Source organism: Anaerobacillus sp. 1_MG-2023, assembly GCF_030547345.1.
In the GTDB taxonomy this organism is placed as follows: Bacteria; Bacillota; Bacilli; order Bacillales; family Guptibacillaceae; genus Guptibacillus; species Guptibacillus hwajinpoensis_B.
Genome location: NZ_JAUORD010000002.1, coordinates 287,385 through 402,089, shown reverse-complemented (window position 1 = coordinate 402,089; position 114,705 = coordinate 287,385). Strand labels below are relative to the sequence as shown.

The 114,705-nt window shown below is 39.5% G+C and carries 134 protein-coding genes and 2 riboswitches (2 of these 136 running past the window's edge); of the genes, 12 read left to right on the top strand and 122 right to left on the bottom strand.

What is annotated here, in order from left to right:
* From dinG to Q4550_RS05855, 11 genes are all read right to left on the bottom strand, one after another.
* On the bottom strand, positions 1-255 hold the beginning of the coding sequence (dinG, locus tag Q4550_RS05905) for an ATP-dependent DNA helicase DinG (RefSeq protein ID WP_303531016.1). 2,541 nt of this gene lie to the left of the window's left edge; the window shows 255 of its 2,796 coding nt (coding positions 1-255); the start codon lies at positions 253-255; the stop codon falls past the left edge of the window.
* Between the two features lie 210 nt (positions 256-465).
* Entirely contained in the window at positions 466-849 is a 384-nt protein-coding gene (gene panD, locus Q4550_RS05900) for an aspartate 1-decarboxylase (RefSeq protein ID WP_303531015.1), read from the bottom strand.
* A 3-nt stretch (positions 850-852) separates the two neighbouring features.
* On the bottom strand, positions 853-1,716 hold the full coding sequence (gene panC, locus Q4550_RS05895; protein ID WP_303531014.1) for a pantoate--beta-alanine ligase: 864 nt from the start codon (positions 1,714-1,716) through the stop codon (positions 853-855).
* On the bottom strand, positions 1,713-2,552 hold the full coding sequence (gene panB / locus Q4550_RS05890; RefSeq protein ID WP_303531013.1) for a 3-methyl-2-oxobutanoate hydroxymethyltransferase: 840 nt from the start codon (positions 2,550-2,552) through the stop codon (positions 1,713-1,715). The genes panC and panB overlap by 4 nt, the downstream gene beginning before the upstream one ends.
* A 261-nt stretch (positions 2,553-2,813) precedes the next feature.
* Positions 2,814-3,791 carry a biotin--[acetyl-CoA-carboxylase] ligase gene (locus Q4550_RS05885; protein WP_283154068.1) on the bottom strand — a complete coding sequence of 326 codons (978 nt, stop codon included), beginning with the start codon at positions 3,789-3,791 and terminating at the stop codon, positions 2,814-2,816.
* Complete coding sequence (locus Q4550_RS05880) at positions 3,776-4,963, bottom strand: CCA tRNA nucleotidyltransferase (RefSeq protein ID WP_303531012.1); 1,188 nt, start codon at positions 4,961-4,963, stop codon at positions 3,776-3,778. The genes Q4550_RS05885 and Q4550_RS05880 overlap by 16 nt, the downstream gene beginning before the upstream one ends.
* Complete coding sequence (bshA, locus tag Q4550_RS05875) at positions 4,960-6,096, bottom strand: N-acetyl-alpha-D-glucosaminyl L-malate synthase BshA (RefSeq protein WP_303531011.1); 1,137 nt, start codon at positions 6,094-6,096, stop codon at positions 4,960-4,962. Before bshA ends, Q4550_RS05880 begins: the two co-directional genes overlap by 4 nt.
* Positions 6,093-6,806, bottom strand: a complete 714-nt coding sequence (gene bshB1, locus Q4550_RS05870) for a bacillithiol biosynthesis deacetylase BshB1 (RefSeq protein WP_303531010.1) — start codon at positions 6,804-6,806, stop codon at positions 6,093-6,095. The genes bshA and bshB1 overlap by 4 nt, the downstream gene beginning before the upstream one ends.
* Positions 6,787-7,197: a methylglyoxal synthase gene (gene mgsA / locus Q4550_RS05865; protein ID WP_303531008.1), complete on the bottom strand. Its 411-nt coding sequence runs from the start codon at positions 7,195-7,197 to the stop codon at positions 6,787-6,789. Before mgsA ends, bshB1 begins: the two co-directional genes overlap by 20 nt.
* Before the next feature lie 11 nt (positions 7,198-7,208).
* Entirely contained in the window at positions 7,209-8,009 is an 801-nt protein-coding gene (dapB, locus tag Q4550_RS05860; protein ID WP_303531005.1) for a 4-hydroxy-tetrahydrodipicolinate reductase, read from the bottom strand.
* Positions 8,010-8,011: 2 nt separating this feature from the next.
* Complete coding sequence (locus Q4550_RS05855) at positions 8,012-8,350, bottom strand: nucleotide pyrophosphohydrolase (protein ID WP_194221903.1); 339 nt, start codon at positions 8,348-8,350, stop codon at positions 8,012-8,014.
* A 244-nt stretch (positions 8,351-8,594) separates the two neighbouring features.
* On the opposite strand from Q4550_RS05855, the gene Q4550_RS05850 reads away from it, so the two are divergent.
* Entirely contained in the window at positions 8,595-9,464 is an 870-nt protein-coding gene (locus Q4550_RS05850; protein WP_226613727.1) for a YitT family protein, read from the top strand.
* Between the two features lie 35 nt (positions 9,465-9,499).
* Here the strand turns inward: Q4550_RS05850 and Q4550_RS05845 are convergent, their stop codons facing one another.
* From Q4550_RS05845 to aroC, 23 genes are all read right to left on the bottom strand, one after another.
* Positions 9,500-10,177 (bottom strand): zinc metallopeptidase, encoded by a 678-nt coding sequence (locus tag Q4550_RS05845; protein ID WP_194221905.1) that lies wholly within the window; start codon positions 10,175-10,177, stop codon positions 9,500-9,502.
* Positions 10,178-10,291: 114 nt separating this feature from the next.
* Positions 10,292-11,053 carry a sporulation protein YpjB gene (locus tag Q4550_RS05840; RefSeq protein WP_303531002.1) on the bottom strand — a complete coding sequence of 254 codons (762 nt, stop codon included), beginning with the start codon at positions 11,051-11,053 and terminating at the stop codon, positions 10,292-10,294.
* Positions 11,054-11,112: 59 nt separating this feature from the next.
* Positions 11,113-11,706: a lipoprotein heptaprenylglyceryl N-acetyltransferase LhaT gene (gene lhaT / locus Q4550_RS05835; RefSeq protein WP_226613734.1), complete on the bottom strand. Its 594-nt coding sequence runs from the start codon at positions 11,704-11,706 to the stop codon at positions 11,113-11,115.
* Between the two features lie 90 nt (positions 11,707-11,796).
* Positions 11,797-12,564 carry a menaquinol-cytochrome c reductase cytochrome b/c subunit gene (locus tag Q4550_RS05830; RefSeq protein ID WP_303531001.1) on the bottom strand — a complete coding sequence of 256 codons (768 nt, stop codon included), beginning with the start codon at positions 12,562-12,564 and terminating at the stop codon, positions 11,797-11,799.
* A gap of 64 nt (positions 12,565-12,628) precedes the next feature.
* Entirely contained in the window at positions 12,629-13,300 is a 672-nt protein-coding gene (qcrB, locus tag Q4550_RS05825; protein ID WP_098443956.1) for a menaquinol-cytochrome c reductase cytochrome b subunit, read from the bottom strand.
* Between the two features lie 12 nt (positions 13,301-13,312).
* A complete protein-coding gene (locus Q4550_RS05820) occupies positions 13,313-13,810 on the bottom strand; it encodes a ubiquinol-cytochrome c reductase iron-sulfur subunit (RefSeq protein WP_194221910.1) in 498 nt (165 codons plus the stop codon).
* A 133-nt stretch (positions 13,811-13,943) separates the two neighbouring features.
* Positions 13,944-14,414 (bottom strand): YpiF family protein, encoded by a 471-nt coding sequence (locus Q4550_RS05815; protein WP_303530998.1) that lies wholly within the window; start codon positions 14,412-14,414, stop codon positions 13,944-13,946.
* Entirely contained in the window at positions 14,395-15,231 is an 837-nt protein-coding gene (locus Q4550_RS05810) for a GNAT family N-acetyltransferase (protein ID WP_303530996.1), read from the bottom strand. Before Q4550_RS05810 ends, Q4550_RS05815 begins: the two co-directional genes overlap by 20 nt.
* A gap of 183 nt (positions 15,232-15,414) precedes the next feature.
* A complete protein-coding gene (locus tag Q4550_RS05805; RefSeq protein ID WP_194221913.1) occupies positions 15,415-15,951 on the bottom strand; it encodes a ReoY family proteolytic degradation factor in 537 nt (178 codons plus the stop codon).
* 67 nt (positions 15,952-16,018) lie between these two features.
* A complete protein-coding gene (locus Q4550_RS05800; RefSeq protein WP_303530994.1) occupies positions 16,019-17,293 on the bottom strand; it encodes a tetratricopeptide repeat protein in 1,275 nt (424 codons plus the stop codon).
* Positions 17,263-18,222, bottom strand: a complete 960-nt coding sequence (locus Q4550_RS05795; RefSeq protein WP_303530993.1) for an amidohydrolase family protein — start codon at positions 18,220-18,222, stop codon at positions 17,263-17,265. Before Q4550_RS05795 ends, Q4550_RS05800 begins: the two co-directional genes overlap by 31 nt.
* A 492-nt stretch (positions 18,223-18,714) precedes the next feature.
* A complete protein-coding gene (gene aroA / locus Q4550_RS05790; RefSeq protein WP_303530992.1) occupies positions 18,715-20,001 on the bottom strand; it encodes a 3-phosphoshikimate 1-carboxyvinyltransferase in 1,287 nt (428 codons plus the stop codon).
* A gap of 13 nt (positions 20,002-20,014) precedes the next feature.
* Positions 20,015-21,121: a prephenate dehydrogenase gene (locus tag Q4550_RS05785; protein ID WP_303530990.1), complete on the bottom strand. Its 1,107-nt coding sequence runs from the start codon at positions 21,119-21,121 to the stop codon at positions 20,015-20,017.
* Entirely contained in the window at positions 21,118-22,221 is a 1,104-nt protein-coding gene (hisC, locus tag Q4550_RS05780; RefSeq protein WP_303530988.1) for a histidinol-phosphate transaminase, read from the bottom strand. Before hisC ends, Q4550_RS05785 begins: the two co-directional genes overlap by 4 nt.
* A 9-nt stretch (positions 22,222-22,230) precedes the next feature.
* Positions 22,231-23,058 carry a tryptophan synthase subunit alpha gene (gene trpA, locus Q4550_RS05775; RefSeq protein ID WP_303530987.1) on the bottom strand — a complete coding sequence of 276 codons (828 nt, stop codon included), beginning with the start codon at positions 23,056-23,058 and terminating at the stop codon, positions 22,231-22,233.
* Positions 23,051-24,238, bottom strand: a complete 1,188-nt coding sequence (gene trpB / locus Q4550_RS05770) for a tryptophan synthase subunit beta (protein WP_303530985.1) — start codon at positions 24,236-24,238, stop codon at positions 23,051-23,053. The genes trpA and trpB overlap by 8 nt, the downstream gene beginning before the upstream one ends.
* A gap of 2 nt (positions 24,239-24,240) precedes the next feature.
* The gene (locus tag Q4550_RS05765; RefSeq protein WP_303530984.1) at positions 24,241-24,879 is read right to left on the bottom strand and encodes a phosphoribosylanthranilate isomerase; all 639 of its coding nucleotides are present in this window, start codon (positions 24,877-24,879) and stop codon (positions 24,241-24,243) included.
* Positions 24,866-25,636, bottom strand: a complete 771-nt coding sequence (gene trpC, locus Q4550_RS05760; protein ID WP_303530983.1) for an indole-3-glycerol phosphate synthase TrpC — start codon at positions 25,634-25,636, stop codon at positions 24,866-24,868. The genes Q4550_RS05765 and trpC overlap by 14 nt, the downstream gene beginning before the upstream one ends.
* On the bottom strand, positions 25,629-26,654 hold the full coding sequence (trpD, locus tag Q4550_RS05755; protein WP_303530982.1) for an anthranilate phosphoribosyltransferase: 1,026 nt from the start codon (positions 26,652-26,654) through the stop codon (positions 25,629-25,631). The genes trpC and trpD overlap by 8 nt, the downstream gene beginning before the upstream one ends.
* Positions 26,647-28,098 (bottom strand): anthranilate synthase component I, encoded by a 1,452-nt coding sequence (gene trpE, locus Q4550_RS05750; protein WP_303530981.1) that lies wholly within the window; start codon positions 28,096-28,098, stop codon positions 26,647-26,649. The genes trpD and trpE overlap by 8 nt, the downstream gene beginning before the upstream one ends.
* A gap of 340 nt (positions 28,099-28,438) precedes the next feature.
* Entirely contained in the window at positions 28,439-28,801 is a 363-nt protein-coding gene (gene aroH, locus Q4550_RS05745) for a chorismate mutase (protein ID WP_303530980.1), read from the bottom strand.
* Positions 28,798-29,874 carry a 3-dehydroquinate synthase gene (gene aroB / locus Q4550_RS05740; RefSeq protein ID WP_303530978.1) on the bottom strand — a complete coding sequence of 359 codons (1,077 nt, stop codon included), beginning with the start codon at positions 29,872-29,874 and terminating at the stop codon, positions 28,798-28,800. Before aroB ends, aroH begins: the two co-directional genes overlap by 4 nt.
* A 2-nt stretch (positions 29,875-29,876) precedes the next feature.
* Entirely contained in the window at positions 29,877-31,049 is a 1,173-nt protein-coding gene (gene aroC, locus Q4550_RS05735) for a chorismate synthase (protein ID WP_194221926.1), read from the bottom strand.
* A gap of 280 nt (positions 31,050-31,329) precedes the next feature.
* Here aroC and Q4550_RS05730 point away from each other — a divergent pair, with 280 nt between their 5' ends.
* Positions 31,330-32,748, top strand: a complete 1,419-nt coding sequence (locus Q4550_RS05730) for an amidase (RefSeq protein ID WP_303530975.1) — start codon at positions 31,330-31,332, stop codon at positions 32,746-32,748.
* Between the two features lie 80 nt (positions 32,749-32,828).
* Here the strand turns inward: Q4550_RS05730 and ndk are convergent, their stop codons facing one another.
* The 17 genes from ndk to Q4550_RS05645 all read right to left on the bottom strand — a co-directional run bounded on the left by ndk (position 32,829) and on the right by Q4550_RS05645 (position 45,924).
* Positions 32,829-33,272 (bottom strand): nucleoside-diphosphate kinase, encoded by a 444-nt coding sequence (gene ndk, locus Q4550_RS05725; RefSeq protein ID WP_194221928.1) that lies wholly within the window; start codon positions 33,270-33,272, stop codon positions 32,829-32,831.
* 102 nt (positions 33,273-33,374) lie between these two features.
* Positions 33,375-34,343, bottom strand: a complete 969-nt coding sequence (hepT, locus tag Q4550_RS05720) for a heptaprenyl diphosphate synthase component II (protein ID WP_303530973.1) — start codon at positions 34,341-34,343, stop codon at positions 33,375-33,377.
* A 41-nt stretch (positions 34,344-34,384) separates the two neighbouring features.
* Positions 34,385-35,098 (bottom strand): demethylmenaquinone methyltransferase, encoded by a 714-nt coding sequence (locus Q4550_RS05715; RefSeq protein ID WP_303530971.1) that lies wholly within the window; start codon positions 35,096-35,098, stop codon positions 34,385-34,387.
* A gap of 3 nt (positions 35,099-35,101) precedes the next feature.
* Positions 35,102-35,929, bottom strand: a complete 828-nt coding sequence (locus tag Q4550_RS05710) for a heptaprenyl diphosphate synthase component 1 (protein ID WP_303530969.1) — start codon at positions 35,927-35,929, stop codon at positions 35,102-35,104.
* A gap of 213 nt (positions 35,930-36,142) precedes the next feature.
* On the bottom strand, positions 36,143-36,364 hold the full coding sequence (gene mtrB / locus Q4550_RS05705) for a trp RNA-binding attenuation protein MtrB (protein ID WP_098443979.1): 222 nt from the start codon (positions 36,362-36,364) through the stop codon (positions 36,143-36,145).
* A 23-nt stretch (positions 36,365-36,387) separates the two neighbouring features.
* A complete protein-coding gene (folE, locus tag Q4550_RS05700; RefSeq protein ID WP_194221932.1) occupies positions 36,388-36,954 on the bottom strand; it encodes a GTP cyclohydrolase I FolE in 567 nt (188 codons plus the stop codon).
* Between the two features lie 118 nt (positions 36,955-37,072).
* A complete protein-coding gene (locus tag Q4550_RS05695) occupies positions 37,073-37,345 on the bottom strand; it encodes an HU family DNA-binding protein (protein WP_048309232.1) in 273 nt (90 codons plus the stop codon).
* A gap of 390 nt (positions 37,346-37,735) precedes the next feature.
* Positions 37,736-39,214, bottom strand: a complete 1,479-nt coding sequence (gene spoIVA, locus Q4550_RS05690) for a stage IV sporulation protein A (RefSeq protein WP_194221933.1) — start codon at positions 39,212-39,214, stop codon at positions 37,736-37,738.
* Positions 39,215-39,434: 220 nt separating this feature from the next.
* A complete protein-coding gene (locus Q4550_RS05685; protein ID WP_303530964.1) occupies positions 39,435-40,154 on the bottom strand; it encodes a hypothetical protein in 720 nt (239 codons plus the stop codon).
* A 32-nt stretch (positions 40,155-40,186) separates the two neighbouring features.
* Positions 40,187-40,384, bottom strand: coding sequence for a DUF2768 domain-containing protein (locus Q4550_RS05680; protein WP_303530963.1), 198 nt, complete (start codon positions 40,382-40,384; stop codon positions 40,187-40,189).
* A gap of 320 nt (positions 40,385-40,704) precedes the next feature.
* Entirely contained in the window at positions 40,705-40,956 is a 252-nt protein-coding gene (locus Q4550_RS05675) for a stage VI sporulation protein F (protein WP_194221936.1), read from the bottom strand.
* Positions 40,957-41,025: 69 nt separating this feature from the next.
* Positions 41,026-42,081, bottom strand: a complete 1,056-nt coding sequence (locus tag Q4550_RS05670) for an NAD(P)H-dependent glycerol-3-phosphate dehydrogenase (protein ID WP_303530962.1) — start codon at positions 42,079-42,081, stop codon at positions 41,026-41,028.
* A gap of 12 nt (positions 42,082-42,093) precedes the next feature.
* Positions 42,094-42,693 carry a glycerol-3-phosphate 1-O-acyltransferase PlsY gene (plsY, locus tag Q4550_RS05665; protein ID WP_303530961.1) on the bottom strand — a complete coding sequence of 200 codons (600 nt, stop codon included), beginning with the start codon at positions 42,691-42,693 and terminating at the stop codon, positions 42,094-42,096.
* A gap of 51 nt (positions 42,694-42,744) precedes the next feature.
* On the bottom strand, positions 42,745-44,058 hold the full coding sequence (gene der, locus Q4550_RS05660) for a ribosome biogenesis GTPase Der (protein WP_194221939.1): 1,314 nt from the start codon (positions 44,056-44,058) through the stop codon (positions 42,745-42,747).
* A 197-nt stretch (positions 44,059-44,255) separates the two neighbouring features.
* Positions 44,256-44,441, bottom strand: a complete 186-nt coding sequence (locus tag Q4550_RS05655) for a capping complex subunit for YIEGIA (RefSeq protein ID WP_303530960.1) — start codon at positions 44,439-44,441, stop codon at positions 44,256-44,258.
* Positions 44,438-45,328, bottom strand: a complete 891-nt coding sequence (locus tag Q4550_RS05650; protein ID WP_303530958.1) for a YIEGIA family protein — start codon at positions 45,326-45,328, stop codon at positions 44,438-44,440. The genes Q4550_RS05655 and Q4550_RS05650 overlap by 4 nt, the downstream gene beginning before the upstream one ends.
* Positions 45,325-45,924 carry a YphA family membrane protein gene (locus Q4550_RS05645; RefSeq protein WP_303530956.1) on the bottom strand — a complete coding sequence of 200 codons (600 nt, stop codon included), beginning with the start codon at positions 45,922-45,924 and terminating at the stop codon, positions 45,325-45,327. The genes Q4550_RS05650 and Q4550_RS05645 overlap by 4 nt, the downstream gene beginning before the upstream one ends.
* 130 nt (positions 45,925-46,054) lie before the next feature.
* On the opposite strand from Q4550_RS05645, the gene Q4550_RS05640 reads away from it, so the two are divergent.
* Positions 46,055-46,192, top strand: a complete 138-nt coding sequence (locus Q4550_RS05640; protein ID WP_303530954.1) for a YpzI family protein — start codon at positions 46,055-46,057, stop codon at positions 46,190-46,192.
* 69 nt (positions 46,193-46,261) lie between these two features.
* On the opposite strand, the gene rpsA is transcribed toward Q4550_RS05640, so the two are convergent.
* The 7 genes from rpsA to prsW all read right to left on the bottom strand — a co-directional run bounded on the left by rpsA (position 46,262) and on the right by prsW (position 52,138).
* On the bottom strand, positions 46,262-47,407 hold the full coding sequence (rpsA, locus tag Q4550_RS05635; protein ID WP_226613796.1) for a 30S ribosomal protein S1: 1,146 nt from the start codon (positions 47,405-47,407) through the stop codon (positions 46,262-46,264).
* Positions 47,408-47,589: 182 nt separating this feature from the next.
* Positions 47,590-48,174, bottom strand: a complete 585-nt coding sequence (locus Q4550_RS05630; RefSeq protein ID WP_303530952.1) for a lysophospholipid acyltransferase family protein — start codon at positions 48,172-48,174, stop codon at positions 47,590-47,592.
* 4 nt (positions 48,175-48,178) lie between these two features.
* Positions 48,179-48,850 carry a (d)CMP kinase gene (cmk, locus tag Q4550_RS05625; protein ID WP_303530950.1) on the bottom strand — a complete coding sequence of 224 codons (672 nt, stop codon included), beginning with the start codon at positions 48,848-48,850 and terminating at the stop codon, positions 48,179-48,181.
* A 151-nt stretch (positions 48,851-49,001) separates the two neighbouring features.
* Positions 49,002-49,169, bottom strand: a complete 168-nt coding sequence (locus Q4550_RS05620) for a DUF5359 family protein (RefSeq protein WP_194221947.1) — start codon at positions 49,167-49,169, stop codon at positions 49,002-49,004.
* 13 nt (positions 49,170-49,182) lie between these two features.
* A complete protein-coding gene (ypeB, locus tag Q4550_RS05615; RefSeq protein ID WP_303530948.1) occupies positions 49,183-50,532 on the bottom strand; it encodes a germination protein YpeB in 1,350 nt (449 codons plus the stop codon).
* Positions 50,533-50,546: 14 nt separating this feature from the next.
* Positions 50,547-51,278 carry a spore cortex-lytic enzyme gene (gene sleB, locus Q4550_RS05610; RefSeq protein WP_303531137.1) on the bottom strand — a complete coding sequence of 244 codons (732 nt, stop codon included), beginning with the start codon at positions 51,276-51,278 and terminating at the stop codon, positions 50,547-50,549.
* A gap of 173 nt (positions 51,279-51,451) precedes the next feature.
* The gene (prsW, locus tag Q4550_RS05605) at positions 51,452-52,138 is read right to left on the bottom strand and encodes a glutamic-type intramembrane protease PrsW (protein WP_303530946.1); all 687 of its coding nucleotides are present in this window, start codon (positions 52,136-52,138) and stop codon (positions 51,452-51,454) included.
* 125 nt (positions 52,139-52,263) lie between these two features.
* Between prsW and Q4550_RS05600 the strand changes: the two genes are divergently transcribed.
* On the top strand, positions 52,264-53,235 hold the full coding sequence (locus Q4550_RS05600; RefSeq protein WP_303530944.1) for an asparaginase: 972 nt from the start codon (positions 52,264-52,266) through the stop codon (positions 53,233-53,235).
* Between the two features lie 45 nt (positions 53,236-53,280).
* Here the strand turns inward: Q4550_RS05600 and Q4550_RS05595 are convergent, their stop codons facing one another.
* From Q4550_RS05595 to Q4550_RS05585, 3 genes are all read right to left on the bottom strand, one after another.
* Positions 53,281-54,276, bottom strand: a complete 996-nt coding sequence (locus tag Q4550_RS05595; RefSeq protein ID WP_303530942.1) for a YpdA family putative bacillithiol disulfide reductase — start codon at positions 54,274-54,276, stop codon at positions 53,281-53,283.
* 116 nt (positions 54,277-54,392) lie between these two features.
* Positions 54,393-55,673, bottom strand: a complete 1,281-nt coding sequence (locus Q4550_RS05590; RefSeq protein WP_194221953.1) for a Glu/Leu/Phe/Val family dehydrogenase — start codon at positions 55,671-55,673, stop codon at positions 54,393-54,395.
* A 285-nt stretch (positions 55,674-55,958) separates the two neighbouring features.
* Positions 55,959-56,873 (bottom strand): D-alanine--D-alanine ligase family protein, encoded by a 915-nt coding sequence (locus tag Q4550_RS05585; protein WP_303530940.1) that lies wholly within the window; start codon positions 56,871-56,873, stop codon positions 55,959-55,961.
* A 204-nt stretch (positions 56,874-57,077) separates the two neighbouring features.
* Here Q4550_RS05585 and Q4550_RS05580 point away from each other — a divergent pair, with 204 nt between their 5' ends.
* Positions 57,078-57,791 carry a PIG-L deacetylase family protein gene (locus Q4550_RS05580; RefSeq protein ID WP_303530938.1) on the top strand — a complete coding sequence of 238 codons (714 nt, stop codon included), beginning with the start codon at positions 57,078-57,080 and terminating at the stop codon, positions 57,789-57,791.
* Positions 57,792-57,894: 103 nt separating this feature from the next.
* On the opposite strand, the gene Q4550_RS05575 is transcribed toward Q4550_RS05580, so the two are convergent.
* From Q4550_RS05575 to Q4550_RS05555, 5 genes are all read right to left on the bottom strand, one after another.
* Entirely contained in the window at positions 57,895-58,485 is a 591-nt protein-coding gene (locus tag Q4550_RS05575; RefSeq protein ID WP_226613827.1) for a genetic competence negative regulator, read from the bottom strand.
* 139 nt (positions 58,486-58,624) lie between these two features.
* Positions 58,625-59,548 (bottom strand): MerR family transcriptional regulator, encoded by a 924-nt coding sequence (locus Q4550_RS05570; protein WP_303531136.1) that lies wholly within the window; start codon positions 59,546-59,548, stop codon positions 58,625-58,627.
* A gap of 93 nt (positions 59,549-59,641) precedes the next feature.
* On the bottom strand, positions 59,642-60,400 hold the full coding sequence (locus tag Q4550_RS05565; RefSeq protein WP_303530935.1) for a metallophosphoesterase: 759 nt from the start codon (positions 60,398-60,400) through the stop codon (positions 59,642-59,644).
* Positions 60,397-60,795, bottom strand: a complete 399-nt coding sequence (locus Q4550_RS05560) for a hypothetical protein (protein WP_206759496.1) — start codon at positions 60,793-60,795, stop codon at positions 60,397-60,399. Before Q4550_RS05560 ends, Q4550_RS05565 begins: the two co-directional genes overlap by 4 nt.
* Positions 60,796-60,853: 58 nt before the next feature.
* Positions 60,854-61,489, bottom strand: a complete 636-nt coding sequence (locus Q4550_RS05555; protein ID WP_303530931.1) for a CBS domain-containing protein — start codon at positions 61,487-61,489, stop codon at positions 60,854-60,856.
* 210 nt (positions 61,490-61,699) lie between these two features.
* Between Q4550_RS05555 and Q4550_RS05550 the strand changes: the two genes are divergently transcribed.
* The gene (locus Q4550_RS05550; protein ID WP_194221960.1) at positions 61,700-61,915 is read left to right on the top strand and encodes a hypothetical protein; all 216 of its coding nucleotides are present in this window, start codon (positions 61,700-61,702) and stop codon (positions 61,913-61,915) included.
* Positions 61,916-61,918: 3 nt separating this feature from the next.
* Here Q4550_RS05550 and Q4550_RS05545 read toward each other — a convergent pair whose 3' ends face one another.
* From Q4550_RS05545 to Q4550_RS05525, 5 genes are all read right to left on the bottom strand, one after another.
* On the bottom strand, positions 61,919-62,368 hold the full coding sequence (locus Q4550_RS05545) for a DUF2663 family protein (RefSeq protein ID WP_303530928.1): 450 nt from the start codon (positions 62,366-62,368) through the stop codon (positions 61,919-61,921).
* Positions 62,369-62,451: 83 nt separating this feature from the next.
* On the bottom strand, positions 62,452-62,637 hold the full coding sequence (locus tag Q4550_RS05540; RefSeq protein ID WP_303530927.1) for a hypothetical protein: 186 nt from the start codon (positions 62,635-62,637) through the stop codon (positions 62,452-62,454).
* Between the two features lie 27 nt (positions 62,638-62,664).
* A complete protein-coding gene (locus tag Q4550_RS24565) occupies positions 62,665-63,243 on the bottom strand; it encodes a CPBP family intramembrane glutamic endopeptidase (RefSeq protein WP_303530926.1) in 579 nt (192 codons plus the stop codon).
* Positions 63,224-64,762, bottom strand: coding sequence for a RecQ family ATP-dependent DNA helicase (locus Q4550_RS05530; protein WP_303530925.1), 1,539 nt, complete (start codon positions 64,760-64,762; stop codon positions 63,224-63,226). The genes Q4550_RS24565 and Q4550_RS05530 overlap by 20 nt, the downstream gene beginning before the upstream one ends.
* A complete protein-coding gene (locus Q4550_RS05525; RefSeq protein ID WP_303530923.1) occupies positions 64,762-65,811 on the bottom strand; it encodes a YpbB family protein in 1,050 nt (349 codons plus the stop codon). The genes Q4550_RS05530 and Q4550_RS05525 overlap by 1 nt, the downstream gene beginning before the upstream one ends.
* Positions 65,812-66,028: 217 nt before the next feature.
* On the opposite strand from Q4550_RS05525, the gene Q4550_RS05520 reads away from it, so the two are divergent.
* Both Q4550_RS05520 and serA read left to right on the top strand, forming a co-directional pair.
* Positions 66,029-66,277 (top strand): ferredoxin, encoded by a 249-nt coding sequence (locus tag Q4550_RS05520; RefSeq protein WP_194221965.1) that lies wholly within the window; start codon positions 66,029-66,031, stop codon positions 66,275-66,277.
* Between the two features lie 164 nt (positions 66,278-66,441).
* Positions 66,442-68,022: a phosphoglycerate dehydrogenase gene (serA, locus tag Q4550_RS05515; protein WP_303530920.1), complete on the top strand. Its 1,581-nt coding sequence runs from the start codon at positions 66,442-66,444 to the stop codon at positions 68,020-68,022.
* A gap of 111 nt (positions 68,023-68,133) precedes the next feature.
* On the opposite strand, the gene Q4550_RS05510 is transcribed toward serA, so the two are convergent.
* From Q4550_RS05510 to Q4550_RS05435, 16 genes are all read right to left on the bottom strand, one after another.
* Positions 68,134-68,943, bottom strand: coding sequence for a histidinol-phosphatase (locus Q4550_RS05510; protein WP_303530918.1), 810 nt, complete (start codon positions 68,941-68,943; stop codon positions 68,134-68,136).
* A 176-nt stretch (positions 68,944-69,119) separates the two neighbouring features.
* Positions 69,120-70,910 carry an ATP-binding protein gene (locus tag Q4550_RS05505; RefSeq protein ID WP_303530916.1) on the bottom strand — a complete coding sequence of 597 codons (1,791 nt, stop codon included), beginning with the start codon at positions 70,908-70,910 and terminating at the stop codon, positions 69,120-69,122.
* A complete protein-coding gene (locus Q4550_RS05500; RefSeq protein WP_194221968.1) occupies positions 70,910-71,626 on the bottom strand; it encodes a response regulator transcription factor in 717 nt (238 codons plus the stop codon). The genes Q4550_RS05505 and Q4550_RS05500 overlap by 1 nt, the downstream gene beginning before the upstream one ends.
* A gap of 131 nt (positions 71,627-71,757) precedes the next feature.
* Positions 71,758-72,957, bottom strand: coding sequence for a c-type cytochrome biogenesis protein CcsB (ccsB, locus tag Q4550_RS05495; protein WP_303530915.1), 1,200 nt, complete (start codon positions 72,955-72,957; stop codon positions 71,758-71,760).
* 29 nt (positions 72,958-72,986) lie between these two features.
* Positions 72,987-74,612 carry a cytochrome c biogenesis protein ResB gene (gene resB, locus Q4550_RS05490; protein ID WP_303530914.1) on the bottom strand — a complete coding sequence of 542 codons (1,626 nt, stop codon included), beginning with the start codon at positions 74,610-74,612 and terminating at the stop codon, positions 72,987-72,989.
* A 12-nt stretch (positions 74,613-74,624) separates the two neighbouring features.
* Positions 74,625-75,152 carry a thiol-disulfide oxidoreductase ResA gene (resA, locus tag Q4550_RS05485; RefSeq protein ID WP_303530913.1) on the bottom strand — a complete coding sequence of 176 codons (528 nt, stop codon included), beginning with the start codon at positions 75,150-75,152 and terminating at the stop codon, positions 74,625-74,627.
* Positions 75,153-75,216: 64 nt separating this feature from the next.
* Positions 75,217-75,954 carry a pseudouridine synthase gene (locus tag Q4550_RS05480; protein ID WP_194221972.1) on the bottom strand — a complete coding sequence of 246 codons (738 nt, stop codon included), beginning with the start codon at positions 75,952-75,954 and terminating at the stop codon, positions 75,217-75,219.
* 142 nt (positions 75,955-76,096) lie between these two features.
* The gene (locus Q4550_RS05475) at positions 76,097-76,615 is read right to left on the bottom strand and encodes a spore maturation protein (protein WP_371018605.1); all 519 of its coding nucleotides are present in this window, start codon (positions 76,613-76,615) and stop codon (positions 76,097-76,099) included.
* Positions 76,612-77,205, bottom strand: a complete 594-nt coding sequence (locus Q4550_RS05470) for a nucleoside recognition domain-containing protein (RefSeq protein ID WP_303530911.1) — start codon at positions 77,203-77,205, stop codon at positions 76,612-76,614. Before Q4550_RS05470 ends, Q4550_RS05475 begins: the two co-directional genes overlap by 4 nt.
* Positions 77,198-78,358, bottom strand: coding sequence for a D-alanyl-D-alanine carboxypeptidase family protein (locus Q4550_RS05465; RefSeq protein WP_303531134.1), 1,161 nt, complete (start codon positions 78,356-78,358; stop codon positions 77,198-77,200). The genes Q4550_RS05470 and Q4550_RS05465 overlap by 8 nt, the downstream gene beginning before the upstream one ends.
* Positions 78,359-78,427: 69 nt before the next feature.
* Positions 78,428-78,976, bottom strand: coding sequence for an isoprenylcysteine carboxyl methyltransferase family protein (locus Q4550_RS05460; protein WP_303530909.1), 549 nt, complete (start codon positions 78,974-78,976; stop codon positions 78,428-78,430).
* Positions 78,977-78,979: 3 nt separating this feature from the next.
* Positions 78,980-80,071, bottom strand: a complete 1,092-nt coding sequence (locus tag Q4550_RS05455) for a type III polyketide synthase (RefSeq protein WP_303530907.1) — start codon at positions 80,069-80,071, stop codon at positions 78,980-78,982.
* Between the two features lie 162 nt (positions 80,072-80,233).
* On the bottom strand, positions 80,234-80,608 hold the full coding sequence (locus Q4550_RS05450; RefSeq protein ID WP_303530905.1) for a hypothetical protein: 375 nt from the start codon (positions 80,606-80,608) through the stop codon (positions 80,234-80,236).
* Between the two features lie 35 nt (positions 80,609-80,643).
* Positions 80,644-81,222: an SMC-Scp complex subunit ScpB gene (gene scpB / locus Q4550_RS05445; protein ID WP_194221978.1), complete on the bottom strand. Its 579-nt coding sequence runs from the start codon at positions 81,220-81,222 to the stop codon at positions 80,644-80,646.
* The gene (locus tag Q4550_RS05440) at positions 81,219-81,968 is read right to left on the bottom strand and encodes a segregation/condensation protein A (protein WP_303530902.1); all 750 of its coding nucleotides are present in this window, start codon (positions 81,966-81,968) and stop codon (positions 81,219-81,221) included. Before Q4550_RS05440 ends, scpB begins: the two co-directional genes overlap by 4 nt.
* 63 nt (positions 81,969-82,031) lie before the next feature.
* A complete protein-coding gene (locus Q4550_RS05435) occupies positions 82,032-82,160 on the bottom strand; it encodes a hypothetical protein (protein WP_303530900.1) in 129 nt (42 codons plus the stop codon).
* A 45-nt stretch (positions 82,161-82,205) separates the two neighbouring features.
* Here Q4550_RS05435 and Q4550_RS05430 point away from each other — a divergent pair, with 45 nt between their 5' ends.
* Positions 82,206-82,733: a DUF309 domain-containing protein gene (locus Q4550_RS05430; protein ID WP_226613871.1), complete on the top strand. Its 528-nt coding sequence runs from the start codon at positions 82,206-82,208 to the stop codon at positions 82,731-82,733.
* 21 nt (positions 82,734-82,754) lie between these two features.
* Here Q4550_RS05430 and Q4550_RS05425 read toward each other — a convergent pair whose 3' ends face one another.
* From Q4550_RS05425 to Q4550_RS05295, 27 genes are all read right to left on the bottom strand, one after another.
* Positions 82,755-83,117 (bottom strand): GNAT family N-acetyltransferase, encoded by a 363-nt coding sequence (locus Q4550_RS05425; RefSeq protein WP_194221981.1) that lies wholly within the window; start codon positions 83,115-83,117, stop codon positions 82,755-82,757.
* Positions 83,118-83,346: 229 nt separating this feature from the next.
* On the bottom strand, positions 83,347-83,817 hold the full coding sequence (gene ribH, locus Q4550_RS05420) for a 6,7-dimethyl-8-ribityllumazine synthase (protein WP_194221982.1): 471 nt from the start codon (positions 83,815-83,817) through the stop codon (positions 83,347-83,349).
* A 33-nt stretch (positions 83,818-83,850) separates the two neighbouring features.
* Complete coding sequence (locus tag Q4550_RS05415) at positions 83,851-85,044, bottom strand: bifunctional 3,4-dihydroxy-2-butanone-4-phosphate synthase/GTP cyclohydrolase II (RefSeq protein WP_303530895.1); 1,194 nt, start codon at positions 85,042-85,044, stop codon at positions 83,851-83,853.
* A 26-nt stretch (positions 85,045-85,070) separates the two neighbouring features.
* Positions 85,071-85,727 carry a riboflavin synthase gene (gene ribE, locus Q4550_RS05410; protein WP_303530893.1) on the bottom strand — a complete coding sequence of 219 codons (657 nt, stop codon included), beginning with the start codon at positions 85,725-85,727 and terminating at the stop codon, positions 85,071-85,073.
* Complete coding sequence (gene ribD / locus Q4550_RS05405; protein ID WP_303530892.1) at positions 85,727-86,809, bottom strand: bifunctional diaminohydroxyphosphoribosylaminopyrimidine deaminase/5-amino-6-(5-phosphoribosylamino)uracil reductase RibD; 1,083 nt, start codon at positions 86,807-86,809, stop codon at positions 85,727-85,729. The genes ribE and ribD overlap by 1 nt, the downstream gene beginning before the upstream one ends.
* A 142-nt stretch (positions 86,810-86,951) precedes the next feature.
* A riboswitch (FMN riboswitch) is annotated at positions 86,952-87,097 on the bottom strand.
* A 22-nt stretch (positions 87,098-87,119) separates the two neighbouring features.
* Positions 87,120-87,557, bottom strand: a complete 438-nt coding sequence (locus Q4550_RS05400) for a peptidylprolyl isomerase (RefSeq protein ID WP_194221986.1) — start codon at positions 87,555-87,557, stop codon at positions 87,120-87,122.
* Positions 87,558-87,649: 92 nt separating this feature from the next.
* Complete coding sequence (gene lysA / locus Q4550_RS05395) at positions 87,650-88,969, bottom strand: diaminopimelate decarboxylase (RefSeq protein ID WP_303530890.1); 1,320 nt, start codon at positions 88,967-88,969, stop codon at positions 87,650-87,652.
* 101 nt (positions 88,970-89,070) lie between these two features.
* Positions 89,071-89,258, bottom strand: a riboswitch (Lysine riboswitch).
* 46 nt (positions 89,259-89,304) lie between these two features.
* Positions 89,305-90,798, bottom strand: coding sequence for a spore germination protein (locus Q4550_RS05390; protein ID WP_303530888.1), 1,494 nt, complete (start codon positions 90,796-90,798; stop codon positions 89,305-89,307).
* Positions 90,779-91,357, bottom strand: coding sequence for a stage V sporulation protein SpoVABEA (gene spoVAEA, locus Q4550_RS05385; protein ID WP_303530886.1), 579 nt, complete (start codon positions 91,355-91,357; stop codon positions 90,779-90,781). The genes Q4550_RS05390 and spoVAEA overlap by 20 nt, the downstream gene beginning before the upstream one ends.
* A 5-nt stretch (positions 91,358-91,362) precedes the next feature.
* Entirely contained in the window at positions 91,363-91,713 is a 351-nt protein-coding gene (spoVAE, locus tag Q4550_RS05380) for a stage V sporulation protein AE (RefSeq protein ID WP_194221990.1), read from the bottom strand.
* On the bottom strand, positions 91,713-92,726 hold the full coding sequence (gene spoVAD, locus Q4550_RS05375) for a stage V sporulation protein AD (protein ID WP_303530884.1): 1,014 nt from the start codon (positions 92,724-92,726) through the stop codon (positions 91,713-91,715). Before spoVAD ends, spoVAE begins: the two co-directional genes overlap by 1 nt.
* A gap of 13 nt (positions 92,727-92,739) precedes the next feature.
* A complete protein-coding gene (gene spoVAC, locus Q4550_RS05370; protein WP_303530882.1) occupies positions 92,740-93,198 on the bottom strand; it encodes a stage V sporulation protein AC in 459 nt (152 codons plus the stop codon).
* The gene (locus tag Q4550_RS05365) at positions 93,198-93,629 is read right to left on the bottom strand and encodes a stage V sporulation protein AB (protein WP_303530880.1); all 432 of its coding nucleotides are present in this window, start codon (positions 93,627-93,629) and stop codon (positions 93,198-93,200) included. Before Q4550_RS05365 ends, spoVAC begins: the two co-directional genes overlap by 1 nt.
* Positions 93,626-94,243 carry a stage V sporulation protein AA gene (locus Q4550_RS05360; RefSeq protein ID WP_194221994.1) on the bottom strand — a complete coding sequence of 206 codons (618 nt, stop codon included), beginning with the start codon at positions 94,241-94,243 and terminating at the stop codon, positions 93,626-93,628. Before Q4550_RS05360 ends, Q4550_RS05365 begins: the two co-directional genes overlap by 4 nt.
* Positions 94,244-94,444: 201 nt before the next feature.
* Complete coding sequence (sigF, locus tag Q4550_RS05355; protein WP_283154038.1) at positions 94,445-95,200, bottom strand: RNA polymerase sporulation sigma factor SigF; 756 nt, start codon at positions 95,198-95,200, stop codon at positions 94,445-94,447.
* Between the two features lie 12 nt (positions 95,201-95,212).
* On the bottom strand, positions 95,213-95,653 hold the full coding sequence (gene spoIIAB / locus Q4550_RS05350; RefSeq protein WP_194221996.1) for an anti-sigma F factor: 441 nt from the start codon (positions 95,651-95,653) through the stop codon (positions 95,213-95,215).
* Positions 95,653-96,003, bottom strand: a complete 351-nt coding sequence (gene spoIIAA, locus Q4550_RS05345) for an anti-sigma F factor antagonist (RefSeq protein ID WP_194221997.1) — start codon at positions 96,001-96,003, stop codon at positions 95,653-95,655. Before spoIIAA ends, spoIIAB begins: the two co-directional genes overlap by 1 nt.
* 100 nt (positions 96,004-96,103) lie before the next feature.
* On the bottom strand, positions 96,104-97,282 hold the full coding sequence (locus Q4550_RS05340) for a D-alanyl-D-alanine carboxypeptidase family protein (RefSeq protein WP_303530875.1): 1,179 nt from the start codon (positions 97,280-97,282) through the stop codon (positions 96,104-96,106).
* Between the two features lie 282 nt (positions 97,283-97,564).
* Positions 97,565-98,866 (bottom strand): pyrimidine-nucleoside phosphorylase, encoded by a 1,302-nt coding sequence (locus Q4550_RS05335; RefSeq protein ID WP_303530872.1) that lies wholly within the window; start codon positions 98,864-98,866, stop codon positions 97,565-97,567.
* 22 nt (positions 98,867-98,888) lie between these two features.
* Positions 98,889-99,713 (bottom strand): purine-nucleoside phosphorylase, encoded by an 825-nt coding sequence (locus Q4550_RS05330; RefSeq protein ID WP_303530870.1) that lies wholly within the window; start codon positions 99,711-99,713, stop codon positions 98,889-98,891.
* A 21-nt stretch (positions 99,714-99,734) separates the two neighbouring features.
* Entirely contained in the window at positions 99,735-100,913 is a 1,179-nt protein-coding gene (gene deoB, locus Q4550_RS05325; RefSeq protein WP_303530867.1) for a phosphopentomutase, read from the bottom strand.
* A gap of 142 nt (positions 100,914-101,055) precedes the next feature.
* The gene (gene xerD, locus Q4550_RS05320; RefSeq protein WP_194222002.1) at positions 101,056-101,946 is read right to left on the bottom strand and encodes a site-specific tyrosine recombinase XerD; all 891 of its coding nucleotides are present in this window, start codon (positions 101,944-101,946) and stop codon (positions 101,056-101,058) included.
* A gap of 12 nt (positions 101,947-101,958) precedes the next feature.
* Positions 101,959-102,186 (bottom strand): YqzK family protein, encoded by a 228-nt coding sequence (locus Q4550_RS05315; protein ID WP_371018615.1) that lies wholly within the window; start codon positions 102,184-102,186, stop codon positions 101,959-101,961.
* 96 nt (positions 102,187-102,282) lie between these two features.
* A complete protein-coding gene (gene fur / locus Q4550_RS05310) occupies positions 102,283-102,762 on the bottom strand; it encodes a ferric iron uptake transcriptional regulator (protein ID WP_194222003.1) in 480 nt (159 codons plus the stop codon).
* 120 nt (positions 102,763-102,882) lie between these two features.
* Positions 102,883-103,524: a stage II sporulation protein M gene (spoIIM, locus tag Q4550_RS05305; RefSeq protein WP_303530864.1), complete on the bottom strand. Its 642-nt coding sequence runs from the start codon at positions 103,522-103,524 to the stop codon at positions 102,883-102,885.
* A gap of 72 nt (positions 103,525-103,596) precedes the next feature.
* Positions 103,597-104,760, bottom strand: a complete 1,164-nt coding sequence (locus Q4550_RS05300; protein ID WP_303530863.1) for an endonuclease Q family protein — start codon at positions 104,758-104,760, stop codon at positions 103,597-103,599.
* Positions 104,761-104,764: 4 nt separating this feature from the next.
* Positions 104,765-105,304 carry an NUDIX hydrolase gene (locus tag Q4550_RS05295; protein WP_303530862.1) on the bottom strand — a complete coding sequence of 180 codons (540 nt, stop codon included), beginning with the start codon at positions 105,302-105,304 and terminating at the stop codon, positions 104,765-104,767.
* Positions 105,305-105,424: 120 nt separating this feature from the next.
* On the opposite strand from Q4550_RS05295, the gene mciZ reads away from it, so the two are divergent.
* Positions 105,425-105,583, top strand: coding sequence for a Z-ring formation inhibitor MciZ (gene mciZ, locus Q4550_RS05290; protein ID WP_194222006.1), 159 nt, complete (start codon positions 105,425-105,427; stop codon positions 105,581-105,583).
* 43 nt (positions 105,584-105,626) lie between these two features.
* Here mciZ and Q4550_RS05285 read toward each other — a convergent pair whose 3' ends face one another.
* Positions 105,627-106,166, bottom strand: a complete 540-nt coding sequence (locus tag Q4550_RS05285; RefSeq protein WP_303530861.1) for a cysteine hydrolase family protein — start codon at positions 106,164-106,166, stop codon at positions 105,627-105,629.
* Between the two features lie 136 nt (positions 106,167-106,302).
* On the opposite strand from Q4550_RS05285, the gene Q4550_RS05280 reads away from it, so the two are divergent.
* A complete protein-coding gene (locus Q4550_RS05280; RefSeq protein WP_303530860.1) occupies positions 106,303-107,214 on the top strand; it encodes an aldo/keto reductase in 912 nt (303 codons plus the stop codon).
* 53 nt (positions 107,215-107,267) lie between these two features.
* On the opposite strand, the gene Q4550_RS05275 is transcribed toward Q4550_RS05280, so the two are convergent.
* From Q4550_RS05275 to Q4550_RS05265, 3 genes are read right to left on the bottom strand one after another with little or no spacing between them, the layout of a single operon-like run.
* On the bottom strand, positions 107,268-107,936 hold the full coding sequence (locus Q4550_RS05275; protein ID WP_303530859.1) for a CoA transferase subunit B: 669 nt from the start codon (positions 107,934-107,936) through the stop codon (positions 107,268-107,270).
* A 10-nt stretch (positions 107,937-107,946) separates the two neighbouring features.
* Positions 107,947-108,633 carry a CoA transferase subunit A gene (locus tag Q4550_RS05270; protein ID WP_194222010.1) on the bottom strand — a complete coding sequence of 229 codons (687 nt, stop codon included), beginning with the start codon at positions 108,631-108,633 and terminating at the stop codon, positions 107,947-107,949.
* Between the two features lie 23 nt (positions 108,634-108,656).
* Complete coding sequence (locus Q4550_RS05265; RefSeq protein WP_303530855.1) at positions 108,657-109,841, bottom strand: acetyl-CoA C-acetyltransferase; 1,185 nt, start codon at positions 109,839-109,841, stop codon at positions 108,657-108,659.
* A 161-nt stretch (positions 109,842-110,002) separates the two neighbouring features.
* On the opposite strand from Q4550_RS05265, the gene Q4550_RS05260 reads away from it, so the two are divergent.
* Positions 110,003-110,920, top strand: coding sequence for a hydroxymethylglutaryl-CoA lyase (locus Q4550_RS05260; protein WP_303530852.1), 918 nt, complete (start codon positions 110,003-110,005; stop codon positions 110,918-110,920).
* 55 nt (positions 110,921-110,975) lie between these two features.
* On the opposite strand, the gene Q4550_RS05255 is transcribed toward Q4550_RS05260, so the two are convergent.
* The 4 genes from Q4550_RS05255 to Q4550_RS05240 form a co-directional block, all read right to left on the bottom strand.
* Entirely contained in the window at positions 110,976-111,137 is a 162-nt protein-coding gene (locus Q4550_RS05255; RefSeq protein WP_159782922.1) for a hypothetical protein, read from the bottom strand.
* A 21-nt stretch (positions 111,138-111,158) separates the two neighbouring features.
* Positions 111,159-111,473 carry an iron-sulfur cluster biosynthesis family protein gene (locus tag Q4550_RS05250; RefSeq protein WP_303530851.1) on the bottom strand — a complete coding sequence of 105 codons (315 nt, stop codon included), beginning with the start codon at positions 111,471-111,473 and terminating at the stop codon, positions 111,159-111,161.
* Between the two features lies 1 nt (position 111,474).
* Entirely contained in the window at positions 111,475-112,035 is a 561-nt protein-coding gene (locus Q4550_RS05245; RefSeq protein ID WP_194222013.1) for a PadR family transcriptional regulator, read from the bottom strand.
* Between the two features lie 247 nt (positions 112,036-112,282).
* Positions 112,283-114,705: the 3' portion of a S8 family peptidase gene (locus Q4550_RS05240; protein ID WP_303530850.1), read on the bottom strand. The gene runs 1,864 nt beyond the window's last position; the window shows 2,423 of its 4,287 coding nt (coding positions 1,865-4,287); its start codon lies beyond the right edge, outside the window — the gene reads right to left on this strand; the stop codon is at positions 112,283-112,285.

The window sequence follows — 114,705 nt, the reverse complement described above, 5'->3', positions numbered from 1 at the left end:
ATAAGCACCGTCAAGACGTTTAAGAAGTTCAGGTGCGACTTCTTCAAATAGTGGCGCATCTATAAGATCATCATCCGTAATCCCTGTCAGCTGCTGAATAAATAACGGTAGTGGTTTTTCAGGATTAACAAACGAAGCATATCGGTCAACGATCGTGTCATCCTCTACAACAGCAAGTCCAATTTGAATAATGCGATCCCCGTTTTTGGGGGAATTTCCGGTTGTTTCAAAATCTATAATTGTATATCGATTCATACGTTTTCACCTCAGTTGCTTAAACCGTTCAAGCGGTCACCTTACTAACTTTATCATTTTTTCTATGGAACGGAAAATAATTTCTTATAACCTGAGATAAGAATCCACGAAAAATGCGATAGATTCGATTGTGAGGATAGGATTTGAAAGGAATAAAACTAGGTTGGCCCTTCAAAAAAAGCCCTGGACCAAAGTCCAGAGCGTAAGTATTTATAATATAGTCGCCTCAGGCTCTACCCCAATCATATCGATGATCGTATTGTGATCGTCCATAATCGCAACACGAGGCGTAAAGTTTCTGGCTTCTTCTTCACTCATCATGCCATAAGCGACAATGATGACGACATCGCCCTCCTGAACAAGACGAGCAGCAGCACCATTCAAACAAACTACACCTGACCCTCTTGCCCCAGGAATAATATACGTTTCCAACCTTGCACCATTATTATTATTAACGATTTGAACTTTCTCATTCGGTAGCATACCAACCGCTTCGATAATATCTTCATCTATTGTGATGCTTCCTACATAGTTCAAATTTGCTTCTGTCACACGTGCTCGATGAATTTTCCCCTTCATCATTGTTAGAAACATGCTCTACACTCCTATCGCTATTTCGCTTTTTAGCGCTACAATATTATCAATTAGCCTTGCAGCAGAGAATTGAACGGCAACCGCTATGATAACGTCTTCTGTTATCACATGTACCTTCTCTAATGCAGGGTAAGCTAACACTTCTACATAATCAATACTTCCAGAAGTTTCGCTTAAGTAAGTTGAAACGATGTCTTTAATTCGTTCCGGATTTATTTCGCCATCACTAAGTGCTTTTGAAGCAGCCCTTAAACTCCGTGAAAGTTGAATGGCTTCTTTCCGCTCAGTCGGTGTTAAATACACATTCCTTGAACTTTTGGCAAGCCCATCCTTCTCTCTAATGATAGGACAAGGGACAATCTCAACAGGTACATTAAAGTCATCGACAAGCCCTTTTATCACAGCTACTTGTTGAGCATCCTTCATACCAAAATAAGCTCGATCAGGTAGTGTAATTTGCAATAATTTCAAAACGACTGTAGCTACGCCATCAAAATGGCCAGGTCTAGATTCACCACATAATGTATTAACACGTTCTTGTACGGTTAGCTTTGTCGTACGCTCCTTCGGATACATTTCCGTTACATCAGGGTAGAATAAAACATCTACTCCTGCCTGACTAGCTAGTTCTTCATCTCTCTTTAGGTCTCGAGGATAGCGATCAAAGTCTTCATTCGGACCGAATTGAAGTGGATTCACAAACACACTCATGATAACGCAATCATTTTGCTTCACAGCTTCTCCCACAAGGCTTATATGCCCTTCATGAAGATAACCCATGGTTGGTACAAAACCAATCTTCTGACCTGATCTCATCGATTGTTTTGAGAATGATTGCATGTCGCTAATAGTCTTTATAATTTTCATAGCCTTGTTCCTCCATACATTCCTGAAAGCTGCTCCTCTTTCATATTAAATGAATGTTTTTGTTCGGGAAAATGACTTCCTTTTACATCAGAAACGTATTGTTCAACAGCTTTATGAATTAAGTTAGACACGTTAACATATTGCTTGACGAACTTAGGTACATGACCAGAACCATATCCGATCAAATCATGATAAACGAGTACCTGGCCATCAGCTTTGACTCCTGCTCCAATCCCTATTACTGGTATAGAAAGCTCGCTAGATACAATTTCAGTCAGCTGTTGCGGCACACATTCAAGTACTAGGGCAAATGCTCCAGCTTCTTCAACAGCTTTCGCTTCTTTTACTAATAATCCGGCACTTTCTGACTCTTTTGCCTGTACTTTATATCCCCCTAGAACACCTACTGATTGCGGAGTTAATCCTAAATGACCCATCACTGGCACTCCAGCTGAAGTTAACTTTTGAATATGATGGATAACTTCTCCACCACCTTCAAGTTTAACAGCGTGTGCTCCCGCTTCTTGAAGTAATCGACCAGCATGAGAAAGCGTTTCAGAAACGCTGCTATGATAAGTGAGAAACGGTAAATCTGTAACGATAAAAGTATTTGGGGCGCCTCGCTTAACTGCTTTTGTATGGAGGACCATATCATCCATCGTCACCGGAATAGTTGAGTCATAACCGAGCGCCACCATTCCAAGTGAATCACCGACTAATAACATATCAATATGAGCGTCTTCTACTAACTTAGCTGAGGGATAATCATATGCCGTAAGCATAGCAATTGGTTCGTGATTTGCTTTCATTTTTCTAAAATCACTCGTTGTTTTCATATCTTTTCCTCCTTTATTCAGAGGAATACCGCACAAAAAACTCCTGAAATGGAATTGCAGCAGACAGGGGTATCCCATCAGTCTATGACAACATAGACTAGCTGCAACGCTCCATCTTCAGGAGGTTACTGTATCGGTCTCATCCCTCTGTCCCAGTCCATATGGATCAAGGCAGATTTATTTTTTGAAGTTACGATTGGTGCGGCTCCATCCGGATACCACCCTTACATCTGTTAGTATAGCAGAAATCATCAGCTATAGTTAACAAATTTCAATATCTGCTGAATAAATGTAATGCATCTTACCACTTTCGTCTTCCAAAAGGAGGACCCCTTCTTCTGTTATTCCTTTCGCAAGACCTTCAATCACACCATTCAGAGTTCTCGCTTTAATTCTTCGACCAAGACTGACTGCATAACTTTCCCAAAGTAGCTTGATCATTCTAAAACCGTTATTCAAGTACTCTTCATATAGCGTTTCGAGTTCGTTTAAGATAGCTGCTAATAACACTGAGCGCTTTATTTCTTTTCCTAATTCAATCCTAAGGGAGGTAGCTGTCGTTAAATCTTCTGGAAAATCTTCTTTAGTGGCATTGACGTTAATACCCATTCCAATAATAATTGATTTAATTTGATCAGCTTCTGCTTGGAGTTCCGTTAGGATTCCAACTACTTTTTTTCCATCTATAAGAATATCATTTGGCCATTTAATTTCTGCTTCAAGGCCTGTTTGTTTACGGATGGCATGGACAACACTAACAGCTGCGATAAGAGTGAATTGAGGGGCCCTTTGAGGCGGTAATTTTGGACGTAGTATAATGCTTGTCCAAATACCACTTCCAGGTGGAGAATGCCACGAACGTCCAAGCCTTCCTTTTCCCGCTGTTTGCTCATCAGCAACAATGATCGTACCGTCTGCTGTCCCTTTATGCGCATAGTCATGCGCAATAAACTGGGTCGATTCGACAGTAGGATATGTGTAAATGGTTTTGCCAAGAAAATCTGTTGTTAATTTTAAGCTGATTTCTTCTTTACTTAACATATCTGGTCTAGAAACAATTCGATAACCTTTTTTCTGAACAGCCTCAACCTCATATCCGTTTTTACGAAGTTCAGATACATGTTTCCAAATGGCTGTTCTAGATACATTAAGCGTCTCGCTGATCATTTGACCAGAAACATATGATTCTGCATGTTCTTCAAGCATTTGCAGCAGGCGCTGCCTTATTGAGTCTGCCACTGTTCAAGCCACCTTTTAATGCTGGATTTCTCATTCTTTATCTCTTCTGTTATAACAGCATGCTCAATTTGTTTAAGAGCTTCTCCAACCCATGGCCCGGGCTTTGTACCCTTCCATTTAATCAATTCTTCTCCAGTCACAACAAGCATTTCGGCTGATGTTATCACTAGTTCTGAAGCGATTCGATCCACTTTCAAAAGATTTGGAGCGCGCTTTTCAAAAACAGATATAAGCCGTTCGCTTGACCTTACTTCGGGTATAGCTTCGTATATGCGCCACCTGCTCCAGCCCTCTCTTTTAACAAGATCGACATTCCTTAATAGAAATTCGACATTTTTAACGATCCGATTTGGTAAGCGCCATTCTTTAAGAAATCGAACGGGATCATCTGTAGTCCGTGCAAGAAAAGCCCATCTCTCTTCTTCCGTCGCCAGATAGTGTAGGTACCTTGCCTCTTCAAGCCATTTCTCTAAGTTTTGGAGTCCTGGTAAAATTTGATGCAAACGGGCTTGAACAAGCTGAATGATGGCTGAATGAACAGCCTTTCCGTACAACAATTTGCTTACCTCAATTTGAATTCTTTCAATCGCCACACGCTTAAGGAGAGGCGCGTACAGTATTAACGCTGCTTCCGTTTCTTTATCCAACGAAAAGTCCAGGACACTTTGAAACCGAAGCGCTCTTACCATTCGTAGAGCATCCTCTTGAAAACGCTCAGCAGAATCTCCTACAGTGCGTAAAAGGCGACGCTTCAAATCATCTAAACCATCGTATAAATCAATCACATCCCCCTTTATTGAAAGAGCCATGCTATTGATAGTAAAATCTCGGCGCCCAAGGTCATCTTCAATCGTTGCAAGAAATGATACATCTGAAGGATGTCTAAAATCCCGGTAACCTTTTTCAGAGCGGAACGTTGTCACTTCAAAAGAAAACTCCTTATAGACGACCGTCACGGTGCCATGATCAATCCCGGTAGGTATAACTTTGTCGAATATCCTCATTACTTCTTCTGGCTTAGCAGATGAAGCAATATCAAAATCAGCAACAGGAATACCTAGTAAAGCGTCTCTCACAGCTCCTCCAACAATGTAAGCTTCAAATCCACCTTCAGTTAGGATGTGAAGCACTTCCATACATGTGTTGTAGGCCTTCCCTTTTAGGTCAATCAAGTCAATGCCCCTTGAAGTGTTTTATAATAAAGGGCTTCATATTGTTCTAGAATCCGTTGTGAAGCAAACCTCGTTTCAACAGCTTTTACAGCAGCCGTACTCATTCTCTCATGCAGAGCGTCATCAGATAGCAACTGCTTTGCGTAAGCAGAAATCGTATCTATATCACCGACTTCTGCAATAAAACCATTCACATCATGTTCAATCACTTCTGGGATTCCCCCAATGTTCGTACCAATGGCTGGAACTCCACAAGCCATCGCTTCAAGTGCAACGAGCCCAAAGCTTTCTTTCGAAGAAAGCAATAATTTCAAATCACAAATGGAGAGGATTTCGGCAACATTTTCTTGTTTACCAAGAAATTTCACTTTATCCTTCAAACCAAGTTCATTAACGAGTTTACAGGCAACTTGAATTTCAGGACCGTCTCCTATGAGTAGTAGCTTCGCTGGCATGTCATTTTGAATACGATGGAACACCTTAATGACATCCGGTACACGTTTCACTGCTCTAAAGTTTGAAATATGAACAATCACTTTCTCTTCTTCTGCAATACCATATGTTTTCCTTAAAGTGGAAGGCGCTTTTGGATAATAAATCCTTTCATCAACAAAGTTATACACTGTATCGATCTCTTTATTTGTTTCAAGAAGCCGATGCGTTTGTTCAACGAGATCATCTGATACAGCTGTAACTCGATCAGATTTTTCAATCCCAAATCGAATCAATTGTGTTAAGGAAGGATCATAACCAAGCACGGTAATATCCGTACCATGGAGCGTTGTCACAATTTTTATGTCTCCTCCCACCATTTCTTTAGCAAGAAAAGCACAGACCGCATGAGGAACAGCATAATGTACATGAAGCAAATCAAGGTTTTCTCTTTGAATGACCTCTGCCATTTTACTTGCAAGGGTTAAATCATACGGAGGATAACGGAAAACCGCGTATTGATTTACTTCAACTTCATGAAAATAAATATTCGGGTGGAACGTATCCAAACGGAAAGGAACGCTACTCGTAATAAAATGGACTTCATGCCCTTTTTCAGCAAGCATTTTACCAAGCTCAGTTGCGATCACTCCAGAACCCCCGACAGTTGGATAACAGGTAATACCAATTTTAAGTGTCATATGCTTTCTCCTAACGGAAATTCTTCCAAACATAACAGATTCTTTGCGATAAACCCTTCCGCATAATCTACTCCAGATTCTTTGCCATATAAGTATTCACGATTGATTACTTTCTCAACGTAGCCATTCGTTAGTGGAGTTGAGACGCTTCCGTTACTTAGAACGAATTGACTTTCATAGGCTTCTAGAGACTGTTTCTTCGCTTCTATTTGATTTGAAATATTAATTGTAAACTGAGGGCGGTAAAATCCATTAATAAAATAATAATAGACCTGACTTACTTTATGAGCAGATCCTAATTCAGGATTGTATTTTCGGATTCCGGCTGAAAAAACCGCTTCTTCAACTAAGTGAGCAGCATGCCCATGATCAGGATGGCGGTCTTCTGGATATGGAACAAAAATAGCCTTAGGTTTTGTGCGGCGTATTACTTTAACAAGGGAAGAAATTTTATCATCAGAGATCGTCAAACCACGGTCAGGAAACTTCATATTTATCCTCGTTTTAACAGATAAAATTTCTGCGGCATTCCTTGCTTCATGGTGTCGTATAAACACGGTCCCGTTGGACGATAGCTCAGCCTCTGTTAAATCACAAATACCCGTCTGTTTACCTTCGTCAGCAAGTTTCTTTAATGTTCCAGCCATTCCGATCTCAACGTCATCAGCATGAGCTCCGAACGCAAGTATATCAAGTGTTATTTCTTCCATGTACAATTTCTCTCCAATCCAATTCTCCCCTAGCAAGGGCATGTACAAGAATCTCTGCACTGCCCATATTTGTTGCTAGCGGGATATCGTATACATCACAAAGCCTAATAAGAGCAGTTATATCAGGCTCATGAGGCTGTGCTGTGAGGGGATCTCGAAAGAAAATCACTGCATCCATATCGTTTTTTGCAATCATAGCGCCAATCTGTTGATCTCCACCAAGAGGTCCTGATTGGTACCGGTGCACGTCTAATCCCGTTTCATCAATAATTCGTTTACCAGTTGTACCAGTTGCAAAAAGTTCGTGTGGATCTAGAATCATTTTATACGCAAGAGTAAAACGAACAAGATCATCCTTTTTCTTATCGTGCGCGATTAAAGCGATTTTCATAAGGTCATCCCCTACTCCATAATATTTTCAAGCCCATAGACAAGCTGATCAATTTTCAAAACCGTTTCAACAGCTAATTGCACACCTGGCATAAAGGAAGCTCGATTCATTGAGTCATGACGTATTTTCAACGTTTGTCCTTCTCCACCAAATAAAACTTCCTGATGAGCAACAAGTCCTGGTAAGCGTACGCTATGAATTCTCATTCCTTCATAATCCGCACCACGTGCACCTTCTAAATCCTCACGCTCATCTTCATGTCCCTGTTTCTTTGCATTTCTTACTTCTGATATCATTTTCGCTGTTTTGACAGCAGTTCCAGATGGAGCATCAAGCTTACGATCATGGTGTTGCTCGATAATCTCAACGTCATCAAAATATTTAGCTGCCATAGAAGCAAATTTCATCATTAGAACTGCGCCGATAGCGAAGTTCGGGGCAATAATGGCTCCTAATTCTTTTTGTTCAGCTACTTTGGATAATTCTTCAACATCATCATTAGAAAAACCTGTTGTTCCAATGACAGGACGTACGCCATGATTAAAGGCAATCTCCATATGTTTTTTCCCATATTCAGGCGTTGTTAGATCAATTAATACATCACATTCTACTTCTGACAAGCACTTGTCAAGATCCGTATACACAGGAGCATCTAGCGACGGAAGTCCTTCAATATCCGCTACCGTTTGTCCTGTTTGTTTGCTGTCAATAACTGCAGCAAGAGTAAAATGACCTGTACGATCTACCAACTTCACTGCTTCGCTCCCCATGTTTCCTCTTGGTCCTGCGATTACGATTTTCACTTCTTGCATGCCTATTCACTCTCCTCTTCTATTCTCGTCCATCGATCTTTGTCTCTCGTGTTAAATTTAGTCATCACTTTTCCAAATGCTTCATCAAGATCTATATCTAACGAATTTGCAAAGCAGGTTAGTACAAAGAGGAGATCTCCCATTTCATTTTCAATGGTACGCTCTTCCTCTGTATTTTTTTTCGGTTTTTCACCATGGTAATGATTAATTTCACGTGCAAGCTCACCAAGTTCTTCGGTCATTCTTGCTAGCATCGCAAGGGGAGTAAAATACCCCTCTTTAAACTGACTTATGTATTGATCTACCTCTTTTTGCATCTCACTAATCGATCTATTAGCCATCTGTCAAACCACCTTTCACATCATTTCTTATGTTAGCTAAAAGATAGGCGTTTGACAAATGTTTCACAAGTTTTTTTCTTTATCAAATCTTCACCTCGTCAGATCTTTAACACCAAATTCGTAAAATCCAACAACCTATTCTTATCAAACCTAACGTGAGTATAACAGATTCAAATTGCTGTCTGCTCAGTATTTGATTATAATGAATTCTGTTGGGTCTACTGGAGGGATAGGAGTGGTTATTATGGAAGGCATACGTGGAAAAAATGTATTCTTCATCTTACTTGGGTCTGCAATCTTTGCATTTGGCCTTGTGCATTTCAATATGGAAAATAATTTAGCGGAAGGTGGCTTTACTGGCATTACCCTTTTGCTATACTTTCTATTTCAAATTGATCCCGCGATTAGTAATCTAGTTCTTAACATTCCATTATTTCTAATTGGATGGAAGTTGCTTGGACGAAAGGCATTTATTTATACGATTATTGGAACCGTTTCCTTATCTGTGTTTCTGTGGATTTTTCAGCGATATTCCGCTCTATCCATCCCACTTCAAGACGATTTAACTCTTGCAGCATTGTTTGCAGGAGTGTTTGTAGGGGTTGGTCTTGGCATTATCTTTCGTTATGGAGGAACAACCGGTGGGGTGGACATTATCGCGCAGCTCGGTTCTAAATACATTGGCTGGAGCATGGGTAGAACAATGTTTATTTTCGACTTTTGCGTTATAGCTTTATCACTTGTTTATTTAAACTATAAAGAAGCGATGTATACATTATTAGCGGTATTTGTAGCTGCTAGAGTCATTGATTTTATCCAACAAGGGGCATATTCTGCGAAAGCGACCATGATCATATCTGAGAATAATAAAGAAATTGCTGACAATATTATGAAGCAGATGGATCGGGGAGCGACCGTATTGAATGGAAAAGGCAGCTTTTCCGGTCTTCAAAAAGAAGTTCTTTATTGCGTTGTTGCTCGAAATGAAATTGTACGTTTAAAAAACATCATTCGACAGGTTGATCCACATGCTTTTGTAGCCGTTAACGACGTTCAAGATGTTTTAGGTGAAGGGTTCACCCTAGATGAAAACAAAAATCCTATCGACCAATAAAAAATCTCGCCCCCTTAAGGGCGAGATTTCCTTATTTAATCTTCGTTCATTCCTATAAAGATGAACACAAAGCGAAGTAATTCTAATAGAGCAACTACTGCTGCTGCAACATATGTTAAAGCCGCTGCGTTCAATACTTTTTTCGTTTCTCTTTCTTCATCGTTTCGAATAACGCCAGTTGATACAACTTGTTCCATTGCTCGATTGGAAGCATTAAATTCAACTGGAAGTGTTACCAACTGGAACAACACAGCTGCACTCATAAAGACAATCCCAAGTAAAATGAAGTTTTGCGATGCCATCAAAATACCAGCGAGAATGATGAAATAGCTAAAGTTTGAACCAAGATTCGCCACAGGAACAAGCGTATGACGGAAACGAAGCGGTGCATAGTTCTGCTCATCTTGGATCGCGTGTCCTACCTCGTGTGCAGCGATCGCTGCTCCCGCCACTGATTGACCATGAAAATTACCTGATGATAGTCTTACTGTTTTTGAGCGAGGATCATAATGATCCGAAAGGTGCCCGCGCACTTCTTCAACCCCTACAGAATATAACCCATTTTCATCGAGAATTTTTCTTGCCACTTGAGCACCAGTCATCCCAGACGAGTTTGGAACTTTTGAGTATTTTTTGTATGCGCTCTTTACTCTACTCTGAGCCCAGAGTGGAATGATTAACAGAAGCGCAAAATAGACTAGAAAACCAGCCATTTCCATTCCTCCATCATATGTGTAATTGCTTTCTAAACTGTTATTAACGTCAATTTTAGTCAAATCCCACTAGAAAGTCAATCACACTGTTTCAGGTTCACAAGATCTTCAAATTTAATCGGCTTGTTTCCTTTTTAAACCTTCTTTTTCGCCTCTATATTTTCGATAGGTCACATAAATCAGTGTAGCGATAATAATACCTCCAATTGAAACAATTAACCATAAAAGGGAAGATTCCTCAGATGAAGAAGGGTGGTAAGCTTGTTTGAAATCATCTTTCATGGTTTGCAATTGACCCGATAATTCTGAATTACGCTCAGACCCATATCGCTCAATAAAAGCAATATGCGAATCAAGTCGTTGCTGAGTTTCTGGCGAGAGATCAATTGCCATTGCTGGGCGTATTACACTATATGTTCCAATAAAACGATCCTTACTCGCATTGTAGACGTCTACGTCTCCGTGTTCAATAGCAGTGGACATTTCGGTAATAAGCGGGAGAATTTGGTCATCCGTCTGTTTCCACATTGGCTGATCTTCAGCTACTAACGCATCAACAGCCAGACGAAATTCCGTTAAGGACTGAATTCTTTGATCAACAGCTTTATCCATAGCTGTTACAGCCTTTAGTGCACGGTCATGTGTATTGAGGATCACTCTTAATTCAATAGTCGAAAGTTCACTAGACTGATCACCTGGAAAAGCATTAGAAAATTCATCAAGCATCGTTTTGGCACGGTCAAACTTCTCTTGTTTGCCAAATTCCAACGCATTTGCTGCTATATCATTCCAGACTTGTTTCGTATCTGTTTCCGAAGCATGTACATTGACGGGAAGCGTCAAAAGCAACACTACAAGGAGCCATCGTCTACCCATTCCCTGTCCCTCCTTCTTCCTACTTCAATGTATGAAGAAATGGACAAGAGTAGACCATCTTAGATGGAAAGCTGATAGTGTCCTTTTCGAACAGATAAGAAATAGACAAGAGCTAGAGAAAAGATCGACAGCCAGAATGTAAAATATCCAATAAGCGGTGTATACTCACTTAATATTGAATAACGTGGCATTTGACCGAAAACATAATCAATCACATCATTATGTAACGTCCATATCGCCACTAGCACGAGATGCCATAACTTGATTCTGTAAAAAGGGGTAAAAAGCAATCCTTCTATTGCCATTCCAAGATGAGATAAGATGAGCATAATTGCGATAGGAGATAGCTGTCCTGTCACAACCATCACTAGAGCATTCATAATGACAGCCCAAATCCCATATTTGAATAAAGTCACGGCAGCTAGACTTTCCATCAGTGGCCAATTTTTACCGAAAAGAAAGGCCAGTAAAACAAAACAGAAAAACAGACTCGCTGTAGGACTATCCGGAACAAATAGTAAAAAGATGGGCTTTGTTTCTGCTAACTGCCATCCATACCAGTAATAGCCGTAAATAGTACCCGGAATGTTAATGATCAACAGAAGTAGAAGAAAAGGTCTTGATTTTAGCAGGTATAAAAATTGAGAAATCATAGGAATCTCCTTTTCAATATCTTTCATCGATTGAAGTGCATAAGCAATTTAAAATGAGAAAAAGCTGACTGCAACAGTCAGCTTTTCATCTTATTTATTTGCTTCTACCGTTTCGACAATAAATTCAGCTAGCTTCTCACGTTCTTCATCAGAACCTTTAAAAGCATTCGCTGGCATTCCGCCGATCCCGTTCACAGCAATGTCCATAATCGACTCTTTTGTTTGCTGTGTTTCAAGAAGAGATGGACCTGAACCACCTTGAAGGCTGTCCCCATGACAACCAATACATGACTGTCCAGAATAAATGGCGTAACCTTCTGATTCTTTGTCAACCTCAGCTTCAACAATTTCCCCTTGCTTTGCTGCTTTTTCCCAGTCATGAGTTACAACTGATTCCCACGTCAAGTATACCGTTGAAATAAGACCAAGTAACATAAGCGCTGTCGCAACAGGACGCTTAGCCGGTCTTCTTTCTGGACCGCGGTCAAGCCATGGAGCAAGAAGAAGTGCACCAAATGCAAGGCCGGGCATAACAACTGTACCTACAAGCGTATAGTCACCGGCGGCAAATTTGTACTTCAAGAGCTGGTATAAGAAGAGAAAGTACCAGTCAGGAAGCGGCGTATAGGTCGCATCTGTCGGATCCGCTACACGCTCGAGTGGAGATGGATGGGCAATTGTTAGTGCTAGATACCCAACTAGAAATACAGCACCTACCATCCACTCTTTTAATAAGAAGTTCGGCCAAAACGCTTCTGTTTTGCCGGGGTACTCTGAATAATCTTTTGGAATGTTAGGCTTTCTTTGCGCAGGAATACGCGAATCGCCAACAAACTTCATTCCTTTTCCGCGATGCATCTGTCCCCCTCCTTCGTATAAAAAATTGTGTCGAAATGATCATAATAAGTTCTGAGATTACATCTTATAGCGGGCCAGAAATACCCTGTTTACGAATCATGATAAAGTGAGCAGCTAGCAATCCAAGAAGTGCAGCTGGTAAGAAGAATACATGAATCGCAAAGAAACGAGCGAGCGTTTGAGCTCCGATAATTTCTCCACCTGCAAGAAGAGTTTTTGCCCATTCTCCAACCACTGGTATAGTCACTGCAATTTCAAGACCAACCTTTGTTGCGAATAGCGCTTTCATATCCCATGGTAAAAGATATCCTGTAAACCCTAGACCAAGCATAACGAAGAAAATCAATACACCTACAACCCAGTTTAATTCACGAGGTTTTTTGTAAGAGCCGGTAAAGAACACGCGAAGGGTATGTAGAAACATCATAACGATAACGAGACTGGCTCCCCAATGGTGCATTCCTCTTACAATTTGTCCGAATGCTACTTCGTTTTGAAGATAGTAGACAGACTCCCAGGCATTCACAATGTCAGGTACATAATACATCGTAAGGAACATCCCGGATAGAATTTGAATAACGGTAATAAAAAACGTTAAACCGCCGAAACAATAAACAAACGCCGAAAAGTGATGAGCAGGGTTAACGTGCTCTGGCACTTCGTGATCTGCAATATCGCGCCACATTGGCGTAATATCTAAGCGTTCATCTACCCAATCATAGATTTTATTTAACATAGATTACGCCCCCTAACGTGGTTCAGGTTTTCCGAGGTAAAGTTTTCCATCTTCAACTTTCTTGTTGTAAACATCAAGCGGCGCAAGAGGTGGTGTTCCTTTTACATTCACACCATCTTTTGTGTAACGGCCACCGTGGCACGGACAATAAAACTGATCTGGATATGCTGCATTTGAAGCCCAGTCCACCGTACACCCTAAGTGTTTACAAACAGGTGAAAGTGCGACGATTTCGTCTTTTTCATCTTTGTAAACCCATGCGGATTGAGTGACCTCAGATTCATACCAACCGTCTACCTGGTCAATTTTGAATTCTTTACGAACAGGTTTGTTCGTAATCTCACTTGTGTCCATTACAGGAACAAAATCCTGCTTGGCACCTTCTTTTAATAATGGATCAATTGCAAAACGAACCATCGGCATTAGCATTCCTGCTGCCATAAAACCGCCGACACCAGTCAGGCTGTAGTTTAGAAATTGGCGTCTTGTTACTTCCTTCTTCTTCGCCATTGGTTTCCCCCCTATCCTATGAAGTCAGTCCAGCCGGACATAAATAGTACATACATATAACTAGGACATTCCTATGATAGCGTAGTCACTCTTGCTCTGTCAATATTCGGATTGGTCTTTAGCATGCCACAAACTAACTATTTATATTACTTTGCCACGTATTTGTTACAAATTGCAAAACTTGTTTCACTTGCGCTGATACCGTTTCCATTTTATATTGCTCATCCATATGCTCTAGCGGGATCGCTGGCATCCATAGCATAGCACTATCTAACTGATCTTCAAATTTCTTCCAATCAACATCGGCTGTTAGAGTAACAATGTGCTTAATTCCACCTTCGAATAACTCTTGTTCTACTTTTTTTAGACGTTCTACTTTTGATAATGATTCCTCAGAAGTCAAATAAGTAAAGGAAGGTAATAATAATAGACGCCCTTTTAACTGTCTTTCAAGCTCACTTGCTATTATGTTTATATATTCTCCCATCGATACAGTTGTTTTTATGCTACTCGTCATCGATATCGGGACGAGCGGAAGCACAGCAGTATCTACATATTCTTTTTCTTTTTCAAATAGAGCAATATCAGCTTCTGTCCATTTCATTTTGATAACTCCTTTTCTGTCCATATAAGTACCAAATGGTTTGGTGAGATTTCATTTCTAGCCACTTCGCTTCTTTCATTGGTAAATCAACCCAAATTGTTCTCGCTTCCTCGCTTGCACAGGTGCTTGCAATTTCCCACATTTCTTTACTATAAAGGACCGCTTCATTGAATACTTTCACATGCAAATAAGAAGCTCCCTTCTCCTCTTTCGTCATAATAAAGCTTCCATATTCATTTACAAAGATCTCAGTGCTATCAATGTAAGAAGACGATAGAGCAGGAACGAACGGAAGTGGATAATAGATTGAATACGGAAAAAAAGTATGACTATTATTTTCCCATTCTTTTTCTATTAGACCTTTCTTTTCTGTTCCGGTCACTTTTTGAAAAGGTGACGTCACGTTGTCACCAGAAACGGAATGAGGACTTATACGGGATGAGACTATAACTGCCTCAAGGTTCATATGTAAGTGAGGTGCTAACCGATTACCTGCTATGTTATACTCTTCAGTCGCATACCCGATCCATTTCACATTTGAATTTTGATGTGCTTCTTTACGTAAGAAGTTCATCAATGCTGAAGCAACACCTTTACCACGATAGTCAATATGAGTTCGCAATCTACCTAGAACGGCAGCTTCATCTTCATAGAGCGTTATCCCCGCTATGCCGATTAGTTTCCCTTCTTCAAAATAGCCGATCATTTTCTCTTCTTTAATCAACCTTTTAATAATCCGGACGACGTAGTCATCTTCAATCCCAGTCGGCATTTCTTCTACAAGAGCGATATCATTCCACTCTAAACTTCGGATCAACACGTTTTCTCCTCTCTGACTGTGAGTCGGTTAACTCAAAACGAATTCGACTAGCGACTTTCATTTCTTTCTTAGTATACCATCTGTAAGATCATCGATGAAGGGGTTTTCTCGAACGCACGTTCCAAATACATGATCATAACGATGGCCACCCAAATAAAAAAACCCTTGAAGAATCAAGGGTTATAAATTACTTAATTGCTTGCTTAAATTTTTGAACGCCATTTCATCATTTCGATCCAAAGCTTCATCAATCTGCTTCAGAATCGATTCTTTCTTGAACCGAGTAAACGACTCATCAAGAACCATTTCAGCCATAAATGAATACTTTTTATCCGCTGCCATATTTTCTGGTAAAAATGGATTTTCCTCTAGAACAGCCACATAGTGCGGAGAAACGTTTTTACTCTTGAAATTCAATTGAATGTAGATAGGCTCGTCCTGATTCAGACGAATGTCATGAAATGATTTTTCAGGGTCAGTCGTGATGATGTTGTGCTTATAAAAACGGAATGGAGCATTTTCTACACAATGAGTTGAGATCACAAGCGCCTTTGGACAAAACTCAGCATTCTCAACAAAATGTACGTTACCCATGAGCACTTCATCGCTTATTAAATAATTTAACAGCCAGACACATTCACGTTTCTTCACCTGGTATTTCTTCAAAAACCATTTCAGAAAGTCTTTCTTTTCAACGACAGAAACGGAGCTGCTCATAGCGATTCCTCCCTGAGATTTTCCTAATTTAACAATTCGTCATTGAACATAAATTTCCTTCTTCGCCTTACTCCTCTTTAAATGTTTCTTCTTCAAAGCGCAGCACTTCTTCCTCTAGATGAACGAGCGTTGGGTCCAACTCCAAAGCTAGCTTAAATGCATTAACAGCTTCTTCACGCCGACCCTCTTCAAACAAAAATCCTCCATACTCTTCTAAAAAGATCGGATCGTTTCTGAAATAAGTATATGCGTTTTCATAACGTTTTATGGCATCTTTATACTCTTCTACCTGCGCATAAGCAGTTGCAGCAGACCAATCTAAGTAAGGATCGCTTTGATCTCCTTCTTCAATATTACGTAGTAGATCAAGGATGTCTTCATATCTTTCTTCCGTTCTAAGATACGTTGCAAGCGTCTTGGCTGCTTCAATGTGCGTTGGATTAATAGCTAGTAATTCGCGTAAGTACTGTTCTCCGCTTGCGTTATCATGAGTTTTATAACTTAACCTGCTCGCTTGCAAATAGAGCTCTTCGTTAAATTCATCCACCTTTATTCCGTCTGCTAGTACTTGAATTGCTTCACTAGTAGCTCCCTCTTCTTCATAGGCTTTCGCGAGGTATGGATAAAGCGTGCTATATTGTGGATCAACTTCCTTCAATTCGTTAAATGCATTAATAGCTTTACGGTATTCACTTATTTGTAACGCTGTAAAAGCATATCCAAAGAGCGCATTAATTTCGCGAGCATTCTCCAGGCCTTTCTCATAGTAAGTAAGCGCCTCTTCAAATTGTCCGCTTCCACTTAGGGCTTCAGCTAACCTCAGTTCAATGTTCTCATTCGCAAGCTCTCCCTTAGTTCCGAGTACTGATTCATAGTAAGGTACAGCTTTTAAATGATGCCCTTGAGTGAGATAAAACTCACCTAATCCAAAATCAATGATTGGCTCATCAGGTGAAAGACGCTTTGCTTCCATTAATTTTTGTTCCGCAACCTCTTCTAAGCCTTCTGTTTGATAGAGATCCGCAAGCAAGAGAAGCGCCGGCGGATAAGCAGCATCACTTTCATCTATTTTATTTAATGCGGCTATAGCCTCCTGCTCTTGTTCAAGATCAACATAGCATTCAGCTGCCTGTACAAGTAATTCTCCTTCATTTGGATAGTGTATTAACAGTTCCTCTACTACATCTCTAGAATCTTCAATCAGTCCAAGACTATAGTAAATGTTTGAGAGATCATATAATGTTTCATGATCTGCATCTTTTCGTACTTCTTTCAATTCTGTTAAACCTTTTTCAAAGTTCCCCGACTCAATTAATGAGACAGCCTGCTTAAGACGCTCCACGTTCCAAAACTCCTTCTAACACTACTTTTTTTATTTCGATGACTCGCAGTAAAAAACGATGGTCTGTGAATTTTCAAATGTTGACCATATCCTGGTTTTAGGAAAACATGATGATTCACTTTCAGTAATTCACCACGAAGTCCTGAAATGATTGGGTCTCTTCCATCATAATCAAGAAATAGTTCATCTTCAACTTGATTGCCTGAATTCGTTCGATAGAGATTAAAATCAAAATCCGTTCCTGTAAGAATTCCACCTTTTTGAGGATAAAACCCAATTCGCATTAATATTGGTTTAGGAAGCTCTCTCCTTATCAATAATTCAGGATAGTGAAATGCGTCTAGCCCTTTGAGTACCGCTTCATTAAGCAATTGTGTAAGCTTTAGTTCTATAGCATCAGAATCCCACGTTTCGATAAATGAAAAGAAAGGCACAAGCATGGCATGGTAAGGAAAATTCGCTTGAATGATCCATTCAGATACGAATTTTTTCCATTCTTCCTCACGTTTAAAATCCATTACAATGAACGGAACTTGGTAACGTGCACACTTCCTAATAACATCTGGAGTCACTTTTGTGCTGTCCATTCGTAAACCAAGAGCATAGTCGATAGGAGAATTCACTAGGTATGATAACGAACGACTGATTTCTTCTTCAAATGTACAAGCATGTTTTATTTCGGTTAACGCTAGAATCGAAGTGACGCCTTGTAACATGTATTCTCTCATTAATTCGATAAATTCACTCTCTGGTTCTCTATTGTTTATTTCCGAAAGATAAACTTTCCCAGCCCTCATTGAAAAACCATTCAAGTTGCAATGGACTCCTTTATTAAGCTTTCCAACCTTCGTCTTATAAGATAACAATTCATCCGCAACCAACTTATAATCAGTGCCATCTATAGATGCATTTTCATAAAGACGTTTCAAACAAGCGCCTCCCTGCCATTTTGTTTATGACAGGCTATGTTTTAGAGTACTTATTTATGTTATAAAAGCACCAATGAAAAAAATTCCCTGTGCTAAAAGCCTTTGTTAGCGCTTTCAAAACACAGGGACAAAATAAATATGGATAGGAGTGGAGAGAAACCATTACTATTCTTAGTATAACAGGGTATTCCAGAAAATCAACAGATTCTTTAGAAAATTTCGGTTTTTTTATCCGAAAAGCGTAAGCGCCCATTTAGAGCCGACTAGCGCTGGAGACTTTCATTTTGAACACGTCCTTTGTGTTCAGAGTGAAAGGCGAAGCATCTCGAGGCTCTGGGCGCTGAAGCTGGACACCGAAAAGCGTAAGCGCCCGTTTAGAGCCGACTAGCGCTAGAGACTTTCAATTTGAACACCCATTGTGGTCAGAGTGAGAGACGAAAAGACTTTGAGCGCCAAATGATGGGATGTGTTGTCATATAAAAAAGCAGGTTCCTAGGAACCTGCTCTTAGTTGTTTCAAATGTTCAAAGAAATCAGGATATGAAACTTTGATTGCTTCAGGTAATTCAAGCTGAACAGACCCCTCTGTAATGCAACCTGCGACTGCAAGCATCATTCCAATACGGTGATCACCTAAACTTGAAACCTGTCCACCATGGAGGCGTGTAGGACCTTCTATAACCATTCCATCTGGTGTTCCTGTTACAGATGCGCCTAACGTTTGTAATGCTTCAACGACTGCATCGATACGGTTTGTTTCTTTTACTTTTAATTCTTCCGCATTTCGAATAATCGTTTTTCCATTAGCCTGCGTAGCAAGTAAAGCAATAACTGGAAGCTCATCAATCAATCTAGGGATCATCTCCCCTTCGATCGTTGTTCCCGAAAGATCGCTAGTACTAATTGTTAAATCAGCCACTTCTTCCTGATTCACAACCCGCTTGTTTTTAATGGACAAAGAAGCTCCCATCTGTTCAAGAACATCTAATATACCTGATCTTGTCTCGTTAATCCCTACGTTTAATAGGGTTAAGGTGCTATTAGGAACGATTGCTCCTGCTACTAGGAAAAATGCAGCTGAGGAGATATCACCAGGTACTTCTACATTTGTAGCGGTTAGATGCTGTCCCCCTTCAACGCTGACAGATAAACCGTCTCTCTTCACTTTGACACCAAAACTTTCTAACATATTTTCAGTGTGGTTTCGTGAACGATGAGTTTCTGTAACCGTTGTAACGCCATCAGCTTGAAGACCCGCAAGAAGAATACCTGATTTCACTTGGGCACTCGCTACAGGTGAATCATATGTAATACCACTAAGATTACCGCCTCTAATCGCTATCGGAGCAAACGTGCCATTCTCTCTCCCATCAATTGCTGCACCCATTTGACTTAATGGAACTGTTACGCGATTCATTGGTCGCTTTGCAATTGACTCATCTCCGGCTAATACAGAATGAAATGGTCTTCCAGCGAGTAAGCCCATCATTAAACGAAAGGTCGTTCCAGAATTCCCTACGTCGAGAAGCTCTGATGGCTCACGAAGACCATCGATACCTTTGCCTTCTACCACTACTGAAGCTCCGTCTTGTTCAATCTGAACACCCATTTGTTTAAAGCAAGAAATCGTACTTAAACAATCTGCCCCAGGAAGAAAATTTGTAATTCGAGTTGTACCTTTTGCAATAGAACCAAACATAATGGCACGATGAGAAATTGATTTATCTCCAGGAATTGTAACTGTTCCTTTAAGACTTTGTGCTTGCACAATCGTTTCCATAGTCACTTACTCCTTATTTATCATCTACATACGTATCGAAGTCATGATCAAGGACCACTTTTGCATTGTCACGGTCTTTTTCTGAGCGAAAACTCACTCTAAGAACACCCATAATATCTTCTCGTGTCTCGATGATTCGAATATTTGTTATTGAAATTTCTTCACTTGCAAGTTTTTGTGTAACGCTAGCGATGACACCAGGCTGGTCTTGAACGTCGAGAAACAAATCATAAAAAGCAGGGATAGCTCCTCTAGATCGAACAGGTAACCCATCTCGAAAGTCCTTAGCGTCTGAGAAGTAATCGTAAATACGATCTCCGTCTTCTTTTTTAATATAACCTTGAATTCGATCTAACTCGAGCTTCAAGTCTTCAGTCATCTGCAGTAAGACAGATTTGTTTCTTAGAAGAATATCACGCCACATCACAGGACTAGCTGATGCTATACGGGTAATATCCCGAAACCCTCCTGCCGCAAACCTCGCTACATTATAGCTCTGATTATTATTTCGATCACTAACAAAGTTAACCAGACTTGCTGCTAATATGTGAGGGAAATGACTAATTAATCCTACTAAATAATCGTGCTCTTCAGCGTCTAATTCAACAAATGTAGCATTAGTTGAACTTAGTAATGCTATTAGAGCATCTAATTTTGATTTGTTGACCGATTCATCAGGTGTCAAAATATAAAAAGCATTCTCAAACAAATGTGATTTTGCTGCTGTTACGCCGGTTTTGTGAGAACCAGCCATTGGGTGACCACCGATAAAGGTAACGGAAGGACTTAAGATTTTTTTAGCATGACTTACAATCGAATGCTTCGTGCTACCCACGTCAGAAATAATCACATTGCTTTTCAAATTGATTTTGGCTAATTGTTCTAAAATTTGTTCTGTTTGAACAACCGGAGCAGCAATCATAATAAAATCAGCGGTTTGAACGGCTTCTTCAAGCGAAGAAGCCGTTTGATCTACAACCCGAAGTGCCATAGCTAAATCCAACTGATTCTGGTTTACATCATACCCCGTAATGACAGCATCGTGATGCCCTGCTTTTATAGCTAGAGCAATTGACCCTCCTATTAATCCAAGGCCAATAATCGCAACATGTTTGCTCATGACTGTTCCTTTCTCTTTTCATCAAGAAATTGAGAAAGACAGCTAATGATTTCTTTGTTTTGCTCCTCTGATCCAACTGTTATTCTAGCTGAAGTTGGAAAACCAAGCGCAGAACCTGAACGGACAATGTATCCTTGTTTCATCAAGTATTCAAACACTTCGTCTGCAGGTATACCAAAGTCAATTAATACAAAGTTCCCTTGAGAAGGATAAATGGATAAATCGTATTGTTCACAAAAATCATAATAAAGCTCTCTGCCCTTTTCATTTTCTATTCGACACATATCAATAAACTGTTGATCCTTGAGAGCAGCAATTGCCGCAGCTTGCGCCACACGTGAAGTGTTAAACGGCTCTCGTGAAGGTTCAATTGAGGCGATTACTTCCGGGTTAGCTACTCCATAACCAACGCGAAGAGCAGCAATCCCATATGCTTTAGAAAACGTTCGTAAAACTACAAGGTTTTTATACTCTGAAAGCGCTGATAGCGTATCAGGAAAATTCTTCGCAGTAACATATTCTTTGTAAGCCTCATCCATGACAACTAGAACATGATCAGGAACCTTTTTCAAAAATGAAAATAGTTCTTCTTCTGGAATATACTCTCCTGTAGGGTTATTAGGTGAACACACCCAAATGATGCGCGTATTCTCATCAATGGCTTTTAGCATCTCTTCTAGTTGATGCTTTCCTTCAGTCAGTGGAACTTCACGAATTTCTGCATCTTCAATAACTGCGTTATGACGATATTGCGGAAAAGTTGGTGTAGCCATCACTGTATTAGTTCCTTTTTCAAGATAAGTTCTGCAAAGGATTTGTACAACTTCGTCTGATCCATTACCGAAAACTAGCTGATCTTCATTTACATTAAGATGCTTTGCTACCTCAGTCCGAAGAGAAGCTGCATAGCCATCTGGATAAATGTGTAATTGCGACAGTTCCTTTTCAATGGCCTCTTTCACTGTCTGAGAGGAACCATATGGATTCTCGTTTGAAGCGAGTTTAATTACTTGTTTGAGACCAAGCTCTTTTTTCACTTCCTCAATTGGCTTACCTGGCTTGTAAGGGGTTAACCCTTTCATTTGTCTTTTTGGAATCATGCCTGCACCTCACGAATGGATTTTCACTTTCCCGTATGGAGAAATCAAATTTCGTACATATGCCCGAATTTGATCTATACCTTCTTTCTGGGATGCTTCTTTCTTCAACACTTCCACTTGTTCTTCAACTTGACGAATAATCGCACTACCAACAATAACGCCATCACAGTGCTCTTTTAGCTCTTCAACTTGTTCAGGAGCCGAGACTCCAAAGCCAACCGCAACCGGAATCATACTATGTTTCTTCACTCGATCGAGAAATGTAAAGACTGAGGAATGAAAGTCAGTCCTCGTTCCCGTAACACCGAGTGACGAGACGCAATAAAGAAATCCCGTAGCTTCTTTCGAAATGGCCTGCAGTCTTTTATCTGAAGTTGTTGGTGCAACAAGAGAAATCAGCGCAGTCTCATTAGCATTGCAACTTTCTCTCCACTCTTCACTTTCTTCAAAAGGAAGATCTGGAACTAATAGTCCGTCAATATCATTTTCTCGCACTAAAGCGAAGAAGCGTTCTTCTCCTAATTGTAACAAAAGATTGTAATAAGTAAATATCACAACTGGAATTTCAAGTCCTTTTTCTCGCATTTGTTTCACGAGACCCATCGCTTTCTCAAGGCTCATTCCATGTTCTAATGCACGTAGTGACGCACGCTGAATCACTGGACCATCTGCTAGAGGATCAGAATATGGAATACCGAGTTCAATTGCATTAGCTCCTTCTTCTTGAAGCATCAATGCTAAATTAATAGTCGTTTCTTCTGTTGGATCACCAGCTACAACAAAAGGTATGAATAGATCGTTTCGTCCATCTACATGTTTCTCAAATCGTTTATTCATTAACGTCACCTCCAAGATGTTCCATTATCGTGTGTACATCCTTATCCCCTCTTCCTGAGAGGCACACAAGAATAACTTCATTTTTGTTCATGTCTGGCGCTTGCTTAATTGCTTCAGAAAGCGCATGAGCACTTTCAATCGCCGGAATGATACCTTCCTCTTCAGATAGAACTTTTAATGCATCAAGTGCTTCATTATCAGTAATTCCTGTATAAGTCACGCGACCCGTTTCATTTAAATAGGCATGCTCAGGTCCTATTCCAGGATAATCGAGTCCGGCAGAAATGGAATGTGGCTCTTGAATTTGTCCCGTTTCGTTTTGCAATAAGTAAGTAATTGAGCCATGAATAACACCGAGACGACCTTCAGAGAGCGTAGCGGCATGTTCTCCAGTATGAATTCCCTTACCGGCAGCTTCTACGCCAATCAAGCGAACATCATCTTTAAGAAATGGATAGAACATGCCCATTGCATTACTTCCACCTCCAACACAAGCGATTACCTTATCGGGTAATGCTTCCATTTGTTCGCGTGATTCATCACCGATCACGCGCTGGAAATCCCTTACCATTTTCGGGTAAGGATGCGGACCAACTACAGAACCAATTAAATAGAACGTATCTTCCACATTTGCTACCCAGTACCGAATCGCTTCATTCGTCGCATCTTTTAACGTTTTGCTACCCGAAGAGACTGGGACAACTTCAGCACCGAGAAGCTTCATTCTGAACACATTCAATTCCTGACGTCTAATATCCTCTTCTCCCATAAACACTTTACATTCTAATCCAAATCGAGCGGCTACAGTTGCAGCTGCAACACCATGCTGGCCAGCACCTGTTTCAGCAACAATTTTTTCTTTCCCCATACGAACGGCAAGAAGAGCCTGTCCAATTGCATTATTTAATTTATGTGCCCCTGTATGGTTAAGATCTTCACGCTTCAAATAAATTTGCGCCCCGCCAAGTCTTTTTGATAAGTTTTCTGCATGTGTAATCGGCGTTGGTCGACCTGAATATTTTTTCAGTTCCTCATGATAATTCGTCATAAATTGTTTGTCTGCCATTGCTTCGTTTAGCGATTGTTCTAATTCTTCTAACGCAAACATCGCTGTTTCCGGAACATATTTACCGCCGTATCTTCCATATCTACCGCGTTGATCAGGTACAGTTGTTGACATTGTTATCCCAGCCTTTCGATTATGGTGTTCATTTTCGTTTTATCTTTCCTATCATTGGTTTCGATTCCACTTGATACATCTATTCCATCTGGATGGTAGCTTATCAATTCTTGAACATTATCTGGCTTTACTCCACCTGCCACAAATAAAGGCACCCTTTGCTCAGCCGCTTCAGCCTGATATGACGGGATAGAATCCCAATCAAATCGTTTTCCGGTTCCTCCCCATTGTCCAGGCAGTTTGGTGTCAACGATATATCCATCAGCTATACCTTCGTACCGTTTCATTTCATCTAGAGATCTTTTGCCATGATGAATCACTTTCCAAATCGTTTTCCCTGTCATTTGTTTAATCTTGGCCGCGAAAGCTGGTGTTTCATTACCATGGAGTTGGAGAATATCAAGCGGTACTTCACTTACCGTTTGCGCTAACTCTTCTAATTCCGGGTTCACAAACACCCCTACAATTTTCGTGTCATTCAGCGGTGGATAATCGCTTAACCAACCTTTAACTTGTTCATCCGTAACGCGCCGTACGCTATTTGCAAAAATAAATCCTGCATATGGGACACCGCTCACTCTTACGCTCTCCCAATCCTCTAACGAGCGATTACCGCACAGCTTAAGTTCAGGCTTTCTCATGAACTGTTTCACCAAACAAATGCTTAATTCCCTTTTCATAAGTACCATCTCTCATAAGAGCCTCACCTACTAGTACGGCTTTCGCTCCCGCAATTTTCACGTCTTTAATATCCTCGTAAGTTGATATGCCGCTTTCGCTAATCATCAATGTTGACTGAGGAATATACTGGCTGAGTGAGTGTGTTTGTTTAGTAGACGTTTCAAATGTTGCGAGATTCCGATTGTTAATTCCTATGATTTCTGGAGTAAAGTGATCAGTAAGCGCTTCAAGCTCTTCTTTGGAATGTACTTCAACAAGGCATTCTAATCCTAAATTTGAAGCATAATCATAAAATTCCTTGGTCTTTGTTGCGCCAAGCGCTCGCACAATTAATAGAATAGCATCTGCACCAATACGTTTACTTTCTTCAATTTGTCTTTTATCAATAATAAAGTCTTTCCGTAATACCGGTAAAGACACGTGCTTTTTAACTTCTGTTAGGAAGGAATTTGCTCCCATAAAGAATGACTCATCCGTTAAAACAGAAATGGCATCCGCTCCTGCTTTTTCATAAGCTTTAGCTACTTCTACAGGATCAAAGTTGGCGTTGATAATACCTTTTGAAGGAGAGGCTTTTTTCACTTCTGCAATCAATCCTAATTCATGCGTTGGCTTACGTAAACTTCCTACAAATGAAACATTTGTCACTTTTTCATCATCAGGCATAATAAATCGTTCCATCTCTTCGTGCTTCACTTTAATAATTTGATCAAGCATGAACATTCAACTCCTTGTTTGCGCTTAATGCATTTAGTTGCTTTCGACCAGTACCATTCCTAATGGCATCTTTAGCCATCTGCACACCTTCTATAATAGTTGCACACGCTCCTGCAAGGTAGAGAGCCGCTCCAGCATTATAGAGAACAATTCCAGTGCTAGCTTCATTTCCTTCATCGTTAAAAATTCGTTCAATTAAATTCGCACTTTCTTTTGAAGTGTTGACCACTAAATCCTGAGCGTTACCTGTTGATAGACCAACTTCTTCTGGTGTGCGGCGATAGGTCATGATCTCACCATTTCTTAATTCTACAAAATCAGTGTAAGTTGAAATAGAACACTCATCGATTCCTTCCCCACCAGTCACTAGTAAAGCGCGTTGTGTTCCTAGACGCTTTAATGCTTTCGCCATTTTCAATGCTTTGTCATGACTATAAACACCAATTAGCTGCGACTGACTACCGGCTGGATTTGCTAGCGGCCCAAGGCTATTAAAAACCGTTCTAAAACCAATCGCTTTTCGGGCACTTACAGCATGCTTCATAGCTACATGGTAATTCGGAGCAAATAGGAAACACATGTTTCTTTCCTTCAGAGTTGCAACAGCTTCGCTACGACTTGATTGTGTAGGGATACCGAGTTCATCAAGAACATCTGCGCTACCACTCTTAGAGGAAACAGCTTTATTACCATGTTTCGCAACTTTGACACCTAGACTAGAAACGAGTATGGCTGAAGCAGTTGAAATATTGAAGGTAGAGTGGCCGTCCCCTCCTGTACCACAAGTATCGATTAGCGGCAGTCCGCCATGATCAAGCTGAACAACATGGTTTCGAAGGGAGCGAACAAACCCAGTCAATTCATCAACCGTTTCTCCCCTCATTTGGAGAATGGTTAAGAAGCTAGCAATTTGTGCATCATTCGCTCTTCCTTCCATAATAACGTCCATGACCTGTTCTGCTATGGATTCAGCCAGCGTGTGCCCCTCCATCATTCTGCTTAATTGTTCTTTAAACATTTAGCTGCTCCTCCTTTTTGTCGAAAATAGCTTCCGCTACCTGAATCGCTTTAATAAGAGCACTCGCCTTATTTCGAGTCTCTTCCCATTCGCTCTCAGGTACGGAATCAGCTACGATCCCTGCTCCTGCTTGCACGTATGCTGTACCGTCTTTGATCACCATTGTTCGAATGGCGATACACGAATCAACATTGCCATCAAAACCTATATATCCAATCGCTCCTGAATAAATGGATCGCGAAGTTGGTTCAAGCTCGTTCAATATTTGCATCGCCCTTACTTTTGGCGCACCAGAAACTGTACCTGCAGGAAAGGAGGCTACTACCGCATCTAAACTAGTAAATCGAGGTGCCAAAACACCTGTTACTTTAGAAATAATGTGCATCACATGAGAGAAGCGTCCAATGTCCATTAACTGTGGTACTGAAACACTTCCGTATTCCGCTACTCTCCCAACGTCATTTCTTGCAAGATCGACGAGCATATAGTGCTCCGCTCGTTCCTTCTCATCTTCCAGCAACTCTTTAGCGAGCTCATTATCTTCTTGAGCTGTTTTTCCACGTTTTCTCGTCCCTGCAATTGGATCGATCTCAATTTTCCCATCTTGTACCTGAACTAATTTCTCAGGTGAACTACCGATGATTTCTACATCGTTCATTTTTAAATAAAACATATATGGTGATGGGTTAATGACCCGGAGAACTCGATAAAGATCTAATCCTCCAATGGTGACATCTTTTTCAAACCTTTGAGATAATACCGCCTGGAAGACATCCCCTTCTTCAATATAAGATTTTATTTTATTCACATCATTTAAGAATTGCTGCTTTTCATAGTTCGATTTAATTTCATAGAAATCCACCTCATGTGAAGCATCTTCAGGAAGAAGCATCACTTCACCTTGATTAGGCTTTGATGCAAGAGAAACAAGTTCTTCCATAATCGAAAAAGCATCAGTATAAACTCGTTCAACATCTAAAGCCTCTTTTACCCTGGCGTGATGACAAACTGTCAATCGCTTTAAATGATGATCATAGATTAATAAATTCTCACAAACCATAAAATGAACTAACGGCATATCTTCGTCCCGGTCAGGATGAACTGGAATTTTGTCAAATTGACTAACGGCATCATAGCCAATATAGCCAACAGCTCCACCATAAAAAGGGAAGTCGTGATCTGGTAGCTTAGGATTTAAATATTCAAATAGCGCTTTTACTCCTGACTGGAAATCATTTCGTTGAAGGATTCTATTCCCATCCACATCATTAACAGAGAAAATACCTTTTTGTTCAACTAGGGAATAGACTGGATCTACTCCTATAAATGAATAGCGTGACCAGCTTGACTCTTGATCACTACTCTCTAATAGAAAGCTTGCTCGTTTACCTATATTTTGAAAAATTTGAATGGGTGTTGTCGTATCAAGGAAATACGATTTCATTAATGGGATCATCCCGTAAGTTTCGGAATCCCTTTGAAAAGAAGAATAATTTGAAGTCAACTTTCTCACCTCTCCATTGTTAGTCATGGAGAATGGAAAAGCTGAGTAATCCGAGGATAAAAATGTGGTATAACAAAGAACAGACTATAATTGTCTGAATGTTACCAATATCGAAAAAGGGTATATTAAAACCCCCTAATAACCTCAGGGGGTGTATAAACGTATCCCTCTAAGCTCTCCTCAACTCAACTATCCTATTCTCTGCTCTCTCAACTCGTAATACCTCATCGTGCCTCTGCTCTAAAACTTATTTCTATCCTAGTATGAGGAATCTGTTTTGTCAACTCGCAAGATCTGGACGAAGTGACACAGCTTTCTCTAAATAAATGTGATTAATTTCATCTTGGTCAATTGTTGTATTCACCGTCATTAACAGTCGAATACACAGCGGTAACGCTCCTTGAACAGGGATTTCTGATGAGCAAAGCAACGGAACGTTAGACCAGCCTTTAAATGCTCGAACTGCTTCTGCAGGGAATACAGCATCTAAATCCCCAGTCATCGTAAACTGAATGGACGCCACCATAGCCGGATCGATTCTATTATGCTCGATTAGTTGTTCTAGTAATGTCGTCGTTGCATGAATAATTTCATCTTTTTCATTAAGGTTAACTGTCGTTGCTCCTCTAATCCCTCGAATCAATGTGCTCCACTCCCTTTCATACTAGATCGAAGCAGCTCAAGGGCAGATTCATCGTCTATCATCACCTTAACAGGCTGACCGATCTTCTTTAATAATACAAATTGTAATGTTTTGTTTTCCGCTTTTTTGTCTTTCTTCATCCGGCCAACTAATTGGTGAATACTAAGCTCATTCGGAACTGCAGTAGGAAGACCGATATCTTGAAACCATTTCGTTATTTCATCCATACGAAGCGTTGTTTGAAAATATTCCTCACTTAGTTTGAGGGCATAGATCATACCAATAGCAACCGCTTCTCCGTGTGTCATTTTTCCATATCCAAGCTCTGATTCAATCGCGTGACCTAGCGTATGGCCAAAATTCAAGTAAGCTCTGATCCCTTGTTCGCGCTCATCTTCCTTCACAATTGCGCCTTTGACACCAATACCCTTCTTGATAATGAATTGAAGTTCTTCATCTGTGTAGTCCTGAACTTTTTTTCCTCTATCCATTAGCCATTGTAAAAACGATTCATCGTGTATGAGCGCATGCTTGATCACTTCACTAAATCCAGAACGCCATTCGCGATCTGGAAGGGTTCTCAGACACTCCGTATCATAAATAACGGCTGATGGTTGATGAAAGGCACCAATTAAATTCTTACCGACTTCATGGTTAATCCCTGTTTTCCCACCAACGCTTGAGTCATGAGCTAGTAACGTAGTTGGAATTTGAATAAATTCAATTCCTCTCATGTATGTTGCGGCAGCAAAGCCGGCTAGATCACCTACTACCCCACCACCAAGAGCGATGATGCAGGCTTTTCGATCCAACTCAGCTTTAAGTAATGCCGTCATTACCTCATGGTACATAGCGAAAGATTTCGATTCTTCTCCAGAAGGAACAACGAAAGTCAGGATATTCTCATGTCCTTGAATTGATGATAAATATCTTGCATCAACTGCTTCATCTGTAATTATGAAAAAACTTGAGTAAGAAGCGTAATCAATCAGATCTCTCCATTTGTTTCGAATACCAGTTCCAATATGAACAGAATAACATCCCCCATTTGTATCAATCGTTAAACTGTCCATCCTTAAAACTCCCGGCTATATGTCCTGAAGCGTTCAAGCGCATCTGCAATTTCTTCAATACGATCATGACCAAACTTATCAAGAATTGAGCACGCTACTTCCCATGCGACAACATTCTCAGCAACAACGCTTGCGGCTGGAACCGCACAGCTATCAGATCGTTCTATACTCGCTTGAAATGGCTCTTTTGAATCGATATCTACACTTTGTAGTGGTTTGTATAATGTTGGAATAGGTTTCATAACCCCTTTTACAACGATAGGCATACCGGTTGTCATACCACCTTCAAAACCACCAAGACGATTTGTTTTACGTGTGTATCCCTCTTCCTCAGACCATTGAATTTCATCATGGACTTCACTTCCAGGAATTTTTGCTGCATCAAAACCTATTCCAAATTCAACACCTTTGAATGCATTAATACTCATAACAGCTCCAGCAATTTTCGAATCAAGCTTTCGGTCATAGTGAACATGACTTCCAAGACCTACAGGCAATCCTTCGACAATCACTTCGACGATTCCACCAATTGAGTCACCATTTTTCTTTGCATCATCAATTGCTTCCATCATTTTCTGACCAGCTACTTCATCAAGGCTTCGAACAGGCGATTCTTCTGAAACACGCTGAATTTCTTCAAGAGACATACCACCATCGTATTGACTCTCAATTCCTCCAATCATGCGCACGTGCCCAGCCACCTTAATACCAAGTGTCTTAAGTAGTTTTTTAGCTACAGCTCCAGCAGCAACTCTTACTGTTGTTTCTCTAGCAGATGATCGTTCTAACACGTTTCTCATATCTCGATGATTGTATTTAATAGCGCCGTTTAAATCTGCATGACCAGGTCGCGGACGTGAGATTTGACGCTTCATGTTTTCTTCTTGTTCTTTTGTTAATGGTTCAGCACCCATGTAATTTTTCCAATGTGTCCAGTCTTTATTTTCTACGACAAGTGCAACTGGTGCACCAGTTGATTTGGCGTGACGAACACCACTTAGAATTTGAACCTGATCCTTCTCAATTTGCATACGGCGACCTCTCCCGTATCCAAGTTGGCGCCTCGCAAGTTCTGTATTAATATCTTCTGCTACTAGCTCAAGACCAGAAGGAAGTCCTTCAAGTATTGTCGTTAGCTGTGGTCCGTGTGATTCTCCTGCTGTTAAGTATCTCATCTCTATCTCCTCCATTTTGCTTTGGCGCTTTTACGTACTACTATATCATACCATCTAAAATTCGTGTAATTATTTTTAACTTTTTCAATAATGGTTGGGCATATCCTAACATAATTTAACTAAAAAAACACAATTTTTTTATTCTTCCTCTTTGTTAAGGTCCCCTCCTTGCTACTACTGTTAACCACGTTATGTTTATAGTTAAAAGCGATACTTGATTGCCTCATAAGCCATATTTCGTTAAAGTTGACGGTATAGTTTAACTTAAGGAAGTGTGCAGATGAAAATTACAAACCTAACCGCTCAATCCATGGCCAAAAAAATAATGACAAAAGAACTTTCACCTGTTGAAGTTGTGCAAAGTCATCTTGAACGAATAAAACAATTGAATCCTAAATTCAACTTATTTATCACTATTTTCGAAGAAGAAGCTTTAAAAGAAGCAAAAGGAGCTGAGGAAGAGCTGATGAAAAGTGGAGTACGTGGTCCTTTACACGGAATCCCAATCGCTCTTAAAGACCTCACCCCCGTGATGGGTCGCCTTACTACCTTTGGCTCCCCAATTTTTAAAGATCACATCGCCCAATCAGAACCAACGATAGTTAAAAGGATTCGTGATGCTGGTGCAATTATCATTGGAAAAACGAATACTCCCGAATTTGGACATAAAGGTACCACAGATAACCTTTTAGCTGGGCCAGCAAAAAATCCGTGGGATTCATCTAGAACTGCCGGTGGCTCTAGTGGTGGATCTGCTGCTGCAGTAGCAAGCAAATGCGTTCCGTTGGCAGAGGGAAGTGACGGTGGCGGATCGATTCGAATTCCTTCGAGTCTTAATGGCATTATCGGCCACAAACCAACATTTGGCCGCGTTCCATTCGATAGTTCACCGATCAATCGCTTCGGAACTACACAGCCTTTTGTACATTATGGTCCAATGGCGAGATCAACCGAAGACGCGGCATTACTTCTATCGGTTATGGAAGGTTACGAACCAAATGACCCTTACTCGGTTCCACTACCAGAAAGTAACCTACAAAAAGAAATGCAGTTGGGAGTGAAAGGAAAGAAGTTTGCCTATACAGAGGATTTCGGGTTATACCCATATGACCCAATGATTCTAGGCCCAATTGAAGAAGCTATTTCCATATTACGTGATCAAGGGGCTATAGTAGAAAAAATCCCCTTCCAGTTTGAGATGAAATTAGAAGAATTAATTTCTTTCTTTAATAAAATGTGGTTTGCGGGGTTAGCGTCTGCTTACGGATCCCTTTACGACCGTTTCCCATCTCAATTTAGCTCATCTGTCTCTAACATGATTGCAGCAGGCAGAAAGCTCAGTGCAGTAGAACTGAGAGAAACTGAAATGAAGAGAACACAAGTGTGGAATTTCATCCAAAAAGAACTTAATCGTTTTGATGCCATTCTCTCTCCTGTAGTTGGGGTAACCGCTTTTTCACACCAGATCGAAGGACCGGATCGGATTAACGGAAAAGCATCCGCCCCTATCTCTGACTGGATGATGACACAGCTTTATAATTGTACCGGGCACCCGGCTATATCAATACCCGTTGGTTTAGCACAATCAGGCTTACCAGTAGGTCTTCAAGCGGCATCTAAGAAATTTAACGATAGTTTATTGCTTCAAATTGCCCATACTATTGAAATCGAAAAAGGTTTCCAATTTCCAAACTTATAACTTAAGACTTCATGTAATAAAAGAATCCGGACTAGTTGTCCGGATTCTTTTATATAAGCGCTTTCATTTTGTTGTAAAAATCAAACCCACTTTGAAATCGTTTTCGCATACTCATTTAATTCATTTTCATTAAAAAATAAAGCGATTTCTCTTTCAGCACTTTCTGGAGAATCTGAACCGTGAATGACATTCATACTTACTTGCACTCCATGGTCACCACGTATCGTTCCTGGACTTGCATCTTTCGGATTTGTTGCCCCCATCATTGTACGCGCTGTTGAGATGACGTTCTCACCTTCCCAAACCATCGCAAAGACAGGACCAGATGTAATGAAATCTACTAGTTCGCCGAAGAATGGACGCTCTTTATGTTCGCCATAGTGAGTTTCTGCAAGGTCTTTTGAAACCGTCATCAATTTTGCTCCTACTAAGTTAAAGCCTTTATTCTCGAAGCGTGATACAATGCCACCAATTAAATTACGTTGAACCCCGTCAGGTTTTACCATTAGAAATGTTTTCTCCACAAAAATCTCCTCACTTTCAACACTTTATATGTATAGGGCAGAAAGCATTTTTCTGCCCTTCAAAATTCTATCAAATATTCGCAAAAATAACAACATTTCCTTTTAATGTTTTCGTTTGCCTATATATTCTGCGATTTGTCTAAGTGAGGTTCTAGCAGAATGCGAAGGTAATTGATCCAATTCTTGAAACGCCTTTTGAAGATAGCGATCACTAATGTCCCGCGCGTGCTCAATACCTCCAGAAGACTTTACAATCCTTATGACTTGATTTACTTGCTCCTGAGAAGCATAGAGTTCTTCTGAGAACACATTCATGATTTCTTCCTTGTTACCTTGATTCATGGCATAAAGCACCGGTAACGTAATATTCCCCTGTAATAAATCGCCACCAGCGGGCTTTCCAAGCTGCTTAACCGTTCCCGTGTAGTCCAAAATATCATCCGTAATTTGATAGGACATTCCTACGTAATAACCGAACTTTTTAAGATGAAGCTGTTCTGCTTTCGAAGCACCTGCTGCTACCGCACCAAGTTCACAAGAGGTAGCAATAAGTAGAGCGGTTTTCCGCTTGATTCTCCGAAAATAATCTCGTACATTTTGATTCCAGTTAAATTGATCACGAATTTGTTCAATTTCACCGATGCTCATCTCAAGAATCGCAGTAGATAAAATGGTGTTAGCAGCTGGTTCTTTCAATTCTGTAACGAGCTCAATCGCTCGTGCAAAAATATAGTCCCCAGTATACATCGCCACACGATTATCCCATTTGGCTTTAATCGTTTTGGCTCCTCTTCTCATTTCTGCATCATCGATCACATCGTCATGTACGAGAGAAGCCATATGAATAAGTTCAAGAGCCACTGCCACATTCTTCATAAGGGGCAAATTATAATCCCCGAATTTACCTGAGAGCAAAACGAAAACAGGACGGATTCGTTTCCCTCCAGCTTTTAATAGGTGGTTAGAAGCATCCCGGAGAACAGGATGGTGAGCATCTACCGTTTGCTCCAGTTCGGATTCAATAAAAGATAAATCTTTTTTTAAAGAAGCGTATATCGTTTTTAATTTCATGAGATCCACCTTACTGATTTTCACAAAATATCTGTTCTCTTTTATGGTTTGGTTGGCTTAAATCCTCTATGCATCGCTGCAACGCCACCTGAGTATGGCTTTATGTCTACACGGCTAAATCCATTTTGAAAGAAAAGTTGCTTTAATTCATCGCGTCCAGGAAATGTGCTTGCTGATTCCTGTAACCATGAATACTCTTCGTAGCTCTTCGCAAAAACTTTACCAAGCACCGGCATTACGTGTTTAAAGTAACCATAGTAAACCTGCCTGAATACTGGAATCGTAGGTTGACTTGTCTCTAGACAAACCACCTGACCACCCGGTTTTACTACCCGAAACATTTCTTTAATAACTTGATTGTAATCCGGTACATTACGAAGTCCAAAGCCAATTGTCACATAGTCAAAGGAATTATCTTCAAAAGGGAGATTCATCGCATTTCCATGAAGAAGTGTAACATTATCTTTTTTCTTTTCCTTGACTTTCACTTGACCTACTTCAAGCATATTTTCGCTAAAATCAAGTCCAATTGCCGTTCCACTTTTACCGACGGCATCTGCCATAGCCAGTGTCCAGTCTGCAGTACCACAGCAAACGTCTAAAGCTGTTGTTCCCTTCTGAACGTCCATCAGTCGCATTGTATCTTTACGCCATGCTTTATGACGTTGAAAACTAATCACAGAATTCATGACATCATATCGTTTTGATATGGTTTGAAATACGTCGTGAACTCGTTCTTCTTTAGATGAAGCCATTCTTTATCCCTCTTCCGCCATTTTCTTTTCCTGTATGCCCAGTAAACCCCAATTATATTCAAATCGCTTCTGAAACAGATGATGAAGCTCTGAATGGTTATGAAGTAGCTGATCCATCTCTTTCTTCGCATGTGAAATATAAGAGTCCAGTACAATTCTTACTTTAGAAACTTGATTGGTTGTTAGCTTCGCATCTTTAACCGATAGTAGCGTAGCAGCAATCTTATAAAGGACATCGGACCCAGATTGAATGAGCCCCTTCTTACGTTCAACAAGAAGACGGTTCATATAAAAATAGTGAGTTCCAAAATTGCTCCAGTTATTTAAACCATAATGTTCAGCAACTTTCCGAACTAATATAGACTCAATCGTCTTTAAGTTATCAAAGACAGATTCAATTGATGTATAGTCCGTTTGATAAAAAGCCATCTTTGCCTCATTTATTTCCTGAATGGCCTCTGAAAGAGTACGAATCAGACCATTATCTCCCCACTTAGAAAGAATATGATAATACATGCTACTAAAATAGTCACCAGCAAGCACCGTTAGCTGACGATTTTTTCGTTCACTTTCGTTCTCAATATTATCGAGTGAGATTAATTCATGCGTATCAAGTGCAATCTGCACAAGCATGATGGACAGGAGCGTATCCTGCTTTCTTTTATGTTCGAGCTTCGCTTGTTCTAATATGCCATAGAACACATATAGCTTCTCTTCATCAATAACTGGAAAATCAATAAATCGAAGCAAATATGAATGGGATAGGCGAGACTGAAGCATGTCTCGAACTCCTGCTATTTTTTTATGTGTACTTTCTTTCGGATTTGTCATATCCCATACCCCTTACATGTCTTCCAATTAGAAAAGTGAGCCAGCCGCGTCTTTTTGCGAAAGCTTACGTTTTCCATATACTTTATTTTGTCGGTTTTTTCATTGTTAAAGTATAAATTATGTATTCATTCCTAGTATAGCACAATAACCCTCTAGCTAAAACGAACGGCTAAGGTTTTGAAATGAAAGAAAAGCAGGTTATAATGTCCTGCTTTACTCTTCCGTACTTATTTCACCATGCTCTGTTTGAATGACAGCTTTTCCTCTCACCTTAACCGCAGATGTATGCTCCGTGAATTGGGCAATCATAACTTCGCCTTTATCTAGTTTCTCTGAATGATGAAATCTTGTATCAGATCCACGCGTCAACCCAATAACGTTCACACCATTTTCAAGTGCTTTAATTACAAAAAAATCGTTGCTATCACTCTTCATATCGATCACTCCGCTTAAAAGGATTAGCCCTTGATCAAACCAAGTACTTCAGATCGTGCAGCAGCGTCATTTTCAAACACGCCTCTTACTGCTGATGTAACGGTTGATGAACCAGGCTTCTTAACGCCTCTCATAGTCATACACATGTGTTCTGCCTCAACTACGACCATAACACCATGTGGATCTAATGTGTCTACCATCGAATTTGCTATCGTAGATGTAATTCGCTCTTGAAGCTGTGGACGTTTCGTTACAGATTCAACAGCTCTTGCTAGCTTACTAAGTCCTGTTACCTTCCCGCCTTTTGGAATATAGGCAACATGCGCTTTTCCGAAGAAAGGAACAAGATGGTGCTCGCAAGTTGAATAAAAAGGTATATCTTTAACTAAAACAAGCTCCTCGTGGTCTTCTCCAAAAATAGTCTGAAAATGCTCTTTTGGATCCTGATGCAGCCCCTGAAAGATTTCTTCGTACATTCTTGCTACACGTTTTGGAGTATCCAACAATCCTTCACGCTCAGGATCTTCACCGATCGCTTCAAGGATCATTTTCACTGCTTCTTGTATTTTTTCATGATTAACTTCGTACATTGTTCTTACTCCTCCATTCAGGGCCTTTATTACCTATCAAGATTCTAGCACATGGAGAAAAAGTTAGCAAAAAAGAAGAGCCGCAGAATGTGCGACTCTTCTTGGCCCTATGTATTTCTTACTTCACTGCATCCTTAAGGGCTTTACCAGGTTTAAATGCAGGAACCTTACTTGCAGCGATTTCGATTTCTTCGCCAGTTTGAGGGTTACGCCCTTTACGAGCAGAACGCTCACGGACTTCAAAGTTACCAAAACCAATTAGTTGAACTTTGTCACCCTCTTGCAAGGATTGCATAATGTTATCAAAAACTGAGTCAACAGCTTTTGTCGCTTCTTTTTTAGAAAGCTCTGCAGATTCTGCAACAGCATTGATTAGATCTGTCTTGTTCATTCTGTTCACCTCCTCTCAAGAGAGATGGATAAATACATTCATTTACTTAATGACCAATATTTATACGTTGCAATGCACGTTTAGTACGTTTGCAAGCCCTATATTATACGAAGATGCAAAAGAATTCAATACGTTTAGCTCGATTTCAACGATTTTTCAATGTTTTTTACTTATTATCTGCTAAATGAGCGTTTTGTAAACGCTCTAAAGGTGAATTTTATATTGTCTATTAATTCAAGCAATTCAACGCTTTAGATGGACAAATGTTAGATATACTCCAAAGTTGCCAACTTAGCCTAACAACTCACTAAAATAGATAATACCCCTTTTCTCGGTTCTTCTAAACCACTTAACGTAAAAAACCGACTCCAGGTATTGGAGTCGGTTTTGTTATAATATAATCGCAATTAAACCGCCGGATCCTTCGTTAATAATGCGTTCGAGCGTTTCTTTTAATTTATAACGAGCATTTTCAGGCATTAAACCAAGTTTTGCCTGAATCCCCTCTCTCACGATAGAATTCAGGGAACGACCGAAAATATCTGAATTCCATATTGAAAGCGGATCTTCTTCAAAATCTTGCATTAAATAACGAACAAGCTCTTCGCTCTGCTTTTCCGTTCCAATGATAGGTGCGAACTCCGATTCTACGTCTACTTTAATCATATGAATAGATGGGGCAACTGCTTTCAACCTGACACCAAACCTTGACCCTTGACGAATGATTTCAGGCTCATCGAGGCTCATATCTTCAATCGCTGGTGCTGCAATACCATAGCCAGTTTGTTTAACCATCCGAAGAGCGTCTGAGACGTGATCATATTCAGCTTTTGCAAATGCAAACTCCTGCATAAGTTGAAGAAGATGATCCTTTCCTCGAATTTCAACACCAACAACCTCTTTTAGAATTTGATCGTATAGATCTTCCGGAGCATAAAGATCAATTTCCGCTATTCCTTGCCCCATTTCAATTCCTGCTAAACGAGCATCCTGAATAAATTCAAATTCCTCAAACTGACCTACGACACGATCAACATCCCTAAGACGCTTAATGTCTTTCACAGTCTCTCTAACGGATTCTTCATAACTCTGTCGCAACCAATGATCTTGGTGGAGAACCATTACCCAACTTGGTAAGTTCACATTAACTTCTAGAACTGGAAATTCGTAAAGCACTTCTCTCATGACATTGTTAATATCATGCTCCGTCATAGTCTCTACGCTAAGAGAAATAACAGGAATATCATATTTATTACAAAGGTCTCCTCTTAATGCCTCCGTTTGTGGATGGTGTGGGTGTGCAGAATTGACAATCATAATAAATGGCTTACCTACTTCTTTTAATTCCTCCACGACTCTTTCCTCAGATTCCAGATAGTCGTGTCTTGGGATCTCCCCAATCGAACCATCAGTCGTTATCACGACGCCAAGCGTGGAATGTTCTTGAATTACTTTTCTTGTACCAATTTCAGCTGCTTCTTGAAACGGTATCGGCTCTTCATACCATGGTGTATTGATCATTCTTGGCCCATCTTCATCTTCGTATCCCTTAGCACCAGGCACGGCATATCCGACGCAATCGACAAGTCTAACATTAACATCAAGACCATCTTCCACATGAATTTGAACGGCGTGATTTGGTACAAATTTAGGCTCAGTCGTCATAATGGTACGGCCAGCAGAACTTTGGGGTAGTTCATCCAGTGCCCTCGTTCGATCAGAATCGCTTTCCATATTGGGCAGGACGATTAGTTCCATGAACTTTTTAATAAATGTTGATTTCCCTGTTCGAACAGAACCTACGACTCCAAGGTATATATCTCCCCCTGTACGCTCTGCGATATCTTTGAAGATATCTACTCTCTCCACGTGATCGCCTCCTGAATTCCGCCTCATTGGACGAAATGATTCACTCCAGACCGCAGACTTTCTTGAACACTACCATTCTATGATGTTGTCCAATAAATATGACAGTTCACAGTAAAAGGATTTGATGCTTTAAGTAAACTTTTCGTCCTCTATTGAATAAGCCCATAAAAAAGTCCCTCCTCTTTTTAATAGTTGTATTGCTAAAGAGGAGGGAAAATACCTATTTCACTAAAAAAACAGCTTTATCATTTTCAATTGTATACGCAACAGAAGCAACAGGAACATAAAACGAATTGTCTGCTAACAAATCTCGGATATCATCGCCCTTTTCATAGCTATGATCTGGATTACTTTCGATTGCCTTCGTAAGGTCGCTAGAATAATTAATATGTACATCACCTTTTTCATCTAAGAAAAATGGAAGTTGTTCATTTGTAAATGGACTTTTAACAGTCAGCTCTTCATCCATCCCCATTGCATCGTAATCGATGGAATATCGGTCTTTTGCAAGAACATCTTTGAATGGTGGATAGTTCTTTTTCCTTCTATAATCATTAATACGTAGCTGAAGATCTTTTACTTTTTCAATAGTGACTAAATCAATTAATCTTACTGTCGGCTCTTCTTCTACATGAATAAGTACATATTGAAATACCCCACCATTTTCAAATGAATTCCCAGGTGCTTGCTGTAAGAAAGCGGGCACTAATTTCTTGAAGTCAACTGGATACTTCTGATAGATTGGTGTTTCCTGATCTCTTGTTTTGATAGGAAGAATGGACTTATTTTCTTGGAATTGCTCTACTGCTGTTTGAACAGATTGAATTTGGTCTGTATAAGGAATTTGATTCTCGTTTTTTTGACTCTCTGGATACAGGCATCCTGACAATAGAGAAACAAGGCATGTCCATAATACAGCTTTAGTAGCTAAACGTTTCATTACACTCATTCCTTAGTTAGAAATTTACTTATTTAGTTAGTAGGTCCAGTAAACACGACGAGAAGCATGAGCACCCCCGCAACGAACATACACATATATGCAAAAGTTGACACAAGCACTCGGAAAACACCTTTAAGCTTCGTGCGACTTAGCATGATCGCCATAACCGCTATAAACATTAGCCCTAGTGCCGAAAGTGCTACCCACATCTTAATTAACGCTGGTGACATTTTAATCCCCCTAATATGACAAATCTAGTTTGCACTGCCCACCATTATATCAAATCTTTACTCCATTTACCTCTAAAGGTTTCAACAATTCAATGGTTCTACTCAATTACATCTCTTCAAAACATGCCAGCGTACTTTATCTTAAAAGGTAACGCTTCCATAAATAACAAATAAAAAGCTGAAGAAAGGGGCTTTTCTTCAGCTTTGACTATTCTAATTTCTTAAAGAAGTATGCTTCTGCACATTGATGGTTCATTATTAGTATATGGTCTTACATCGAAGGCGGTATCGTTGATTAGCCTAAGTTTCTACTAAATTCTTTATTTTTGACTGAAAATTTTTGCAATAGCAGACAAATCGAACGGCATATTCTTATTTACGATTGCCTTTACGATTCGATCTTCTTTTTCTTTTGTGACATTTACGTTAGCAACGCGTGCAACATTCGCAATTAATTTACGCACTGTTTTCTCATCAGTAAAATCTGCTCCCTGAACGGAATTAGCTAACTTAAAAATGTCTTCCTTTTTCACATTGGTTTTCTTTTCTATGTTATCGAACAGATCGCTCACGCAGTTTCCTCCTTACCATTAACGTTCAACATAGTGTATGCAAGGAGGAATACTTCGTGCTTAGCCTATTTAGAGTTCTTTTGGATTCAATTCAAAACGGTCCGCAAGCAAAGACGTTAGATCTTCTGTCTCATGAGTTCGAAGCCTACCCATCAGTTGATCTACACCATCTTTCGCATCTTTGTTATTAAATAGCACTTCAAATAACACAGAAGTTATAGGCATTTCTACGTTCTGTTTTTGTGCGAGATAATAAGCAGCCTTCGTAGTTCGAACACCTTCTACTACCATCCCCATATTTTCGAGAACTTCATCTAGATTATTTCCTTTTCCAAGAAGATTTCCGGCTCTCCAGTTACGACTATGTACACTTGTACACGTAACTACAAGGTCTCCTATACCTGTCAATCCCATAAAGGTAAGTGGATTTGCCCCCATAGCTGCACCAAGGCGAGCAATTTCAGCTAAACCTCTTGTGATAAGGGCAGCTTTCGCATTATCACCATAGCCGAGTCCATCAGATAAACCGGCCCCTAGAGCAATGATATTCTTTAATGCACCACCAAGCTCAACACCAATGATGTCATGATTAGTATATACTCTAAAATTCGAGTTAATGAAAAGATCCTGAACATACTCAGCTTGAATCATTGATTTAGAAGAGGCCGTTACGGTCGTAGGGTGACGAAGACTCACTTCTTCTGCATGACTCGGCCCAGATAAAACGACAACCGATTTTCTTAAATCCTCTGGGATTTCTTCTTCAATCACCTCTGAAATACGCTTGGATGTTTCTGGTTCAATTCCCTTACTAGCATGAATGAGCGTAACCGGTGTTGATAGGTATGTCTTAAGTTCAGGAAGAACCTCTCTAAGCGCTTTAGTTGGTGTAACAAGTAAGATAGCTTCAGCATCTTTCACGCTCTCTTCAAGGGAACTGGTAGCCCTAATCCCCTCAGGTAATTTTATACCAGGAAGGTACTTCTCATTCGTATGCTTCTCATTCACTTCATTTGCAAGATCTGTTCTTCTTGCCCATAATGTCACATCATGTTGATTATCTGCTAGTACGATTGCAAGAGCTGTCCCCCAGCTCCCTGCACCTACAACTGATATTTTCGCCATTGAACTTCCTCCTTACTGCTCGACCTTTTGACCGAGCTTGCTTTCAGTACCAGAGAACAGTCGCTTTACATTTGTACGATGTCTCCAGACAGAAAGAATCGCTAGAATCGTCCCTAACAAAATATATGAAGCTGGATTCCCTCCAAGTAAGAAAATAAACGCTGGAGTTAATACTACAAAAATCAATGAACCAAGAGAAACAAATCTCGTTACTACAATGGCAATAATAGCGATGATGCCAGCATAAAGTGCTGGAAAAAACGCAATTGTTGCAAATACCCCTATCGTAGTAGCAACGCCTTTCCCTCCACGGAATCCAAAAAAGATTGGCCAGTTATGACCTAAGATAGCACAAATTCCCGCAAGGAAAGGAACGATTGGTTCACTAGTGAACCAATACCCTAACCAGACGGCAAGTATGCCTTTTATTACATCAAGTGCAAGAACAGCAACCGCTGGGCCAGTCCCTAGCACTCGAAGTGTATTTGTCGCTCCTGCATTGCCACTTCCGTGATCCCTAATATCTATTTTCTTCACGATTTTTGCAATTAAATAACTAAAACTAATTGATCCAAGCAAGTAAGCAGCAATGCAAATCAGGATCGCGATCATCTCATTTCCCCCTTTGTATTAGCAAGGTTCCCCCGAATGAAACAAGCTTAATTATTCGCTTTTTCTACGTGCAAGAATTCGTAAAGGAGTCCCCTGGAAACCAAATGTTTCACGAATACGATTCTCTAAAAAGCGTTTGTAAGAGAAATGAAGCAGTTCCGGATCATTAACAAATAATACGATGGTAGGCGGTTTAACAGCCACTTGCGTCGCATAGTTAATTTTCAATCGCTTCCCATTATCTGTTGGTGTTGGATTCATTGCAACGGAATCCATAATTAATTCATTCAATACATTCGTTTTCACACGAAGGGCATGGTTATCAGCTACAGTATTAACAACTGGTAACAATGTATGAAGACGTTGCTTTGTTTTGGCAGATAAGAACACAATCGGTGCATAGCTAAGGAATAAGAAATGATCACGAATTTTTTGTTCGAATTCTCTCATCGTCTTATCGTCTTTCTCAACTGCGTCCCATTTGTTTACGACAATAACAATGGCTTTACCTGCTTCATGAGCATACCCCGCCACTTTTTTGTCTTGCTCGATAATGCCTTCTTCTCCATCAATCACAACTAAAACAACGTCAGATCGTTCAATCCCACGCATTGCACGAAGAACGCTGTACTTCTCAGTCGTTTCATAAATCTTTCCACGCTTTCTCATGCCAGCAGTATCAATAATGACGTAATCTTGTTCATCACGAGTAAACATGGAGTCAATAGCATCGCGAGTTGTACCAGCAATATCACTTACAATCACTCGCTCTTCTCCTAAAATCGTATTAACAAGCGATGATTTTCCAACATTCGGACGACCAATTAATGAGAATTTAATCGTTCCTTCGTCATATTCTTCTTCTGCTACTTCAGGGAATGATTTAAAGACTTCATCTAAAAGATCACCTAACCCAAGACCATGTGAACCTGAAATACCAAATGGAGTTCCAAATCCTAAAGCATAGAAATCATAAATCAACGTTTGCTGTTCAGGATTATCTACTTTATTTACAGCTAATACAACAGGTTTATTGGAACGATAAAGAATTTTAGCAACCTCTTCATCCGCATTCGAAATGCCATCTCTTCCGTTAACCATGAAAATAATAACGTCCGCTTCGTCTATTGCAATTTCTGCCTGATAACGAATTTGAGAAAGAAATGGTTCGTCACCTATTTCAATACCACCTGTATCTATGATATTAAATTCACGATTCAGCCATTCACCTTTGCTATAAATACGATCTCTTGTTACTCCTGGAGTATCTTCTACAATCGATACTCTTTCTCCTACTATACGATTAAAAATGGTCGATTTCCCAACATTCGGTCGACCTACTATTGCGACAACTGGTTTTGTCATTTTATGCACGCCCTTTCTAAAAGACTATCTAAGCTTGAAACCAGAAAGTCGTGGACAAACTTTCCAGGAGTTCATTGTAAAAAACCCTCCTCTATAAGAAGGGCATAGTCTTCGATAGCTTTTATATCTTATCAAAAAAGCAACCAATGAACAACAGACGATCAAATGAAACTTGGTAACTTCTCTTTGAAAACTTGCTAATGCTTCACAATAATATAAACACCATTGCTCAATTTATGAGCAATTCCATCTAGTATAGCTTCAAGATCAGCGGCTACGCCGTCCATTTCATCTTGAGATTCACATACAAACACATTCGCTCCTACAGGGGCCTGAGATAATGATAGTGTAACAGTTGCAAGTATCGCTTTCTCAATAATCATGATGAGTCACTTCCTTTTTTCTTCGTTTCCGTAGGCATCCTTATCGCATTTTCAAGAGTTGGTACTTGAGAAATGACTTTCATGGCAAGATCCACGCTTTTATTTTGAGGTAGAATAAAAACTCCAATTCGACCATCGTCTAAATCGCGTTTAATTAATGGAACTAATGCAGGCGTTCCTGAATCCCGGTATACACCAAGAGATATAGCAAGGTCATGAAGGATCGCTTGTCTTTGTCCGAGATTACCAATCGTCATTCGCGCATCAAAATTCTTTGGAGAAATCGTAAATCCAAGTCCATGTTCTAAAATTTCTTTTTGTCTCGCTGGTATGCCAATATTCATAATGTAGATGTTATCAACGTATAGCCCTGCACCTTCAAATTTAACTTCTTTTTGTTCAATATTCGCAATTTTCCCGAGTTTACTTCCAGTCATGTATTTTTTGGCTACTAGAAAAGCAAGAAATGCAGCAACTAATCCAGCCCACACATTTATTGCAAGATAAGCAAATGACGTGACAAATGAAATGAAAATCACTAAATAATTTCTCCCTTCAAAGGTTACAGCTATCCCTTCTATATAGGACGCTCCACGAGGGACAAGCTCTAGTGAATCCATTTCAGTTAAAGTTTTTCTTTCCATATTGCGCACTTCCCGAAATTGCGATGCAGCTAGGGTTAGGAAGGTCACCGCTGTAAATTCTTGCTCCATAATTGATGGAACGACGAGCGCCCCGAGTGAAGCTGCAATAAAACCAAGCGCGAGATGTATAATCATTCCATGTGGATAAGTAGGGTATTGCCTATAATCTGTTCGAAACATATAAATTCTCGCAAGCGTACCGGCTGTCACACCAAATAGAATTGGTATTGTATACTCATTCATGAATATCCCCGTCTTTCTTGATGTTTTTTGACAGTTTTTTCTAAATGAACTGTTAATTTCACGAAGGAGGACCAGACCCATGTCGCCATAATCGATATGGCCATTACATCGAAGGAAGCTAACTCGCCAGCAGTTCGCTCAAACCCCATTCCTCGAAAAATCATTGTTAATATAACCTCACCATGAACGATACTAAGAATTAATAATGAACATCTCTCTGCAAAGCCATTCAGTGTTAGATGAATAATAATAAAAAGAATTGCGGCAACCGACCACTTCGTATACAAGTAAGTAAAAACAGGATCATATATAGCAAACAGCTGAATCGAAGTATAAGCTGCTGTTAACATAATGAGTAATATCATGGCGTAAACCGTTTTTACACCGTTCTTTATCCAGAGGAGATATCCACAAATATAAGCAAGCACTAGTACAACAGCTACAGAAAAACCCATCAGGTTGACGGTTTTATTCACGACACATATTGCCACTAACATTAAGAACGCTGACCCAGTCCTTTCTAAAGATGGCTTTTGAAAAAAGACTGTGATGACAACTCCCATCCATACAAACCAAATAAAAATCGCCCCATCCACTCCGTTACCTCCTCTCATTATGAACAGTATGGGACGTTTTCATGAGAGATAGACTTAAAAATTGTAAATGAATAACTTTCGAAGATTTTTTTCATGATAAGAAAAGGTTCAGTTGAAGGGAGGCTAAATGATGGGAAAAGATCGACAAGATAGAAAACTTAAGAAATCGAAACGAGTTGAGTCTGATCGTGATCAGTCGCTTTCACATGATGGAGCAGCAATGCTTGAAGGACCAGATCAAGCTCGAAAACGAAATGGACAGAATTAATATGTTTCCTTCTAGCTAGAAAATCAAAAAAAATCCTCTCTGCATGAGTGCAGAGAGGATTTCATTTACTTATTTGTACTTTTTAAGCTGATCACCGATCATATCTCCAAGAGAGAATGGCGAGTTGCCGTCACTTTCTTTCTGATATTCTTCAACTTCATTTGATACTTGTTCAGTTTCGAGGACTTTGATGCTTAATGATATTCTCTTTTCATCAAGATTAACATCCAAAATCTTCACTCGAACTGTTTCTCCCTCTGAAAGAACTTCTTGAGGAGTTCCTATATGCTTGTTCGAGATTTCTGAAATATGAACAAGCCCTTCTACACCCGGAGCCACTTCTACGAATGCACCGAAGCTAACTAAACGCTTCACTGTGCCTTCGATTTCATCTCCAGTACTAAGTTTTCCTTTTACTTCTTCCCACGGTCCCGGGAGTGTTTCTTTAATGGATAGTGAAATACGTTCGTTGTCACGATCAACAGAAAGAATTTTAACATTCACTTGTTGACCTTCTGTTACAACTTCAGATGGGGTTTCAACACGATGATGAGCCATCTGAGAAATATGAACGAGGCCATCCACTCCACCGATATCTACAAAAGCACCGAAATCGGTTAAACGTTGAACTGTCCCTTCGACAACTTGTCCTGCTTGAAGAGATGCTAGCGTTTCTTGTTTCTTATGATCCGCCTCTTGCTCAAGAACAGCACGATGTGACAGGATCACTTTTGCTTTCTCTGGATCAAATTCCACAATCTTAACGCTCAGGTTTTTGCCTTTGTAATCTGAGAAATCTTCAACATAATGTCTTTCTACAAGAGAAGCCGGGATAAATCCGCGAACACCAAGGTCAACCACAAGGCCGCCCTTAACTACGTCTGCAATTTCAACATCAAATGCAACGGAGTTTTCATACTTCTCCTGTAGAGCATCCCAGGCTTGATCAGCTTCGACTGCCTTCTTAGAAAGCACTAGCTCATCTTCAGAAACTTTGATTACTTTAACTTCTATTTCATCACCTTCTGAGAGCACGTCGCTAACCTTTTCGACGTGAAGGCTTGACAGTTCGCTGATTGGCAGCACTCCATCAACTTTAAAACCTACATCTACTGATGCATGTTTTTCTTCAACCTTGGAGATCTTACCTGTCACCACTTCTCCAATTTCGAATGATTTGAACTCAGTCATTTCCTGATTCATCTCTTCACCCATTGACAAACTCCTCCTTCAATCCAAAAGAAATAAAACTTTTCGATATGATTTATAAAAGTCTTCCACTTATAGCGAAAGAAATTTATTGAAAAGTTAAGCACCCTTTCCTCTAACTTTCACTAAAAATGACGGATTTGTCAAGTATCCTGACACATTTATTTAAATTTTTTAACAATATCGAATTATTTATGATGAATTTCAATAAGATCTTGAATTTCTTTCATGATAGCCTGAGTGGCTTTTTTAGCTGCTCCCTGTTCTTCACGAAGCGGCGATAAGTCAACTGGTTTTCCGTACACGATTTTCAAGCGGCCAAAAGGCTTATAAGATCCTTTAATTGCGCACGGTACGACCATCACTTCTGGACGTAAAGCAAAAAAACCTGCTCCAGAGAGCCCCTCGCCTAGTTTGCCATCTTTGCTTCTCGTACCTTCTGGAAACAAACCGACAACGCCGCCATCTTTCAAAAATTTCATTCCACTTCTAAGAGCTTGTTTATCACTCATTCCTCGTTTTACCGGAAAAGCCCCAACCTTATGAATCAATTTACCTAGTATCGGAATGGTAAACAATTCTGATTTAGCCATAAAATGAACATCTCTAGGAAACATGGCTCCTACTAGCGGCGGATCAAGGTTATTGATATGATTTGAGCAAAGAAGAATCCCTTTGTCTTTCGGTATATTCTCACGACCAACAACTGTTACACGATTGAATACCTTGAAATAAAAATGAAATAAGCCTTTTCCTACTCCGTATAAGCTCACTTGATCATGCCCTTTCTTTTGCTAATTGTAAAATTTGGTCCACTACTTCAGAAATTGTCATCTTCGTAGTATCAATTTCTATGGCATCGTCCGCTTTTACAAGAGGGGCTACTTCTCGCTCAGTGTCACGCTTATCTCTTAAAGCAATCTCATCCTTGATACGGTCATAATCCGCTTCAATCCCGTTTCCAATAAGTTCATTATATCGTCGCGTGGCTCTTTCTTCTACAGAAGCACTTAAAAATACTTTAAGTTCTGACTCAGGAAGAACGTGTGTACCGATATCACGTCCATCCATTACAACGCCTCCACGATCAGCTAACATCTTTTGTCTCTTTACCATTTCTAATCGCACTTCACTTTGTCTTGCTACAAAGGAAACATTGTTCGTGACAGCATAAGAACGTATATCTGTTGTTACGTCCATGTTATCAACCAAGACAAGCTGTTCACTTTCACCAACTTGTAGGTCGATCACAGTATCATCTAGAAGTGCTTTAAGAAGCGGACCATTCTCTAAATCAATGTCCTTCTCAATAGCTTTATACGTTAATGCACGATACATTGCACCTGTATCAATATAAAGGAAAGATAGGTTATCTGCTACTTTTCTTGCAACTGTACTCTTACCAGCTCCTGCTGGACCGTCAATTGCTATATTTATTCGCTTGTTCATATTATTATTGCCTCCAAATTCCATTCATCCATCCGAATTAGATCATATAAATGACAATTTAACGTACAAAAAAAGCAGGAGAACCTGCTTTCCTCAGTACGACCAAAATGTCATATTTATCATAACACAAGACATTTTATCGGTCTATTCACTATTGGCGTCTAATCAGGGGAGGCATATCCTTTAGCACACCTTCATAATAAATCGCTTTACTTAGATAGATACGAAATTCTTCTTGAGTTAGAAGAACTTGAGAAATAATAAGAAAAACAAATTGAATGACGATGAGTTTTATTAATAATTGTTCCATTCTCGCCATACATTCGCTCCTCTCATAGGGTATCGTAATTCATTTCGGTACCGTCCATTTTTTCTACTCTTTCTTCTCTTTCGTTAGATGCGTTAATAAAAATGCGATACGTTTCATTATCAATCGTACCCATAAACTCATAGCATAATACTTCTTCTCCAAGATCGTTTCGAATGACACCTAACCCTTCTTCCATTATTTGGACATTCGGATTCACTTGTTCTAACGCTTGATCCCTGGAAATAGTTGGGGAGCCCAAAGTTCTTTCATGGTGGTTTGTTAAATACTCTAAAGATTCATAGCCGGAAATATCACCATTATCAAGCGCAACTTTAATGTGAACAGCATCTGGATAAATTAAAACATCTTTCTGATTGTATACAAAAGTAAATACACCTACTCGATCATATTGACTACTTTCTGAAATGCTCATATTTGTTATATCATGCTCTTTTAGAAATGCTCTCGCTCGATCAGCGGCTTCATTTAGACTAAGCTTCTGATCTCCTATTTTCCTATCCATCAAAATCCAGATTGGTTTTGCCCCTTTTTTTGTAACATCTAGATTGATACTAGATTTCGTATCTGGCTCTTCAATTGATAAACTATAGGCTTTGTATTTTGACTTCTCCCCAGTAGTCGTTATATCAATGCTTGCTTTAGGATCAAGATCCAGAAAGTCAATTACATGTTCCTTTGCTTCTTTTTCAGTTAGTTTTTTCCCGACTATATTTTTGTCCAGGTTTTCTTTCTTTTCATTTAATTGAGTAATCTCAGGTCCCCAGTTTACTTCACTATACCCTTCCACTTGTTTATCAACTGTTTTAAATCCATCAATAATCGTGTTATCTTCAGCCTGTGTTTCTGAAGCTAGAGCAAGCTCCACATCCATCCAACGTAAGTTATGATCAATGACCATCGCCTGCACTTTTCTCAGTTCATTTTTAATATCTGTGGAATGACTATGCAATTCCTTCAATGTTTTATATTCTTCATCTGACAGAGGGTTTTCATCAAGATCACGTACAGCTACACGATAACTAAATGAGCCTATGTTTGTTAAAAATTCTTCCGTTTTATTAAAAGGCATTAGCGTTAGCGGCAGTTGTCCAACATCATTTTGAGCTTCAGACGTTAAACGCCATACCTCTGCAAGGGCAGGAGATAGACTGCCACGGGAGTTCATCGCCAATGTCGACCCTATCTTCTCTTCTAGTGCTTCCATATGAAAGTTTAAGTCATGGAAAGCACGCTGATACGTGTTTTCCGCATTAATTAACACGGCATTTTTTTCTTGATGTTCCTTGTACCCCCAGTAGCTAGTTCCAGCAACGCCTACTGCGAGCGCACCAATTAAAATCGAACGAATCATATTAACCACCTCCACTATTCACAGAATATATGCTTACCAATTTGTTTGATTTGCGGCCTTGTCCAAATCCATCCAGAAGTTGCCGTGTTTGGATTGAAATAATACAATGCTTCCCCAGTTGGGTCCCATCCATTTATTGCATCAATCACAGCTTCTTTCGCTCTTTCATTTGGAGTAAGCCATATTTGTCCATCTGAGACAGCCGTAAAAGCTCTCGGTTCAAAAATCACTCCTGAAACTGTGTTTGGAAATGAAGCACTTTGAACACGGTTTAGTATGACCGCGGCAACCGCAACCTGACCTTCGTAAGGTTCCCCCCTTGATTCACCATAAACTGCGTTTGCAAGTAACTTAATGTCGTTTTGGGAATAACCGGACGGCACGTTTTTCGCCTGAGTAGTTGAGTCTTTTGGCTTATTCGTTTCATTATTTTGATTTGATTGTGAAACATTAGGACTTTGGCCACTATTCGCCTGTTGCTGAATGGAAGGATCATACTTTGTAGACTTGTTTAACTTCGCTTTCATTTCAGGACCAACTAGTCCATCAACATCCATTCCAAATTCATACTGAAAGTTTCTAACCGCCCAATAAGTCCCCCATCCAAATACGCCGTCAATTGAGCCTGTATAGAACCCTATATGCTTTAAGCGTGCTTGAAGTTCAATGACATCGCTGCCTGTTGCGCCCTTCTGGATGATTTGGTTAGAAAATGCATCTGCTCGATTCTCCATATCAAATACCATGACAAGCGGTGCACAGACTAGACCAATTATTAGAGGGATTTTTAGAATAAGAACTGTCTTTCTCATGATGTGGACCTCCCTGATCATTCTGTTTTCATAAGTGTAGTTTTTGTATCAGAAGGTATTTTATACAAAACAAAAAAGATGCCTCTTCGGCATCTTTCAAACTGTTATCATATTGGCATGTTTTCTTTCGTTTCCATTAATTCTGCTTGATTAAGGTTTGCAGCTTTGATTTTCCTTACACCTATAAACCATAGAACAAGCATAAATGGAATCATTAAATAGATGGTATTGCTGTTCACCTGAAGAACTAAATAATTATATGTTCCGTGAAACATAAATGGAACGAAAAGAGATAGAGAAATCCACTTTCCAATCTTATTTTGCAATGAGAATTTTCCCCTTCCAAGATAAGAACCCATAATTAAGCCAAATAAAGCGTGGCTTGAAACAGGAAGAAGCGCTCTCCACCATGCTTCTTGAATGCCATATGCAAAAAGATAAAAGACATTTTCAACAGATGCAAACCCTAGTGAGATAGCAACACCATAAACAATCCCATCATAAAACTCATGAAACTCTATATGGATGTATACAGTAAAATAGAAAATAAACCATTTTAGAAATTCTTCAAGCAGTCCAGACATCAAGTAAGCTTGACTGAATGGTGATTGCAAGAAGTTTTCGATCTCAAAACCATGCTGAATCACCATTACTGGAAATACTAACATAGCGCCAAACACAAAACTTCGTACAACCGGGCCTATTGGCTCAGATTCATACTGATGTTGTTTCAAATAAAAAAAACAAAGAAGCGCAATGCCTGGTGCTATTCCAGCAGTTATTGCTGCTAACATAGGCTTTCCCCATTTCTATCCTGAACCTCATTTTTAAGCAGGCTCAGTCATACCTATACTTTTATAATCGTATCATGTTACTTTATTTAAGGAAACAATTATTAGGAAAACGATGAGGTGACGCAATGAGCAAGCTATTGATCATTCATACCGGAGGAACTATCGCTATGGAGGAAAATAAGAACTCTGGTGCTGTTAGCCCAGGTAAAGAAAATCCTCTAAATGCAACACTGAGCGAATTACTAATCGGAAATGACGTTATTGTTGATGATTACATTAACATTCCCTCCCCGCATATGACACCTGAGGTCATGTTTACTATTGCGGAAAGGATTGAAACGAGAATCAAAGAAGAACACATCAGCGGAGTGGTTATAACGCATGGAACCGACACACTAGAAGAAACAGCTTACCTTCTAGATCTTGTTCTCCAAACAGATCTGCCTGTCGTCGTAACAGGTGCGATGCGCTCAAGCAATGAGCTTGGCTCTGATGGGCCATATAATCTTCTCTCATCCATAAAAGTAGCTTCTTGCCATGAAGCTAAAGGAAAAGGCGTGCTTGTTGTGTTGAACGATGAAATACATACAGCAAAAAATGTGACAAAAACGCATACGAGTAACGTTTCCACTTTTCAAAGTCCTCAATATGGCCCTATCGGGATCGTTACAAAACAACGTGTCTTCTTTCATCATACTTTAACGATGAGAGACCGCTATCATATTTCTGGACTAACGAAAAATGTCATGCTTCTAAAGGCTTATGCAGGAATGGATTCACAGCTACTATTTGCTGCTGGAGATATTGGCATTAATGGCATCGTAATAGAGGCGCTTGGACAGGGGAATTTACCACCGGATATGATGGAGGGAATCAAACATCTAAGAGAGAAAGGAATCGCCATCGTCATGGTTTCTAGGTGTTTTAATGGCATTGTACAAGATGTTTATGGTTATAAAGGCGGTGGCAAGCATTTAAAAGAACATGGAGTAATTTTCTCTAACGGATTAAATGGACAAAAAGCGCGTTTGAAATTACTCGTTGCACTCGAAGCAACAGAAGACCCAAAGGAATTACACAATTTCTTTTTACGATGATGAAACAGAGACCTTCCCTGATTTGTAAAAGCACAAAAACCTACCTTAATTGGTAGGTTTTTGTGCTTTCCCTATGATTGACTGAGCTATTAATGCACCGTGTAGCCTGCCATTCTCAATAAAAATCTCATTGGCGTTATTTCCAGCGGCAATCACACCAGCAATATAACAATTCTCTACATTCGTCTCCATCGAATCTTTATCGAAAGCAGGTCGCCCGCTTTGTTGATCAATTTCTATACCGATTTTTGTCAAAAATGAATGATCAGGATGATAACCGGTCATGGCGAATACAAAATCATTCGGTATGCTCTTCTGTTCACCCTTCACTTCATATACGACTTCTTTTTCTTTCACTTCCAATAATGAAGCATTAAACTCCATTGTCACTTTCTTATTTCTAACGAGAGCTTCAAATTCCGGTAAAATCCATGGTTTTACACTTTTTGAATATTCCGCTCCTCTATAAAGAATCGTAACTCTTGCCCCAGCTTTTTCAAGCTCTAATGCTGCGTCAACTGCTGAGTTTTTACCGCCTATCACAACAATATCCTGGTCAAAATAAGGGTGCGGCTCTTTAAAGTAGTGCAAAACCTTATCGAGGTTTTCTCCTTTAACACCCATAAAGTTAGGACTATCATAATATCCTGTTGCAATGATTAAATGCTGTGCGCGGTATGTTATTTTTTTGGATTCGTGCACTTTTTCCGTTTCAATAATAAATGCACCATTCTCCTTAGTTATCAAATTTGCTTTTTCAAAGGAATGAATACGAAGATCTTTTCTTTTAGCAACGTCCCGATAGTAAGCAAGGGCCTGATTTCGTTTTGGCTTCCGCTCTTCAATTATGAAAGGTACTTCACCAATTTCAAGCTTTTCACTTGAACTAAAAAATGTTTGATGCGTTGGATAATGATAAATAGCATTCACGATATTGCCTTTTTCGATAATTAGAGGATCGTATCCCTCATTCATTAATTCAATTGCCGCAGACATTCCACAAGGACCTGCGCCAATGATAACCACTTGTTCTTCTCTCATCTCACTCACTCCCGAACCTATCCATAAGAAATGGAACATTTCTTTTTATTCTACTCTTTGCAATAGAAAAATTCCCTACCTGAATGATAGGGAATTTTCATCGGATTGGCAACTATTTATATCCATCCTCTAAATCTAGAGGCTTCAGCCATTTTACGCACGCCAACCATATATGCTGATAGTCTCATATCAACGCGACGCGTTTCAGAAGTTCGGTAAATTGAATTAAAAGCGTTTACCATTACTTTTTCAAGCTTCGCTTCTACCTCTTCTTCTGTCCAGTAGTAACCTTGGTTGTTTTGTACCCACTCAAAATAAGATACCGTTACACCACCAGAACTTGCAAGAACATCTGGCACGAGTAAAATACCACGATCCGTTAAAATTTTTGTAGCTTCAATCGTTGTAGGACCGTTAGCCGCTTCCACAACAATACTTGCTTTAATTTGATGTGCGTTGTCTTCTGTAATTTGATTCTCAATAGCAGCTGGAACAAGAATATCACAATCAAGTTCAAGAAGCTCCTTGTTGCTAATTGTTTCTTTAAAGAGCTTTGTAACTGTTCCAAAACTATCACGTCGGTCTAATAAGTAGTCAATGTCAAGACCTTCAGGATCATGAAGAGCTCCATATGCATCTGATATTCCTACAATCTTAGCACCCGCATCATGCATGAATTTTGCTAGAAAACTACCCGCATTTCCAAAACCTTGAATAACGACACGTGCACCTTCTATTTTGATATCCTTTTTCTTAGCAGCTTCGCGAATACAAATGGTAACGCCCTTCGCGGTAGCGGATTCACGACCATGAGAACCACCTAATACGAGAGGTTTACCAGTAATAAATCCAGGAGAATCAAATTCTCTAATTCGACTATACTCATCCATCATCCAGGCCATAATTTGAGAGTTCGTGAATACATCTGGTGCCGGTATATCTTTTGTTGGACCTACAATTTGACTAATTGCTCTTACATACCCTCGACTCAATCGTTCTAGTTCTCTAAAAGACATCTCACGCGGATCACAAATAATTCCACCTTTACCTCCTCCATAAGGAAGGTCTACAATCCCTGCTTTAAGGCTCATCCATACAGATAGTGCTTTAACTTCTGTTTCTGTCACGTCTGGATGGAAGCGAACGCCACCTTTAGTGGGTCCTACAGAATCATTGTGCTGCGCACGATACCCAGTGAATATTTTTATAGAGCCATCATCCATTCGAATTGGAATCCGAACTGTCATTAATCTCATTGGTTCCTTTAATAGCTCATAAACTTCGCTCGGATAGCCTAATTTGTCCAGCGCTTCGTGAATGACTGATTGCGTCGACTCTAATACGTTCCGTTTCTTCTTATTTCCTTGTCCATTATCTGTTTCGTTTTTGTCGACCATTGCTTTACCTCCCATTACTGTGCACTTACTCTGCTGTTTTTGTACTTTTTAGGCTAAATGAAGCATAGCCTATTCGATTTTAATTGTTAAAGTTCATATGTTGTTTATAGAATGTTCCATTGCTCTGCTTTCAAAACATAGTATACACGTTTAGGTAAGCTATGAGAAGGCATTCATGCTACATTTATGCAAATTGTTCCATAGTAATGAAAACGCTTACTAAGTAGAGGCGTAGTCATATCAATTAAAAAGAAGACCTCACAATTTGTGAGGTCTCTCCTTTTACTATTTTTTTAATCCTAAATGAATAAGGTTTTCAATCATCTGTTCATAGGAATATCCAATCTCTTTAGCCGCGTCAGGAAACAAGCTTGTCGGTGTCATACCTGGCAATGTATTTACTTCGAGGAAAACAGGATTCGATCCATCATTCGGTACAATATAGTCTACTCGTGAATACGTCTCACAACCAAGGAGTTCATGTGCCACTATCGACTGCTCTTGGATAAGTGTCGTATAATCAGACGATATACGTGCAGGGACAATATGCTCGCTTCCACCTTCAGAATACTTCGATTCATAATCATAGTATTCATTTTTCGGTACAATCTCTACGACAGGGAGTGGCTTAACATCACCTTTAGCTCCCATTACGGCAACCGTCACTTCTGTGCCAGAAATAAATTCCTCAAGGATTACAGTATCATCAAATCGAAATGCCTCTTCAATCCCCTGCTGAAGCTCTGCTTCGTTCTTAGCAATTGTTAAGCCTATGGTTGAGCCCTCACTGTTTGGTTTTACAACAACTGGATATCCAAAAGGTAATTCCAAAGAACGGTGGTCATCCGATTTATGAAGAACGAGATCTTGAGCAAGGCGAATGCCTGAATCTCTTAGTACTTTCTTACTTTTTGCTTTGTCCATCGCAACGGCAGATCCAAGTACTCCGGATCCTACATAAGGAATTTGTAACATATCGAGTAAACCTTGAATTCTACCATCTTCCCCATACTTACCATGAAGACCAATAAAAACAATGTCTACATCAAGTTCCATTACTTCAGCTAAGCGATCTGGATGGAAGTCAATTCCAACTACTTCATGACCGTTATTTTTTAGAGCTCTCATAATTCCTTTTCCGCTAGATAAAGAAACTTCTCTTTCTGCAGAGGTTCCTCCATAAAGTACTCCAACTTTCATTCTTTATACCTCCTGGGCTACATTTATGTATGTCATTATATTCGATAGTTAATCGAGTGGAACTAATCAAAACTTCTCTCATCATACCATGTTTTTCGAACACTATGTTATCCCTAATGACCATCGATAAATAATATTATTGGAAAAAAGTCTTTTACTTTTTGTATACTGGCAGTAATCTTATTTATGAAAGGAAATACCCTTATGTCTCAAACATTTATGTTTGTCTTCGCTCACCCTGATGATGAGAGCTTTACTTGCGGAGGAACATTATTAGAGTTAGCGAACAAAAAAGATATTAAAACCGTTTTATATAGTGCCACACCTGGCGACGCTGGTAAATGCGGCGAACCAGCTATTTGTCGCCCCGAAGAACTCGCATCCGTTCGACGGAAAGAACTTGAAAAAGCTTCTAAGCTACTTGGCATCGATGAATTATATATCGGTGAATATCAGGACGGGAAGTTAAATTCTTTGCCTCCAAATGTGCTTAAAAATGATGTAATCAACCGAATCAAAGAAGTTAAACCTGAAGTTGTCATCACTTTTCCACCTCATGGATTATCAGGGCATCCTGACCATAAAGCGATTCAAGCTGCAACGCTCCAGGCAGTGCACGAAACAAACATTGTGAAGGAATTATACTACACTACCTTCCCACAGTCATTAGCTGATGAAACAGGCCATCCTGCTTTTTCTGACCCTGATGATTCGATTACATTGATGAAATCATTCTCAAGTAACCATATAAATACCGTAAGAAAAGCTCTTCTTGCGCATCGAACGCAACACCTGTCCGTTGAAAGAGCTTTTCCAACCATATATAATCAAGAAGGTTTCATGAAATATAACAATAAAGAATATTTCATTAAAGCGTGGGAAAACGCCGAACCTTCATCTAAATCCCTCCTCACCTAAAAAAACCTCCCATGGGAGGTTTTTTCGTGTTCAAGAAAGCAATAACTGAATCATTTCGAATGTTAAGAAACAAATTGGAATGATTCAGATAACCACCAGAACCTTATTTGAAATAATGATTTAACTGCTCGATTGCAGTTGTCTTCATAATCTGTTTGCCGTATTCCATCACCCGGTAGCTTGTAATTGTGGAAGGATTCCCAAATTCAGCCAGTAAAGCAACTAAAGAATCTAATTCATACTCTGCAAATTCCTCTTCATCAAACTTAAGATAAAAATGGTTTTGATAGGAATAAAGTGTTCCTCCTTGTATACCCACATTGATCAATCTTTTCGAAAGACCAATCACATCTTCAAAAGAACGAAACTCATAGAAAACTTCATCGCTTTCATCAAGGGTCACTTGCATTTCAATATACTCATCGTTGTAGTCCTCTTCAAATTCACTATCACCGGAACCTTTTGTGACAATGACTACCATTCCCTGAGCAGGAAGTGAAAATACTTCTACAGCGATAGGACCATCTACTTTAAATCCAAGTTCATCATCAGCTTCCATGATCATCTCACGAAAAAGCCTATGAACTTTCGGTACGTCCTGCCAGAGCTCTTCTTTCGTAATTCCACGCTCATTTAAATCGTCATAAGTTAGAAATATTTTTATTTTATCATATGCTAAACGTTCAAGACGCATCTAATTCCCCCCTACCGTCTGTCACCCGCAAATCCTTTATTCATACTATATGTGATAATACAAAGATGGTTCTTGGTTGACGATATTCTTCTAGTTTACACTGTCAAAGGAAGCTTAGACAAGTCAAGTCCACTTTCAACTAAGTAGTAAGCTTTTGAATTTTATCTTTAATCCAGGCATCCCATTCTTCTTTATTATTTCCAACTAAAAACGGTTCGTAAGCCTGTCTCTTTTCATCACGTAAATGTGCAATAGCTGAACCACCTACTCCAATGGTTAATTCAGAGAAACGTTGGTCCAATCGATCAATCAAACCTAGACACCTTGGTAAATTCGTCATCAACGTGCATGATAGAAACAGAATTTTGGGGTCGGTATCTTCTACGACGATTTCAATATCCTCTTCTGGTATGCTCGATCCGAGATAAATAACTTCGAACCCTTTCCGCCTAAGATACAGAGTAAAAATTAACAATCCAAGTTCATGGTATTCACCAGTTGAGCAAACAGCCATTACTTTTGGAAGGTACCCATCGACAGGAAGCGTATGGAAAATCATACCGATTCTAGAACGAAGAAAAGCGGTAGTAAAATGCTCATGAGCTATGGTTATTTTGTCATTTTCCCATAGGTCTCCAACCCTCACTAGTAGTTTAGCCAATATATCATGAACAACTTTATCTATACTGAAGACAGAGAAAGCCTGGTTCAACAAATCTTGCGCTTTATTCTCATCAAAAGCTAAAAGGGCTTCAAGGATTTCATCAGCTAAGATTTGAGCCCTATCCTGCACCATATCAGTGCCCATACTATCCGTATCTGATGAATCATTTCCATTCTCAAGCAATTCTACAGCCTGACTAATTGTAAAGCCTTGCGTTGTTTTTTGGACCAGCCATTTTAATATAGACATATGCTCTTCCGAATAAAGACGATGACCAGCTTCATTTCTTATTGGAGAAATAATATTATAACGCCTCTCCCATGCCCTCAAGGTCCCGGGTTGAATACCTAATTTTTTCGAGACCGCTTTAATATTATACTTACCTGCAGACATAGTCATCTTCCCCTCTAATACAGCCATTATCACACCTAGTATAAAGGGTGAATGATGTTTGTGTAAACTTTGTATAAGCGTTGCTTTGTTTTTTTGTATTTATTTCCTTTTTAATATAAAAATATGTGACTCAGCTGGTGCCATTAATCTTAACGGTAAAGTTGTTGTGCCATATCCATTGCTGATTACTACGGTTGTCCCATTAATATTCTTAATTCCACCTTTTTCTCTTATCCCCCATCCAAACAGTCGAATCTGACCTCCATGAGTATGTCCGGATAAAATCAATTGAACCCCACTATCTTCTGGCCAATCTTGTTTAATGTCCGGATTATGACTAACCAGGATCTTAATATCTTCTGACGCTTCATTAAGCGCATCCTGAAGTGAAGCGTTTTCTGTTGAAAGGTCATCAATTCCTAATAAGCTTATTCCATCATTATTTTTCATTACCGTTTCTGCCTGGTTTTTTAAGATATGGATTCCGTTATCAACTAGAATTTTTTGTAGTTTTGCAGGATTTTCTTCATAATCGTTATTCCCCCAAACGAAATAACAAGGGGCGAGAGCGCTAAGATTCCTCATGTTTTGAGCAACCTTATCAAAAGATACCCCTTTTTCCATTACGTCTCCACCTATTACTACAATATCAACCTGATCTCTCACCTTTTCTAAAATTTTCTCAGAAACCAATCGATTGTGTAAATCTGAGATAAAAAAAATCCGAAATGATTCAAAGCTTTTTGGTAGTTGTTTAATGTAAAGTTCCTTCGTGTGGACACGATTTAGATGAGCTTCACCCCACATATAAATTAGTAACAGTACACCTGCCAAAAAGATCCCAATGATATAGTTCATGTTTCATTGCTCCTCTGAAAGCGTTTCACTTCTCTTGCAGCTCTTATATTAGCCGACAAACCACCATATATAAATGCCATCACGAGAGATGCTAGAGATAACCACTTATTATTTTGAAACAATACCCAGTATACGCCAATTAACAAACTACCTTCAATACAGAACGTTATAAGGTGAGCTTTGTTTTTAATTCCGAATGCAAGAAAACTCTCTACATGCTCCCTGATTACTCTTGCCACGACTAAAAATCCAAATAAAAAACAAATCGCCCCAAAACCATAGCGCGCACTGTTTAACATTAAATCTGTAAAGGTCATACTTTTTAAATTCAAGTTACTTTCAGCTAAATACAGCAAACAAAATATTGTCATAACCCTTATCAAGAGAAGCGGCATAGTAAAACCCCCCACTCTAACGTATGTAAGAGTAGGAGGCTTTATGGGTACTAATATCTCATACTTCTTTAATATCGAGTACTTTAAATCCATTCTGTTCAAGTTTTGCTATAAATTGATCGATATTTTCTTTTTTCTCGATCTTCATTACAATCCTTCGTACATTTTGGTTTGACTCGTCAAAAGTAGAGAGGGAAATAATATTTTCATGAAAACTCTTTGCTATTTTAGCTAGTCTTGCAATTCTTCCTTCTGTTTCAGAAGATGCAAAAGCAATTCGAATGCCCGGCTTTCTCATACCAAAAGCACTTTGGAATTGATCAAGTATATCTGATCTAGTAATGATTCCAATGAAATCTTCCTTTTGATCAACCACGGCTACAAGTGGTGCATTTTTAGCTAAAAGGAGCGTATTCTCAAACACTTCCTCCTGATTAACCGTAACATTTTTTTGGAAAGCAATATCCCCTGCATTGGTTTCCCTAAGAAACATTTCTTTATCGGTTGCATCACTTTTGAAAAACGCTTTGTAAATGCGATTAAAAGTAACAATACCAACATATTTCGTTCCCTGGATAACGGGGACACCATCAATTTCACGATCCTTCAATAATTTTAGGGTTTCATCCAACTTTGTGTCATGATTCACATAAACAGTTTCTCTAATTGGTTTCATTGCACTACGTACATACACTACTATCACCTCTTTGTAAGATCATTACTCTTAATTAATACCACATTTCAAAGATAATATCCTTCTAAATGAGAAATTCATGTGATATTGAGGCGATTTCTTCCGTAAATTGGGCTTTTTAATTGCTTGAAGATTCAGTCTTTTTGAGGTAAGATTAAAGCATAACCAGACCAATTGGGACGGAAACAATAAAACGGAGATGATGGATCTATGATAAACAAACTTAAAACCAAATCATTGTTACGTAATGAAGATTTGGATTTCAACCGTCGTTTAGGTATGCCCGTAGAAGTTTTCTGCCCAAAACTTAAAGATACTGTTGCCTTCGGAAAAATTGAAATGTTTGCAGAAGATGCGCTTTCCATTAACGGAAGTCATTTCCAAATCGAACAATATTTATTTTTCGGTTGTCCTGAACAAAGATAAAGTTCACTTGTAATAAAGGTTAATTCCATGTTGATCTTTCAAATATTTAAAAACAGCATGACGATTTTGCCACTGCAATTGTCCTTCAAAAAGTTCATCACTTCGATCTAATATCTCCAATCTTAAAGATTCAAATTCTTCCTCGGCCTTTTTGCATTTTTTTGCAATCTTTCTTAATTGAAAATATGCTACTATACTCAAACTAATCATCAACATAAAAAATGGCATCAATGACGGGGAGAACCCATTTACAAATAAAGATGAGTTTTTTTCTAGCTCGTACCAAAATAGTCCGCCTATACCTAAAAGTAAACATGAAAGAACATACCCATAAAATTGAGATTTTCCATTAAACTGTATTTCAGCATTTTTTCTTTCCACTAACTCTTCTAACAAGACGTTTGTCATTTTAGATTGTGGCTGTGGAAGATTCCATTGTTTGAACGCATCCACTCTAGTCCCCCCTTTTATAGAAACTAGTTTATGCAACATATGCGCCAGATAATACAGGGGGGGCATTGAATAAGAGAAACATATTAAGAAAAATAAGAATATAAAAGAAATATGGCAACCATGCTTATAAATAGCAGCGCGAGCACTCGGATTAGCGCAAGAGATGGAAGTTCATTCTCTTCACTACCTTTGCTTCGTGCCTGCTTTTTTTGTTTTTCCTTATTCCGATGGAATTCCTTCCTAGAGGGTAGCGGACGATCGTTTTTCATAAGACTCACCTTTCATGATGTAGTTACTCACAGACGTGTCTTCCTTTTTATCAAACAACCCATAATAAAATCAATAAAAAAATGAGCTGACATCGTGACAAGAACATTACCTGTCACCTCATATAAAATACCTAGCAAAAAACTGATTCCTACAACAGATGTGAATAATACTGGCTTAGAAAGATACCTAACATGTATCATTGCAAATAATAAACTTGAAAGTATTAGTCCGAAGTGTGTTTGAATGACTCCTCGAAACATCAGTTCCTCACTGAAAGATATAAGAAATGACAAAAAGAAGATATGTTGCACAGAAAGCTTGGAAAATATCCGTTCGTTAATCCCTCCATCATCTAATTTCTCATCCGGAAGAGATTTCATCAAAAGAAGATCAGCTAGAACAACGAGTAAGCCTGCACCACCTCCTAGGAAGAGTATATCACTCCAATTGAATTCCACAATTTTAGGAAGAAACCATATCTCCCCAAATAGAAAAGCCCCCAATACAAAGGCTAGAATAAGCATGATCGCCTGTGTTAAGTAAACATTTAATACTAGCTCACGATCAGTTAATTGTTTTACTATTTCAGCCTGTCGGTTTCTCACTGGTATCCTCCCCGCACACTGTCAGCATCCGTTTCAGTTCAGCATCCCAGTCAAATTCTTCTTGTGGTGAGGAATCACTTTGATCATAACTAGCTGTATAATCTTCAAGGTTTAAACCACAATAATCACAACACGGGTCAATGATATGATTCGTTTCACCGAACCTAACTAATAAACCTTTTCTTCGACACTGCTCTTCTTCTAACCAGCTTTTGAATCCAAACCACTTAGCAAGTTTTTCTTTGCGCCGGATTTCTGTTTCATCTATTATTTTCATTAAAGTAGAATCGACATCAAAAGAGCGAATAACTTTATCCTCTATCACTCCTTCAACTTCTAGGCGGTGGAACAAATAACGCCACGCCGTCTCATTCAACCCAAACTTCGCGCCTTCACTTTCTATTTGATTACTTGAATATGTTTCACCTGATCGGCTAGATAAGTCTCTCATAACTTCTTTAATTTGCACCTCTTTAGGCAGTTCTCCGTCAATAAATGAAAGGGGTAGAAATTCATCTTCTTCTGTATACAAGTGAATAGCTATCGCTTGATTTTGATCCCTTCCCGCTCGACCAATTTCTTGCAAATAGCTTTCGATTGTAGCTGGGGGATGAAAGTGAATCACAAATCGAATGTTGCTCTTGTTAATACCCATTCCAAAAGCATTTGTCGAGCAAACAATGGATAGCTCATCATTTAGAAACTGCTGCTGTATCAATAACCGATCTTCCTGCTCCATTCCTGCGTGATAAGATGCTACGGTTTTCATGTCATCATTTAATTCTTTTGCAATTCTATCTGCCCAGTTCCTGCTTGAGAAATAGATGATTCCAGGTCCTTCTAACTCATTAGCATACCGCTTTAACGCTTGGATTTTCGTTTCAAGTGAAGGCAATTTATCTAGCTTAATAGCAATGTTAGGTCGATCGACGCTGTGTATATGAATAGCGGGTATCTTCATGTGCAATTGATCCATAACATCATTCCGCACTTCATCTGTAGCTGTAGCTGTTAACGCAAGAACCGGAGGTTTACCAAGCTTGTCTCTAATCACACCAAGTTTTAAGTAGTCTGTTCGAAAATCATGCCCCCATTGAGAAATACAATGTGCTTCATCCACGACCATTAACCCTAAATCCAATTGAGTTAAAGCATCTTGCACAAACTTATTTTGAAGAATTTCTGGCGATACGTAAATAAATGTATAACGTGATAAGTTTTTAAGAATCGAGATTCGTTTCTCAAAGGGAAGAAAACCATTTAACGCAACGACTCGCTTTTCTCCTTGTGCTTTTAATTGCTGTACTTGATCTTCCATTAACGATACGAGAGGCGAAACAATAAGAATATGTGCCAGGCCTGCATATGCTGGAAGTTGATAACAAAGCGATTTACCTGCACCTGTAGGAAGCATCGCAAAAACATCTTTTCCTTCTAGCACATCCAAGATGATTTCCTGCTGTCCTTGACGAAATTCGCGGTATCCAAAATGCTTGTATAACAAGTCTGTTAAAGCCATTAAATCCCTTCCTTACAAAGTGTTAATCGGATTTCAAAGTATGAATAATTATCATCTAAATACTGTTTGATTGTTTTTAACCGCTGACTGTTTATTTTCTCGCTGGCTAATCGGATTTCCCTCTGTGCATCTTGAGATACAAAAGGATCAATTGAGAAACCAGGTACATTTATTGCAATTTCTACGAGGTGATCCTCGATCGTGCTTCTCTTTAATCGACGCCTTTGAGCTATTTGTTCTAGCGACACTCCCGATTGAAGAATGGTATACGTCTGCCTAGTTGAAGACGTCAACGGCCACTCGCCCTCATACCCTTTTGCCACTGTTCCCAATATAGGGAATTGAAGAGGATTCTTTTGAATATACGTAAGAAAAGCATGAATTACATTCTGAAATTGTACTGTAGCTTCTTCCACACTAATCTTGTTCGATTTACTAATTTGAACAAAAGTAAGTCCTGTCCTTCCTTTACCACTTAGCCGTTTGACAAATAATGCCGCCTGATGTGCTGGGAGGTGGAGTAAAATAGCTGATATTTCTTTGTACAAATCATTTGCTAAAATGGCTCGCTGTTCTTTCACGCTTGGAAAGTGTAGCCTGACCCAATTTTGAATATTATCTTCTTTGCTTATAGGATAAAAATTCATGTTTCCATGGATTGAATAAGATAGCGTTTGAACGTATAAACTAAGCCGCTGCCAGAATAAATCACTAATAGAATGATACTTCCATCCTTCTAAGTATGTGGGAATAGGATTATCCACTAGGAAAGCGCTCAATTTTTCTTGGCCTTCTAATGTGACCTTGAAACCATCATGTTGGTTAGGCTCAATCAATTTAACTTTTTGAAGCCTAACGGAATGATCTACGAGTTGAGATCGTTTGATTTGCTTCAAAACACCAAAAAAATTTGAAACGTTAAATAGTTTTGCATCCTGAATCGTTTGTGAAGATTTTTTCCCAGTAAGGAGATGGAGAACGGCTGAAAGTGAACGCTCTCCCCTAAAACGGTCAAAAATATATAATAGCACACCGTCTAAATATTGCATGTATCAATCACCCAATTCCTTCTTCTTTATATTGTATCAAATTTTTTCATCTGTTTACTTATTTTAAAACCGGGTAACATTCAATTAGGCGGTAATAAAAGGATTAAACTATTGAAAAGTCAAGTCGCGACCTTTACAATAAGGTTATTAAATACTTTCATTTACGCATAAATTGACGATGAAAGGCATATAGAAGTATTGAATAGGAGGTTAAATCATGGCTAAGTATACTATTGTAGATAAAGACACATGTATTGCTTGTGGTGCCTGCGGCGCTGCTGCACCTGATATTTATGATTACGACGACGAAGGTATCGCATTTGTAACCCTCGATGACAACGAAGGTATCGTTGAAATTCCAGATGTACTTCATGAAGATATGATGGATGCATTTGAAGGCTGTCCTACTGATTCTATTAAGATTGCTGATGAGTCATTTGACGGAGACGCTACAAAATTCGAATAATAAAGAATGGAATCCCTGGTTTTAATACCGGGGGTTTTTTATTTTCGCATCTTTTTCTCTAAAAATGTTCCTAATGAAATTGACACTTTAGTGCTTTCATGATAAAAAGTAAGTTATTAAGTTTTCTAAAAAATGAGAAGAGAGAGACAAAGGGAGTGGAGAAGTTGGCTTACGTTTTAGTAACTGATGGTATTAAGGAAGATGGCTTACAGCCGCTTTTGAATGAAAGCACGATAACATGTGACATTGGATCATTAAATGACTTCAATGATCGTCTAGATCGCTATGAAGCCTTGCTTGTAAGAAGCGCGACAAAAGTAACAGCAGAAGTGCTCGATCAAATGCCTTCGCTTAAGATTGTTGCAAGAGCAGGGGTCGGTGTTGATAACATCGATATTGATGCCGCAACGAAACGAGGCGTCATTGTAGTTAATGCACCTGACGGCAACACTATCTCAACAACAGAACATACTTTTGCAATGATGGCTTCACTCGTTCGAAATATTCCTCAGGGAACGTCGTCATTGAAAAAAGGACAATGGATGAGAAAACAGTATGTCGGAACAGAGTTAAGTGGAAAAACCCTTGGCATTGTAGGAATGGGACGTATCGGTACAGAACTTTCTAGACGCTCTAGAGCGTTTGGTATGGATGTCGTCGTATTTGATCCATTCCTAACAAATGATCGAGCGGAAAAACTCGATGTGGAGTCCGTTGATTTGGATCAGCTGCTTCAAACGGCAGATATTATCACTGTTCATACTCCTTTAACTGATAAAACACGTGGACTCTTAAATAAAGAAACGCTAGCAAAAACTAAAAAAGGTGTTTTCTTAATTAACTGTGCTCGTGGAGGAATTATTGATGAAGAATCACTCATTCCTTACCTCGAATCAGGTCACATTGGTGGCGTAGCACTTGATGTGTTTGTGGCAGAACCACCAGAAGCTGACCACCCTCTCTTAAGCTTTGATCAAGTTATTGCAACTCCACACCTTGGGGCTTCTACAAAAGAAGCACAACTCAATGTTGCTGCTCAGGTAGCAGACGAAGTACTACACTTCCTGAAAGAGAAACCAATTCGAAATGCGATCAACCTCCCTGGTTTTTCAAAAGAAGAATACGAAAAAATCAAACCATATTACGAACTAACTCGTAAGATGGGAAGTATACTCTCACAATGTATGAAATCAGCAGTGAATCTCGTAGAAGTCACTTATGCCGGAAAGCTAACTGAATTAGATACAGCAATCTTGACAAGGAATTTAATGGCGTCCTTCCTTAAATCAAGACTGGACACTACCGTTAATGAAGTAAACGCCCCTTCTATCGCTAGAGAAAGAGGGATTACTTATGGTGAGAAACATAGTTCTGAAACACAGGGATACTCAAATCTTATTTCTGTAACTGTAAAAGGGGATAAAGAGGCCTTCTCACTTCAAGGAACATATATTAAAGAATATGGAGATCGCATTACTCAGTTAAATGGATTTGATATTGATTTTCATCCTCAAGGTCACCTGCTTTATATTCAGCACAATGACCGTCCTGGTGTCATTGGAAACGTAGGAAAGGTTCTAGGGGAACATAAGATTAACATCGCCACCATGCAAGTTGGAAGAAAGACAGCAGGTGGGGAAGCGATTATGATGTTATCTTTTGATAATGCATTACCAAAAAATATTGAAGAAACTCTCGAAGAAGTGCAAGATATCGTGAAAGTAGAACAAATCGGCGGCGTTTAATTCATCTAAAAAGGAACGGGAGCAATTAGCTCCCGTTCTTTTTTTGTTGCATTTATATTCCGCTGATTTGTGCGCTCATTTGAGCAACAACTTATCTTCAATCACCTATATTTATAACGATATTGACTTGCGCTCTCCTTTTTCGAACGTCATTAATTTAGAATACCCAACTGATTTAGCAAGCTCAACCGCCTTATCATAGTCTGCACCAACGTCTCCCGGAACGTGCGCATCTGATGAGAGGACAATTGGAATATCTTTTTCATAACACATTTTAAGAAGTTCAGGATCAGGATACAATTCACCTACTGGCTTACGCAATCCCGCTGTACTAATTTCGACGCATGTTTTGGAATGAGATAAAGCATTTGTCGCTCGGTCATATTGTTCAAGTAGAAAATCACGGCTTTCTGGTTTGTATTTAAATATCTTTACAAGATCGAGATGACCTACGATATCAAACAAATTTGATTCTGCCAGTGTGACAACTTGATCAAAATATTTGCGGTAAACCGTATTAATATCACGTTCATCCCAAAGATGACGATATTCTGCTAGATCAATCCCAAAGTCTTCAACCCAATGAATGGATCCGATGACATAATCAAATCGATAGCTAGAAATAAAATCTTTCATTTCTTGATGTTTACCTGGGGTATAATCCATTTCAATGGACATCTTAACGTCCATCCCCTGTTTTTCCGCTTCCTGAAAAAGACTAACGTAGTCATCCATGTTGTACCATCTTCTTTCGTTAACCCACGGATTGCTTAAAATATTTTCTGTTTCATAAAAATGATAAGCATGTTCGGAAATCCCAAAATGGCTTACATTTTTGCGCTTTGCTTCTTCAACAAACTGAGATAAATAATCAAGGGTTAATGTACCTTTTTCTAAGTGATTGTGATAGTCAGTATACACAGCTTCAGCTCCTTTTATCGAACTAGTTTGACTCTTCCACTTGTTATTGTAACGCAATAACGGGAAACAAGGATACCTATTCCTTACTCTTTTTCTTCGGTATAAAATGTCACCAATCAAACAAAGAGCTTCCGATTAATTCGGAAACTCTCTTGAGTATGTCGACGGAGTGCCTGTCACTCTTTCACTTTATCAGGTATATAGAAAGAGAACGTTGTTCCTTCTCCGCTCTTGCTGTGGACGGAAATGTGGCCGTGATGAGATTCCACAATGTTACGAGCAATGGCAAGCCCTAGACCCGTTCCTGACCTTCCTCTTGTACGAGCTTTGTCGGCTTTGTAGAAACGCTCAAACACGAATGGAAGATCATCTTCAGGAATGCCAGAACCAGTATCTTTCACGTCGAACTGAACGCCTTTCTCAAGGGAAGTAATTAATAATCTTACTTCCCCTCCTCCTGGTGTATGTCTCACAGCGTTGTCTATTAAATTCGTTAATACCTGTTCAATTCTATCAGGATCAATCATTAACATTCTTTCATCATTTGAGACATGGAAATTTAATTCCACTTGTCGATCTCGAGCAAGTCCGGAAAATTTTCTTACTATTCTTTGTCCAAAATCTTGCAAATGAATATTGCTATAATGCAATTCGTTGTGACCGGCTTCCATTCTAGCTAAATCGAGCAGTTCATTCACTAGCCTTCCCATCCGCAAGGATTCATCGTAAATGATTTGAGCGACCTCTTTCTTTTCCTCGTCACTACTTGCGATATCATCTACGATCGCTTCACTATATCCTTGGAGCATCGCAATTGGGGTTCTAAGCTCATGAGACACATTCGCGATAAAATCCTTCCTTAGCTTATCCAAACGACGTTCTTCTGTCATATCCCTAAAGACAGCCACCGCTCCCCGAATAGCAGATTGGTTATAAAGTGGCGTCATAACAACAACCCAGCTCCGCCCCTGTAGTTCAACTTCTGTTAACTGTTCCCGCTCAAGTGTTACAACAAGACTAAACAATTCATTGATATCCTCAGGCACTTCATTACCAGGCTTTTCTTCCATTCCCTGCTCGTAATACCAGGCTTTCAAAAACCGTTCAGCAGGAGGATTCGTGCTTAATATGGCTCCAGTTTTATCAAAGGTAATAACGCCATCCGCCATACTGCTTAAAATACTAGAAAGCTGTTCCTTCTCTTGATTCAACGCTGTAACATAGTTATTGAGTTGGCGCCCCATACGGTTAAACGCAACAGAAAGTTCGCCAATTTCATCATGGGTCACCATCGGAACTTTCGTATCGAACTTCCCTTTTGCAACCTCTGTAGCTGCTTCTCTCATTTTTAGAAGTGGAGCGGTAATACGAGTAGATAAGAAGAAGGCAAAGATTGTCGTTAAAACAATGGCAATCCCGGCAGCTATGTAAATTAAATTTCGAGCCTGGCTCGTTGTCTTTGCTATAACGTCAAGGGATTGGTATAGAAATACCTCTCCGTTATCTTCTCCATCAAGTTCCATGGGGACACCGACGATCAGAAGTTCATTATGTGATGCGGCCGCTTCATCTGTAACGAAATCTCCCTTTTTAACAACCGTTTCCCGATCAGTAAATACCCCTTTTAAGATGGGATCTTTTTTAAACACATCCAATGACAGCTCTGGTAATCCATGGGCATTGGGCGAATACCTACTATCCCCCTGGCTGTCATTTTCAACGATCATAACCCTAGTAGGATAAAAGTCTGTGATTTCCCAGGCTGTGTCAAGCGCCTGCTCTCGATCATCATATCGTTCAATAACAGAAGCCACTTTATTAGCGAGTCGCTCCATTTGCTCTGCTTCTTTTTCAACATGAAAGTCTTCAAAAAATTGAAGTAAAAGAATTGTTAAGATGGATAGCACAAATGCTACAAGTAAGATGATTGTAAGCCATAGCTTACCAACAACGCTTCTCCAAATCATTATTCTTTAACTGCCTCGAATTTATATCCCACTCCCCATACTGTTGAAATCATTGCAGCAGCATTTGGTGATACTTTATTTAGCTTCTCTCTTAGTCTCTTCACGTGCGTATCAACTGTTCGGAGATCTCCAAAGAATTCATAATTCCAGACATCTTTTAACAGCTCTTCTCTCGAAAATACTTTATCAGGAGCTTTTGCAAGATAATACAATAGCTCATATTCTTTCGGTGTTAAATTAATAATTTGTTCCTCCGCTAACACCCTATGAGCGTCATGATCGATTGTTAAATACGGAAATACAATTACGTTTTTAGTTGTGGTTTCGGTTTGTAAAAATTTCGTCGTCGATGATCTTCTTAACAGTGCTTTAACGCGAAGAACGACTTCTCTTGGACTAAATGGTTTTGTAATATAGTCATCAGCCCCTACTTCAAACCCCTGTACGCGATTAGCCTCTTCCCCTTTTGCTGTAAGCATGATCACAGGAGTGGCTTTTTGTTCACGCATTTGCTGACAAACTTCTGTACCATCCATTCCCGGAAGCATTAAATCAAGTAAAATAAGATCGAAATCATCCTCAATTGCCATTTCCAGCGCTTGTTCTCCATTTTCAGCTTCTTCTATTTCATAATTCTCTCTCTCAAGATACATGCGCAATAGCTTTCTAATACGCTCTTCATCATCTACTACTAATATTCGTGCATCTTTTTCCAAGAAGATTCCCTCCTACATGAGCTCATGTGTTCTATTCTACCATGCCTATAGCAATCCAGACCAGTGATGAGAAACCGCATTCACCTCTCACCTTATAAGAAAACCTTCACAAATCGTGAAGGTTTTCGAAGTTATGCATAAGAATGAAGTCCAGAAATAACAAGGTTGACGACAACAAGGTTGAGCATAATGATGACAAAACCTACTACAGCAAGCCAGGCTGATTTCTCACCTTGCCATCCTCTTGAAAGGCGAAGGTGAAGATATGCAGCATAAAAAAGGAATGTAACAAGAGCCCAAACCTCTTTTGGATCCCAGCCCCAGAAGCGTGTCCAAGCGGCCTGCGCCCAGATCATGGCGAAAATAAGTGCTCCTAATGTAAACACTGGGAAACCAATCGCTACTGCACGGTACTGTATTTCATCTACCAATTCTTCATTCACATTTTTAAGTGCTGGTTGAATGGCAGCTCCAATTCGTTTCCTTAAAATTAATCGGACCAAACCATACAAGATCAGACCACCAAATATCGACCAGATTAACGTATTTAACTTATGTGCAGCTTTTTCCCCTTTCATCCATCCGGGTGCTTCAAAAAGAGGTCCAAATTCGTTTCCACTAACATATTGGCCGTCTGTCGGCCCTGCTATGGCTGGCAATGTATAATCCACTGTTATCTGCTGCTCATTTTGATCAACAAATTGATAAGTGGAAGAATACCCAGCAGCTTCAAATCCAAGTGATAGGACAACAAATGCAATCGTGCTAATGAGAGAGTACATGACAAACTCAAGCCAGAAAGTTGATTTGCTCGCTTTAGATTGATTGACTGTTTTAACTAAATAAACAAGTCCTGCTGCAAAACTAATGGATAGAATCCCCTCACCAAGAGCAGCTGTTGTAACATGAATTTTGAGCCAGTTACTTTGTAAAGCTGGAATAAGTGGCTGAATATCTGATGGGAATACACTTGCATAAGCAATCACAATAATTGCAACAGGCATTGCAAATACCCCGATAACATTGCTCTTATAGATCAGATAAATAATTAAGAAAGCGAACACCATCGCCATCCCAAAGAATGTTGTAAATTCAAACAAGTTACTAACTGGTGCATGCCCTGCAGCAATCCATCTTGTAACAAAATAGCTCAGCTGAAAAAGAAAACCCACTGTGGAAAGAGCAAACCCCCACATTCCCCATTTTTTTGAATGGGTCATTTCATCCGACTTTCTCCACTTCTTACCAAACAAAGAAATAGCGAATACAATACTTGCTGCAAAATAGATAAAGAAAGCAACATAAAGCAAGTTACTGCTTAATTGAGCCATCTTATCTTGCCTCCTTTCGTGCTAAACATCTATTTCTTTTCTTCCGACTGATCAAGTGGCATATTCAGACCAGTCTCTTTTGTAATGCTTTCTAGCTCTCGTTTCAAACCATACCAGTTTTTATTCGTATGACAGGATAACCACATTTCGTCATCCCCTTTTCGAATCCAAATTCTTCGATGGTTCCAATACATCCCTTGAATAACACCAATCATGAAGATTGCGCCGCCGATCGCTAAAATCCATAATGTATTGTCTTTCCTTACGACTAAACCGGAAACATTTTTTGTATCTACATTTTGAAACGACATTTTGTAATCATTTTCTCCAAGAGGCTCTAAGTTCTGCTTAATCGCAACAAAAGCTACTTCTCCGTCAGGATGTTCTGGAGAAATCATATTAAGTATAAATGCAGGATTATTCGGAACTTTAGATTTAGTTGTTGGCTCACCCTTATCATTAAATTCAAAATCCGGGAAGTAGTCCATTACTTCAACGCTGTAGCCGTTTTCAAGGTTGTATTCTTTCTCAGGATTATAAAGATCAATAGTAAGGTCACCTATAGACTCTCCGGACTCTTTATTGTCCATAGTGAATGACATCTTCTGAAGTTCATTCAATTTATAATCTACCTGGTAAATGGCATACCCTTCAAACTTAAGTGGTTTATTAACTTGAATCGGATGTTCTTTCACTTTCTCAAGTTCTGGATCCGTCCCTGCTACTCTTTCACCAACCTGCTTGTATAAAATAGCATCCGTTTGATAGTTCTTTGCCACGACTGCTTGTCCAGACTCTTCAATCGCATCTTTAAATTTCTCATCTTCATTATCATAAGTTTCTAGAATGAAACCATCACTTTTTAAATAATAGGCTTCTTCCGTCCCTTTGATCTTCTCTGTTTCACCTTCTCTTAACCAGAGCACCTCATCGACATACATTCCAGGGAAAAAGCGGAGCATTCCGCCGATGAGGAATAGAATGAGTCCAATATGATTTACGTAAGGTCCCCATCTGGAGAAGCGATTTTTCTCAGCAAATAAATGACCATTTTCTTCTTTAACATTATACCTTTTGTTTTCTAATGCTCGTTTAATGCCATTTAAGTCAGGCGAATCATCGCTGATTTCCGTCTTACCAAAATACTTCTGGCGCTTCATGAAACTTTCATGGCGAATGACTCGCTGCTTCTTTAATGAGCGATACAGCGGGACAAACCGATCGAGACTGGCTACAATGAGCGAAAGTCCCAATGCTGCAATTAATAACATATACCACCATGAGCCGTATAAGTTATGAAAACCCAGGTCATAATACAATTGACCAAGTACGCCGTATTGTTCCTTGTAATAAACTGTCGGGTCTGACAGCGGTGGTATGTACATTTCTTGAGGGAAAATAGTGCCTATCGCTGAAGCTACTAACAACAAGACGATAATCCAGATTCCGACCTTTACAGATGAGAAGAAATTCCAGATCTTATCGATGATCGTCGTTTTGTACGTTTGTGACCTTCGCGCACTTCCCTCGTATCTCATATTAAGCAGTTTCTTAGATTCTAAATCACCTTGAAGCGGTTTACCACATACTTCGCATATCTCAGTTCCATAAGGGTTCACATGTCCGCATTCACAGGTGATGTTATTGTTGCTCATTGGAACACCCCATTACGGTTGGATTTGCTGCATATAGCTATCAATTACTTCCTCTGAAAGGCTGGCTTCCGTTTTTTGAACGACCTTGCCATTCTTGTCAATTAAAAAGGTTACTGGAATTGGCCCAACTCCATAGTGATTAGTTACATCATTGCTCTTATCGAGCAACACCGGAAAACTAAGATTATACCGATCAGCAAAGCTTTCGGCAGTCAATTTAGGTTCCGAAACATTTACTGCAAGTATTTCGACGCCTTTTTCTTTGTATTCTTTATACTTCTTGTCCATCGCTGGCATCTCATCTTTACAAGGCTCGCAATAGGTTGCCCAAAAATTCAGAAAGACGCCTTTCCCTCTGTAGTCCTCAAGCTCTACTTCATTTCCGTCTAAATCCGTTAAAATAAAGTTTGGCGCTTGATCTCCGGCCTGTACGATTCCGCTTTCATTTGCAAAAAAGTTTGTATAGAACGTATAGCCGACTGCTATAAAGACGATAGTCAATATAACAGTCCGCACGATCAGCCGGTTTTTCTTTTTCATTCAACCAACTCCAATCAAACAAAGCAATACTACTCTCACTATAACGTGTCGATAAGGGGTCACCTTATCGTTTTTTTGAATTTTGTGTGACAGCTTGGTTACGAAGCTGCTTCACTTCGTAAGGTTTTAGCTCACGATAATCTCCAGGATTCATTCCAGTCAGCTCAAGAAAACCATATCGTTCTCTCTTTAACTTTTGCACAGGGTAACCTAATGTTTCGAACATACGGCGTACCTGGCGATTCTTACCTTCATGAATGGTCAATTCTACAATTGATTTTCCTTTTTGTTTGTCAACGGATAGAATTCTAGCTCTTGCTTTCGAAGTCTTTCCGTCTTCTAGCTGCACACCTCGCTCAAGCTTTTGAATGGTCTCTTTATTCATTAAGCCTTTCACTTTAGCGACGTACACTTTGTCTACATGATAACTTGGGTGCATCAGCTTATTCGCAAAATCACCATCATTCGTTAAGAGCAAAACACCTGACGTATCATAATCAAGTCGTCCAACAGGAAAAACCCGTTCTTCGATTTCATGGAAATAATCGGTGACGGCCTTTCTTCCTTTATCATCTTCTACTGTTGAAATGACGCCTGTTGGTTTATAAAACAAAAAATAAACCGGCTCTTCACGTTCTACCGGAATCCCGTTCACTTCAATTTTACAGCGCTCAGACACCTTTGTACCGAGTTCAGTTACGACTTTGCCGTTAACTTTCACTCTACCTTCTTCAATCAATGTTTCTGCTTTTCGTCTGGACGTTACTCCAGCTTGAGCAATTACTTTTTGCAAACGTTCCATCAAATTCACCTCACTAAAACATCATACTCTTGTCACAGTCAAACCTCAAGCACAGATTCATTCTATCATTTATTATGCTCAAACAGGAATGTTCCAAACATTCCGTTACAATTAAAAAAGCCATCGAATAAGATGGCTTCTTCTATCCAAATACAAGAGTGACAAATATAATCGCTGCTGCCATCCCGACTAAATCTGCTAACAATCCAACTTTAAGAGCATTTCCCATTCGTTTGATACCAATGGCTCCAAAGTAAACCGTAATAACATAAAGCGTCGTATCTGTACTTCCTTGCATGGTAGAGGCTAGCCTCCCAATAAAGGAATCTGGCCCATATGTGCTAATAATATCCGTTGTCATTGCAAGCGCACCGGTACCAGAAATCGGGCGAATGAGAGCCAAAGGAACGATTTCTGTAGGTACCCCAACCGCTTCTAGTGGTACTCTTAATAATCCACTAAGAAAGGCCATTGCACCAGATGCTCGAAAAACAGAAATGGCTACCATCATGCCTACCAAATAAGGAACGATCGAAACTGCAATAGAAAGTCCTTCTTTACCACCTTCTACAAAGGTTTCATAAGTTGGTACTCTTTTCCACGTTCCGTACGCAAGAATAAATCCGATTAATAAAGGGATAATCCAGATCGATGCATTCACAGAGATCCTCCCCCTTTGCTTCTTCTATAGAAAAAGCGATCAATGAGGATCGCTCCAATTGTTGAACATGCTGTAGCAGCAATTGTTGTACCAACGATCTCCGTTGGTGAAACTGATCCATATTTCATCCGAATAGCTATAACACTAGTTGGGATGAGAGTTAAACTTGATGTATTGAGCGCTAGGAGGGTAATCATTGACCTTGTTGCATTATCTTTCATATCATTGAGCTTTTTTAACTCTTCCATTGCCTTTATCCCCATTGGCGTAGCTGCATTTCCAAGGCCGAACATATTCGCCATCATGTTCGAGAGAATATATCCCATTGCAGGATGATCAGGGGGAACTTCCGGAAACAGCTTCCGAGCTATCGGTTTAAATCCCCTTCCCAAAAGGTCTAACAGTCCTGCTTTCTGAGCAATCTTCATCAATCCCAGCCAGAAAATAAGAACGCTTAACAACCCTATACAAACAGCTACCGCTTCTTCAGCCCCAGTAAATATTGCTTTATTGACTTCTTCCATCGTTCCATTAATTAGAGCAAATAGAATACCAATGAGAAATAAGCCAGCCCAGATGAGATTAACCATTCGGCTCACGCCCGATATCTAATGAAAATAACCCTTTAAAAAATCCCCATAATCCTTTTTCCTTTTTTTCAACGGAGTCAAAAGTAATTGGTGCTTTCACAATTGTCTTGTTATTTAATTTTACAATATACATCCCAACAGGATCATCTGTTGACCCCATTTCATCCCATTTACTTTCATCTGGAGGTTCTACAAGTTGGATTGTGGAGTCAATTTGATCTCTTTCTTCTGAGGTTAAAGGATAGGAAAGATCTCGATTCAATCTCACATTGCCTTTGTAAGGCTCATCCTTCACATCTTTAATTATCCCTTTAGGCTCTAGTAGAGTCAGCTCATAGTTACTATAACCCCAATTAAACATCGAAATATGATCATTCCAATCATCAGGCGCATTTAAAGTAACAGCAATAAGAGTCATACCATCACGTTCAGCAGTAGAAACGAGTGTACGCTTAGCTCGCTTTGTGTATCCCGTTTTCCCACCAGTGGAATCAGAGTATAAACTAGTTAACAGCTTATTTTTATTACGCCATACATAATCCCAATCCTCTGTCGCATTGGGTGCCTTATGTACTTTAGTACTTGAAATAATACGGTAAGTGTCATTATCCATGGCATACTGTGTTAGAATAGCCATGTCATAAGCTGTCGATAGATGATTCTCATGATCATCAAGTCCATGAGGATTCATAAATACTGTGTGAGACATTCCAATTTCTTCTGCTTTCTGATTCATCAATGTAACAAAGCCTTCTAAACTGCCTCCAACTTCTTCAGCAATTGCCACAGCAGCATCATTACCAGAACGAAGCATTAAACCGTATACCAAATTTTCAAGTGTTATTTTCTCTCCTTCTTTTAAATAGAGAGAGGAACCTTCTGTCCCAGCAGCGTTTCCACTAATTTTTACTGTTTCATTCATTTTACCTGACTCAATCGCAATAATTGCAGTCATAATTTTTGTGATACTCGCTATTCGTCTTTGTGTATAGGCATCTTTTTCGTAAAGAACTCTTCCTGTTTCTTGTTCAATTAGTATGGCACTTCTTGCTGAGACGCCTATTCCCTCTGCTACTACACCTCTTGGGATCATGAGAAACAGAAGAGCAGCAATTAAGATAAAGACGCCAATTTTTGTCTTAAGCGATTTCATCATGACATCCACGTCCCTTAAGCTCTATATTTGTACAAGTCTATGAGCAAGAGACGCAGTATATGTCTTTCATTCCTTTCCGGCATTCGGAAACATCACGGGATAATTGGTCGACTCTTTTAAAGCTTTCTCTTCAGCGGGAATACGAACTTTCAGAAGTATTACTGCATTTAGAACGGTAAAAACAATCGCAGTGAAGTAGGAGGAGAAAATAAGTGGCAAAGAGAGAATTTCTAGTGCGACAATTACGTAGTTTGGGTGTTTCAAAAATCGGTAAGGACCTCTTTTTACAACTTCTGCACCTTGTAGAACGATTATTTTTGTATTCCAAAAGCGGCCAAGACTTCTAATTGTCCAGACTCGAAGGCATTGAGCCGAAAGAAACACAAACAGCATAACAGACCAGACGAAGGAGAGAGTGAAACCTCGTAAAATCGCTTCAATCGCTACTGCGAAAAGAAAAAAAACGTGTAGAAGCACAATGTATTTATAATGATTTTTTCCAACTTCTCTGGCTCCCTGCTCTTTCATCCACTTTTCATTTTTTTTAGCTATATATAGTTCAAATAACCTTTGAAACACAAGTAGGAAGAAAACCCCAGTAAATATTAGCTCCATTTTTTATGCTCCTTTTTTCCATTCTAGCAGCAGCAGTTCTGAACAAAAACCAGGTCCGAGAGCTGCCATTAATCCAAGATTTCCATGTTTACACCCATTTCTCAAAAACTGGTCTAGTACGTAAATAACGGTAACTGAACTCATATTTCCATATTCTTTTAATACATTTCTCGATACCGCAGTCATCGACTTATCGAATCCGAGAGCTTCTTCATATGCTGTTAACACTTTTGTGCCTCCAGGATGGGCAATAAAATAATCTATTTCTTGCGTGGTTTTCTCGTGAATAGTGAGGAATTCCAGAACATTAGGTTCAAGCCAACTTGATACAATCGCGGGAATAGACTTAGAGAACACTACGTGCAAGCCTTCGTTGCTAACTTCCCATCCCATCACATCTTCTGAATCTCTCATTAATGTGGAGCATGTGGCGACGATGCCTGGAATGCTCGGCAAGGTTGAACGGCTAAGAAGAGATGAACTCTCACCTGTCAAAAGTACAGCTGATATTCCATCAGCAAAAAGTGCTGTTCCAATAAGGTTGCTTTTGGAAAAGTCACCATGCTGAAAAGTAAGACTACATAGCTCAACATTCACTACTAGAACAGCTTGATCAGGATGGGCAAGACAATAATCATTCGCTCTTGCTATACCTGCAGCACCACCTGCACACCCAAGTCCCCAGATGGGGATCCGTTTTGTATGGGGAGAGAATGGTAGGACATTCATGATTCTAGCCTCTATACTCGGTGTAGAAATACCTGTTGTTGACACAAAAAATATTGCATCGATATCTCTACAATCAATCATTTCATTTAGGTAAAAGGGATTGTTCAGACAATCCAATACTGCTTCTTTAGCATATTCAACTGAAAGAGAAACGTATTTTTCGTTTTTTTCTTCAAATGTTGGGCCACTACTATACCATTCTAGTGGCATAGCGAAATATCTTTTATCTATTTCAGCACTTTGAAAAACAGGTAGCAGACGATCTATATTTTTAAAATGTGGACCAAATTGCCTTTTAGCAAAAGTCGCTGCTTCTGTTTGCAGAAGACAATGAGGGGGTAAAGATTTTCCGATCGATAGTATCATTGATCTGAGCTCCTATCCTACTCTTTTCAATTAGTGTTCGAAGTTTATTTCATTTTTATTCTAGAACAGTAATTAAATAGAAAATATTGGAAAATACACTCGTTTGAGCCAAAAATGATACATCAATATAAGCGAACATAGTCAAAGCATAAAAAAGATGCCTCAGTATGGAGGCATCTTTTCTTTGTTTGAATGTAAATACGTACCTGTTGATTTTATCTCATGGATGATCGTAAGAAGCTCTTGCAAATCCGCCTTCTTAAGCGGATCAAGGAACTCATTTTCACTACTAATATACAAACGTTTTCGATTCGGATAAGACGAAAGGAGATTCAGTGCGATTGCTTCGTGAATGGGGGTCTCATAACCCCAAAATTCTTTAATAGCAGTTTCTGCAAAAACTCCAGGATATAAAACATGAAATCGCTTTACCTTTCCATTCTCCTCATACGTTATTGTAGAACGAACGAATGAATCTTCAGGTGAGTTTGCACGATCTTTTTGAAGCTCCTCGAAAGCAACATGAGTTAACCTCATCGATTGTCCTCCTTCATCATGATCGAACTTAGCATCTACTCAGAGATTTCCTGAAACTTCTCAAAAAATAAGTCTGCTTCCTCATCTTCCTTATCTTCTGTCCCATCAGGTAAAGGGGGGAGATCCTTAATTGAGCTTAAACCAAAATGAAATAGAAACTCTCTAGTTGTTCCATATAAAATCGCTCTTCCAGCTTTTTCGGCTCTGCCCGCTTCTTTAATGAGCAGTTTACTCATTAAAGTTTGTAAAGGCTTATCCGTTTTAACACCGCGAATTTCTTCTATTTCTACCCTTGTTATTGGTTGCTTGTAGGCGACGATCGCAAGTGTTTCTAGAGCTGCCTGCGATAAAGTATGATTACCTGGTGTCGCTACTAGTTTTTCGATATAGGGAGCATTTTTAGCATTTGTAGTGAGCTGATAGCCACCACCAATAAAACTAATTTTAAAACCGCGATCTTTTTCATTGTATTCATCCTGCAAATCACTTATTGCACTTAGAAGGGTGTCTTCTTCCAATGAGATGGTTTCACAGAGATCTTTCACTGTGATCCCTTCATCACCAACTACAAATAGAAGACTTTCGATAATGCTTTTTATTTCTTCGTTTGTCACACAGATGCCTTCCCTTCTCGTTCAAAAATCATAATTTCGCCAAAGTTTTTATCTTGTTCACAAGCCACATCTCTCGTTTTCATTAACTCAAGGACTGCAAGAAACGTCACAATCATATGCCCACGATCCTCTTCACTAAAAAGATCACTAAAACGCGTCTTTCCACTTCCTCGTAGCTGGTTCCGAATAGCATTCATTCGATCTTCAATTGGAACATCTTCACTTTGAATTCGTGTACGCTTTGGTTTCTTTTCTTTTACACGTCTGGACATTTTTTGAAATGCCGCAAGCATATCATACAATGTAACGTCGCCAATGGAGGTTTGACTATCCTCATGACTAAATTCACTAGTATCTACAGGTGGCCGAGCATAAATAAGGCTTCGACTACTTTCTTTTTCCTTTAAATCATTCGCAGCCTCTTTAAACCTTCGATACTCAACAAGACGTTGAACGAGTTCATCACGGGGATCATCTTCAAACTCTGGGTCCTGTTCGAAAATTTCTTCTTCTTTTTGAGGAAGAAGCATTTTGCTTTTTATCGCAAGCAACGTCGCAGCCATAACAAGATATTCACTTGCCACATCAAGTTCTAACTCTTGCATTGTATGGACAAACGTTAAGTATTGATCTGTAATTTGCGAGACTGGAATATCATAAATATCCACTTCGTACTTATTTATAAGGTGGAGCAAAAGATCCAATGGACCTTCAAATGCATCAACCTTTACACTGTATTGCTTCATTTTCCATCTTCCTTTATCCAAGTCCATCTAGTATTCCGATTATATCACATTTACAATAGGGGCTTACAGCAATGCAAGAAAACCATCAGGTTCATTTTTAACGTAAATTGTTTTCCATTGATCGTTAACAGTTTGATAGCACCCTGACGACTGATCGCTATTTTGATCCACAAGAGCACTCGCTTTATCCATTTAACACACATGTGCTACACTACTAAAAGAAATGGAGGAATCAGCATGTATTCAAAAGCCTATATTGATTATTTGGCTCATTTCCATGGACTTCGTGATTATTTTGAATGCCATGAAATCCTCGAAGAACATTGGAAAGAGGATCCGCGTGGAAGTCGTAAACTTCATTGGGTAGGTCTTATCCAAATTGCTGTTGGCCTCTACCACCATCGACGCGGTAATTTCACAGGGGCAAAGAGAATGATTGCTAATGCCATACGCATTTCCAAAAGCGAAAGTGAAGAACTCGATAAATTAGCGATAAATATTGATCAACTTTCTAAAAACCTATCAAACGAGTTACAACTCATCAACACTCACTCTCCTTACCAGGGATTTGACATTCCTCTCACAAGCTCCACCCTTCAAACGGCTTGTGAAGAAAGATGTCGTGAACTTGAATGTACTTATGGTAGTAAAAGCGATCTTTCGAATATAGAACTCATCCATCGTCATACGAGACGTGATCGATCAGATGTGATTGAAGAAAGAAAACAACAATTTGAAATAAAACAACAGAAAAGGAACGGCTAAGCCGTTCCTTTTCTTTGCATCTTACTTCATATTTTCTTCCAAGTGACACCTCTCAAAAAATGTCCCTGTATATTCATTTCCCTTAATAGATATTTCATCACTTAGCATTTCTCGAAGTGCTTCAACCATTTGTTTTCCAATTCCTTGATGGCGATGGGAAGGATTAACACTAATATCCTTTAGCTCTACTTCGTTGTCGTTTACCCATTCAATCCCGAGCAATCCGATAATATCTTCTTCTTTCCAAAGAAAAAGCTGCAAAGAATCCATATCCTCATAGTCTTTAATCGATTGTTGCAGTTTCTTAATATCTTTTTCATTCGGCATGAAGCTTAATAGCCCCATGGCTATTTTCTCATGAGCTTTCTTATAACGAATTAGCATGATTATCCCTCATTAAAGTAATTCTTGGCTTTCCGTTTAATAACTTATTCTAAAATCAATTAGAATGTTAAAGTGATTCGACGAACAAGCTCAGCTAGCATGATAATGACAATGATCACACAGACCTAAGAATCAACCATTTTCTTTCTCTCTTCATGGCTTTACGACTCCAAACTCTTTTGCCCTTCATCGCATACCATACTCATCATAGCCAAAAATGAACTGATAATCAACCTTCAAATGATTTTGATAAATTAGCCATTTCAATTGCTGCCGTTGCAGCATCCCAGCCCTTGTTACCAGCCTTAGTCCCTGCACGTTCAACAGCTTGTTCAATGGTGTTTGTGGTTAATACTCCAAAAATAACAGGTACACCCGTCTGCATCGTTAAATTCGCTACGCCTTTAGAAACTTCTCCACATACATAATCAAAGTGTGGTGTAGCCCCGCGAATAACCGTACCAAGCGTAACAATTGCATCATATTTTCCTGTTTCAACCATTTTCTTTGCGGCAAATGGAATTTCAAATGCTCCAGGAACCCATGCTACATCAATGTTTTCTTCGGACAAGCCATGACGCTTCAATGCGTCTTCAGCACCTCCAAGTAATTTACTTGTAATAAATTCATTAAATCTTCCTACTACTATACCCACTTTTAATCCAGATCCAACCAAATTTCCTTCAAATGTTTGTCCCATTATTAATATCCTCCTATGTTCATACGTGAATTTTTAGAAATGAAGCATGTGTCCTAGCTTACTATGTTTTGTTTTTAGGTACTTTTCATTCTCTTTTCGAGAAGCCATCTGAAGAGGTACCCTAGATGCTACTTCAAGACCATAACCTGTTAACCCAGCTATTTTACGTGGATTGTTTGTCAGAAGGTTCATTTTAGAAACACCAAGGTCTCTCAAAATCTGTGCCCCTATTCCATAATCCCTTAAATCAGGCTTAAATCCAAGTTTCTCATTCGCTTCAACTGTGTCGTAGCCCTGTTCTTGCAGTTTATAAGCTTTCATTTTATTAAGGAGCCCGATACCTCTTCCTTCCTGGCGCATATACAAAAGCACGCCATGACCTTCTTCTTCAATTTGTGCCAATGCAGCATGTAGTTGTGGACCACAGTCACATCGAAAAGATCCAAACACATCACCAGTTAAACATTCAGAGTGAACTCGCACAAGAGTTGGTTGATCTGGTAAAATTTCTCCCTTAATCAAAGCTACGTGCTCTTTCTGATCAAGAATATTCGAATACCCTACCGCTCTAAAAGAACCAAACTCAGTCGGAAGTTCTATTTCTACTTCTTTTCGAACAAGAACATCTTTACGATTACGATATTGAATCAAATCTTTAATCGTAATCATTTTCAAATCATACTCTTCAGCAATTTTCTTTAGATCAGGAACGCGCGCCATTTCACCGTCTTCTTTCATAATTTCACAAATAACACCAGCTGGGGCAGAGCCAGAGAGTCGTGCCAAATCGACTGCCGCCTCCGTATGACCTGCTCTTCTTAAGACCCCTCCATCCTTAGCAATCAATGGGAAAATATGACCTGGTCGATTAAAGTCCGAAGGTTTAGCATCCGTGTTAATTAAGTATTGAATTGTAGATGCTCTTTCAGCTGCCGAAATTCCTGTAGTTGTACTTTTGTGGTCGACACTCACTGTAAACGCTGTACCATGAGAATCTGTGTTATGATCTACCATTGGGCTCAACTTCAGTTCATTTGCACGCTCTTCCGTAATCGGCGTGCAAACAAGGCCTCTTCCTTTTGTAATCATGAAATTGATTGTTTCAGGTGTGACTTTATCGGCTAAAGCGATAAAATCCCCTTCATTCTCCCTGTCTTCATCATCACAAACGATCACCACCTGGCCTTGCATTAAATCATAAATCGCTTCTTCTATTGTATGGAACATATACGATGACCCTCCTGATAGTACCATTATTTAAATCCATGATCTTCAAAAAACTGACTCCCGAGTGAAGCAGTAGGTTCGGGTTTTGAACCGCTTCTTTGCTCCAAGTACTTCATAATGTATTTACCAAGCATATCGCATTCTATATTCACTGTATCTCCCACTCTTTTTCTCCCAAGCACCGTCTCCTCTACGGTATGGGGGATAAGAGATATAGTAAGAGAGTGCTCCCCTATTCCAAAGACCGTAAGACTAGTACCATCAACAGAAACTGAGCCTTTTTCAACAAAGTAAATTAAAAGGTTTCGCGGAATCGAGATGTCATAATAAACAGCATTATCAATTTGTTCTACACGAGTAATTTTCCCCACACCATCAACATGTCCAGAAACAAAATGACCACCAAAGCGTCCATTTGCAGACATAGCTCTCTCCAGATTCACCGATGAGTTTGGTCCTAGCTGACGAAGACTGCTTGCACGAAATGTTTCAGGCATAATATCTACGGTAAAAGAAGAGTCTGTATACGTCGTAACAGTTAAGCACACGCCGTTTATCGAAATGCTATCTCCTAAATGAACGTCTTTTAAAATAGTCGACGCTGCAATTTGCATTGCAATGGATTCTCCTGATTGTTGAACACTTTCAACTCTTCCAATTTCTTCTACAATACCTGTAAACATTAAGAAAGCCTCCTTGATGAAATAATTCGAATATCATTTCCAATTTGTTCTACGCTATCCACTTGTAAATCGATCGCTTCATTCATCGTTTGAAAACCTGTACCCCCGAAAGCCGTAGGAGATTGACTCCCACCAATAAGCTTCGGCGCAATGTATGTAATAACTTGTTGAAAAGATCGTGATTCAAGAAAGCTACCGTGTATTTCTGAACCACCTTCAACAAATACTGATGTAATTTCTCGTTCCCCTAAAAGGTCAAGAACTTTATCTATTGGGAGCAGTGGATCTATGACATCGATGATTTGAACATGTTTTGGGAAGGTTCGCTTATTTTTTAGCGCAGCTCGTTTTGTTGTAATGATCCATGTTTCTGCATTCTCATCACTTATTACTTTAGCGTCAGAAGGCATCTTCAATTGACGATCTAACACGATTCTAATCGGCGATAGGCCTTCACCGTAACGAGTCGTTAGTGATGGGTCATCAGAGAGGACCGTTCCAATACCTACAAGAATGGCATCATGTTGATGACGGAAGGCATGAACATCTTTTCTCGAGTCTTCCCCCGTAATCCATTTACTATCACCTGAATGAGTTGCTATTTTGCCATCAAGCGTTGTAGCAGCTTTCAACGTTACAAATGGTCTTTTCTGTGTAATGTAATGGAAAAACATCCGGTTTAGCTGTAAGGCTTCTTCTTCCATAAGCCCAATATGAACAGCTATGCCTGCTTTCTTTAGTTTAGTTACACCATTTCCTGCGACCAGGGGATTCGGATCTTGACTTGCAATAAATACCTCTTTGACACCCGCTTGAATTAAAGCATCAGCACAAGGAGGCGTCTTTCCATGATGACTACATGGCTCCAGTGTCACATAGGCAGTACTCCCACTTGCTTGATTGCCCGCCATCTTGAGTGCTTGAATTTCGGCATGGCCTTCTCCAGCCCTTAAATGAGCTCCCATCCCCACGATACGCCCACTATTAACAATAACGGCTCCTACGGAGGGATTCGGACGCGTTTGACCTAACGTACTTCTAGCCATATCGATCGCTGTTTTCATAAAATCCGTATGATTCATCGTATTTACTCCTGTTCCACTCTCCATTATTGGTTGAGAAGGAGAACAAAAAAAGCCTCCCAAAACACAGCTGTCCTGGGAGGCAAAAGCATATGCCAAATAAGCCTTTTGAATCTATGATTCAAAAGGAAATTGGTCACTTTTATTCCTTCTCCCATCCAGACTATACTGTCGGTTCTGGTTTCTCACCAGATCCACCGTTTGCTTACGCAACCGGGTCACGGACTTAGCTAGCATAAGCTAGTCATCACCGCCGGTTGGGATTTTCACCCGACCCCGAAGGAAAGTATTAAGTTTTTAAGAGTCTGATCTATTCTTCGTCCCAGACTTTTACTTCTTTCATTACGTCACCCTGTTTAACGCGAAGAACCGTATCCATTCCTTCTGTTACTTGACCAAAAACGGTATGAACGCCGTCTAGGTGAGGCTGAGGTTCATGAACTAGGAAAAACTGACTGCCGCCCGTGTTTTTACCAGCATGTGCCATAGACAATGAGCCTGCTACGTGTTTATGAGGGTTACCTTCTGTTTCACAGTCAATTGTATATCCTGGTCCACCCATTCCAGAACCTGTAGGATCTCCGCCTTGAGCAACAAAACCTGGGATTACGCGGTGGAAGTTCACACCGTTGTAGAAACCTTCATTTGCAAGTTTCTCAAAGTTAGCAACAGTGTTAGGTGCTGCTTCTGGATAAAATTCAATTTCAATAACTTCTCCATTTTCAAATGCAATTGTTCCTTTTTTCATAAATAAATCCTCCTGCACTAACAATTTTCTTAAAAGCTCTTTCATTATAGCACAGACTGAAGCTGTTCCATATCATTTATGCTTTTCAACTATTATTTTGATATAATCGCTTGTTTTAATGGCAAATCATGTCGAACTAAATCCTCGTATGACTCTCTCTCAACAACAAGGTTTGCCTCACCATTTTCAACAAAAACTACAGCCGGTCTTGGTAATCTATTGTAGTTATTTGCCATGGAATAACCATATGCCCCCGTTGAAAAAACAGCCATTGTATCGCCAGCAATCGCTCGCTGTAACTGGCAATCCCAAATTAACATATCACCTGATTCACAGCACTTTCCTGCTACAGAGTATAGGTGATCTTTTGCTTCATTCATTCGATTTGCTATTGTGGCTTCATATTTTGCCTGATAGAGAGCAGGGCGTAAATTATCCGTCATCCCTCCATCTACAGCGAGGTAATGTCTCAACTCTGGAACATTTTTGTGTGAACCAACCGTATATAACGTTAGTCCAGCTTCTCCTACTAGTGAACGCCCAGGTTCAATCCAGATCTCAGGCATGTTCATTTGCCCTGTTACCTGATTTCTGATTGTTTCAATCATAGCTTCAATGTAGTTCCCTACTGGTAGTGGGTGATCTTCGCTCGTATATCGGATTCCAAATCCTCCACCAAGGTTAAGGACTTCAGGCTCAAAACCATAGGCATCGTACCATGTTGTAAGATAGCTATAGATCTTTTCAATCGCCATTACAAAGCCATTTGTTTCAAAAATTTGTGAGCCTATATGACAATGAAGTCCAAGAAGATGAATAGCACTCATTTTTGTTACATCCAATATCGCGCGTTCTACCTGACCACTCTGTAAATCAAAACCAAATTTGGAATCTTCTTGGCCTGTTAAAATATAATCATGCGTATGTGCTTCAATACCTGGTGTTATACGCAGCAGCACATTAGCTTTCACATTTTTTTCTTCTGCAATTTGCTCAAGTAGAGATAATTCGTAAAAATTATCAACAACGAAGCAACCTATTTCTGCATCAAGCGCCATTCTAATTTCAGATTCACTTTTGTTATTTCCATGAAAATGAATGCGCTCCACGGGAAAACCCGCCTTCAAAGCAGTATAAAGCTCTCCACCGGATACAACATCTAAACTTAATCCTTCTTCTTCTGCAAGTTGGATCATTGCCATACATGAAAAGGCCTTACTAGCATAAGCTACTTGATAGTTTACATTTTCACGTTCAAAGGCACTTCGAAACGCCCTTGCTTTATCTCGAATCATGGCCACGTCATAAACATATAACGCAGTGCCAAATTTTTTTCCTAATTGGACCGTATCGATCCCTCCAACTGTTAGATGCCCCTCTTCTGAAATTGCAGATGTACTGTATAAATTCACAATCATTTCTCCCCTCTCGCTTATATAAATGCGAGCTCCCTCCACACAATAAGAAAAACAGCCAACTTTATAGATAGGCTGTTTTTCTCCGTATCCTCACGAGTTGGATTAGCTCACCACTGAAAGAAATCCATCCTCCAGTGACAGTCTGCAACTTATTCAGCAGCAGCCCAGCAAGAAAAGAATGGGTCCTTTCTCACTTCGGCAAATTGACCTTTCTGATATCGTCTTCGCATTCCATTCTATGCTCAGATATCTTACTCATTCGTTTTGCGCCTCTATCCCCATTACGTTCAATGAGGTCTATTCGATTAAGAAATAAATTATCATACTTTTTAAGATTCGGCAAGTGGTTTGTCCGGCTGCTTCGTTTCATTCTGGGGCTCTGTAATACTTGGACGCAGTTTTGTCAAAGGAACAGAAACGCGAATTAGCACTTGAATAAACGCTTTTGCATTAAAAGGAATGAATGGCCATAAATAAGGTGTATTTAATGGCTTTAAGGCGACTAGGAAGAGAATAATAGCTGTCACGCCTATTATATATCCTGGAACTCTGAAGAAAAAGACAAGGAAAAGTAGTAATAATCTAACTAGTTTGTTCGCTATTGATAACTCATAACTGGGCGTTGCGTAAGAACCTATAGCCGCAATAGAAACATACAGAATAACTTCTGGCACAAATAATCCTACATCGATAGCAATTTGACCAATTAATACAGCTGCAATTAAACCCATCGCTGTAGAAAGCGGGGTAGGCGTATGAATGGCGGCCATTCTCAGCGTTTCGATCCCAATTTCTGCAAGAATGATTTGAATAAATATCGGTACATTCGTTTCATCATTTGGCCCAATAAAATCAATCGATTTAGGCAACAACCCTGGTTCATATACCGCCAATAACCACAGGGGAAGTAACAATAGCGCTGCTAGCATTCCTCCAAAGCGGACCCATCTCAAGAATGCACCAGGTAATGGAGCTTCCCTGTATTCTTCTGCATGTTGAACATGGTGGAAAAAGGTTGTTGGTGTAATAATAACACTCGGAGAAGTATCAACGATAATTAAGACATGCCCTTCTAACAAATGGGATGCGGCTACATCTGGCCTTTCCGTATATCGTACAAGTGGAAAAGGATTTCCCGCCTGATGCACTAAAAACTCTTCGACAGTTTTATCAGCCATAGGAATACCATCAATATTAATTTCTTTTAGTTTTTTCTTAATGATTTCTACTAAGTTTGGGTTAGCTACATCCTGAATATAAGTGATACACACATCCGTTTTAGAACGCTCTCCGATTTGAAATATTTCATTACGCAAACGACCATCTCTAATACGCCTTCTAGTAAGTGCAGTATTCTCAATAATATTTTCTGTGAAACCGTCTCTAGAACCTCTAATCACTTTCTCAGTGTCTGGCTCCTGAGGCGTTCTACCTGGATACTTTCGAACATCAATAATGTAAGCAATCTCTTCGCCTTCCATAAATACAGCGATCAGTCCAGAAAGAACTTGATCGACGACCTCATCGAACGTCTCTACTTTTGTTACTTGCTGATGGGGCAAATGATTATGGATAACTTGCTCGAATTTAACGGTCAAGCGATGATGATCATCTAATTCCATCAATTCACGCATGATCTCAACAATGATTGATGTATCACATAATCCAGTACAATAATAGAATTGTATTTCTTTATTCAAAATCTTGAGTTTACGTACACCTACGTCAAAACTTTCCCCAATGCCAATTGATTTTTTCAAGAATTCTTCATTTTCTTTTAATTTTTTAAATATTTCTTGTTTGTTATTCATTTTTGTTGTCATAGAAACCGCTCCTTTCAAGCAGAATTTGAACGGCTTTCAATGTTATAGGCGACCCAACCTCCGGATCATCAAGTCCAGACATTTTACCTATATCACCGACACCTATAATAATAGGGACATTCAGTTTATCTAAAATAGATACAGTATCCCCATCTATTCTCCCAGCTTCCATATCAGCAAATCCATTCTTATCAACACCGAAATGTGTTAATTCACCATCCCTATCAATGGAAACATCTACTCTCGTCCATTCAGAGAAGTGTGTTCTCGAGGCAACTGCAATCGCACCAAGTAGTTCAACATCTTCATCCTCAGCCACAGCCTGCATCGCTAGTTCTCCATAACCTTCACCCGGAAAACCACTATCATCAAACATTACAAAGATTGGATCGTGTGGAGCTTCTTTAATTAGGGAAATAATTTCATAACCAGCAAGCGGGGTAGGATTTCCTGCTGATTGGCTAATGCATCTCCCGCCAATATCCGAAGCCACTTTTTCAATTGCTTTTTGCGCGTAAAGATCTCCATCAGTAACGAAAATAACCCGCCGCTTGTTCAATTCATTCACCCCTTTGGTTTGAATATAATGGCTATGATAAATCCGAAAACAATAGCTGATGAAATTCCAGCTGAAGTTAACTGAAATATCCCCATTGCAATGCCTATAAATCCATGTTCCTCTCCTTGCTGCATCGCCCCATGTAGCAAGGAATGTCCGAAGCTCGTAATTGGCACTGTCGCACCAGCTCCTGCGAATTCAATCAGTCGATCGTATATACCAAACCCGTCAAGAATCGCTCCAGCCACAACAAAAGATGACATGACATGAGCTGGTGTTAATCTAAAAATATCGAGCAATAACTGACCTACAACACAAATGGCTCCTCCTACTGCAAAAGCAATGAAGTATTCCACTATTCCTCACCTCCAACTCGCTCAAAAACCACTGCATGAGCGATAGCAGGCATACTTTCTTTCTGCTGCACCATAACGGGGCTATGCAAGCATCCTGTAGCTGTAACAAGAATTTTTGAATACTTCCCTTGTTTTAGAAGCTCTATGAGATGACCATACGTAACAACCGCCGAACAGGCACATCCACTTCCACCTGCGAATACTTCTTTCTGGTCTGGACGATAGATCATTAACCCACAATCATTATGATTATTAGTAATGTCAAACCCTTTCTCAAGCAATAAATCACGAACAATCGGAGAACCAACTGCAGATAAATCTCCAGTAACAATTAAGTCATAATCTGAAGGCTTTACATTCAGGTCCTCAAAATGTGTGGCCAATGTATCTGCTGCCGCTGGCGCCATCGCACTCCCCATATCAAACGGATCTTTGATTCCCCAGTCAACTACTCTTCCAATCGTTGCCGCAGAGATTTGAATGTCCGATAACTCCTGACTAACTAAGGCAGCTCCAGCACCAGTTACAGTTGATGTCGCAGTACCGGGTTTCTGACCTCCATATTCTGTTGGATATCGGAACTGTCTTTCAGCAGTTGCATTATGGCTACTAACTCCAGCAATAACCCTCTCTGCAAAACCACCATCAACTAGAGAAGAAGCAATGGCTAGGGATTCCATCGATGTGGAGCATGCTCCAAAAACACCTAGAAAAGGAATATGATTAGACCTTGCTGTATAAGTTGCGCTTACGATTTGATTTAATAGATCACCTGCTACAAAAACATCAACTTGATCAGGAGCTAATTCTTTTTTCTTCAAACAACTCATTACTGCATCTTCTAATAATTTTCTTTCAGCAAGCTCCCAGTTTGCCTGATCACAATGAAGGTTATTATAGGTCACATCAAACGAATTCCCAAATGGACCTTCTGCTTCCTTTGGGCCTGTTGCTGTACCTACTGATTGTAAATATACATTTGAAAAACTCCATGTTTGCTTTCCTGATTTCATACAGGTTCTCTCCTTATACCAGGGCTTTAAAAATCATTCTGACCATTCCTACAATGTAAGCCGCAACGACGCCAAACACTATGACTGATCCAGCAAGTTTAAACATATTGGTTGCTATGCCAAGTACAATCCCTTCGCTTTTATGCTCGAGAGCAGCACTTGTAATCGAATTAGCGAAACCTGTAACTGGTACAGCTGAACCTGCCCCCGCAAATTGACCAAGCTTGTCATACCAACCGAAAGCCGTTAATATAGCTGCGATCAAAATGAGAGTGGCAACAGTCGGGTTTCCAGCATTTTCTTTAGAAAAATCAAAAACATTGATATAGAAATTCTGAACACCTTGCCCGAACATACAAATAAATCCACCTACAACAAACGCCTTTATACAGTTGAAAAAATACGGCGGCTTTGGCTGATACTCTTTAATGTTCTGACTATACTTTTCCTTATCGTTTAATGATTTTTTCATTACTTGATCCCTCCATCCACAAAAATTGTCCAATGAAACAATGATCCGAATACTTTACCAAGTACTATAGCCATTAGTAAAACCAAAATTCTATCTATAAACCCAATCCGTTTCGTTAATATTGGCAAGACATTAAGTACTTCTGTTAATGCTGCTGCTAACATCCCAATAAATATACCTGCACCAAGTCCAATTGGGATCACTACAAATTTGGGCAGGCCAAGAGTTGGATTTCTTAACGATAACCAACTTGCCACTACAGCACCTACAATGATCCCCCATTCATAAAAACGAATGAGGTGTAACGTTTTGGACAATTGAGTGAGTCTAGGGATAATGCCAAGAACTGAAAGAAATGCAACAAATCCAGCCCCAACCGCAATCCCTTCAGCAAATCCGATTAACATCACTAAGACAAATTGAACATTCATGGCTTCGAATTTCCGTTTTCTTCGTTCTCATGAACGATGACGTATTGATCAAGGTCCTGTTGATAATTAAACATTTCCACTTCAAGTGGGCTCGGTTCTTCATTAAACCGCTTTTTGAAAAGATGATTAAAGAAAAGGACCATCCCAATTCCAAGTCCAAATGAGTATGGTACTTGTAGAAGCAGTGGTTTGGGATTGTCGATTCCAGTCACAATTTTATATATTTGCTGATGAACCTCTCTCATACTGACGTCTTCATGAAAATTCATAATTGCGAGGGCCGCACCAATAAATAATAAAAACCAGATAAGAACAAAATAAACGGGTGCTAATTTCTTCTTTGGATATTGAACTTCTACAATTGTTTGTGTAGGACCAACCACTTGAATCTCAATGTTTTCCATTTCGCTATGGATTGACATAATGACTTTCATAACATCAATTACGACTAAGTTCTTATCTTCTTTCGTTACATGGTAAATGTGGATATTCTCCACCTTACTACAGCAAGAATCTTCTCCTATGAGCTGAGCAATATCACCAATCAATAGCTTCTTATTAGGCGGCACTTTCTTTTTTTGCCTAAGTCGAAGATATATTATCTGACTATCCATGATCCTCCACCTCCTTATTCAAGGGGCATATTGGTTATAGTATGTTTCTACTAAATGACTCTCATTCTTTAGCAACCTAAGTACCATTAATTCCCTAGAAGTGTGGGACCTTTTTATATCGTCCATTTATTAATCTTAGTGATAGCTCGATTTTTATTCAGGTAAAAAAAGCCATTGCACACAAAAAAAGAACAGAATGAGCTATTTGCTCATCTGTTCTTTAATTTGTTTTAATATTTTCTTTTCCAGTCTCGATACTTGAACTTGAGAAATCCCAAGTCTTTCTGCCACTTCAGACTGAGTTTGATCTTTATAATACCTTAAATAAACGATTAATCTCTCACGATTATCAAGATACTGCAATGCTTCCTTAAGGGCTAATTTATCAAACCAAGCACTATCTGTATGATCGGCAATTTGGTCGAGTAAAGTAATGGGATCTCCATCATTTTCATAAACCGTTTCATGAATAGAAGTTGGTGCCCTTACAGCTTCTTGTGCCATTACAACTTCTTCCGGCGTAACTTCTATTCGTTCTGCAATTTCATTAATTGTAGGCGTTCTGCCGAGCGTTTTCGATAACTCATCCTTCGCTTTCCTAACTTTATTTCCAGTTTCTTTAAGGGATCGACTCACTTTCACTGTTCCATCATCTCTAATGAAGCGCTGAATTTCCCCAATAATCATTGGTACCGCATAGGTGGAGAATTTCACATCGTAACTTAGATCGAACTTATCCACGGATTTTAACAAACCAATACAACCGATCTGGAACAGGTCATCCGCTTCATACCCTCGATTTAGAAATCGTTGCACAACGGACCAAACGAGACGCATATTCTTTTGAACAATAAGGTCTCTTGCTCCCTGGTCCCCATTCTGGCTTTGTTTAATCAATTCCTTCACTTCATCAGGCTTCAGTTGCGACTGCTTCCCTTTTCTAACCTCCACGTCCATATGCAGGTCCCCTTAATTACATAGCGCTTTATTTTTTGATAGATACTTCATTAAGTGAATGGTCGTACCCTGGCCACTTGCAGACTCCACTTTGACCTCATCCATAAAATTCTCCATAATTGTAAAGCCCATCCCTGATCGCTCTAATTCAGGCTTTGTTGTAAACAAAGGTTGTCTTGCTTCCTCAAGGTCAAGAATTCCGATTCCGTGGTCACGAATTGTTAAATTGACCGTGTCGTCATTTAACTCGACTGAAATGTAAACCTTCTCTTCAGAATTTTGCTCATAACCATGAATAATGGCATTTGTAACAGCTTCTGATACAACTGTCTTGATTTCAGTAAGTTCATCAACAGTAGGGTCGAGCTGCGCAATAAAAGCTGCTACAGTCACACGAGCAAATGATTCATTTTGACTGAGCGCAGAGAACTCGATATCCATACGATTTCTCATTATGCCACCCCCAAAGTAGCGAGGGCATGCTGCTCATCAGCCTCAAGCCTCACAATTTTAAAGAGACCTGACATTTCAAACAATCTCTTAACAGGTGGAGAGATTGAACATACGACCATTTCTCCTCCAAAACTCTTCACTTTATTGTACCGCCCTAGAATAACACCGAGACCTGAACTATCCATGAATGAAAGACCGTCTAGACTTAGCACAATATGTTCAATTTTACGCTCTTCAATAATCGAATCTACCCTGTCTCTTAGTTCTTCTGATGTATGATGATCCAACTCTCCATCAAGACGAATCAAAAGAACGGGATGGCGCACTTCAAGATTGATCGAAAGACTCACGTCACATTCCTCCTCATGTTTGCTTGTGAGTTTTTTCTCTCTTTACAGGGTTAATTCCTTCTTCATGACAAAACTAGTGAGATTTCGATGAAAGAGGTGATCACTTGACAGTTTGAGTAGGTGCTTTGGCGAACTGCGCAGCTGTCCGTTTCATCAGCTGCCACCAGGAAGCTTTTTGAATGTCTTTGTCAGCAATAACAGGAGAAGTAGCTGTCACGTGACCATCTATTTTCACAGACAACTCACCTACCTCTTCCCCTTTCTTAACAGGTGTTTCTATATTCTTATTGACTTTGATGCTTGTTGTAATTTTACCGTTTTCTTGCCCTTTCTTAAGAAGAACGGAAACTCGTTCAGATGTTACAACAGACATGGTAGGTTGATCTCCTTTATTTACCTTCACTTCTTTCACGATGTTGTTTCGATCAAATAATTTATGTGTTTTATATTGAGAAAATGCATAATCAAACAGTTTTGTAATATCCGCATTACGTACTTTTGGAGATGGAGCCCCCATTACAACAGCCACCACTCGCATGTCATCTCTTTTCGCCGTTGCCGTAAGACAATACTTTGCTTCACTTGTAAATCCTGTCTTCAATCCATCTACACCAGGATAAAATTTAACAAGCTTATTAGTGTTAACGAGCCAAAATTTCTTATCTGTATCCTGCCTTAGGTAGTCTTCATATAATCCAGTATATTTTGTAATCAATTCATATTTAAGAAGCTCTTTAGCCATAAGGGCCATATCATTTGCAGTGGAATAATGACCCTCCGCAGGTAATCCAGTAGGGTTTACAAAATGAGTGTTTTGAAGCCCCATTGATTTTGCCTTTGCATTCATCGAATTAACAAATTCTTCTTCCGAACCAGCGATCGCTTCAGCCATTGCTACCGAAGCATCATTACCGGAAGCAATCGCGATACCTTTTAACATATCGTTAACTGTCATTTCTTCCCCTGCCTCAAGAAAAATCTGCGAACCACCCATCGAAGCAGCATATTCACTTGCTCTAATTTTCTGATCGAGGCTTACTTTTCCACTTTCAATCGCTTCCATAATTAAGATCATTGTCATGATTTTAGTCATACTTGCAGGAGGAAGCTTTTTATCACTATCTTTTTCAAACAATACTTCACCTGTATCTCGCTCAATCAAAATAGCGGAAGAAGAATTCTCTGCGATTTTTAGCTTTGCTTCTTCTGCATGCGCAAAAGAAGGAACAATAAGAGTTACTCCCAGCAAGAAGGCGAGCGCTGTTGCAACAACTTTCATTGGTGATCCCTCCATTCTTAGTATTACAAGGATTTCCAACATCTTGGAAAAATATACGAATTCTATATCCTCTATTGATAATCGCATTCACTCTCCTTAAATCTTTTCACGGATTTATAGCATGTTAATGAAATAGTAGATTATTGCCTTAATTACGCTCTGAGAAGAAGATGTCACTCGAATAAACTAAAAATCGAGAACCAACAGGATAAGCTAACTTAGCTAAACACAAAAAAAAGAAGCCCCCCAAAAGAGACTTCTCAAGATACTACCTTACATTAATTAGTTAATAACCTTATAAATCAGCTGTGGCTTTTCAGCAGCTTGTTTAGAAAGAGTGTACGCTTCATTAATTTTATCGATTGAGTTCTGAACGTCTTCTTCATCACTGTGAAGAACGACTATTGCTTCGCCTTTCTCCACTTTATCGCCGACTTTTTTCTTCAGCGTAATCCCAACGCCGTGATTAATTTGATCGTCTTTTGTCGCTCTTCCTGCACCAAGATACATAGCAGCAACACCAACAGATTCAGCATCAATTTCTGTTACATACCCATCTTGCTGTGCCGAAACTTCAATATCATGCTTTGCCTGTGGAAGTTTAGAAAGATCATCAATGACGGATACATCCCCACCTTGAGCTTGAACGAGCGTTCTAAATGATTCAAACGCTTTTCCATTTTGAAGATTCTCTTCAAGTGTTTTATACGCCGTCTCAAAGTCATCGAAAGCACCAGCTATCACTGTCATATGTGAAGCAAGTTCTAGAGAAAGTAGGCGTAGATCCTCGATATTTTCTCCTTGAAGAACCTGACAAGCTTCTCGAACTTCATTTGCATTTCCTACTTCAAAACCAAGCGGCTGACTCATATCACTAATAACTGCCACAGTGTTTCGTCCAAGGTTGTTTCCGATGTTAACCATTTCTTTAGCAAGAGCTTCTGAGTCTTCAAGCTTCTTCATGAAAGCACCGGATCCGGTTTTGACATCAAGAACAATACCATCTGCTCCAGAAGCAAGCTTTTTACTCATGATTGATCCGGCGATCAGCGGAATGGAATCCACAGTAGCTGTTACATCACGAAGCGCGTATAATTTTTTATCTGCAGGAGCGAGGTTCCCTGTCTGACCAGCTACAGAAAGTTTATGTGTGTTCACATTATTTACAAATTCTTCTTTGGTCATCTCAATGTGGAAACCTTTAATGGACTCCAGCTTATCTAAAGTTCCACCGGTATGACCTAAACCTCGACCAGACATTTTTGCAACTGGTACACCTACAGAAGCAACCAATGGACCAACGATAAAGGTTGTCTTATCACCTACTCCTCCAGTTGAATGCTTATCCACTTTATGACCCTTTATAGCAGATAGATCGATTGTTTCTCCAGACTCTACCATTGCTTGGGTAAGCATAGCCGTTTCATTTGACTTCATCCCATTAAAATAAATCGCCATCATTAAAGCTGACGCCTGATAATCAGGGATGTCCCCCTTTGTATATCCTTCAATAAAGAAATTAATTTCTTCTTTTGTTAATTCATTTCCATTACGTTTTTTTTGAATAACATCAACCATTCTCATTCGAATAGCTCTCCCTTCTACATTAACCCATTTTACTTACAATTGTTTTAACCAAAAGAAGGAAGTTTGCCTTTACCTTCTCTGTTGTTTCAATCACTTCGTCATGGTGAAGTGGTTGATCCAGAATTCCGGCAGCCATATTTGAAATACAAGATATACCAAGTACATCCATGCCCGCATGTCTTGCAATGATAACTTCTGGTACAGTTGACATACCTACTGCATCGCCACCCAATGTACGCAGCATGCGAACCTCTGCTGGGGTTTCATAAGTTGGTCCGGTATTTCCGACATATACTCCAGATTGTAGTTTCATTCCAAGTTCTGTTGCCGTATCTTGTGCTAAATCTTGAAGATCCATTGAATAAGCGGTAGACATATCCGGGAAACGTGGTCCAAACTCATTGCTATTTGGTCCAATTAATGGATTTGTTCCAAAGTTATTAATGTGATCAGCAATAACCATTAAATCTCCAGGTTGGAACTCTTCATTTATACCACCTGCAGCATTCGTTACAATGACTTTTAGAATCCCAAGTTCTTTCATCACTCGAACGGGGAATGTTACTTTATCCATTGAATAACCTTCATAAAAGTGAAAACGCCCCTGCATGGCTGCTACTGCTTTTCCATTTAACGTTCCGAATACAAATTGTCCAGCGTGCCCTTCTACTGTTGAGACGGGAAAATTCGGAATGTCACTATAGGGGATTTGAATTGGGTTTTCAATTTCTTCAGCCAGTACACCAAGACCAGAACCTAAGATCAGCCCGATTTCTGGACGAAACTTTCCAACTTGACTTTGTATATAGGATGATGCATCTTGAATTTCTTGTTTAATTGTCATTTTCGTTCCTCCTCTTGATTCTTAAAGCTTTTTAAGAAAGCTTGTCCCGTGTTTTGGTAACGTTACATCAAAATTATCCGCAATTGTTGCTCCAATATCAGCAAATGTGTCACGAATACCGAGATCTACTGCTTCTTTTATCCCTTTATGGTAGGCAAGTAATGGAACATATTCACGTGTATGATCTGTTCCATGGTGAATTGGATCATTCCCATGATCAGCTGTGATCAATAACAAATCATCTTCTTCCATTCGATCGAGAACTTCTGTTAATCTCTCGTCATACTCTTCTAGCGCTTCACCATAACCTTGCGGGTCTCTTCTATGCCCATATAATGCATCAAAGTCGACGAGGTTTAGGAAGCTGATTCCTTCAAATTGCATTTGTTGAGTTTCAAGCAACTTATCCATGCCGTCCATATTTGATTTCGTACGAAGAGACTTTGTTACACCTTCTTCGTCATAAATATCTGAAATCTTTCCGATTGCAATAACGTCTTTCTCATTATCCTTTAATTCATTCATAACTGTATGACCAAAAGGTTTTAGCGCATAATCGTGACGATTAGAAGTACGTTTAAAATTACCAGCTTCACCTTCAAAAGGTCTTGCAATTACTCGACCAACCATATATTCTTCTGCTTTTGTCATTTCTCTTGCAATCTCACAAATGTGATAAAGCTCATCCAATGGAACAACATCTTCATGGGCTGCAATTTGAAGAACAGAATCTGCAGAAGTATAGACAATAAGTGCGCCGGTTTTCATATGCTCCTCACCAAGTTCTACAAGAATTTCTGTCCCTGAAGCAGGTTTATTTCCAATGATTTTTCTTCCTGTTCTACTTTCAAGCTCGGAGATGAGATCGTCAGGAAATCCATTAGGGAAGGTTCTAAAAGGCTGCTCTATATGAAGGCCCATAATTTCCCAATGTCCAGTCATCGTGTCTTTCCCATTCGAAGCTTCCATCATTTTTGTATAATGAGCCATTGGTTTAACTGCTTTACTAATCCCATTAAGTTCGCGAATGTTGCCAAGACCCAGCTTCTCCATATTCGGCATCTTCAAACCATTCATATGATCTGCGATATGACCTAGAGTATCTGCGCCCAGGTCGTCAAATTGATCAGCATCCGGAGCCTCACCAATGCCCACCGAGTCCATTACAACCAAAAATACTCTCTTAAATCGTTTTGTCATTATGATCCTCCTCATTCAATGTCTATCTATTGTTACTATTCCCCTCAAAAACAAAAAAACTCACGCATGAATGCGTTTACGAAAGCAGAAAAAAGAAAAAATCTGGCCAATGACCAGATCTCTTTCTGGAGAAAGCCTCCTATTAGGCCCTTGGATGGTAAGTTGAATAAATATCCTTCAATCTCGCTTTAGTTACATGTGTATAGATCTGTGTTGTTGAAATATCTGCATGTCCGAGTAGCTCCTGTACTGCTCTAAGGTCCGCTCCATTTTCAAGTAAATGGGTTGCAAATGAATGTCTAAGTGTATGTGGAGTAAGAGGTTTTACAATGTTAGCTTTCAATGCAAGCTTTTTAAGAATTTTCCAGAAACCTTGTCTCGATAGGCTTTCACCACGATGATTCAAGAAAAGCATTTCGTTTTTATTCTTTTTCATTAATTGCCCTCTACCTTCATCCAAATAAATGGTTAAGGCATCTCTTGCCATCTTACCTAGAGGCACAATTCGTTCTTTATTCCCCTTACCAATCGTTCGAATGAAACCCATAGTTAAATGAACATCTTCCATTTTCAAATCAATGAGTTCACTCACACGTAAACCTGTTGCATACAATACTTCTAGCATTGCGCGATCGCGTTTACCAAAAGGAGTCGAATAATCAGGTGCCTCTAGCAGTTGCTCTACTTCAGTTGTTGACAAAATCTTAGGTAGTTTCCGCTCTGTTTTTGGTGTTTCAATATGTACAGAGGGATCTTGATCCACTGCCTTTTCTCTAAGTAAAAATTGATGAAAGGCACGAATAGAAGCAATGTTTCGAGCAATTGTAGTAGATGCTTTTCCACTGTCTCTTAGCGTATAGAGATAATTAACAATATGCACACGTCGCACTTCATCCAAAGTGGAAATGTTCTCATTTTCTTTTATATGTTTTAGATATTGAGCGAGATCTCGCCTGTATGCATCGAGAGTATTTTTGGACAGGCTCCGCTCAACTATCAAATAGTGCAAAAAATCCTGTACCTGATCTTCCATTGTAAACGCTCCTTATTCACCTGTCTGGTAAAACAAATTGAGCCTTTCAAGGAAAGTGTGTTGAATACCCGATTCCATTTGAACGACTTTCACTGCTTTTCCTTGTGGCACATCATACCGATGATAATTCTGGTACTCTTGATTTACCCAGAGAATGCCAAAGTAAAACAGTAATGTACAACCTGTGAACAGTAAGAAAACTTTCATTGTATCTAAAACAAGCAATAAACCCCTTCTCAAACTAACGCACCTCCATCTCTAGTAAAAGATATGCCAGGGATAGAGAATTTTATACATCGTTAGGAGATACAGGTTCTTAAATGTCTTCTATTACAATTATGAATGATTAACGGCTTGCTCCGGCTGTTCTTTATCTTCCTGTCCTTGACAACGGTGACAGATCCCATGAAATGTAAGGCGATGATCTTTAATTTTAAAGTTCCAATCATTCTCAACTACCTTTTCTACATCACCAAGTAAATCATCTTGTATTTCATCTACTGCGCCACACTCAATACAAACCAAGTGATGGTGAAAATGAGCAGCGCCTTCTTGCCTGAGGTCAAACCTTGAAACACCGTCACCAAAATTAATTTTATCAACGATTTTCAATTCAGCTAATAACTCAAGCGTTCGATATACAGTTGCTAATCCAATTTCAGGAGATTTTTCTTTTACTAAAAGATACACATCTTCAGCGCTTAAATGGTCTTCTTCGTTCTCAAGAAGTACACGCACGGTTGCTTCTCGCTGGGGTGTTAACTTATAGCTTTGAGAATGAAGATGTTTCTTAATTCGATCGATTCTGCTTTCCATGTCCCATTTCCCTCCCTCGATCGATGCCATTTTCATTATAAGCAGTAGGGAAATCGGTGTCAAATTAAAATCATTATCAACCTAATGTTGTAATGATTTTAATTTGATAATGAATATAATTTACTTCATTTCCACTACGGCCTTTATCAATCCTGGTGATAAATAAGCTTCAAACCATGCTGCTAGACAGAGAAAACTTAGCGCACATATAACTAGCCCTGAAAACCTTAAGAATGGAGGAAGAATCGGTTCTATTCTGCGTTTCATAAATAATTGCCTCATCAGTCGAATCGAAAAAGTTAGAGAAGCCGTTGCAACGATTACCATCGCGGGCACAGCTATAATATTCTGTGGAAAGACTGAAACAAATGCCAATAAGAAGCCTTTCCAGCTCATTTGATTCACAAGAAAACCTACTGTAAAACCAACAACTATCCCTTTTAGAAAGAGCATAATTAGTACAATTGGAAGACCAATTATCGTAAGTCCTAAAAGCCACATCAAACCAATATATTTGGCATAATGAGTTAAGCTTTGATGAAACATTTCAGATGATGTTGCGAACTGTCCATCTGATACCTGTCCAAAAAAACGCCCCAAGTATACAGCAAGATCTTCTTTTTGAGTGAAGCTTAGACTATTGACTATAACGGCTCCGAATACAATGCCCATGAGGAACAATACGGCAATAAATGTGTAGAGAGATAAATGATCTGATAGATGAGTTGATATCATTTGCTTCAGATGTCTGCTACGATTCATACGATTTCCTCCTTCATACGACCTTTGGTAAAGTCTATGAAATGGATTTTGAACGTATGACTGATCGATAGATTATCTCTTTTGGTTTACAACTTTACCGTATGTTCCACCCCCACCTTGTTCTAACGTAAGCTGCCCACTCCTTGAAAGGACGATCATATGAGCGAGTGACTCTCCTACAACGCCGGTCAGATCACTCTCAGTCACCCGGTGAAGAATATTCATCTCCGTACTAAAAGAATCTAATAGACGCTCGAAAGTTTTTGGCCCAACCCCTGGTAGAAAGTCTAGAGGAACGTGATGTACATATGGGGGACGAACAGGGTACTTCGACGCTGAACTCAATTCTTGAATTCGATTCGCCACCCCTTTTACAATCTTCTTACTTCCGCATGAATCGCAAACCAACTGACTAACTGGAGAATTACATTTAGAGCATATCGCCTCATAATATTTACCTAATTTGGGGTCTAATCCAAAATTCGCTGCAATTTTTCGGTCATATTTGCCTTGTAATGCCTTTTTCCACTCAAGAAATGTGGGTTGTTTTAAATATAAGCATTGATATTCTCGAGCTATTTTTTGTGTGGAATGTGCGTCTGAATTCGTCAAAAATGGGTAACGATGAAGTTCTTCAATTTGGTCTGCCATCTGTGTGTTAGAAGAAAGACCTAATTCAATTCCATCAATATTGTTTAGGTCAAAAACTTCGCTTATTGACTGATGGACTCCCTTTCCAAATAGGCTCTTAAATGGTGTAAATATATGGGCAGGTATAAATAAACCATCAAGCTCTTTTGCCTTTTCTTGAATGACCTCCGCTCTTTCATATATGCGTTGAGAACTTAGAGTAATATTTGTCATTCTAGCTCTTAGCCAATCTGAAAAATGTTTCATTTTTGTTAAATCAGGCAAATAAACTAGTACATGAATAGGACCCTGACAATTCTCATCATAGATTTCGATTTCTGTACCTAAAATGAGAGTGAGAGATTCAAACCGAATTCCACCCTCACTCAATTCATAACATTCACCCTTCTCCAAATAATCTTCTATCTCTTTCATAACTTCAGGAACGTGACAATCGATCACGCCAACCATATCAAGCCCTTTTCTTGCACTAGCTTCATTAAGGATATGAGATAATGTTAACGTTTTTGAACCAGTTATCTTAACAGGTTTGTTCGTTCTAGTTCTCCCGATATGAATATGAAAATCTGCATAATATGGTTTCATGGGATCACTTCAATTTCAATTGTAAATACATGAGAGCATAAGCGGTTTTAGCATCATGAATTTCCTGGCTTTCTATCATCTTTTCCATTTCTTCTATTGTTAAATGAAGAACATCAAGAAACTCATCTTCATCAACCGATTGTTCTCCTTTTTTCTCTAATCCCTTTGCTACGTATAAATGAACAAGTTCATTTGCGAAACCAGGTGATGTGTAAAATGAGATCACTTTTTCAAGTGAGTCACACGTATATCCTGTCTCTTCTTCTAATTCACGAACTGCAGTAATTTCAGGTTTCTCCCCTGGTTCAAGTTTCCCAGCTGGGATTTCCACGATAGCTTTATCAAGGGCTTTACGATATTGTCTTACGGCTAAAATTTTATGATCGGGCGTCTCTGCAATAACCGCAACAGCACCAGGATGATCAATTAATTCACGCTTACTTTGTTTCCCATTTGGTAACTCAACATCTTCCACCCGTAAGTCTATAATTCGACCTTCGTAAATCGTTTCTGAATGCAAGGTCTTTTCATATAAATGGTCCATTCGTTCATCATCTCCTGGTTCTAAAAATTCAAATCGATACATAAAGTCTATCACATGAGACAGATAATAGGGAAAAGACTAAAACCATTAATGTATCGAACTATTTAGGAGGTTCTGTTTATGAAAGTCTATATTCAGCCAAACGGTGTCACAATGGTAGGAAAACCAAAGCAGATTCAATTAATGATTAGACATTATATGAATCATTATGAAACGATTGAAGAATGGATTCAGGCTCCTGCTGTTCGAACTAAAGCACACCTAAGGTTAATACAATAAGAAAACAACAAGAAACGCTGCCATTAATGGCAGCGTTTCTTGTTTAACGAATCTCCGTTTTGAAAATATTATTCATTTGCTCAAGGAATACGTTATGATGCTCGGTAAACGTTGCCATACAGGATGAATGCGCAACTGTTCTAAATCCTCTTGCATAAGCACCATAAGCAGTTAGAAAATCGCAAATATCTGTACATACTCCTGCAAGATGAACAGTTTCCACACGACGTGATTTAAGTATTTCTTCCAGATTCGTTCCATAAAATGCATCATATTCTGGCTTGGGAACAAACGTGACATTCGGAAGCTCCTTATTGGATTCATACCACTGCTGTAATTCACCATATAACTTCTGTCCCCACGTTCCTCTTACATTATGTACGGGCCAGATATTAAAGTGATCATCCTCTTCTTCATGCTCATCCATACAAATCACAACTTCCTTGCCTTCCTCAATAAACGTTGTGGCAAGTGAAATAATACTAGGAACAATCTCTTGTCCCTTCTTGCCAGAAGTAAGTCCTCCCTCATCATGAACAAAATCATTGCTCATATCAATAATTAAAAGCGCTTCTGTTGCCATTATACCGCCTCCCATTATGTTTACTATAGCAGGTGTGTTATCAGGTAACAAGACATCGAAATCAGCATATGATTGGCATGAATCCTCCTATCACGATACACTTAATACAGGTTAAAAATGGGAGGTATGGAATGCAATGAAAACCAATCAACTCGGAAGCTCAAAACTGAACGTTAGCGAAATTGGATTAGGTACTATGTCACTTGGCACTGATCGAGAGAAAGGTATTTCGCTTATTCATAAGGCTATTGATAACGGTGTTACATTTATTGATACAGCTGATTTGTATGACTTCGGTCTAAATGAAGAAATAGTAGGAGAAGCCCTACGTGATCGACGGAATTCAGTCGTACTTGCTACGAAAGCAGGGAACCACTGGGAAGAAGGAAAAGAAGGCTGGTACTGGGATCCATCAAAAAAACATATTAAATCAGCACTAAAAGCTAGCTTAAAACGATTGAAAACAGATCACATTGATCTCTTTCAGCTTCACGGTGGTACAATCGAGGATCCATTCGATGAAACCATTGAAGCTTTTGAAGAATTAAAACAAGAAGGATTAATTATCGAATATGGTATTTCAAGTATACGCCCAAATGTCATCCGAGAGTTTGTAAAAAAATCTTCTATCGCATCAGTTATGATGCAATACAGCATTCTTGATCGTAGACCCGAAGAAGAAATTCTAGATTATTTGCATGAAAACAACATCAGTGTCATTGCTAGAGGACCGCTTGCTAAAGGCATGTTAACTGATCGATATGAGGAAAAAGTAAAAGAAGACGGATTTCTCGACCATTCTAAATTCGACGTTCTTGAAACTGTTAAGCAACTTTCTGAAATAAAAGGGGATAAGCGCAATTTAACTCAAACGTCACTAAAATATGCTCTTGCTCATCCCGCTGTAGCTACAGTAATTCCTGGAGCTAGTCGCAGTGAACAACTTCTCGCAAATATTACAGCACAAAATGCTCCAGACTTAACACCTGATGAAGTTCAGAAAATACGTGACGTTTCAAAAATGAATGTGTACGATAAGCATCGGTAATTAAAAAAAGAGCGCAGTCTACTGACTGCGCTCTTTCCTTCTATTTTCATAAATTAAAAGGCATCTAATATTGGATTGCTAATAATAATGTCCGGTTCTGTTGAAGCTTGAATCTGCTCAATGCTATAGCCAATGGCAACTTCTTTTAACACAAGCCCTTCATCGGTTATGTCAAAAACAGCCCGATCCGTAATGATTCGATTAACAACGCCTTGACCTGTTAGGGGGAGGGTACAAGCATTTAAAATTTTCGGATCTCCGTTTTTGTTCACGTGATCCATAATGACAACAATCCTTTTCGCTCCATGCACAAGATCCATGGCCCCACCCATACCTTTAATCATCTTTCCAGGTATCATCCAATTAGCGAGGTCACCATCTTTTGAGACTTCCATTCCGCCTAGTATCGCAACATCAATATGTCCTCCACGAATCATCGCAAAAGACTCTGCACTATCAAAATAGGATGCTCCTTGCATCGCTGTAACTGTTTCTTTCCCGGCGTTAATAAGATCAGGATCAACTTCACCTTCAGTTGGATAAGGTCCGATTCCAAGAAGGCCATTTTCCGATTGAAGCACTATTTTTTTGCCTTCTGGTATATAGTTAGCTACCATCGTAGGCATTCCAATTCCTAGATTCACATAATAACCATCCAGAATTTCTTTTTCAGCACGTCTTGCAATCTTTTCACGAACTGCTGCTTTATCTACTTTCACCATTATGATCCTCCTATCGCGTTGTTAATCGCTCAATCTTCTTTTCCTGCTCACCCACAATAACCTTTTGAATATAAATGCTTGGAGTATGAATTTGATCAGGGGATAACTCTCCTACACCTACTAATTCCTCTACCTCAGCTATGGTCACTTTACCTGCTGCAGCAATCATAGGATTAAAATTACGTGCCGTTTTGTTATAGACCAAGTTCCCCATTATGTCCCCTTTCCACGCACGAACAAATGAGAAATCTGCCTGAATGGCTTCTTCAAGCAAGTACTCTTTACCATTGAATACTCTGACTTCTTTCCCTTCCGCTATCGGTGTTCCCACGCCAGCTGGAGTATAGAACGCTGGAATGCCAGCACCGCCTGCCCTTATTCTCTCTGCTAGCGTTCCTTGAGGAATGAGCTCAACTTCTAATTCACCGGATAACACCTGTCTTTCAAATTCTTTATTTTCTCCAACATAGGAACCTACCATTTTTTTTATTTGTCTGTTTTTTAGGAGCAATCCCAGGCCCCAGTCATCAACTCCACAGTTGTTCGATATGACTGTTAAGTCCTTTGTTCCTTTCTCTTTTAATGCAAGTATTAAATTTTCTGGTATACCGACAAGGCCAAACCCACCAACTAGAATCGTTGCTCCATCTTGAATGTCTTGTACGGCTTCTTCAAACGTATCAAGTACTGGCTTCATTTATTTAAACCTCCATATCTTTTTTAAGTTCGTTCAACGATTGTTGCTACGCCCTGTCCTCCACCAATGCAAAGCGTAGCCAGACCAAACCGCTCATTTCTACGTTTCATTTCATGTAGTAGGGTTACTAAGATTCGAGTACCACTTGCGCCAATCGGATGACCAAGAGCGATCGCCCCACCGTTCACGTTCAAGATTTCTTCATTAAAATCAAGGTCTCTTCCAACGGCAAGAGATTGAGCAGCAAAAGCCTCATTTGCTTCCACTAGATTCATTTGATTCATTGAAAGTCCAGCACGTTCAAGTGCTTTCTTCGTAGCAGGAACAGGACCTAACCCCATAACGCTTGGATCTACACCTCCACTTGCATTCGAGCGAATAACAGCAAGGTATTCTATTCCAAGTTCATCAGCCTTTTCTTTACTCATTAAAACAACAGCGGCTGCGCCATCGTTAATACCAGAAGCGTTTCCTGCTGTAACCCCACCGTTTTTCTTAAAAGCTGGGCGTAACTTGGCAAGTTTATTAGCCGTCGTTCCTGGTTTAACGTATTCATCGGTATCAAATAAAAGAGGATCACCTTTTCGCTGCGGAATAGAAACCGGGAGAATCTCTTCTTTAAAACGCCCCTCTTCAATTGCAGCCTGTGCTTTTTGTTGACTCCATGCAGCAAATTCATCCATTTCTTCTCTTGTTAGCTGATAATGATCGCACAGGTTCTCAGCAGTAACACCCATATGATAATCGTTAAATGCGCACCATAATCCATCTTGAATCATGGTATCCACCATCTTTTGGTCACCCATTCGCAAGCCTTCTCGCGCTCCGTTTAATAAATAAGGGGCCTGACTCATGTTCTCCATCCCACCGGCGACGACAATATCTTGATCGCCAAGCATAATAGATTGAGCTCCAAGATGAACTGTTTTCAATCCTGAACCACATACTTTATTTATTGTCATCGCTGGAGTTGAAACCGGAATTCCCGCTTTGATAGCTGCCTGACGAGCAGGATTTTGTCCAAGACCCGCTTGAAGAACGTTTCCCATAATGACTTCTTCCACCTGATCTATCGATAAGCCAGCCTTTTCGACCGCTCCTTTAATGACCATCGCCCCAAGTTCTGTAGCAGAGATAGATTTTAGTGAACCATTAAATGAACCTACCGGCGTTCTGATAGCGCTTACAATTACAACATCTCGACTCATTTCGATTTCCTCCTTATGTATCTATGACTCTCTTCTACATAATTCTTACTTAATTCAAAAAACTCCTTCCTCCAAGAGAGAATTTCCATTATTCAAACGATTATCTTGCAAGACTTCCAATCCTTTGTTTTAATTAAAGATAGCGCTTACAAAGAAAGGTGATGAATGTTTTGCTACCACAACATGCAACAATCATTGAAGTTGGTCCAAGAGATGGCCTTCAAAATGAACTAAATCAGATCAAAACAAATGATAAAATCCGTTTCATCAAAGCCTTAAAAACAGCCGGAATGAAAGAAATGGAGATTACCTCATTCGTATCACCTAAATGGGTTCCCCAAATGAAAGATGCTAGTGAAATAGTAAGTACTTGCCTTGACGATACAAGAAACTTCGTCTTAGCCCCTAACCGTAAAGGGGTCGAGAGAATTAAAGAAACGAACGTGAAAGCGATCGCACTTTTTGCTGGTGTAAGTAACTCCTTTAATCAAAAGAATAGCAATAAAGAGACAAAGGATCTATTCAATGAGCTAATTCCTTTAGTCAAAGAATTAAAAGCAGAAGGTTATTTCGTTCGTGCATGCATTTCTACTGCTTTCTATTGTCCATATGAAGGAAAAATAAAAGTAAATGATGCAGTTGACGTTTGCCGGCAATTTGTTGTTGCAGGCGTAGATGAATTGAGCGTAGCAGATACTATTGGAATGGCCACTCCTGATGAATCACACAACCTTTTTAGCCAACTTGTAAAAGAATTACCGTCAACATTGTTAACAGCTCATTTCCACGATACAAGGGGTATGGCACTTGCTAACATCTATGCATGTCTCCAAGCTGGAATTTCAAGATTTGATACGTCAGCTGGCGGACTTGGCGGCTGCCCTTTCGCCAAAGGAGCGACAGGCAACGTTGCAACAGAAAGTGTTGTCTATATGTTGGAGAGAATGGGTATCAAAACAGGTATTGATCTTGAAAAACTAATGAGAGCTATTGATGAGATTGAGCCTCACCTATCAAGATCCATCCTAACACCTTATCGAACGTTATATAATAAAGAAAAGGAAGCTTCCATAAAATAGACATATAAATATTATAGTAAACTAAATAAAATAAGCACACAGACGTGTGCTTATTTTATCCTTTTACTATAGTTAAAATAATACTATAGATTAGAGCTAGAACTAGTCCACCGATAACCGTAATTCGATCCATCTTTTGACCTTTAAATAAATTTAAAACTCCCTTTACGACCATAAATACTACGAAAAAAATAACAAAATACATCAAAAACGTCACTCTAGTAAATCCCCCTAATCGTTATCCTTTGTTTATATATCGCATTCTCGGGTTAATGATTTCACTATCACTTTTAAGCATAAAACACTGGTGTTTCGGAAGAAAATCAATTTTCATTTCTTTATCAAAAAACACTTTATATTGTTTCTGAATCAATACAGGTCTGAAATTTGACTCAAGCGTCATATTAAAATCACCCTGAGCGGAATCATTTACTAATTGCGTAACACCGTTCACTACACACCCGCAATCTTCGATGTCATAATGTAACTTCATATAACCCTCAGAATCACGTTCTAATTTCTCGATCGCTTGATCTGTGAAAGTCACTCTCATGTTATCTCTCCTCTCCACTATCTTCTATAATAACGTCTATAAACTCAATAGCCCAGTCACACCACTCAATCCAGGTTTTCATCTGACGCCTACCGTATTCAAGCGTAAGGTATTCCCCCAGACGATCTTTCTCTATTCTATGATCAACTGCATTTTCTTCTTTCCAGCTGTTCATATGATCAAGCACCATTTGGTGATGCTCTTTACTCTCTTTTAGGAATTGGATCGCTTCTTCTTTTGGAATAAGATGAAATAAAGAAACACGCATCAATTGTTCGTTTTTCATTTTTGGTGGGTCTACAGTATGATGAGCAAGCCATTCAATGAGAAGACGGTACCCTTTATCTTCAATAGAATAGATCTTTTTATCTGGAAGATCTAACTGCGGAACAATTTCAAAGCTTACTAGCTTCTCTTTCTCCATCTTTCCAAGTTCACGATAAATTTGTGTATGATGCGCAGACCAAAAATGGATCATCGTTTCTCTAAATTGTTGTGTTAGCTCATATCCGGTTGATGGTTTCTTTGTGAGTAATCCAAGAAGAGCATATCGTAAAGCCATATCATCATTTCCTTTTCAGCAATTTGCTTCTTCTCCATTATAAACGTCTTTACAATATCTTTGCACATTTGAATTTGCAAATCCACATTTGACAATTAATTTGAATTTTATTTTATCAGAAATAATAAGAAAAACCACCGCCGATCATATGCTTATACATTGCTTAAGATGAAATTTGATACAATACCAGACAAATCAAAAAAGCAGGCTGTCTATTTTAGACTGCCTGCTTTTTCGATGGTTTAAACTATTCTTTCGTATTGATATTTAGTAATCCTTCCGCTGTTTTTCGTGTCTCGTTGCCAAAAGAATCTTTCACTTTCACTTCGATCTCAGCACCTTCAGCCACCACATTCGAAGTAGCTGTCCAGTAACCGACATAATGCCCTTCTGATACTTCCATCATTGGAAATTCAGTCATACTTGAAGGCATCATTGTTGGATTCACTAGCGGCATACGAATTGAGAAAGTAGCCTTTATTCCTGGAGCGCTATCGAATTCAATTTTCACTGATTCTCCCGCCTGAAGATCTTTATTTTGATCAGGCTTTAATTGATTAATGACCAATTCTTCTTGCTGGGAATAAACTTTGATCGACTTTTTCGTTTTATTTCCTGCTTTGTCTTTCGCCACTACTTTTATAATGTTCTCACCTTGCTCGAGCAGCATCCGATGTGAAAATGCACCATCTTCTACTTTCGCTTTCGTTCCGTTAACCTTTACCCAAGCAAGGTTTTCATCATGAACGTCACCTTTAACTGTTACTGATCCTTTATTTGTTTTCCAGTCATCTTTAGGAGATGTGATCGTTAATTCCGGTTTCGTTTGATCTAGAGTGACCATAACAGCATCAGATTCTCCCGTCATTCCACGATCAGTCGATGCACGAGCTGTTAACTGATTTTCACCCTCGCTCAATTGGATTTCTGTTGTAAAATTACCTTCTTCATTAGAAGTTGTGACAGCTTCTTCGTCGCCATTTTTCATAACATGAACGTCTGTCATTGGTGCCGTTTCACCGTCAACTTCAATGCTATTCTTGTTTGTATACGAACCGTCTTTTGGAGATGTAATCATTGGTGCTGTTAATTCATAATCAACGACTGCACGGATCATATAGTTCCCTTCTTCTTCAGGAGCTTTTGACCATGCGCCGCTAACATATTGAAAGCTTCGGTCGACATATTCCCCGTCTTCATCTGTTGCAAGACCCGGAGCATTTGGATTGGCATCCGCTTGAATATAAGTGAGATAAAAATCACCTTCTACGATTACTCCTTGATCAGACAGATCAACCATCGTCCATTCGCCATTTCGAAGAGCAGTCGCGTCAATTGGACCAGCGAGTTTCTTACCTGGTGCTCCATCCGGGCCTGATGCATCATGAATTTCGACTTTGAAATTTGTGCCGCCTGGATTTGGCCATTCCGTATTCCAGAATCTAAATAACCCTCCAGTCACAAGCGCACGTTCTTGACCTTCTGCTAGCGACATTTTCACAGCCCAACCGTTCCCAGCATCATAGAACGCTCTTGCGTTCTCAGCAGTACCATCGTCATACCCGATTTCCCCTTCATATCCGATGAATGGGGAAAGATCAGCATTCTGTACAACGGTCTCGTTCGCTTCCACAGTGACGTTAAATGTTTCGCTATAATAACCGGCCGCAAGAACTTTTAACGTATACTCCCCTTCATAACCTGTTACTGAATAATGTCCTTCTTCATCAGTATGAACAGGTGCTATAGCAGCATCTTCTACTAATAAAACAGTTGCATCTTGGATTGGCTCTCCTGTTTCACTATTCGTGACTGTTCCTTCAATTTCTCCCTCTTGTATCGCTTCTAATGTGAAGTCAGCTTCTGTCACTTCATCATCTACGATCGTCACTTCCTGAGTCTCTGACTGGTATCCATATGCTTCTGCAATAGCTGTGTAGTCCCCTGCTGCATGAGTCATGGAATAGCTACCATCTTCCAAGTTCGTTGTTGCAGAGCGCCCTGTCTCAAGAATAGAAACTTCTGCTTGAAGCGGAAGAGCTTGAGGCGTCGGTGATGATTTCTCTTGAACTGGATTTACAACAAGCGGTGTAGGTTTTAACTTGTCAGGATTGACTTTTTCTTTCGCTTTGGCACTAGCAGATTTTCCATCAGGCTGAATAGAAACTTTCGCGCTCTCTTTCTTAGCGGCGACTTCCATCGGCTCTGCTGATAAACTTACATCGTCAATATACCAGCCCTGCTTCATCACGCTGCCATCCGTCTCGACGTGAAAAGCTAAATAAATCCGCTGATTTTCATAGGCAGATAGATCAACCTCTTCACTCACCCATTCATTAGAAAGATTATTATACTCCGCAAGAGCTTCCCAATTTTCCTGATCGGTTGAAACGAAGAGATGACCATAATCATAGTTTCTTTCAAGTTCATACCATTGATTGAATTGAAGATAAGCTTCACCTTCTGGTAAATCGATAGGAGGCATCATCAGCGTCATGTTAGCACTGTTGTCATATGCTCCATTAAGATTGGTTCCATAAACCTTTTCTCCAGAGTAAGCTTCAGGACCAACCGTTGGCGTCCCCCACTCCCATGAATTATTTTCTCCCCAGCTCATCCATCCAGCTGGCTCTGATTCAAAGTCCGTTTCGTAACCTGTTGAGATACCAG

Excerpts from the sequence above, each read along its gene's own strand:
- panD (WP_303531015.1), bottom strand. The coding sequence starts at position 849 with ATGTTTCTAACAATGATGAAGGGGAAAATTCATCGAGCACGTGTGACA.
- panC (WP_303531014.1), bottom strand. The coding sequence starts at position 1,716 with ATGAAAATTATAAAGACTATTAGCGACATGCAATCATTCTCAAAACAA.
- panB (WP_303531013.1), bottom strand. The coding sequence starts at position 2,552 with ATGAAAACAACGAGTGATTTTAGAAAAATGAAAGCAAATCACGAACCA.
- bshA (WP_303531011.1), bottom strand. The coding sequence starts at position 6,096 with ATGACACTTAAAATTGGTATTACCTGTTATCCAACTGTCGGGGGTTCT.
- bshB1 (WP_303531010.1), bottom strand. The coding sequence starts at position 6,806 with ATGGAAGAAATAACACTTGATATACTTGCGTTCGGAGCTCATGCTGAT.
- mgsA (WP_303531008.1), bottom strand. The coding sequence starts at position 7,197 with ATGAAAATCGCTTTAATCGCGCACGATAAGAAAAAGGATGATCTTGTT.
- dapB (WP_303531005.1), bottom strand. The coding sequence starts at position 8,009 with ATGCAAGAAGTGAAAATCGTAATCGCAGGACCAAGAGGAAACATGGGG.
- Q4550_RS05855 (WP_194221903.1), bottom strand. The coding sequence starts at position 8,350 with ATGGCTAATAGATCGATTAGTGAGATGCAAAAAGAGGTAGATCAATAC.
- Q4550_RS05850 (WP_226613727.1), top strand. The coding sequence starts at position 8,595 with ATGGAAGGCATACGTGGAAAAAATGTATTCTTCATCTTACTTGGGTCT.
- Q4550_RS05845 (WP_194221905.1), bottom strand. The coding sequence starts at position 10,177 with ATGGCTGGTTTTCTAGTCTATTTTGCGCTTCTGTTAATCATTCCACTC.
- Q4550_RS05840 (WP_303531002.1), bottom strand. The coding sequence starts at position 11,053 with ATGGGTAGACGATGGCTCCTTGTAGTGTTGCTTTTGACGCTTCCCGTC.
- lhaT (WP_226613734.1), bottom strand. The coding sequence starts at position 11,706 with ATGATTTCTCAATTTTTATACCTGCTAAAATCAAGACCTTTTCTTCTA.
- Q4550_RS05830 (WP_303531001.1), bottom strand. The coding sequence starts at position 12,564 with ATGCATCGCGGAAAAGGAATGAAGTTTGTTGGCGATTCGCGTATTCCT.
- qcrB (WP_098443956.1), bottom strand. The coding sequence starts at position 13,300 with ATGTTAAATAAAATCTATGATTGGGTAGATGAACGCTTAGATATTACG.
- Q4550_RS05820 (WP_194221910.1), bottom strand. The coding sequence starts at position 13,810 with ATGGCGAAGAAGAAGGAAGTAACAAGACGCCAATTTCTAAACTACAGC.
- Q4550_RS05815 (WP_303530998.1), bottom strand. The coding sequence starts at position 14,414 with ATGAAATGGACAGAAGCTGATATTGCTCTATTTGAAAAAGAAAAAGAA.
- Q4550_RS05805 (WP_194221913.1), bottom strand. The coding sequence starts at position 15,951 with ATGAGCAGCTCCGTTTCTGTCGTTGAAAAGAAAGACTTTCTGAAATGG.
- aroA (WP_303530992.1), bottom strand. The coding sequence starts at position 20,001 with ATGGAAACGATTGTGCAAGCACAAAGTCTTAAAGGAACAGTTACAATT.
- Q4550_RS05785 (WP_303530990.1), bottom strand. The coding sequence starts at position 21,121 with ATGAGCAAACATGTTGCGATTATTGGCCTTGGATTAATAGGAGGGTCA.
- hisC (WP_303530988.1), bottom strand. The coding sequence starts at position 22,221 with ATGATTCCAAAAAGACAAATGAAAGGGTTAACCCCTTACAAGCCAGGT.
- trpA (WP_303530987.1), bottom strand. The coding sequence starts at position 23,058 with ATGAATAAACGATTTGAGAAACATGTAGATGGACGAAACGATCTATTC.
- trpB (WP_303530985.1), bottom strand. The coding sequence starts at position 24,238 with ATGTCAACAACTGTACCTGATCAACGCGGTAGATATGGAAGATACGGC.
- Q4550_RS05765 (WP_303530984.1), bottom strand. The coding sequence starts at position 24,879 with ATGAGAAAGCCTGAACTTAAGCTGTGCGGTAATCGCTCGTTAGAGGAT.
- trpC (WP_303530983.1), bottom strand. The coding sequence starts at position 25,636 with ATGCTTGATCAAATTATTAAAGTGAAGCACGAAGAGATGGAACGATTT.
- trpD (WP_303530982.1), bottom strand. The coding sequence starts at position 26,654 with ATGTTTAAAGAACAATTAAGCAGAATGATGGAGGGGCACACGCTGGCT.
- trpE (WP_303530981.1), bottom strand. The coding sequence starts at position 28,098 with ATGAAATCGTATTTCCTTGATACGACAACACCCATTCAAATTTTTCAA.
- aroB (WP_303530978.1), bottom strand. The coding sequence starts at position 29,874 with ATGGACAGTTTAACGATTGATACAAATGGGGGATGTTATTCTGTTCAT.
- aroC (WP_194221926.1), bottom strand. The coding sequence starts at position 31,049 with ATGAGATACTTAACAGCAGGAGAATCACACGGACCACAGCTAACGACA.
- Q4550_RS05730 (WP_303530975.1), top strand. The coding sequence starts at position 31,330 with ATGAAAATTACAAACCTAACCGCTCAATCCATGGCCAAAAAAATAATG.
- hepT (WP_303530973.1), bottom strand. The coding sequence starts at position 34,343 with ATGAAATTAAAAACGATATACGCTTCTTTAAAAAAAGATTTATCTTTT.
- Q4550_RS05715 (WP_303530971.1), bottom strand. The coding sequence starts at position 35,098 with ATGGCTTCATCTAAAGAAGAACGAGTTCACGACGTATTTCAAACCATA.
- Q4550_RS05710 (WP_303530969.1), bottom strand. The coding sequence starts at position 35,929 with ATGACAAATCCGAAAGAAAGTACACATAAAAAAATAGCAGGAGTTCGA.
- mtrB (WP_098443979.1), bottom strand. The coding sequence starts at position 36,364 with ATGAAGAGTGATAGCAACGATTTTTTTGTAATTAAAGCACTTGAAAAT.
- folE (WP_194221932.1), bottom strand. The coding sequence starts at position 36,954 with ATGTACGAAGTTAATCATGAAAAAATACAAGAAGCAGTGAAAATGATC.
- Q4550_RS05695 (WP_048309232.1), bottom strand. The coding sequence starts at position 37,345 with ATGAACAAGACAGATCTAATCAATGCTGTTGCAGAATCTGCAGAGCTT.
- Q4550_RS05685 (WP_303530964.1), bottom strand. The coding sequence starts at position 40,154 with ATGAAACGTTTAGCTACTAAAGCTGTATTATGGACATGCCTTGTTTCT.
- Q4550_RS05680 (WP_303530963.1), bottom strand. The coding sequence starts at position 40,384 with ATGTCACCAGCGTTAATTAAGATGTGGGTAGCACTTTCGGCACTAGGG.
- Q4550_RS05670 (WP_303530962.1), bottom strand. The coding sequence starts at position 42,081 with ATGGCGAAAATATCAGTTGTAGGTGCAGGGAGCTGGGGGACAGCTCTT.
- plsY (WP_303530961.1), bottom strand. The coding sequence starts at position 42,693 with ATGATCGCGATCCTGATTTGCATTGCTGCTTACTTGCTTGGATCAATT.
- der (WP_194221939.1), bottom strand. The coding sequence starts at position 44,058 with ATGACAAAACCAGTTGTCGCAATAGTAGGTCGACCGAATGTTGGGAAA.
- Q4550_RS05655 (WP_303530960.1), bottom strand. The coding sequence starts at position 44,441 with ATGATTATTGAGAAAGCGATACTTGCAACTGTTACACTATCATTATCT.
- Q4550_RS05650 (WP_303530958.1), bottom strand. The coding sequence starts at position 45,328 with ATGAATGAGTATACAATACCAATTCTATTTGGTGTGACAGCCGGTACG.
- Q4550_RS05640 (WP_303530954.1), top strand. The coding sequence starts at position 46,055 with ATGGGAAAAGATCGACAAGATAGAAAACTTAAGAAATCGAAACGAGTT.
- rpsA (WP_226613796.1), bottom strand. The coding sequence starts at position 47,407 with ATGGGTGAAGAGATGAATCAGGAAATGACTGAGTTCAAATCATTCGAA.
- cmk (WP_303530950.1), bottom strand. The coding sequence starts at position 48,850 with ATGAACAAGCGAATAAATATAGCAATTGACGGTCCAGCAGGAGCTGGT.
- Q4550_RS05620 (WP_194221947.1), bottom strand. The coding sequence starts at position 49,169 with ATGGCGAGAATGGAACAATTATTAATAAAACTCATCGTCATTCAATTT.
- ypeB (WP_303530948.1), bottom strand. The coding sequence starts at position 50,532 with ATGATTCGTTCGATTTTAATTGGTGCGCTCGCAGTAGGCGTTGCTGGA.
- sleB (WP_303531137.1), bottom strand. The coding sequence starts at position 51,278 with ATGGTATTTGATATGGAGAATCGAGCAGATGCATTTTCTAACCAAATC.
- prsW (WP_303530946.1), bottom strand. The coding sequence starts at position 52,138 with ATGTTAGCAGCAATAACTGCTGGAATAGCACCAGGCATTGCGCTTCTT.
- Q4550_RS05600 (WP_303530944.1), top strand. The coding sequence starts at position 52,264 with ATGAGCAAGCTATTGATCATTCATACCGGAGGAACTATCGCTATGGAG.
- Q4550_RS05595 (WP_303530942.1), bottom strand. The coding sequence starts at position 54,276 with ATGAGAGAAGAACAAGTGGTTATCATTGGCGCAGGTCCTTGTGGAATG.
- Q4550_RS05590 (WP_194221953.1), bottom strand. The coding sequence starts at position 55,673 with ATGGTCGACAAAAACGAAACAGATAATGGACAAGGAAATAAGAAGAAA.
- Q4550_RS05585 (WP_303530940.1), bottom strand. The coding sequence starts at position 56,873 with ATGAAAGTTGGAGTACTTTATGGAGGAACCTCTGCAGAAAGAGAAGTT.
- Q4550_RS05580 (WP_303530938.1), top strand. The coding sequence starts at position 57,078 with ATGTCTCAAACATTTATGTTTGTCTTCGCTCACCCTGATGATGAGAGC.
- Q4550_RS05575 (WP_226613827.1), bottom strand. The coding sequence starts at position 58,485 with ATGCGTCTTGAACGTTTAGCATATGATAAAATAAAAATATTTCTAACT.
- Q4550_RS05570 (WP_303531136.1), bottom strand. The coding sequence starts at position 59,548 with ATGACTATGTCTGCAGGTAAGTATAATATTAAAGCGGTCTCGAAAAAA.
- Q4550_RS05565 (WP_303530935.1), bottom strand. The coding sequence starts at position 60,400 with ATGAACTATATCATTGGGATCTTTTTGGCAGGTGTACTGTTACTAATT.
- Q4550_RS05560 (WP_206759496.1), bottom strand. The coding sequence starts at position 60,795 with ATGCCGCTTCTCTTGATAAGGGTTATGACAATATTTTGTTTGCTGTAT.
- Q4550_RS05550 (WP_194221960.1), top strand. The coding sequence starts at position 61,700 with ATGATAAACAAACTTAAAACCAAATCATTGTTACGTAATGAAGATTTG.
- Q4550_RS05540 (WP_303530927.1), bottom strand. The coding sequence starts at position 62,637 with ATGAAAAACGATCGTCCGCTACCCTCTAGGAAGGAATTCCATCGGAAT.
- Q4550_RS05530 (WP_303530925.1), bottom strand. The coding sequence starts at position 64,762 with ATGGCTTTAACAGACTTGTTATACAAGCATTTTGGATACCGCGAATTT.
- Q4550_RS05525 (WP_303530923.1), bottom strand. The coding sequence starts at position 65,811 with ATGCAATATTTAGACGGTGTGCTATTATATATTTTTGACCGTTTTAGG.
- Q4550_RS05520 (WP_194221965.1), top strand. The coding sequence starts at position 66,029 with ATGGCTAAGTATACTATTGTAGATAAAGACACATGTATTGCTTGTGGT.
- Q4550_RS05505 (WP_303530916.1), bottom strand. The coding sequence starts at position 70,910 with ATGATTTGGAGAAGCGTTGTTGGTAAGCTATGGCTTACAATCATCTTA.
- ccsB (WP_303530915.1), bottom strand. The coding sequence starts at position 72,957 with ATGGCTCAATTAAGCAGTAACTTGCTTTATGTTGCTTTCTTTATCTAT.
- resB (WP_303530914.1), bottom strand. The coding sequence starts at position 74,612 with ATGAGCAACAATAACATCACCTGTGAATGCGGACATGTGAACCCTTAT.
- resA (WP_303530913.1), bottom strand. The coding sequence starts at position 75,152 with ATGAAAAAGAAAAACCGGCTGATCGTGCGGACTGTTATATTGACTATC.
- Q4550_RS05480 (WP_194221972.1), bottom strand. The coding sequence starts at position 75,954 with ATGGAACGTTTGCAAAAAGTAATTGCTCAAGCTGGAGTAACGTCCAGA.
- Q4550_RS05470 (WP_303530911.1), bottom strand. The coding sequence starts at position 77,205 with ATGGTTAATCTCATCTGGGCTGGCTTATTTCTCATTGGTATTCTATTT.
- Q4550_RS05465 (WP_303531134.1), bottom strand. The coding sequence starts at position 78,358 with ATGAAATCGCTTAAGACAAAAATTGGCGTCTTTATCTTAATTGCTGCT.
- Q4550_RS05460 (WP_303530909.1), bottom strand. The coding sequence starts at position 78,976 with ATGGAGCTAATATTTACTGGGGTTTTCTTCCTACTTGTGTTTCAAAGG.
- Q4550_RS05455 (WP_303530907.1), bottom strand. The coding sequence starts at position 80,071 with ATGATACTATCGATCGGAAAATCTTTACCCCCTCATTGTCTTCTGCAA.
- Q4550_RS05450 (WP_303530905.1), bottom strand. The coding sequence starts at position 80,608 with ATGAGGTTAACTCATGTTGCTTTCGAGGAGCTTCAAAAAGATCGTGCA.
- Q4550_RS05440 (WP_303530902.1), bottom strand. The coding sequence starts at position 81,968 with ATGAAGCAATACAGTGTAAAGGTTGATGCATTTGAAGGTCCATTGGAT.
- Q4550_RS05435 (WP_303530900.1), bottom strand. The coding sequence starts at position 82,160 with ATGGATAAAGCGAGTGCTCTTGTGGATCAAAATAGCGATCAGTCGTCA.
- Q4550_RS05430 (WP_226613871.1), top strand. The coding sequence starts at position 82,206 with ATGTATTCAAAAGCCTATATTGATTATTTGGCTCATTTCCATGGACTT.
- Q4550_RS05425 (WP_194221981.1), bottom strand. The coding sequence starts at position 83,117 with ATGCTAATTCGTTATAAGAAAGCTCATGAGAAAATAGCCATGGGGCTA.
- ribH (WP_194221982.1), bottom strand. The coding sequence starts at position 83,817 with ATGGGACAAACATTTGAAGGAAATTTGGTTGGATCTGGATTAAAAGTG.
- Q4550_RS05415 (WP_303530895.1), bottom strand. The coding sequence starts at position 85,044 with ATGTTCCATACAATAGAAGAAGCGATTTATGATTTAATGCAAGGCCAG.
- ribE (WP_303530893.1), bottom strand. The coding sequence starts at position 85,727 with ATGTTTACAGGTATTGTAGAAGAAATTGGAAGAGTTGAAAGTGTTCAA.
- ribD (WP_303530892.1), bottom strand. The coding sequence starts at position 86,809 with ATGAATCATACGGATTTTATGAAAACAGCGATCGATATGGCTAGAAGT.
- Q4550_RS05400 (WP_194221986.1), bottom strand. The coding sequence starts at position 87,557 with ATGAAAAAAGGAACAATTGCATTTGAAAATGGAGAAGTTATTGAAATT.
- Q4550_RS05390 (WP_303530888.1), bottom strand. The coding sequence starts at position 90,798 with ATGACAACAAAAATGAATAACAAACAAGAAATATTTAAAAAATTAAAA.
- spoVAD (WP_303530884.1), bottom strand. The coding sequence starts at position 92,726 with ATGAAATCAGGAAAGCAAACATGGAGTTTTTCAAATGTATATTTACAA.
- spoVAC (WP_303530882.1), bottom strand. The coding sequence starts at position 93,198 with ATGAAAAAATCATTAAACGATAAGGAAAAGTATAGTCAGAACATTAAA.
- Q4550_RS05365 (WP_303530880.1), bottom strand. The coding sequence starts at position 93,629 with ATGAATGTTCAATTTGTCTTAGTGATGTTAATCGGATTTGCTGAAGGG.
- Q4550_RS05360 (WP_194221994.1), bottom strand. The coding sequence starts at position 94,243 with ATGGATAGTCAGATAATATATCTTCGACTTAGGCAAAAAAAGAAAGTG.
- sigF (WP_283154038.1), bottom strand. The coding sequence starts at position 95,200 with ATGGACGTGGAGGTTAGAAAAGGGAAGCAGTCGCAACTGAAGCCTGAT.
- spoIIAB (WP_194221996.1), bottom strand. The coding sequence starts at position 95,653 with ATGAGAAATCGTATGGATATCGAGTTCTCTGCGCTCAGTCAAAATGAA.
- Q4550_RS05340 (WP_303530875.1), bottom strand. The coding sequence starts at position 97,282 with ATGAAAGTTGTTGCAACAGCGCTCGCCTTCTTGCTGGGAGTAACTCTT.
- Q4550_RS05335 (WP_303530872.1), bottom strand. The coding sequence starts at position 98,866 with ATGAGAATGGTTGATGTTATTCAAAAAAAACGTAATGGAAATGAATTA.
- Q4550_RS05330 (WP_303530870.1), bottom strand. The coding sequence starts at position 99,713 with ATGACAATTAAACAAGAAATTCAAGATGCATCATCCTATATACAAAGT.
- deoB (WP_303530867.1), bottom strand. The coding sequence starts at position 100,913 with ATGACAAAACGATTTAAGAGAGTATTTTTGGTTGTAATGGACTCGGTG.
- xerD (WP_194222002.1), bottom strand. The coding sequence starts at position 101,946 with ATGGAAGATCAGGTACAGGATTTTTTGCACTATTTGATAGTTGAGCGG.
- fur (WP_194222003.1), bottom strand. The coding sequence starts at position 102,762 with ATGGAAAGCAGAATCGATCGAATTAAGAAACATCTTCATTCTCAAAGC.
- spoIIM (WP_303530864.1), bottom strand. The coding sequence starts at position 103,524 with ATGAATCGTAGCAGACATCTGAAGCAAATGATATCAACTCATCTATCA.
- Q4550_RS05300 (WP_303530863.1), bottom strand. The coding sequence starts at position 104,760 with ATGAAACCATATTATGCAGATTTTCATATTCATATCGGGAGAACTAGA.
- Q4550_RS05295 (WP_303530862.1), bottom strand. The coding sequence starts at position 105,304 with ATGGACCATTTATATGAAAAGACCTTGCATTCAGAAACGATTTACGAA.
- mciZ (WP_194222006.1), top strand. The coding sequence starts at position 105,425 with ATGAAAGTCTATATTCAGCCAAACGGTGTCACAATGGTAGGAAAACCA.
- Q4550_RS05285 (WP_303530861.1), bottom strand. The coding sequence starts at position 106,166 with ATGGCAACAGAAGCGCTTTTAATTATTGATATGAGCAATGATTTTGTT.
- Q4550_RS05280 (WP_303530860.1), top strand. The coding sequence starts at position 106,303 with ATGAAAACCAATCAACTCGGAAGCTCAAAACTGAACGTTAGCGAAATT.
- Q4550_RS05275 (WP_303530859.1), bottom strand. The coding sequence starts at position 107,936 with ATGGTGAAAGTAGATAAAGCAGCAGTTCGTGAAAAGATTGCAAGACGT.
- Q4550_RS05270 (WP_194222010.1), bottom strand. The coding sequence starts at position 108,633 with ATGAAGCCAGTACTTGATACGTTTGAAGAAGCCGTACAAGACATTCAA.
- Q4550_RS05265 (WP_303530855.1), bottom strand. The coding sequence starts at position 109,841 with ATGAGTCGAGATGTTGTAATTGTAAGCGCTATCAGAACGCCGGTAGGT.
- Q4550_RS05260 (WP_303530852.1), top strand. The coding sequence starts at position 110,003 with ATGAATGTTTTGCTACCACAACATGCAACAATCATTGAAGTTGGTCCA.
- Q4550_RS05250 (WP_303530851.1), bottom strand. The coding sequence starts at position 111,473 with ATGAGAGTGACTTTCACAGATCAAGCGATCGAGAAATTAGAACGTGAT.
- Q4550_RS05245 (WP_194222013.1), bottom strand. The coding sequence starts at position 112,035 with ATGGCTTTACGATATGCTCTTCTTGGATTACTCACAAAGAAACCATCA.